Source organism: Candidatus Chloroploca asiatica (genome assembly GCF_002532075.1).
Taxonomy (GTDB): domain Bacteria; phylum Chloroflexota; class Chloroflexia; order Chloroflexales; family Chloroflexaceae; genus Chloroploca; species Chloroploca asiatica.
Genome location: NZ_LYXE01000188.1, coordinates 1 through 115,343 on the forward strand (window position 1 = coordinate 1; position 115,343 = coordinate 115,343).

Annotated in this window: 98 protein-coding genes and 1 riboswitch (1 of these 99 running past the window's edge); of the genes, 49 read left to right on the forward strand and 49 right to left on the reverse strand. The window is 57.2% G+C overall.

The genetic code is table 11. The features are described from left to right. The first annotated feature begins 93 nt into the window (after positions 1-93). The gene (locus tag A9Q02_RS22145) at positions 94-414 is read left to right on the forward strand and encodes a cupin domain-containing protein (protein WP_097655256.1); all 321 of its coding nucleotides are present in this window, start codon (positions 94-96) and stop codon (positions 412-414) included. Further along, on the forward strand, positions 411-1,202 hold the full coding sequence (locus tag A9Q02_RS22150; RefSeq protein WP_097655257.1) for a YwiC-like family protein: 792 nt from the start codon (positions 411-413) through the stop codon (positions 1,200-1,202). Before A9Q02_RS22145 ends, A9Q02_RS22150 begins: the two co-directional genes overlap by 4 nt. A 295-nt stretch (positions 1,203-1,497) precedes the next feature. On the opposite strand, the gene A9Q02_RS22155 is transcribed toward A9Q02_RS22150, so the two are convergent. Further along, a complete protein-coding gene (locus tag A9Q02_RS22155; protein ID WP_097655258.1) occupies positions 1,498-1,839 on the reverse strand; it encodes a cupin domain-containing protein in 342 nt (113 codons plus the stop codon). A gap of 128 nt (positions 1,840-1,967) precedes the next feature. On the opposite strand from A9Q02_RS22155, the gene A9Q02_RS22160 reads away from it, so the two are divergent. Then, complete coding sequence (locus A9Q02_RS22160; RefSeq protein ID WP_097655259.1) at positions 1,968-2,963, forward strand: HNH endonuclease; 996 nt, start codon at positions 1,968-1,970, stop codon at positions 2,961-2,963. 22 nt (positions 2,964-2,985) lie between these two features. Here the strand turns inward: A9Q02_RS22160 and A9Q02_RS22165 are convergent, their stop codons facing one another. The 4 genes from A9Q02_RS22165 to A9Q02_RS22180 all read right to left on the reverse strand — a co-directional run bounded on the left by A9Q02_RS22165 (position 2,986) and on the right by A9Q02_RS22180 (position 5,037). Beyond that, positions 2,986-3,267, reverse strand: a complete 282-nt coding sequence (locus A9Q02_RS22165) for a nucleotidyltransferase family protein (protein ID WP_097655260.1) — start codon at positions 3,265-3,267, stop codon at positions 2,986-2,988. Between the two features lie 114 nt (positions 3,268-3,381). Continuing rightward, on the reverse strand, positions 3,382-3,609 hold the full coding sequence (locus A9Q02_RS22170; RefSeq protein ID WP_097655261.1) for a hypothetical protein: 228 nt from the start codon (positions 3,607-3,609) through the stop codon (positions 3,382-3,384). Between the two features lie 291 nt (positions 3,610-3,900). Continuing rightward, on the reverse strand, positions 3,901-4,125 hold the full coding sequence (locus A9Q02_RS22175) for a hypothetical protein (protein ID WP_097655262.1): 225 nt from the start codon (positions 4,123-4,125) through the stop codon (positions 3,901-3,903). Positions 4,126-4,155: 30 nt separating this feature from the next. After that, a complete protein-coding gene (locus A9Q02_RS22180) occupies positions 4,156-5,037 on the reverse strand; it encodes an SDR family oxidoreductase (protein WP_097655263.1) in 882 nt (293 codons plus the stop codon). 400 nt (positions 5,038-5,437) lie between these two features. Between A9Q02_RS22180 and A9Q02_RS22185 the strand changes: the two genes are divergently transcribed. Together A9Q02_RS22185 and A9Q02_RS22190 are read left to right on the forward strand one after the other, a co-directional pair. Further along, positions 5,438-7,372, forward strand: coding sequence for a histidine kinase N-terminal 7TM domain-containing protein (locus A9Q02_RS22185; RefSeq protein WP_281256945.1), 1,935 nt, complete (start codon positions 5,438-5,440; stop codon positions 7,370-7,372). After that, positions 7,350-7,721 (forward strand): response regulator, encoded by a 372-nt coding sequence (locus A9Q02_RS22190; RefSeq protein ID WP_097655265.1) that lies wholly within the window; start codon positions 7,350-7,352, stop codon positions 7,719-7,721. Before A9Q02_RS22185 ends, A9Q02_RS22190 begins: the two co-directional genes overlap by 23 nt. A 135-nt stretch (positions 7,722-7,856) precedes the next feature. On the opposite strand, the gene A9Q02_RS22195 is transcribed toward A9Q02_RS22190, so the two are convergent. The 3 genes from A9Q02_RS22195 to A9Q02_RS22205 form a co-directional block, all read right to left on the reverse strand. Next, a complete protein-coding gene (locus A9Q02_RS22195) occupies positions 7,857-8,846 on the reverse strand; it encodes a hypothetical protein (protein WP_097655266.1) in 990 nt (329 codons plus the stop codon). Positions 8,847-8,850: 4 nt separating this feature from the next. Further along, a complete protein-coding gene (holB, locus tag A9Q02_RS22200; RefSeq protein WP_097655267.1) occupies positions 8,851-9,876 on the reverse strand; it encodes a DNA polymerase III subunit delta' in 1,026 nt (341 codons plus the stop codon). A 133-nt stretch (positions 9,877-10,009) separates the two neighbouring features. After that, the gene (locus A9Q02_RS22205; protein WP_097655268.1) at positions 10,010-10,858 is read right to left on the reverse strand and encodes an HTD2 family dehydratase; all 849 of its coding nucleotides are present in this window, start codon (positions 10,856-10,858) and stop codon (positions 10,010-10,012) included. Positions 10,859-11,367: 509 nt separating this feature from the next. On the opposite strand from A9Q02_RS22205, the gene A9Q02_RS22210 reads away from it, so the two are divergent. From A9Q02_RS22210 to A9Q02_RS22230, 5 genes are all read left to right on the forward strand, one after another. Beyond that, a complete protein-coding gene (locus A9Q02_RS22210; RefSeq protein ID WP_097655361.1) occupies positions 11,368-12,606 on the forward strand; it encodes a CaiB/BaiF CoA transferase family protein in 1,239 nt (412 codons plus the stop codon). A 14-nt stretch (positions 12,607-12,620) separates the two neighbouring features. Beyond that, a complete protein-coding gene (locus A9Q02_RS22215; RefSeq protein ID WP_097655269.1) occupies positions 12,621-13,841 on the forward strand; it encodes a CaiB/BaiF CoA transferase family protein in 1,221 nt (406 codons plus the stop codon). Between the two features lie 60 nt (positions 13,842-13,901). Then, positions 13,902-15,119 (forward strand): 2-methylfumaryl-CoA isomerase, encoded by a 1,218-nt coding sequence (locus tag A9Q02_RS22220; RefSeq protein WP_097655270.1) that lies wholly within the window; start codon positions 13,902-13,904, stop codon positions 15,117-15,119. Between the two features lie 15 nt (positions 15,120-15,134). After that, positions 15,135-16,178 (forward strand): HpcH/HpaI aldolase/citrate lyase family protein, encoded by a 1,044-nt coding sequence (locus tag A9Q02_RS22225; RefSeq protein WP_097655271.1) that lies wholly within the window; start codon positions 15,135-15,137, stop codon positions 16,176-16,178. 128 nt (positions 16,179-16,306) lie between these two features. Further along, positions 16,307-17,368: a MaoC family dehydratase gene (locus tag A9Q02_RS22230; protein ID WP_097655272.1), complete on the forward strand. Its 1,062-nt coding sequence runs from the start codon at positions 16,307-16,309 to the stop codon at positions 17,366-17,368. 259 nt (positions 17,369-17,627) lie between these two features. Here the strand turns inward: A9Q02_RS22230 and A9Q02_RS22235 are convergent, their stop codons facing one another. The 9 genes from A9Q02_RS22235 to A9Q02_RS22275 all read right to left on the reverse strand — a co-directional run bounded on the left by A9Q02_RS22235 (position 17,628) and on the right by A9Q02_RS22275 (position 25,220). Beyond that, positions 17,628-18,284 carry a TIGR00266 family protein gene (locus tag A9Q02_RS22235; RefSeq protein ID WP_097655273.1) on the reverse strand — a complete coding sequence of 219 codons (657 nt, stop codon included), beginning with the start codon at positions 18,282-18,284 and terminating at the stop codon, positions 17,628-17,630. Positions 18,285-18,431: 147 nt separating this feature from the next. Then, on the reverse strand, positions 18,432-18,956 hold the full coding sequence (locus A9Q02_RS22240; RefSeq protein WP_172451275.1) for a class I SAM-dependent methyltransferase: 525 nt from the start codon (positions 18,954-18,956) through the stop codon (positions 18,432-18,434). Positions 18,957-19,040: 84 nt separating this feature from the next. Next, positions 19,041-19,877: a hypothetical protein gene (locus tag A9Q02_RS22245; protein ID WP_097655275.1), complete on the reverse strand. Its 837-nt coding sequence runs from the start codon at positions 19,875-19,877 to the stop codon at positions 19,041-19,043. Positions 19,878-19,892: 15 nt separating this feature from the next. Beyond that, a complete protein-coding gene (locus A9Q02_RS22250; RefSeq protein WP_097655276.1) occupies positions 19,893-20,309 on the reverse strand; it encodes a response regulator in 417 nt (138 codons plus the stop codon). A 6-nt stretch (positions 20,310-20,315) separates the two neighbouring features. Further along, positions 20,316-20,759 (reverse strand): ATP-binding protein, encoded by a 444-nt coding sequence (locus A9Q02_RS22255; protein ID WP_097655277.1) that lies wholly within the window; start codon positions 20,757-20,759, stop codon positions 20,316-20,318. After that, positions 20,756-22,279: a PP2C family protein-serine/threonine phosphatase gene (locus A9Q02_RS22260; protein ID WP_097655278.1), complete on the reverse strand. Its 1,524-nt coding sequence runs from the start codon at positions 22,277-22,279 to the stop codon at positions 20,756-20,758. Before A9Q02_RS22260 ends, A9Q02_RS22255 begins: the two co-directional genes overlap by 4 nt. Before the next feature lie 3 nt (positions 22,280-22,282). Further along, positions 22,283-22,621: an STAS domain-containing protein gene (locus tag A9Q02_RS22265; RefSeq protein WP_097655279.1), complete on the reverse strand. Its 339-nt coding sequence runs from the start codon at positions 22,619-22,621 to the stop codon at positions 22,283-22,285. Between the two features lie 145 nt (positions 22,622-22,766). Beyond that, on the reverse strand, positions 22,767-24,452 hold the full coding sequence (locus A9Q02_RS22270; RefSeq protein ID WP_097655280.1) for a sugar transferase: 1,686 nt from the start codon (positions 24,450-24,452) through the stop codon (positions 22,767-22,769). 39 nt (positions 24,453-24,491) lie between these two features. Continuing rightward, positions 24,492-25,220, reverse strand: a complete 729-nt coding sequence (locus A9Q02_RS22275) for a sugar transferase (RefSeq protein ID WP_097655281.1) — start codon at positions 25,218-25,220, stop codon at positions 24,492-24,494. A gap of 467 nt (positions 25,221-25,687) precedes the next feature. Between A9Q02_RS22275 and A9Q02_RS22280 the strand changes: the two genes are divergently transcribed. Genes A9Q02_RS22280 through A9Q02_RS22305 form a run of 7 tightly spaced genes read left to right on the forward strand, consistent with a single transcriptional unit; the run spans position 25,688 to position 33,339 of the window. Continuing rightward, on the forward strand, positions 25,688-26,752 hold the full coding sequence (locus A9Q02_RS22280) for a GumC domain-containing protein (RefSeq protein WP_097655282.1): 1,065 nt from the start codon (positions 25,688-25,690) through the stop codon (positions 26,750-26,752). A 19-nt stretch (positions 26,753-26,771) separates the two neighbouring features. Next, on the forward strand, positions 26,772-28,256 hold the full coding sequence (locus A9Q02_RS22285; RefSeq protein WP_097655283.1) for a flippase: 1,485 nt from the start codon (positions 26,772-26,774) through the stop codon (positions 28,254-28,256). Between the two features lie 21 nt (positions 28,257-28,277). After that, a complete protein-coding gene (locus tag A9Q02_RS22290; protein WP_141509133.1) occupies positions 28,278-29,075 on the forward strand; it encodes a CpsD/CapB family tyrosine-protein kinase in 798 nt (265 codons plus the stop codon). A 4-nt stretch (positions 29,076-29,079) separates the two neighbouring features. Then, positions 29,080-29,214 (forward strand): hypothetical protein, encoded by a 135-nt coding sequence (locus A9Q02_RS25105; protein ID WP_281256948.1) that lies wholly within the window; start codon positions 29,080-29,082, stop codon positions 29,212-29,214. Positions 29,215-29,219: 5 nt separating this feature from the next. Further along, a complete protein-coding gene (locus A9Q02_RS22295) occupies positions 29,220-30,812 on the forward strand; it encodes an O-antigen ligase family protein (protein WP_097655285.1) in 1,593 nt (530 codons plus the stop codon). 13 nt (positions 30,813-30,825) lie between these two features. After that, positions 30,826-31,629 (forward strand): hypothetical protein, encoded by an 804-nt coding sequence (locus tag A9Q02_RS22300; RefSeq protein ID WP_097655286.1) that lies wholly within the window; start codon positions 30,826-30,828, stop codon positions 31,627-31,629. 24 nt (positions 31,630-31,653) lie between these two features. Next, the gene (locus A9Q02_RS22305; RefSeq protein WP_097655287.1) at positions 31,654-33,339 is read left to right on the forward strand and encodes an alpha-L-arabinofuranosidase; all 1,686 of its coding nucleotides are present in this window, start codon (positions 31,654-31,656) and stop codon (positions 33,337-33,339) included. Positions 33,340-33,428: 89 nt separating this feature from the next. Here the strand turns inward: A9Q02_RS22305 and A9Q02_RS22310 are convergent, their stop codons facing one another. Then, a complete protein-coding gene (locus A9Q02_RS22310) occupies positions 33,429-35,012 on the reverse strand; it encodes a biotin/lipoyl-binding protein (RefSeq protein ID WP_097655288.1) in 1,584 nt (527 codons plus the stop codon). Between the two features lie 265 nt (positions 35,013-35,277). Here A9Q02_RS22310 and A9Q02_RS22315 point away from each other — a divergent pair, with 265 nt between their 5' ends. The 4 genes from A9Q02_RS22315 (at position 35,278) to groL (ending at position 39,754) form a co-directional block, all read left to right on the forward strand. Beyond that, entirely contained in the window at positions 35,278-36,339 is a 1,062-nt protein-coding gene (locus A9Q02_RS22315) for a GumC domain-containing protein (RefSeq protein ID WP_097655289.1), read from the forward strand. A gap of 21 nt (positions 36,340-36,360) precedes the next feature. Then, positions 36,361-37,551: a glycosyltransferase family 2 protein gene (locus tag A9Q02_RS22320; protein WP_097655290.1), complete on the forward strand. Its 1,191-nt coding sequence runs from the start codon at positions 36,361-36,363 to the stop codon at positions 37,549-37,551. Between the two features lie 218 nt (positions 37,552-37,769). Beyond that, the gene (gene groES, locus A9Q02_RS22325) at positions 37,770-38,072 is read left to right on the forward strand and encodes a co-chaperone GroES (protein WP_097655291.1); all 303 of its coding nucleotides are present in this window, start codon (positions 37,770-37,772) and stop codon (positions 38,070-38,072) included. A 23-nt stretch (positions 38,073-38,095) separates the two neighbouring features. Next, positions 38,096-39,754 (forward strand): chaperonin GroEL, encoded by a 1,659-nt coding sequence (gene groL, locus A9Q02_RS22330; protein WP_097655292.1) that lies wholly within the window; start codon positions 38,096-38,098, stop codon positions 39,752-39,754. A 71-nt stretch (positions 39,755-39,825) separates the two neighbouring features. Here the strand turns inward: groL and sppA are convergent, their stop codons facing one another. The 4 genes from sppA to asd all read right to left on the reverse strand — a co-directional run bounded on the left by sppA (position 39,826) and on the right by asd (position 44,257). Beyond that, positions 39,826-40,845: a signal peptide peptidase SppA gene (gene sppA, locus A9Q02_RS22335; RefSeq protein ID WP_097655293.1), complete on the reverse strand. Its 1,020-nt coding sequence runs from the start codon at positions 40,843-40,845 to the stop codon at positions 39,826-39,828. After that, positions 40,846-42,045 (reverse strand): aminotransferase-like domain-containing protein, encoded by a 1,200-nt coding sequence (locus A9Q02_RS22340; protein ID WP_097655294.1) that lies wholly within the window; start codon positions 42,043-42,045, stop codon positions 40,846-40,848. It lies immediately after the preceding gene. 110 nt (positions 42,046-42,155) lie between these two features. After that, positions 42,156-43,211, reverse strand: a complete 1,056-nt coding sequence (locus A9Q02_RS22345) for a hypothetical protein (RefSeq protein ID WP_097655295.1) — start codon at positions 43,209-43,211, stop codon at positions 42,156-42,158. After that, a complete protein-coding gene (asd, locus tag A9Q02_RS22350) occupies positions 43,208-44,257 on the reverse strand; it encodes an aspartate-semialdehyde dehydrogenase (protein ID WP_097655296.1) in 1,050 nt (349 codons plus the stop codon). Before asd ends, A9Q02_RS22345 begins: the two co-directional genes overlap by 4 nt. A 137-nt stretch (positions 44,258-44,394) precedes the next feature. Between asd and A9Q02_RS22355 the strand changes: the two genes are divergently transcribed. Together A9Q02_RS22355 and A9Q02_RS22360 are read left to right on the forward strand one after the other, a co-directional pair. Continuing rightward, positions 44,395-44,763, forward strand: a complete 369-nt coding sequence (locus A9Q02_RS22355) for a CidA/LrgA family protein (protein ID WP_097655297.1) — start codon at positions 44,395-44,397, stop codon at positions 44,761-44,763. Then, positions 44,756-45,478 (forward strand): LrgB family protein, encoded by a 723-nt coding sequence (locus tag A9Q02_RS22360; protein WP_097655298.1) that lies wholly within the window; start codon positions 44,756-44,758, stop codon positions 45,476-45,478. Before A9Q02_RS22355 ends, A9Q02_RS22360 begins: the two co-directional genes overlap by 8 nt. A 48-nt stretch (positions 45,479-45,526) precedes the next feature. On the opposite strand, the gene A9Q02_RS22365 is transcribed toward A9Q02_RS22360, so the two are convergent. Further along, the gene (locus tag A9Q02_RS22365) at positions 45,527-45,934 is read right to left on the reverse strand and encodes a hypothetical protein (RefSeq protein ID WP_097655299.1); all 408 of its coding nucleotides are present in this window, start codon (positions 45,932-45,934) and stop codon (positions 45,527-45,529) included. 632 nt (positions 45,935-46,566) lie between these two features. Between A9Q02_RS22365 and A9Q02_RS22370 the strand changes: the two genes are divergently transcribed. The 3 genes from A9Q02_RS22370 to A9Q02_RS22380 are packed head-to-tail and all read left to right on the forward strand — an operon-like array spanning position 46,567 to position 50,596. Continuing rightward, a complete protein-coding gene (locus A9Q02_RS22370) occupies positions 46,567-47,247 on the forward strand; it encodes a response regulator transcription factor (protein ID WP_097655300.1) in 681 nt (226 codons plus the stop codon). 17 nt (positions 47,248-47,264) lie between these two features. Next, positions 47,265-49,448 (forward strand): ATP-binding protein, encoded by a 2,184-nt coding sequence (locus A9Q02_RS22375; RefSeq protein ID WP_097655301.1) that lies wholly within the window; start codon positions 47,265-47,267, stop codon positions 49,446-49,448. A 47-nt stretch (positions 49,449-49,495) separates the two neighbouring features. Beyond that, the gene (locus tag A9Q02_RS22380) at positions 49,496-50,596 is read left to right on the forward strand and encodes a radical SAM protein (RefSeq protein ID WP_097655302.1); all 1,101 of its coding nucleotides are present in this window, start codon (positions 49,496-49,498) and stop codon (positions 50,594-50,596) included. 189 nt (positions 50,597-50,785) lie between these two features. On the opposite strand, the gene A9Q02_RS24540 is transcribed toward A9Q02_RS22380, so the two are convergent. Next, on the reverse strand, positions 50,786-51,565 hold the full coding sequence (locus tag A9Q02_RS24540; protein ID WP_172451277.1) for a ComEA family DNA-binding protein: 780 nt from the start codon (positions 51,563-51,565) through the stop codon (positions 50,786-50,788). A gap of 87 nt (positions 51,566-51,652) precedes the next feature. Further along, positions 51,653-52,501, reverse strand: a complete 849-nt coding sequence (locus tag A9Q02_RS22390) for a deoxyribonuclease IV (protein ID WP_097655304.1) — start codon at positions 52,499-52,501, stop codon at positions 51,653-51,655. Positions 52,502-53,050: 549 nt separating this feature from the next. On the opposite strand from A9Q02_RS22390, the gene A9Q02_RS22395 reads away from it, so the two are divergent. Continuing rightward, entirely contained in the window at positions 53,051-54,469 is a 1,419-nt protein-coding gene (locus A9Q02_RS22395; RefSeq protein ID WP_097655305.1) for a Mur ligase family protein, read from the forward strand. 76 nt (positions 54,470-54,545) lie between these two features. Here the strand turns inward: A9Q02_RS22395 and A9Q02_RS22400 are convergent, their stop codons facing one another. Further along, entirely contained in the window at positions 54,546-55,724 is a 1,179-nt protein-coding gene (locus A9Q02_RS22400) for an META domain-containing protein (RefSeq protein WP_097655306.1), read from the reverse strand. Positions 55,725-55,844: 120 nt separating this feature from the next. Then, the gene (locus tag A9Q02_RS22405) at positions 55,845-56,576 is read right to left on the reverse strand and encodes a YwaF family protein (RefSeq protein ID WP_172451279.1); all 732 of its coding nucleotides are present in this window, start codon (positions 56,574-56,576) and stop codon (positions 55,845-55,847) included. Between the two features lie 111 nt (positions 56,577-56,687). Here A9Q02_RS22405 and A9Q02_RS22410 point away from each other — a divergent pair, with 111 nt between their 5' ends. From A9Q02_RS22410 to metK, 8 genes are all read left to right on the forward strand, one after another. After that, positions 56,688-58,670, forward strand: coding sequence for a GAF domain-containing protein (locus A9Q02_RS22410; RefSeq protein ID WP_172451285.1), 1,983 nt, complete (start codon positions 56,688-56,690; stop codon positions 58,668-58,670). Positions 58,671-58,690: 20 nt separating this feature from the next. Next, positions 58,691-60,667 (forward strand): peptidoglycan recognition protein family protein, encoded by a 1,977-nt coding sequence (locus tag A9Q02_RS22415; RefSeq protein WP_097655309.1) that lies wholly within the window; start codon positions 58,691-58,693, stop codon positions 60,665-60,667. Then, on the forward strand, positions 60,664-61,878 hold the full coding sequence (locus A9Q02_RS22420; RefSeq protein WP_097655310.1) for an alanyl-tRNA editing protein: 1,215 nt from the start codon (positions 60,664-60,666) through the stop codon (positions 61,876-61,878). The genes A9Q02_RS22415 and A9Q02_RS22420 overlap by 4 nt, the downstream gene beginning before the upstream one ends. 116 nt (positions 61,879-61,994) lie before the next feature. Further along, positions 61,995-62,117: riboswitch (SAM riboswitch) on the forward strand. Between the two features lie 46 nt (positions 62,118-62,163). Then, positions 62,164-63,216, forward strand: coding sequence for an S-methyl-5-thioribose-1-phosphate isomerase (gene mtnA, locus A9Q02_RS22425; RefSeq protein ID WP_097655311.1), 1,053 nt, complete (start codon positions 62,164-62,166; stop codon positions 63,214-63,216). A 6-nt stretch (positions 63,217-63,222) separates the two neighbouring features. After that, positions 63,223-64,299 (forward strand): uroporphyrinogen decarboxylase/cobalamine-independent methonine synthase family protein, encoded by a 1,077-nt coding sequence (locus tag A9Q02_RS22430; RefSeq protein ID WP_097655312.1) that lies wholly within the window; start codon positions 63,223-63,225, stop codon positions 64,297-64,299. A gap of 16 nt (positions 64,300-64,315) precedes the next feature. Next, positions 64,316-65,290 carry a carbohydrate kinase family protein gene (locus tag A9Q02_RS22435; protein WP_097655313.1) on the forward strand — a complete coding sequence of 325 codons (975 nt, stop codon included), beginning with the start codon at positions 64,316-64,318 and terminating at the stop codon, positions 65,288-65,290. Between the two features lie 24 nt (positions 65,291-65,314). Then, on the forward strand, positions 65,315-66,580 hold the full coding sequence (ahcY, locus tag A9Q02_RS22440; RefSeq protein ID WP_097655314.1) for an adenosylhomocysteinase: 1,266 nt from the start codon (positions 65,315-65,317) through the stop codon (positions 66,578-66,580). A 5-nt stretch (positions 66,581-66,585) separates the two neighbouring features. After that, positions 66,586-67,797: a methionine adenosyltransferase gene (gene metK / locus A9Q02_RS22445; protein WP_097655315.1), complete on the forward strand. Its 1,212-nt coding sequence runs from the start codon at positions 66,586-66,588 to the stop codon at positions 67,795-67,797. 68 nt (positions 67,798-67,865) lie between these two features. Here the strand turns inward: metK and A9Q02_RS22450 are convergent, their stop codons facing one another. Next, the gene (locus A9Q02_RS22450) at positions 67,866-68,729 is read right to left on the reverse strand and encodes a fumarylacetoacetate hydrolase family protein (RefSeq protein ID WP_097655316.1); all 864 of its coding nucleotides are present in this window, start codon (positions 68,727-68,729) and stop codon (positions 67,866-67,868) included. Between the two features lie 19 nt (positions 68,730-68,748). Further along, positions 68,749-69,873, reverse strand: coding sequence for a site-2 protease family protein (locus A9Q02_RS22455; protein WP_097655317.1), 1,125 nt, complete (start codon positions 69,871-69,873; stop codon positions 68,749-68,751). A gap of 357 nt (positions 69,874-70,230) precedes the next feature. Here A9Q02_RS22455 and A9Q02_RS22460 point away from each other — a divergent pair, with 357 nt between their 5' ends. The 3 genes from A9Q02_RS22460 to A9Q02_RS22470 all read left to right on the forward strand — a co-directional run bounded on the left by A9Q02_RS22460 (position 70,231) and on the right by A9Q02_RS22470 (position 77,328). Beyond that, a complete protein-coding gene (locus A9Q02_RS22460) occupies positions 70,231-72,699 on the forward strand; it encodes a GAF domain-containing protein (protein ID WP_245860813.1) in 2,469 nt (822 codons plus the stop codon). Positions 72,700-72,831: 132 nt separating this feature from the next. Then, positions 72,832-74,901, forward strand: coding sequence for a putative glycoside hydrolase (locus tag A9Q02_RS22465; protein WP_245860814.1), 2,070 nt, complete (start codon positions 72,832-72,834; stop codon positions 74,899-74,901). A 9-nt stretch (positions 74,902-74,910) separates the two neighbouring features. Next, positions 74,911-77,328 carry a peptidoglycan recognition protein family protein gene (locus tag A9Q02_RS22470; protein WP_097655320.1) on the forward strand — a complete coding sequence of 806 codons (2,418 nt, stop codon included), beginning with the start codon at positions 74,911-74,913 and terminating at the stop codon, positions 77,326-77,328. 79 nt (positions 77,329-77,407) lie between these two features. On the opposite strand, the gene A9Q02_RS22475 is transcribed toward A9Q02_RS22470, so the two are convergent. From A9Q02_RS22475 to A9Q02_RS22485, 3 genes are all read right to left on the reverse strand, one after another. Next, the gene (locus A9Q02_RS22475) at positions 77,408-78,643 is read right to left on the reverse strand and encodes a BACON domain-containing protein (protein ID WP_097655321.1); all 1,236 of its coding nucleotides are present in this window, start codon (positions 78,641-78,643) and stop codon (positions 77,408-77,410) included. 188 nt (positions 78,644-78,831) lie between these two features. Beyond that, positions 78,832-79,434 carry an SRPBCC family protein gene (locus tag A9Q02_RS22480; protein WP_097655322.1) on the reverse strand — a complete coding sequence of 201 codons (603 nt, stop codon included), beginning with the start codon at positions 79,432-79,434 and terminating at the stop codon, positions 78,832-78,834. A gap of 15 nt (positions 79,435-79,449) precedes the next feature. Then, complete coding sequence (locus A9Q02_RS22485; protein WP_097655323.1) at positions 79,450-80,283, reverse strand: NAD(+)/NADH kinase; 834 nt, start codon at positions 80,281-80,283, stop codon at positions 79,450-79,452. A 274-nt stretch (positions 80,284-80,557) separates the two neighbouring features. Here A9Q02_RS22485 and A9Q02_RS25000 point away from each other — a divergent pair, with 274 nt between their 5' ends. Beyond that, a complete protein-coding gene (locus A9Q02_RS25000; RefSeq protein ID WP_245860815.1) occupies positions 80,558-80,995 on the forward strand; it encodes a hypothetical protein in 438 nt (145 codons plus the stop codon). An 80-nt stretch (positions 80,996-81,075) separates the two neighbouring features. Next, a complete protein-coding gene (locus tag A9Q02_RS22495; RefSeq protein ID WP_097655325.1) occupies positions 81,076-81,963 on the forward strand; it encodes a dihydrodipicolinate synthase family protein in 888 nt (295 codons plus the stop codon). A gap of 60 nt (positions 81,964-82,023) precedes the next feature. On the opposite strand, the gene A9Q02_RS22500 is transcribed toward A9Q02_RS22495, so the two are convergent. Both A9Q02_RS22500 and A9Q02_RS22505 read right to left on the reverse strand, forming a co-directional pair. Next, positions 82,024-82,578, reverse strand: a complete 555-nt coding sequence (locus A9Q02_RS22500; protein WP_097655326.1) for a GNAT family N-acetyltransferase — start codon at positions 82,576-82,578, stop codon at positions 82,024-82,026. Between the two features lie 120 nt (positions 82,579-82,698). Further along, complete coding sequence (locus A9Q02_RS22505; protein WP_097655327.1) at positions 82,699-86,832, reverse strand: DUF11 domain-containing protein; 4,134 nt, start codon at positions 86,830-86,832, stop codon at positions 82,699-82,701. Positions 86,833-87,087: 255 nt separating this feature from the next. Between A9Q02_RS22505 and A9Q02_RS22510 the strand changes: the two genes are divergently transcribed. From A9Q02_RS22510 to dnaK, 3 genes are all read left to right on the forward strand, one after another. Then, complete coding sequence (locus A9Q02_RS22510; RefSeq protein WP_342760480.1) at positions 87,088-88,389, forward strand: NAD(P)/FAD-dependent oxidoreductase; 1,302 nt, start codon at positions 87,088-87,090, stop codon at positions 88,387-88,389. Beyond that, entirely contained in the window at positions 88,386-89,177 is a 792-nt protein-coding gene (locus tag A9Q02_RS22515; RefSeq protein ID WP_245860816.1) for a TrmH family RNA methyltransferase, read from the forward strand. Before A9Q02_RS22510 ends, A9Q02_RS22515 begins: the two co-directional genes overlap by 4 nt. A gap of 112 nt (positions 89,178-89,289) precedes the next feature. Continuing rightward, a complete protein-coding gene (gene dnaK / locus A9Q02_RS22520) occupies positions 89,290-91,179 on the forward strand; it encodes a molecular chaperone DnaK (RefSeq protein WP_097655329.1) in 1,890 nt (629 codons plus the stop codon). Between the two features lie 72 nt (positions 91,180-91,251). On the opposite strand, the gene A9Q02_RS22525 is transcribed toward dnaK, so the two are convergent. Together A9Q02_RS22525 and A9Q02_RS22535 are read right to left on the reverse strand one after the other, a co-directional pair. After that, positions 91,252-92,163, reverse strand: coding sequence for an SGNH/GDSL hydrolase family protein (locus A9Q02_RS22525; RefSeq protein ID WP_097655330.1), 912 nt, complete (start codon positions 92,161-92,163; stop codon positions 91,252-91,254). 299 nt (positions 92,164-92,462) lie between these two features. Continuing rightward, complete coding sequence (locus A9Q02_RS22535) at positions 92,463-93,068, reverse strand: metal-binding protein (protein ID WP_097655331.1); 606 nt, start codon at positions 93,066-93,068, stop codon at positions 92,463-92,465. Between the two features lie 61 nt (positions 93,069-93,129). Between A9Q02_RS22535 and A9Q02_RS22540 the strand changes: the two genes are divergently transcribed. The 3 genes from A9Q02_RS22540 to pepF all read left to right on the forward strand — a co-directional run bounded on the left by A9Q02_RS22540 (position 93,130) and on the right by pepF (position 97,165). Next, a complete protein-coding gene (locus A9Q02_RS22540; protein ID WP_097655332.1) occupies positions 93,130-94,539 on the forward strand; it encodes an ATP-binding protein in 1,410 nt (469 codons plus the stop codon). 4 nt (positions 94,540-94,543) lie between these two features. Further along, positions 94,544-95,254, forward strand: coding sequence for an RNA methyltransferase (locus A9Q02_RS22545; protein WP_097655333.1), 711 nt, complete (start codon positions 94,544-94,546; stop codon positions 95,252-95,254). A 111-nt stretch (positions 95,255-95,365) separates the two neighbouring features. Then, positions 95,366-97,165, forward strand: coding sequence for an oligoendopeptidase F (gene pepF, locus A9Q02_RS22550; RefSeq protein ID WP_097655334.1), 1,800 nt, complete (start codon positions 95,366-95,368; stop codon positions 97,163-97,165). A 45-nt stretch (positions 97,166-97,210) separates the two neighbouring features. Here the strand turns inward: pepF and A9Q02_RS22555 are convergent, their stop codons facing one another. From A9Q02_RS22555 to lepA, 4 genes are read right to left on the reverse strand one after another with little or no spacing between them, the layout of a single operon-like run. After that, positions 97,211-97,417, reverse strand: coding sequence for a DUF951 domain-containing protein (locus A9Q02_RS22555; protein ID WP_097655335.1), 207 nt, complete (start codon positions 97,415-97,417; stop codon positions 97,211-97,213). 2 nt (positions 97,418-97,419) lie between these two features. Continuing rightward, entirely contained in the window at positions 97,420-98,637 is a 1,218-nt protein-coding gene (gene mazG / locus A9Q02_RS22560; RefSeq protein WP_097655336.1) for a nucleoside triphosphate pyrophosphohydrolase, read from the reverse strand. 9 nt (positions 98,638-98,646) lie between these two features. Further along, on the reverse strand, positions 98,647-99,573 hold the full coding sequence (locus A9Q02_RS22565; protein WP_097655337.1) for a peptidylprolyl isomerase: 927 nt from the start codon (positions 99,571-99,573) through the stop codon (positions 98,647-98,649). A 6-nt stretch (positions 99,574-99,579) separates the two neighbouring features. Continuing rightward, the gene (gene lepA / locus A9Q02_RS22570) at positions 99,580-101,400 is read right to left on the reverse strand and encodes a translation elongation factor 4 (RefSeq protein WP_097655338.1); all 1,821 of its coding nucleotides are present in this window, start codon (positions 101,398-101,400) and stop codon (positions 99,580-99,582) included. Positions 101,401-101,596: 196 nt separating this feature from the next. Here lepA and A9Q02_RS22575 point away from each other — a divergent pair, with 196 nt between their 5' ends. Both A9Q02_RS22575 and A9Q02_RS22580 read left to right on the forward strand, forming a co-directional pair. Beyond that, the gene (locus tag A9Q02_RS22575; protein WP_097655339.1) at positions 101,597-101,875 is read left to right on the forward strand and encodes an acylphosphatase; all 279 of its coding nucleotides are present in this window, start codon (positions 101,597-101,599) and stop codon (positions 101,873-101,875) included. A 14-nt stretch (positions 101,876-101,889) separates the two neighbouring features. Then, entirely contained in the window at positions 101,890-102,921 is a 1,032-nt protein-coding gene (locus tag A9Q02_RS22580; RefSeq protein WP_097655340.1) for a lysylphosphatidylglycerol synthase transmembrane domain-containing protein, read from the forward strand. 46 nt (positions 102,922-102,967) lie between these two features. On the opposite strand, the gene secF is transcribed toward A9Q02_RS22580, so the two are convergent. From secF to A9Q02_RS22595, 3 genes are all read right to left on the reverse strand, one after another. Continuing rightward, positions 102,968-103,978: a protein translocase subunit SecF gene (gene secF / locus A9Q02_RS22585; RefSeq protein WP_245860819.1), complete on the reverse strand. Its 1,011-nt coding sequence runs from the start codon at positions 103,976-103,978 to the stop codon at positions 102,968-102,970. Positions 103,979-104,004: 26 nt separating this feature from the next. Then, positions 104,005-105,399: a protein translocase subunit SecD gene (secD, locus tag A9Q02_RS22590; protein ID WP_097655364.1), complete on the reverse strand. Its 1,395-nt coding sequence runs from the start codon at positions 105,397-105,399 to the stop codon at positions 104,005-104,007. Between the two features lie 142 nt (positions 105,400-105,541). Continuing rightward, the gene (locus A9Q02_RS22595) at positions 105,542-106,249 is read right to left on the reverse strand and encodes a DsbA family protein (RefSeq protein WP_097655341.1); all 708 of its coding nucleotides are present in this window, start codon (positions 106,247-106,249) and stop codon (positions 105,542-105,544) included. A gap of 130 nt (positions 106,250-106,379) precedes the next feature. Here A9Q02_RS22595 and A9Q02_RS22600 point away from each other — a divergent pair, with 130 nt between their 5' ends. Next, positions 106,380-107,057 (forward strand): hypothetical protein, encoded by a 678-nt coding sequence (locus A9Q02_RS22600; protein WP_097655342.1) that lies wholly within the window; start codon positions 106,380-106,382, stop codon positions 107,055-107,057. A 205-nt stretch (positions 107,058-107,262) separates the two neighbouring features. Here A9Q02_RS22600 and A9Q02_RS22605 read toward each other — a convergent pair whose 3' ends face one another. The 6 genes from A9Q02_RS22605 to A9Q02_RS22630 all read right to left on the reverse strand — a co-directional run. Further along, the gene (locus tag A9Q02_RS22605) at positions 107,263-108,534 is read right to left on the reverse strand and encodes a hypothetical protein (RefSeq protein WP_097655343.1); all 1,272 of its coding nucleotides are present in this window, start codon (positions 108,532-108,534) and stop codon (positions 107,263-107,265) included. Between the two features lie 108 nt (positions 108,535-108,642). After that, a complete protein-coding gene (bchL, locus tag A9Q02_RS22610; RefSeq protein WP_097655344.1) occupies positions 108,643-109,461 on the reverse strand; it encodes a ferredoxin:protochlorophyllide reductase (ATP-dependent) iron-sulfur ATP-binding protein in 819 nt (272 codons plus the stop codon). 18 nt (positions 109,462-109,479) lie between these two features. Continuing rightward, positions 109,480-110,760, reverse strand: coding sequence for a Coenzyme F420 hydrogenase/dehydrogenase, beta subunit C-terminal domain (locus A9Q02_RS22615; RefSeq protein WP_097655345.1), 1,281 nt, complete (start codon positions 110,758-110,760; stop codon positions 109,480-109,482). 13 nt (positions 110,761-110,773) lie between these two features. Then, a complete protein-coding gene (locus A9Q02_RS22620; RefSeq protein ID WP_097655346.1) occupies positions 110,774-112,468 on the reverse strand; it encodes a ferredoxin:protochlorophyllide reductase (ATP-dependent) subunit B in 1,695 nt (564 codons plus the stop codon). A 23-nt stretch (positions 112,469-112,491) separates the two neighbouring features. After that, on the reverse strand, positions 112,492-113,772 hold the full coding sequence (gene bchN, locus A9Q02_RS22625; RefSeq protein WP_097655347.1) for a ferredoxin:protochlorophyllide reductase (ATP-dependent) subunit N: 1,281 nt from the start codon (positions 113,770-113,772) through the stop codon (positions 112,492-112,494). A 197-nt stretch (positions 113,773-113,969) separates the two neighbouring features. Next, positions 113,970-115,343, reverse strand: partial view of an acyl CoA:acetate/3-ketoacid CoA transferase gene (locus A9Q02_RS22630; protein WP_245860820.1) — the 3' portion only. Its footprint extends 552 nt past the window's final position; the window shows 1,374 of its 1,926 coding nt (coding positions 553-1,926); its start codon lies off the right edge, out of view; its stop codon occupies positions 113,970-113,972.

Genomic DNA, 115,343 nt, shown 5'->3' on the forward strand with positions numbered 1-115,343 from the left:
TGGCGCAAACAGCCAGCTTTGCTGGCTGTTTGCGCCACCACAAGCGAGATCCCTGGGAGCCGTAGGCTCCGATATCTCTGCCGGAGGCAGCGTATGAATGCAACCAGTTTTCAGGATCTCGCCGCTCAGGTGACGATCCCCACCGATGGCACGATCAGCCGGACGATCTACCAGGATCCGCATCTCAAAGCGGTGCTCTTTGGTTTTGCGGCGGGGCAAGAACTCTCGGAGCATACGGCCTCGATGGCTGCCATGCTCCATATTGTCGAGGGTTCGGCAACGTTGACGCTTGGCACCGAGGTGCTTGAGGCCGGCCCCAATACCTGGGTGCATATGCCGGCCCAGTTGCCCCACAGCATTGTTGCCAAGACGCCCGTCGTGATGCTGCTGCTCTTGCTCAAGGGGGCGACGTGAGTTCGTCGTCATCGCCACGAGCGGTGCGTCTGCGCCCGCTTGCGTTGCCGGTAGAACACGGCGGGTGGAGTTTTCTCGGTGCACCGGTGCTGCTTGGGCTGTGGGTCGCCCCTTCGGTCGCCGGGTTCTGGCTGAGCCTAGCCGCCCTCGCGGCCTTCCTTACCCGTCAGCCGCTCAAAGTGGCGTGGGCCGACCACCAGCGGGGCAAGCGTTTCCCGCGTACGCAGTGGGCCGAGCGCTTTGTGCTGCTCTATGGAGGCACCGCACTGGTGGCCTTTGGTGCCGCTTGGGTGACAGCCGCGCACGCCTTCTGGCCCCCGTTGCTGCTGGCGGCACCTCTGGCGGCAGTGCAGTTGCGCTACGACCTGCACAAGCAGAGCCGCGCTTTGCTTGCAGAGCTTGCCGGGGTCACGGCGATCAGTGCGCTGGTCGCGGCGCTGGCCCTGGCCGGCGGATGGGCTATGGTTCCGGCCTTGATCCTCTGGCTGCTCATCGCATTGCAGGCCAGCGCGGCGATCCTCTACGTTACCACGCGCCTGCGCCTCGCCCGTGGTGAGCGCGTGCGACCCAGGCGGGCCTACCTCGCCCATCTTGTGGCACTGGGCCTCGTCATTGGCCTGGCCTGGGCAGGGTTAGCCCCGTGGCTAACGGTCGCAGCCTTTCTCGTGCTCGCCGCGCGGGCCTGGCTCGGTCTCCAACCACGCAGCCTGACCACGCCAACCCCCCTGGTTGGTGTGCAAGAACTAAGCGTCAGTTTGCTGACCGTGGCGAGCATTGCGCTGGGGTAAGGGCGGGCGCTTGCAACGTCCACCTAACCGGAGCACCGTCGGGCTGAAGCCCTCGGCTAGAGAATGCGAAGCCCACCTTCGTGGGCTGGAGCGGATTCATTTCTGAAAGACCATAAGCCCTTGGCGACACAGGGACAAGCCGGCCTGCGTCGGCTGGATCAGGCCACGCCGCTGGTCTTCGCTGCCAAGGAGCCGCGTCATTCATGACCACGGCAGGAAGATGCCATCGCCCTGAGGAGGGACGGGGCACAAAAACCCCCAATCCCCAATCCCCAATCGCTCTAGCGCTTGCGCCTCAACGCGGCAAGAGTGCGCCGCGCTGGCGGTGTGCCATCAGATAGGCGAGCGGCCCACGCAGGCAGCGGATCGCACGGCGCGCACCACGAGGGATCACCAGCGCAATGCCAGGCTCAAGGGCAAGCCGCTGATCATCCAGCAGCAGTTCACCAGAGCCCTCAAAGACCACCAGGAGCACATCGAGTTCACCATTGCGATGCTCAGCAATGCCCGCCCCGGACATCAAACGCATCAGATTCACATTCAACTGCTCGCAATTCAGGCTCCAGATCGCACCATCATAGGAAGCCTGGCGCAACGCCTCGGCCACATCAACCATATATTCAGGATCAAAGCTCATCAGGGATCCTCGCATCTTTCAGTGTGCAGATCGAGCACGGGTAGGGCACCCAAGCCCTGGTTGCTTTGATTGTATGATATGGTAGAGTAAGCGGCAAGGACGCAAACCTTGAATGAGAGCACGATCCAATGTTAGATCGCTATAAAATCGCCTTTGCTCGGCTAAAGATTGATCGGATTCCTGAACGATGGAGCGAAGCGACAAATAAAGGTGCTCCACATAAGGCGTTTCTGTTGTTGGCGATCATGGATCTGATCGCACAAGGCGAAATAACCGAGAATTTTATTGAACTCAAGAGTGACCTGTTAGAGACGTTTGATCTCTACTGGGAAAAAGTTATGGGGGGCAAACGGCAGACGACCATCGCCATGCCCTTCTACCATATGAAGAGCGAGGGCTTCTGGCATCTTGTGCCCATTCCCGGTCAAGAGATTGCTCTGAATAGCCCTGTACGCTCGCTTGTCCGGATGCGGCAATGCCTGCTGGGCGCAAAACTCGATCCGGAACTCTTTGCCTTGCTGACGGTAGCCGAAACACGCGACGCCTTGCGACAGATCTTAATTGAAACTTATTTTGCCCCTCAGACACGCCCAATTCTCGTTGAAGTTGGCATCATCACGGCGCAAGCGTTTGCGTACAGTCGTGAGCTACTGGTGCGATCGCAACGGCGCTTCAAACTCAGAGAGACACCCGAGGTCGAAGCGCACTATTTTGCTGAATCGCGTTCAACCGGGTTTCGGCGCACAATAGTGTCTGCCTATCAGCACACCTGCGCGATCTGTCGCATTCGGATCGTCACACCAGAAGGCAGAACCGCCGTCAGCGCAGCCCACATTGTGCCGTGGAGCGTGAGCCACAACGACGATCCGCGCAATGGCATGGCGTTATGTGGCCTGCATCACTGGGCCTTCGATGAGGGCGTCGTGAGCATTGAGCCATCAACCTATCGCATCATCGTCTCGCCCGTCGTACGTTCAGATGACGAAGCCACAGAGCCGTTGCGCACCCTGCAAGACCAACCCCTCTACCTACCCGAGAACGAAGAGATCTACCCGGCCAAAGAAGCACTGCGCTGGCATCAGAAAGAATTGTTCAGAGCGACGATTCCGCCGTCGTTGGTGTAGGTGCCTATAACATGACGTGCGCTCAGATTTCTACAACCTCAGCCAGGATCCGCTCACGGAGGTGAGGGCGTAAATCGGGACGATGGACGAGGTCGACCGGGACGTGCAGTAGATCGGAAAGGGTCTGTTGCAGGCCAACATAGGTCAGAAGGCCCGGCAGTTCCTCGAACTCGACCAGGATGTCCAGATCGCTCTGCGCGGTCTGCTCGTTGCGGACGTATGAGCCGAATAGCCCCAGGGATTTGATCTGGTAGCGCTGTTTGAGTTCCGGCAGATGTTGCCGGAGGATGGTGATGTTTCTCAACTATCTCCTGTCGGATTTTCATTTTTGTTCTTTCCTAATATTTTTATACCAAAAAACATTTGCTTATCTAGAATACCAACGTAGAGAGAATTGTGTTGTATTCACATCAGAAAATTATATCGTTCTCAAAATGTCGGCTAGAATCTCTGGCGTTAGCCCACGTTCACGAGCGTTCTGACCAATACGCCGCATGAGGTCTTCGAGCGATTCCGTCGTCTGGGTGGCTTCTAAGATTCGCAAGCTGAGGAGGACGCCAATTTTGCGCTGATCTTCCTCAGATAAAGCGTGGAATGCTTGCGCAACTCGTGTATCAACTGCGATCGTAATCATTTCAGGTGACATAGGTTGCTCCATATCTTCATACAGGATGCGTCTACAAGCGTAGTATAGCAGTCCTATCTGGGTTATAAACAGGAGTGTTGGCTTATGAATATTCAATTAGGATTGCTATATACCGCAGCGTGTGTTCGCATGAGTATACGTGTAGGATTCGCTCGTAACCCTGGGGTTTAGTGGTCTGGAACGTGCATTTTCTGAGGATTTGACGCAAAGGCGCAGAGGCGCAAAGCGCATTGAGACGCCACGCGTGCGACGGATGGCTGTGCGTGGCCTGGGAGCATGGCTGTGGGCATCTCAGAACATGGAGTTGACACCCCAACCCATTTGTCCCAGATAGTGATCGTGGTTGTCGGCCCAGTCACTGCCGTCACCATCAAACGCCCCAATAAAGGCGTCGAGCGGATCATGGGCAAATTGCTCGGCTCCAACCGTAAGCCACTTGGTGGCAATCTCTCCAAGGTCACGACCATTGTAGAATATCAGGCAGATCAGGTTTGCTCTATCGCCATCTCCACCCACAGCTTTGCGCCTTTGCGTCAACCAGTTGCCTTATTTCTTGCTCGGCGCAAGGTCGCCAAACGGCGGCAAGGCGAGCCGTACGAGCCAATCGCGTAGCCACGTGGGGAGGTGGATCAGCACGAGCTGGCCGTAGGCGTCGAGGCCAATCACGTAGCGCGCCCGTGGGCGGCGACAGGTGATCGCCTGGCCGACGACGCGGGCAACACGCTCGGGCGGGATGCCCATGCCTGGTTTGACCGTGGCTTTCACCATATCGATCAGCGGTTGGTATGGGGCTAGGCGCGCCTGTGATACGTCGGCCAGCATCTGGAGACTCGACGCGAGCGTTTTGTCCCAGATTGGCGTCGCGATGATGCCTGGTTCAATGCAGACTACCCGGATGCCCCAGGGACTCAGTTCGATGCGCAGGGCGTCGCTGCACGCTTCGAGGGCGAATTTTGAGGCCGAGTAAGGGCCAAAGAGCGGGTGCGTGAACCGTCCTGAAATCGAGCCCATGTTGACAATGGTGGCCGGACGGGACGATTCGCGCAGCAATGGCAAAAAGGCCTGGGTGACGGCGATCGGTGAGAGCGTGTTGACTTCGAGTTGACGGCGAAACGCTTCGATCGGCACAACCTCGAGTGGCCCTGGCACGGCAATGCCCGCGTTGTTGACCAGGGCGCGCAGGCCCTGCCCATTGGTCTGGGCGCGAATCGTGGCAACAGCAGCGTCGATCTGGGCGGCGTCGGTGACATCGAGCATCACCGTCGTCACGCGCCCCCCACTCGCAAGCCGCAGTTGCTCGGCATGCTCGGGCGAGCGCACCCCGGCGAAGACCTGAAAGCCTCGCGCAACGAGATGGAGGGCGCATGCTCGCCCGATCCCGGTTGAAGCACCTGTAATCAAGACTGATCCAGCCTGGTTGTTCATCATAGACCTTTTGTGAGCATCAATAGTTCGCGAAAGCGGGCGGGCCGCCCGCGCTCCCAGGAATGCCAAAAAACTTCGTTGACCCACTCATCAGTTGGTTGGTGTGGCGCTACCCCGAGCGCCAAGCATCTGTATGGTAGCTGCGTCGGTCAATAAAAGCAAGCGTAACAAGCGGTCACGCTACTACACTCAGTATGAGTTGATCAGAGCCAGTTAAATAGTTTTTAACTTGACAAACATGGTCTTTTCCTGTTACATATAAAGTTAGCCTGCTCTTACAACCCGAAAGTCTCTGCACTGTCAGGCCGCTGCTGACGATCTTGATCGTCAAATCAATTGCGTCATCTGGTCAATGTATTCGGGTTCATCTATGCCATCGTTGGTCGCCATCATTTGCATATTCATGCTTGTTGTTACGGCTTTGACAAGCAGCATTGTGAGCCTGCAGGGTTGGCGACGACGCGATCGTGCCTGGGCTCGTCCTTTGTCGTTTGCCGGCATTGCCGTTACGATCATGGCTGCCGGTTATGCTGTTGAGCTCGCCAATACTCAGCTTGAGAACATACTCCTGGCAGTGCGTTTTCAATATATTGGCATCGTGAGCATCCCAGTCTTTTGGCTCTGGTTTGCCTTGACCTACACGGGCCGAAGCAAGATGGTTGATGCATCCCGCCACTATGCTTTGCTCATTGTGCCGGCGTTAACCCTGATCCTGGCGTGGACCAACGACCTTCATGGTTTAATCTGGCAAAGCACTGCGGTTACCGTTAATGAAAATGGTACTTTTTTTGCGCCAACATACGGTAGTTGGTTTTGGATCCACACGCTCTATAGCTATAGCTTGATTCTGCCGGCGACTGGTTTCTTGATGATGACTGCGCTGCGCACGCATCGGCTCTTTCGTTGGCAGGCGTTGATGCTCGTGATGGCCGCAGTCGCGCCTCTGCTCGGCAATCTTCTGTATCTGCTACGGATCGGGCCGGGGCAGTTTCTTGACTTGTTGCCCATTGGGTTTGGTGTCTCGGTGCTGCTGGTCGCACTGCTGACAATGAGGGGTCGTCTGCTTGAAGTGATTCCTCTGGCCCGTACGTTGACATTTGAGCAGATGCGTGATGGGGTGGTTGTGCTTGATCCTGAGCGGCGCATTGTTGATCTCAATATTACGGCCAGCAAGATGTTTAACCGTGCGATTGCTGATGTGATCGGGATGCCGATTACAGCTCTGTTGCCTGCTGATACCAACCTGCCTGCGCAATACCTGACAGCCCACGAGATTGATGAGGAGATCGCCCTGACTACCAACACAGGCCTGCGTTGGTTCTCGATCCAGGTGTTTCCGCTTGCGGGGTGGCGAGGGCGGATCAAAGGCTGGCTTGTTCACTGGCGTGACATTACAAGCCGTCGTCAGGACGAGGAGTTGCTGCGGTTGCGCAATGCTGAACTGGAAGCTTTGCATCTTTCGCTCCAACAAGAGTTAGTTGAACGCCAGCGTACCGAAATCGCCCTTGCCCAGGCACGCGACATGGCTGAGGCTTCGAGTCGTACCAAAAGTGCGTTTATTGGCAATATGAGTCACGAACTACGTACGCCGCTGACTTCGATTATTGGCTATGCCCAGCTGATCGAGCGTCAACTGGGTGGGGGTGATGATGAATTGATCCGAGCTGAACTTGAGATCATTATCAATGCCGGTCGCCACCAGGTTGAACTGATCAATGATCTGCTCGATCTTGCGAAAATCGAAGCTGGTCAGATGCAATTCAAGTACGATGAATTCGCGATCAGCCTGTTGATCGATCGCATCATTCAGATGGTGCAACCACTGGCGCAGCGAGGGGGCAATCGCTTCGTCATTGATGTGTCAGATGAGGTTGAGACCTACTATGGTGATGAGCAAAAAATCGGTCAGATTTTGATTAATCTGCTTTCCAATGCCGCCAAGTTTACTCAGCACGGCACGATTACCCTGCGGGTCAGGTATGATCTCCGCAACGATGGTGCATGGATCGAGTTCAGTGTGCATGATACGGGGATTGGCATTGCACCTGCTTTTCTTACGACGATCTTTGAAGAATTTTCGCAGATCCCTGGTTCACTGCAACAACAGTATGGTGGAACTGGCCTTGGTTTGACGATCTGTAAACGCTATACCGAATTGATGAAAGGTACGATCAGCGTGACGAGCGAAGAAAACCGGGGCTCTTCGTTCTATGTGCGCTTGCCCGTTGAACGTGATTGGGCCATCATTGCACCCCCAAGCAGTGCTCTTGAGGCCTCGGGCAAGCCAATATATGTGGCTGACACAGGAGAAATATATGCCTCGCCTCCTTCTCGTTGAAGATAATGAGATGAACCGGCAAATGATTGTTGGACATCTGAAGTGGCTCGGGTACGAGGTCTTCCTGGCCGCCGATGGGCATCAGGCGGTTGAATTAGCTGCCGATCTCCAGCCTGATCTGATCTTGATGGATATGGGCCTGCCTTTGCTGAACGGTTGGGATGCGACAGCACAGATCAAGGCTGATCCAGTCTTAGCAACGATTCCGATCATTGCGCTGACCGCCTATGCAATGAGTGATGATTATTATCGCAGTATGGCCGCCGGATGCGATGCATTTGAAACCAAGCCGATTGACTTTGAACACCTGGCGGCGACGATGGAACGCTTGCTCGCAGGGTCGCGTTAGTTGCGTCCTGCTACGGTAACGAAGTTTCCTGATCCACTTCTGGCGCAGCTATCCGTCGCACACTTGGCGTCCAGATGTGCGCTCGACGCAGCTTTGCGCCTTTGCGCCTTTGCGTCAAAAAAACCGCCCTTGGTATTAAGCCGCAATCAGTTGCCGTACATGCTCGTTTGGCCGCCCATGGCTCACGATAGCAATCTCAAGCCCGTAGTCCTGATGGCGATGGAGCGTACGGGCGATGCTGGCGATGATCCACTTGATGTCGTTGCCAAAGACCCCCCCACCAAGCAGGGTCAGGAAGATGCGCCGTGAGCCGTGCGTGGCGGCGTTGATGATGCCGGCGCAGATCGTTGCTTCGTAGGCCGCTTCGAGTACCAGGCGGGCGAAGGGCTCCCAGAGCTCGATGGGGTGATCCGCATAGGCGACCGGCAGGGCTGAACAGTAGGCCTGCGAGACGAGGTGTCCAGACGCCGCGATGGTTACCTGGGTCTGCCATTGCATGCCGATGCGCAACAGGCTGCGCAGGTCGTCACGTTCGGCCTCGCTTGCGGCTTGCAGTCGCTCGGCGATCGCCGTGAGCCCGCTGCGCGAGGGGAGGGCATAGCCGTTTTGCATCTGCCAGAGTTCGCCCTTGGCGTTGCCCAGCGCGTGCCCGAGATCGGCCAGACAATCGATCTGGTTGCTGGCTGTTTGCCCGCTCGCACCGTTGATCGGCGCAAAATAGTTGCGATAGATTGTTCCCGCGCCGGCGGCAATGGCACACGCTGGCCCCTGGGTATGATCATAGTCGTAGATGCCCACCCCTTGCTCGGGGGTGACGTTCGGCGAGGCCATTTCGAGCAGGTTGAACTGCGAGGCAACCTGAAAGAGCGCCGCTGTATTGTCCGGGTCAGCATGGAGTTGCTGCACATTCGCGACGACTTCGCGTACCGTCAAACGCCCGTACACCGACGTACACGCGGCAGCCTCGCGCCGCAATTCGCCGAGGGACGGGGTTGCCAATTGACCACAAACAAAGCTTGCCCCATTTGCCGTGGAATGAAGCTGCGTGCCCTCAACCCGCAGGTGGGTGCGCACCTCGTCAGGCGAGGTTTCACGCACCCCGGTAAGCGTTTCAAACCATGTCATCTGGTTAGCCTCCTCGTGGCAATTGCAAGACGATGCTTTCGAGCACTAGTTGCGGGTTGCCATTTTCACGGAGTTGTTGCACCGCCTGGTTGATCTTGGCAACCATCGTATAGGCCTGATGCGCATCATAGCGTCGTGCAGCCTGTGCGAGATGCTCTTGCCGATCAAGATTGATCACACTTTCGGGGCACCCAGCCGCGACCAGCAGCACATCGCGCCACCAACTCTGCCAGAGGTCAAGCCAGGCAAAGACGGTCGCCTGTTCGCCGCTACGATACTCTTTGGCGCGTTGTTCGGCCCAGCGCAGGCCAGCGCTCACGCCCTGTTGTGATAAGGCAAGCAAGCTTTCAAGTTGCTCATCGCGGTGGGCGATCGCCTCGGGTTGCTCGAGCATCTGGATCGCCCACCCGATCCGCCCCCCGCTCCAGGCGGCAAGCGTGGCCGCATCACTCGCGGCAATCCCGCGTGCCTCTAATGCCGCCGCCACCTCACGGCGTGGCAAAGGCCGCAGCCGCAAGACACGACAGCGCGAGACAATCGTCGGTAGTAAGTCAGTGCTATTGGCAACCAAAATCAGGGTTGCGTATGGGGGTGGTTCCTCAAGCGTTTTCAACATCGCATTCGACGCCTCTTCATTAAGGCGTTCAGCATCGTGCAGGATCAAGATCCGGCGTCGTGCCTCATAGGGGCGCAGGCTCAGATCATTTTGCCATGCACGGATCGTCGCAATCTTCAATTCCTTCTGGCGCGCCGCTTCGTCGGCTTTCAAGCCCGCGGCCTGGGTCGCCATGCTCGCAATGCGCACATCGGGATGATTGCCTCGCTCGATGCGGCGGCAGGTGCGACAGGTCAGACATGGCTCGCCATGGCCCTCGTCACAGTTGAGGGCCTGGGCAAAACGCAAGGCGAGCAGCGCTTTGCCGATACCCGGCACGCCACTGATCAGGTAGGCGTGAGCATCAGTGCCCGCCTCAATGTTGTGCTTCAACTGGGCGATCGCCCAATCATGACCGAGGATCTGCCAGGGCATAGCTCTCCTGCGAGGGTTGCGCGTGTCAGGCCCATTATAGCATCACTAGGGGTGAAGCCCCTGCGCTCTACACCTACTTGCTGGTGCTAAAAAAAGCCAGCGTAGCTGGCTTTTTTTAGCACCAGCAAGACTCCTACCCGAGTTCGGCAACTGCGCTCAGCGCAACCTTGCCGTCGGGCCCTTGGGCTTCAAGCATGACGCGCTCTGCTTCGGGCGTGGCGACGAGGCGAAATGGTGCGAGGTCAAAGAGCGGGGCCTGGCCGCGAAAGCTAAAGCCGGTGATGCGGCGGTTGGTCGTGTGGCGCACTAGTTCGAGTAGCAGCACAGCCGTCAGGGGGCCATGCACCACCAGACCCGGATAGCCCTCCTCGTTGATCGCATAGGGCCGGTCGTAGTGAATCCGGTGCGCGTTGAAGGTCAGGGCCGAAAACCGAAAGAGCAATCGCGGATCGGGTGTGACTGTGCGCGTCCACGCTCCCTCGGGAACCGGGGGGAGTTCGGCGGGCACCGGCGCGGGCACTGGTGGCCCGGGCTCGCGGTAGACGATGTCTTGCTCTTCGTCAAGGCAGAGGATGCCTTGCTGGTAAAACTGGTAGCCTACGGTGACAAAGGCCAGGTTGCCGCTGCGCCCTGACTTTTGCACGATATTGCGGATTTCGCCCTTGCGCTGAGCTGGTCGCCCGAGGATCATGGCGTGGTGAAAGGTAAGGCGCGCACCAGCGAACATCCGGCGTGGATACGGGATCGGCGGCAGAAACCCGCCGCGCTCGGGGTGCCCGTCACTACTCAGTTTTGACTGCGGGGCGCGTGGCAAAAAATAGAACCAGTGCCACAATGGCGGTAGCGTCGCGTTGCCGTTGATCATGGTGGTTGCATCATCAAGTGTTGCCGCTGCCGCATGTGCCTGCGCGGGACTCAGATCGTCTTCGAGCAGTTCGGTGGTGCCGATCCAACTGCTGAACGCTGCCTCTGCGTCACTCATTATTTGCTTCCTCCCGGTGGGGTTCTGCCGTGAGCTATGCTCGCTATCCCCACTCCTTGTCTGGCAAAAATGCCAGCGTAGCTGGCATTTTTGCCAGACAAGAAAACACGCTTAGGGCCGCAGGCCCCAATCCCTTAGCCGGAGGCTCTATCGTGCGCTTACACCGACCAGCATCGCTGGTTGGTGTAAGCGCACCGCTCTAACTTTGCATCTGATGATATTCTGACATATAATTCGACATTATAACATTGCTACCCCAAAAAAGTGACTCCCTGAACTTCCTTGCGTGACGTGTCCTGACGCATATCGAGGACGATATGCATATATATTGAAGCGGAGGCAAATCGTTGAGCAAGCGCGAGCGTATTGCTACGGATCAGGCGGATGCGACTGATGTTGCTAAGACAGCAACGGGGGGGCCTGAGGGCGAAGGCGCAGCACAGGTTTCCCCTGAGGCTGAACCAGCGCAACCACCACCTTCAACGACGGAGAACCAGGAGACCCCGCGGGTGAAACCGCTCCCACCTTCCGATCGTCCTTCGGATCACGAGCAGTTGCCTCTGAGTGGGATTCGGGTCGTGGATGTCGGTAACTTCCTGGCTGGCCCGTATGCGGCTTCGATTATGGGTGAGTTTGGAGCCGAGGTGCTGAAGGTTGAACACCCGATTGCCGGCGATCCCATGCGTCGTTTTGGGACGCCAACCAAACGCCACGATGCCACCCTGGCCTGGCTCAGTGAGGGGCGCAATAAGAAGTCCGTGACCATCGATCTTCGCCAGAAAGAGGGGGTGCAGATCTTTCTCAAGCTCATTGCCAAATCCGATGTGCTGATCGAGAATTTTCGCCCCGGTACGATGGAAGAGTGGGGCCTTGGCTGGGAGCAGTTGCGTGAGGCGAATCCCCGCCTGGTGGTGCTGCGTGTTTCTGGGTATGGTCAGACTGGCCCGTATCGCCGGCGCTCTGGTTTTGCCCATATTGCCCACGCCTTTGGCGGTCTCTCGTACCTCGCTGGCTTCCCCGGTGAGACGCCGGTGTTGCCCGGCACCGTGCCCCTCGGCGATTATATGTCGAGCCTCTATGGTGTCATCGGGGTGCTGGTGGCGCTGCGTCATCAGGAGGAGACCGGGCGCGGTCAGGTGATTGATGTCGGCATCTATGAGGCGGTCTTTCGTCAACTCGACGAGATTGCGGCAGCCTATGGCCTTTTTGGCAAGGTGCGCGAACGTGAAGGCTCGGGCAGCTTTGTCGCGGTGCCCCACGGTCACTTTCGCACCAAAGATGACAAGTGGATCGCGATTGCCTGTACGACCGACAAGATGTTCGAGCGCCTCGCGGAAGCGATGGAACAGTCTGAACTCGCGACGACCGGGCTCTACGGCGATCAGCGCAAGCGCCTCGCCGCCCGCGATCAGGTCAATCAGATTGTGATCGAGTGGGTTGGTTCGCTCACCCGCGACGAGGTACTCGAACGGTGCCTCGATAAAGAGGTGCCCGTCGGCAAGGTCAATAGCATTGCCGATATCTTTGAAGATGAGCACTTTCAGGCCCGGGGCAATCTCGCCCGGTTTGAGGAAGAGGGCCTTGGTGAGGTGGTTGTACCCGCAGTGGTGCCGACGCTCTCGGCAACCCCCGGGCGCATTACCAACCTGGGGCCGCCCCTCGGCGATGCGACCTATGAAGTGATGCGCGAACTGCTCGATATTACGGCGGACGAGATTCGACGGCTGCGGCAGCACAAGATTATTTGAGAAGGATATTACCCATGACCGCAGAGTCTGCACCTGCGTTGCCCCTGGCGGGCATTCGTGTCATTGATGTGGCAACGGTGATTGCCGCCCCCTACTGCGCGACGCTGCTCGGTGAGTTTGGCGCTGATGTGTTGAAGGTTGAGCATCCGGTTGGCGGTGATGCCTTGCGCCGCTTTGGGACGCCGAGCCAGCGTGGTGATACGCTGACCTGGCTCAGCGAGGCGCGCAATAAGCGCTCGGTGACGATTGACCTCCATCGTCCCGAAGGCGTGGCCGTGTTCAAGCAACTGATCGCCCAGAGCGATGTGCTCTGTGAGAATTTTCGCCCCGGGACCCTCGAAAAATGGGGCCTCGGCTGGGAAGTGCTGCACGAGATCAATCCTGGTCTGATTATGCTCCGGGTCACGGGCTATGGTCAAACCGGCCCCTACAAGGATCGCCCCGGGTTTGCCCGCGTTGCCCATGCCGTCGGTGGCATTGCCTATCTCGCCGGGATGCCCAGGGGTACCCCGGTGACGCCTGGCTCAACGACGCTTGGTGATTACATGACGGGTTTGTACGGCTGCCTCGGTGTGTTGCTGGCGCTGCGCCATCGTGAACGTACTGGTCAAGGCCAGTATGTTGATGCCGCGCTCTACGAGTCGGTCTTTCGTTGTACTGATGAACTCGCCCCCGCCTATGGCATGTACGGCATCGTTCGTGAACGGCACGGCCCATCACATAACGATTTCGCCTGCCCGCACGGCCACTTCCCAACCAAAGATGGCAAGTGGGTCGCGATCTCCTGTGCCACCGACAAGCTCTTTGCGCGCCTCGCTGCAGCGATGGGCAGGACCGAGCTCGCCTCGTCGAGTACCTATGGCGAACAGAAGACACGCCTCGAGCATCGCCACGATGTCAATGAGATTGTCCGCGACTGGTGTGGTTCACTCTCCCGCGATGAGGTGCTTGACCGCTGTTACGAGACCGGGACGCCCGCTGGGCCGCTCAACAATATTGCTGATATCTTTGGCGACCGCCAGTTCCATGCCCGTCGCAACCTGATGGCGGTTGATGTCCCTGATACCGGCGAAACCGTCATTGTCCCCTCAACAATTCCCAAGCTCTCGGAAACCCCCGGCAGTCTGCGCAGTCTTGGCCCGAAACTTGGCGAACACACGGTTGAAGTCTTGAGCGAACTGCTGGGCATGGACGAGCAACAGATCGCTGAACTCCGCCAGAAACGGGTTATTTAACGCTGGCATGCGTCAGACCGCACCGGTCTCCAAGACCGGTGCGGTCTCTCAGGAGCAATTATGCAAGGCATTCTCAAGGGTCTGCGGGTGATCGAGGGCTCGGCCTTCGTCGCTGCCCCGCTCGGCGGGATGACCCTGGCTCAGCTTGGTGCCGATGTGATCCGTTTCGATCCGATCGGCGGCGGCCTTGATTATCAGCGCTGGCCCGTCACTGAAACCGGCCAGAGTCTCTTCTGGGCTGGCCTTAACAAGGGTAAACGTTCGATCGCCGTTGATCTGCGCCATCCCCGTGGGCAAGAGTTGCTTACGCAGTTGATCGCCCTCCCCGGTGACGCGGGTGGCATCTTCAGTACCAATTTTCCGGCACGGGGTTGGCTCAGCTATGAGGCCCTGCAACAGCATCGCGCCGATCTCGTGATGGTCAATCTGCTCGGTCGCCGCGATGGTGGCTCGGACGTTGACTATACGATCAATCCGCAACTTGGCTTTCCGTTTATGACCGGGCCAACCAGTACGCCCGAGCCGGTCAATCATGTCTTGCCAGCCTGGGATTTCATTGCTGGGCAGATGATCGCCGTGGCGATCCTCGCCGCCGAGCGCCATCGCCGCTTGACTGGCGAGGGGCAACTGGTCAAACTCGCCCTCAAGGATATTGGTCTGGCGATGCTTGGGCATCTTGGCATGATCGCCGAGGTGATGGTCAACAATACCGACCGCCCTCGTCAGGGCAACTATCTCTATGGGGCCTTTGGACGCGATTTTGAGACGCTTGATGGCAAGCATGTCATGGTCGTTGGCTTGACCAGTTTGCAGTGGAGTTGTCTTACGAAGGCGACGGGCATGGCCGAGCAGTTTGCGGCCCTGGGCCAGCGCCTTGGGCTTGACCTCGCTCAAGAGGGCAATCGTTTCCGCGCTCGTCACGCCCTCGCTGATCTGCTTGATCCCTGGTTTCGCGCCCGGACGCTCGCCGAGATCAGTCAGATCTTCGAGGCTCACCGGGTCACATGGGCACCCTATCGCAGTGTCCGCGAGGCGATCGCCGAAGATCCTGACTGCTCAACCGATAACCCGATGTTCGCGCTGCTTGAACAGCCTGAGATTGGTACCTATCTCGCCGCTGGCTCGCCCCTCGCTTTTAGCCAGGTTCCGCGCCTCCCCGTGGTGCCTGCGCCGCGCCTCGGCGAACATACCGACGAAATCCTGCTCGACATGCTTGGCCTCACCGAGGCCGAAGTCGGCAAACTGCACGATGATGGCATCGTTGCAGGGCCTGCCTGATCAAAGGAGACCAGAATGAAGTTACCGGTGAATTTCTACAAGCCGTTGGCGACCGGCGCACCGCAGCCGCTGCGTGAATTGCCTATTCGCCCCGAGCGGATGATTCACTTTTTTCCACCCCATATCGAGAAGATCCGCGCCCGTCTGCCCGAAACCGCCCGCCAGGTTGATGTGCTCTGCGGCAATCTCGAAGATGCGATCCCGCTTGATGCGAAAGAAGCCGCCCGCGCTGGCTTTATCGAGGCCATCGCGACCCTCGATGCCCCCGAGACCGCCATCTGGGTGCGCGTCAATGCCCTCAATAGCCCGTGGATCCTCGATGATATGGACCAGATTGTCAAAGCCGTGGGCAATCGCCTCGATGTGATCATGTTGCCCAAGGTCGAGGGCCCCTGGGATATTCATTTTGCCGACCAGTATCTTGCGCTGCTCGAAGCACGGTATGGCGTGCAGAAGCCGATCCTGTTGCATGCCCTGCTCGAAACTGCCGAAGGCGTCAAGAATGTTGAGCAGATTGCGGGAGCAAGCCCCCGGATGCACGGGTTGAGCCTTGGCCCAGCCGATCTCGCGGCGTCACGCGGGATGAAGACTACCCGCGTCGGCGGCGGCCATCCCTTCTATGGCGTGCTCACCGATCCCGTCGAAGGCCAGATCGAGCGCGCCTTCTATCAGCAGGATCTCTGGCACTATACCGTTGCCCGTATGGTCGATGCGTGTGTTGCGCATGGCATCCGGGCCTTCTACGGGCCATTTGGCGACCTCAAAGATGAAGCAGCCTGCGAGTCGCAGTTCCGCAATGCCTTTCTCATGGGTTGCACCGGGGCCTGGTCACTTGCTCCGAATCAGATCCCGATTGCCCGCCGCGTCTTTAGCCCCGATGTCAAAGAAGTTCTCTTTGCCAAACGCATCCTCGAAGCGATGCCCGACGGGGCCGGCGTTGCGATGATTGATGGCAAAATGCAAGATGACGCCACCTGGAAACAGGCGAAGGTCATTGTTGACCTCGCCCGCCTCGTCGCCAAAAAAGATCCCGAACTGGCCGAAGCCTACGGGCTCTAGGGGCAATCTCATGCAACAAAGGTGGTTGTTTTGACGCAAAGGCGCGAAGGCGCAAAGGTTTTCGTGTAGGTGAGTTGACCGTTTGCGCCTTTGTGTCAACCTCAACCCCATTGCTTCAAGGAGCAGCGATGTCTAGCAAAACCAGAGCCGGGAACTTTTTCGAGGATTTTTATGTGGGTCAGGAGCTGATCCACGCGACGCCGCGTACCGTCACCGAGGGCGATGTCGCCCTCTATACGGCGCTCTTCGGCTCGCGTTTTGCCCTCAATAGCTCGACGCCCTTTGCCCAGACGCTTGGCCTCGAACGTGCGCCCCTCGATAGCATGCTGACGTTCCATATCGTCTTTGGCAAGACCGTGCCCGACATTTCGCTCAATGCCATCGCGAATCTCGGCTATGCCAATGGCCGTTTTGGGCAACCAGTCTATCCTGGGGATACGATCACGACCCGCTCCAGCGTCATCGGCCTGCGCCAGAATCGCGACGGCAAGACCGGCGTTGTCTATGTGCGTTCTGTTGGTTCAAACCAGCATCATCAAATGGTCGTTGAGTATACCCGCTGGGTGATGGTGCGCAAGAAGAACCTGGAGGCCCCGGCCCCCGAGCCGGTGATCCCAACGCTGGTCGAAGCCGTTGATGTGGCTGACCTGCACGTTCCCTATGCGTTGACGCCAGGCAGCTACGACATCGATCTCGCCGGTAGCCCTTATCTCTGGGAAGACTACGAGGTGGGCGAACGCATTGACCACGTTGATGGCATCACCATCGAAGAGGCCGAGCATATGATGGCGGCCCGGCTCTACCAGAATACCGCCCGCGTTCACTTCAATCAGCATGTCGAACGCGAGGGTCGGTTTGGCCGCCGCATTATTTATGGCGGCCACATCATCAGCCTCGCCCGGGCGCTCTCGTTCAACGGGTTAGCCAATGCGCTCAGCATTGCCGCCATCAACGGGGGCCGTCACACCAACCCGACCTTTGCCGGTGACACCATCTACGCCTGGTCCGAGATCCTCGCGCAGCAACCACTACCGGATCGCACCGACCTAGGCGCACTCCGCGTACGCACCGTTGCTCTCAAAGATCACTCGGCATCGGACTTTCTCTACCAGGATAGTGCAGGCAACTACGATCCTGCTGTTGTGCTCGACGTTGATTACACCGTGCTCATGCCCCGCCGCACCTCCTAAGCACGAATAATGTTGCCTCTCAGGACGCATAGGGCGATGGCATCATACGAAACCGGATACAACAAGACGCTCTACCAGGGCACCCGCAAGGGGTGCCCCTACAGGCCGGGGGCCGGGCCCGGTGTACGGGCACCCCTTGCGGGTGCCCTGGCCCGGTGTACGGGCACCCCTTGCGGGTGCCCTGGCGGGGTGCATACACGGAAGATGCAATCGCCCTCTCACCACGCAAGCGAAGCTTGCGTGGTGAGAGGCAAAAAATCTACTCACTACTACTGCCCGTCCCGCGTTTCAAACTCTGCAACAGCACCGTCCCCGGCCCTTGCAGGCGGGTCATAAAGATGCCCTCGCCCCCAAAGAAAGCCCGTCCAACGCTGCCAACCGTCTGAATATCGTAGTCAACGCTATCGGCAAACGCGGCGAGATTACCCGTACTGACCAGCAAGGTCTCGTTCTGGACAAGCTGGCGGCGGTCGAAGTCGCCGCTGCCGTGCAAAAGCACCTTGCCCTCGCCCGAGATGCGTTGCAGGAAGAGCCCGGCCCCGCCAAAGAAGGCCGCCCCGGCCCGCCGGGCGATCACCACCGTAATATCGACCTCGGTTCCCCAGGCCGCCAGAAACGAGCCACGGGTCGCCAGCACCGGGCCATCAGCAAGATCCCACTCGGTGATATGTCCAGGTGCATTCGAGGCGATCAGGGCAAACTGGCCCTCTTGGGTCGTTTCGGCATAGGTAAGCGAGATGCCCTCGCCTGCCAGCGAGCGGCGCAGCGCCCCGCCGAAGCCACCAGGCACCCGCGGACGCCACTCGATCCCTGGCGAATAGGCCATCAACGCGCCCTTGCTGAGCCAGACCGCCTCGCCAGGGGCAAAATCCAGGCGTGCACGTTGGGCAATCGTTCCTATGATGGTGTATTCCATAGTTCCTCCTTGTAAACTCTAGCACTCTTAGTCTAGAACAAATATCTTTCAACCAAGCTCACGCGCAGTCGCGAAGGATTCGCTCACCTACGGGAAAAACGTTGCGCCTTTGCGTCAAAAAACCGCCTTCTGTGCAAGGTATTGCGTCTAGGCCTGCGATAGACGCTCGGCGACCACAATTGACCAGTGTACGCCCACCCGCCCACCATCGGCTTCAACGTCTTGTTTCAGCACATGCAAGCCCGAGGCGGCACAGCATTGGGCCAGTTCATCCTGATCGATGGGCGTATAGAGACGGCCATCGGGCTCGCGGGGCGTTGTCGTTTCACTGGCACGATACGTCAGCACTAGCCGCCCACCGCGACGCATAATCCTCGCCAATCCGGCCACGGCGGGCGCAAGCGCCTCAGACGGCAGATGCATCAAGACGGCACTACACAGCACATTCGTATAGCCTTCATCGGGAATCGTCGCGAGGTGAGGCAACGTATCGTGGCGCAGATCAAGCTCGGGATACGCAGCGCGTGCTGCGGCAACCATCCCGATCGAGCCATCATAGCCAACCGTAGGAAAGCCCGCTGCCACAAGCCAGGCCGTATCGCGGCCACTGCCGCAGCCAACATCAACGGTCGGTTGCCCGGGGACAAAAGCCGCCAGCACCTGCCGTTGCAACGCAAGCGGCGTTTTGCTCCGTTGGGTCTGCGCGAAACGCTCAGCCTCGGCGTCATAGACCGCAAGGGTCGTTGGATCCAGACGTCACCTCTCTATCTGTTCAATCTGCCCCTCAGCCAGCAGTTGCCGTCCCTGGACAAACAGACTGATCTGGGCCAGACCAAGCCAGACCAAGAGCAGGATCAGCCCGAACTGGACGAGAACAAACCAGAAGGGAGCACTTACCTGGACAGCCGCGACCTCGTTGCGTAACTCGATGACAATGGTTTCATAGTCAGCGACGACCGTCATCGCCTCATCGAGATTCAGCGCAATGAGATCGAGGCCAGCGGCTACCTCTTCTAAATCATCTGCAATTATACGCAGATTATCCTGCGCCGTTCCAAGCCCCTCGGTCACTTCATCGAGCGCCGTTGGCAGATCAACCAGGCTATCGGCGACCTGTTTGATGGCGATACTCAACGGCACCTCGGGCTCATAGCGGAGCCCAAAAAAACCGAGAGTACCGAGCACATCATCAACGAGGCGCGCCGACTCGCTTGCGGCCTTGAGCGCCTGATTGGTCGAGTCAAGTGTCTTGGGCAAACTCGTCCCGGTCACATCGCGGAGCGTGGTGAGCGTGGGGTCGGTCGCAACCAGGGTACGTGAAGTACTGTTGACCGTGTTACTCAGCGATCGGATCGTCAATTGCGTGTCAGTGAGCGTCCCATCCGCAACCTGCAACCCCTCTTGGGTCACGAGCAAGGCGCGATCGAGGATCGCAAGCTCACGTGCAAGCGCCTCGGAGGCGACCCGTCCCGTCACGAGCACAAAAAGAATGCCCGACAGACTGATGAGCAGACCGAGCCAGGCGGTCGCCATCAGGGTCAGGCCGAGCGTGCGCTTGGAACGGGAACGAGGAAGCGAAGACCGTGGTGGCATACATTTATTCGTTGATCAGGCAGCGCTCTGGCCGGTCTTTAGAAAGGGTGAGTCGGAACGACTCACCTCCTGGGTAAGTAATTGAGCGACTGTTTGGGCGAGATCCTCTGAGTCGACCGGCTTGGTGAGAAACGCATTGACGCCGATCCCGGCGGCCTTGATTTCATCAGTCTCTTTGCTGCTGGCGGTAACAACCACAATTGGCATCCTGGCATACCGAGGATCGCTGCGGATGCGTTCTACCAGGGCAAGCCCATCAAGGCGCGGCATCGTCAAATCGGTCACCATCAGATCGATTGGCACCGTCGCCAGACATTCGAGCGCGTGGATCCCATCGTGGGCAGAAACAACGGCATAGCCATGGTGCTCTAGCACAAAACTCATCAAACGATGATTTGGCGCATAATCATCAACTATCAAAATAGTGCTCATCGAGCATTATATCCCTTTCACAAGCAAACTCTTGGTGAGATTCCACTGATTACGCCCAGGATATGGGGTATACGTGACATCATCCATCAGATTACGGATCAAAAAGATCCCCATGCCACCGATCGGTACATCATCAAGATCCGGCGGCGCATAGCTCTCTGCATCAAAAGGCTTGCCGGTATCTTGCAACTCAATCGTTAACTGCGGTGGATCGAAAGAAAGCGTCAGCGTAATGAGAATACGCCCTTCACCCTTATTTTCATATGCATGACGAACAATATTCGTACATGCTTCATGGACGGCCAGTTGAATGTTATAAATCACCATTTCAGCATCTTGCATCTGCTCAAGCAAGCGTAGCATATCGGCAATGCAATCGCTCAACAGATGAAGGTAGGTATAGCGGGCCGGCAGGTCAAGCCGGACCTGCTCCGGTTGAGTCACTGTCACGACACTGCTCCTTTTAGTATGACGAGCGTCTGATCATCATCTTGTTGGCCCCCTTGACCAAAGTGCTCAGTCTCGGCAAAGAAGGCCTCTGCGATCTCGTGCGCGTTCTTGTGATGCGAGGCATTGACCAGTTGGAGCAGGCGTTCAATGCCAAGCAGATCATCATCGTGATCGCGCACATCGGTGAAGCCATCGGTGGCGGCAATCAGCAAATCGCCAGGTCCGAGGCGCAGGTGCTGATTTCGACACGGATTTACTGGCAAGATGCCAATCGCCGTGCTATCGGCGCGTAGCAACACCGCCTCACCATCATAGGGTCGGTAGATCACTGGTGCGTGGCCCGCATTGGCATACGTCAAGACATTACTCCCTGGTTCGAACTGCCCAACCAGGGCCGTCGCAAAGACGCCCACCCTGGTAAAATCGTTATAGAGATCCTCATTTGATTGGCGCATAATGGCTTCTGGCGTTGGATACGGCATAAACTGCGCTTTGCTATGGATCGCCGTGCGCGTCATCGTCATCAAGAGTGCCGCAGACAAGCCTTTGCCCGTTACATCGCCGATAACAAAGATAAACGGCCGTCCATCTTGCACCACAAAGTCATAAAAGTCGCCCCCAACCTCTGAGGCAGGCCGTGAATGTGCATAGATATCGAGCCCGGCGATGCTTGGCAGGGTTGGCGGCAGCAATTCGAGTTGCACCCGACGTGCCAGATCCATTTCGGTACGGAGCTTGGCCTGGTCAAACATCTCTTGATAGAGTAAGACCCGATCAATCTGCGCACTTGCCTGATCGGCGATGGACTTGCTCAGCTTGATGTCAGGGGTGCCAAAGCCACCGGATCGATTAATAATCGCTAGGCCAGCCATAAAATTATTGCGAATACGCAGGGGAAGATATAAAAGATTATACAACCCTTCTGGGCCTTCCGAGGGGCGTACTTTTGAGAGATGGATTGGATGTTCGGTCGCTAACCCTTGCCAGTAGAGTTGCCAGAGGTAATCATCCGACAAAAATCCCTCGGGTTGTTGGATCAGCAACGCATCTTGCCCCGAGTTTGGCACAAACATCATGCAGCACACTTCGGCCTTCAGAATCCGCATCGTCTCTTTCACGACCACGTCTAACGTCTGTTCGACCGTGACATACTCACGCATCCGCTGGGTCAGGCGATAGAGGGCCAGTTGTTGATCCTGGCTGGTGACCAGATCAGCGGTTATCTGTTGCAACTCTTCTTCGAGTTGCAACAGATAGCTGATCAATTCTGCATCAGCGCGGAGCCGTTGTTCAAACGCTGTGCCGGTAATGCCAGCGACGCGCAACTCACCGATTTCTTCCTTACCCTGCATTATCAATGGAGCGCGGAGGCTGGGGGTCGTGAGGCGATGACTCGAAGGCCAGTAGACAATCGGACGTCCATCCTGCCAGACGCCAAATGCCGACGCACCCAGGGCCAGCCATGACTCGGCCAGGGCGGCAAATCGTGCGTATTGTGAACTGAGGATGGATACTAACATAGCTTACTTTGCAAAAGCTTTGAGCGCGTGTTCTTCATCGGCAAAAATCGTAAACGCCTTATCCAGACGCGTCAATTCAAACGTCATATAGACCGACCGTCGCATCCCACAGAGATAGATTTCGCCCTGATGTTGCTGCGAGCGCTTCATTCCCTGTACTAGCGTTGCGAGCCCGGTCGAGTCAACAAAAATCGTTTCGCTCAGGTTGACCAGCACACGACACCCTGGTTTTGTGGTCATTTGTTCAAGCCACGCTGCGACCGGGGCGACTGTATTGGCATCAAGCCGTCCACTGATATCGATAATGTTGACCTTGTCTACAAGGCGTGTTTTCATCTCCATAACCCGAGCCTCTCTTTCGCATGCTGTTTCAACCAGAAAATTTGCCGGTGAAGGTTGAGCGCACTGTCACAACCGTTTGGCCGTGTTGCTCGCCTTGGGTGAGCATGGCCCGTACGTGCATGATACTACACCTTGCAGGCAAACTTTACATGCGATTGATCTGGTTTTTCGTTTTTTCATCTTTGTCCTGGGGCGTTCGTGTTCGTATGCGGCGTGCCCAGACGCTCGGTGTCTGCAAGAGGATGCGCACATCTTCGAGCCATGTGCGGGTCGCGGTATAGTAGACATCGGTCACAATCACGGTGTCGAGATCCGTCGTGCCCTCGGTTTGCAAATACCAGAGCCCAGTAAGACCGGCTGGTGCGTCGTGGCGACGTTGATGCCATTCTTCGGTCAGTTGGGTTGCTTCGGCGCGACTCAGCGGCTTGACGCCAACCAGTTCGAGATCGCCACGCAACACATTGAAGAATTCTGGCAACCGATGCAACTCCCACTGCTCTAGCCACTTGCCAAGCAGTGTGTAACCTCCATCGTGACGACGAGTGCGAAAATGGATCAGTTCAAAGGTGTATAAGCGTCCATTCTCCTCGTTGAGCCGCTGGCCTACCTTCACGTCGCGTACCAGCATGCGCCCGCCGGTCGTCAAGAAATTGAGCAGGCCGATCACGCCGAGGAGTGGACTCGCCAGCAGAATGAGGGCTAGCGCAATCACGTTGGTCAGCGTACGCCGTAGTGAACTACGGTTGCGTTGCTTGCTTTCGACCTGACCGATCAGGAATGGATCGACTATTTCGGTCGTCACCCCTTCGACCGGATCGTTCACCGAGCCGGGGGTGACCAGTTTGTGCTCAATATGCACGAGTTGACCGACATAGGTATTGCTCAAGATACTACTCTGGATAATAGTAGCCTCATCGTCAATAACTACATTGCTACCGATGATCGTCCCGAACCCGAGTTCAACCTCTCGCCCGATCCAGCTATGCTGTCCAATATAGACTGGAGGGGCGAGTTTGACCGTTGGGTGGATCGAGTGTTCGCGGCCAACCCAGATCCCGGGGGCAATCGGACGAGCTTCGAGGGAAGGATAGCGGATCCGTTCCGTCGGGCCTGCGATGGCTTCTTCAGGGGCACTGGCGGCATAGGCACTGTAGAGATAGACCTGTTGCGCTTCGTGGTAGTCGCCAAAGGTCGCGAGCGGGTTCCAGTAACCGCTCATCCGAAAGCCGTAGACAGGTTCGTTGACTGCCACCAGTTCGGGCAAGAGGTCGGCCACAATGTCGTAGTGCTCGTGATCGGGGATCGCCTGCAGCAGCTCAGGTTCAAGGATAATTGCTCCGGTGACTTGCAGGTCACCAGCAGCGGTACTGAATTCGGTGATGCGCTGGTCGTCATTCAGACGTACGCAGGGGTGTCGGTCGCCAGGGCGTGGCGCATGAAGGATTGCCGTCACCTTGCCGTTGTGGGCCTGATGAAACGCAAAAGCCTCGGCCAGATCGAGATCAAAGAGAGCGTCGCCTGGCAGCACCAGCGTGGTGGTTTCCAGCAAACTTCCCGCCCAGCGCAGCGAACCTGCCGACCCCCAGGCTTCGCGCTGCGTCACATACTTGATGTCGAAGCCCCAACGTCTTCCGCCGCCAACATATGCAGCAATCTGGCCCCCACGTTCGTATAGACTGATCAAGACATCCGGACAACCACAACGTCCCAGAATCTCTAGTGTGGTGGCAATCACGGGACGATCAACAAGCGGGAGAAGAGCGGTTGGCATTGTTGCGGTGAGCGGCCCCAGCTTTGGCTGCTCATCGGTCGCGAGAATGAGTACTTGCATAAGAACGCTTATCGTCCGATCTCAAAAAAAGCCTTGAGACTAATAGGCACCACGACTAAAGATCACGGCGGGGATCGTGCGCGTCAGAATCTCGATATCTTTCCAGAGACTCTGCTCGGCAATATATTGGAGATCAAGCTCAACCCAGCGCTTGAAATCGAGATTGCTCCGCCCCGAGACCTGTTGGAGACCGGTGATGCCGGGGATCGCATTGAGGCGCCCAAGTTGTTCATAGCTATAGCGTGCCACTTCACTGGGGATCGCGGGTCGTGGCCCGACCAGGCTCATCTCGCCCTTCAAGACATTGAAGAGTTGGGGCAGTTCATCAATGCTGAGTTTACGAATAACCTTGCCCACGCGGGTAATGCGGGGATCATCTTTCATCTTGAAGACCGGGCCATCAGCCTCGTTTTTTGCCAGTAACTCGGCTTTGCGCCGCTCGGCATCAAGATACATCGAGCGAAACTTATAGCAGCCAAAGGGTTCGCCATCTTTGCCCACCCGTTCCTGCTGAAAGATGACCGGCCCTGGCGAATCGAGCTTGATCGCAACGGCTGTGCCGATCATGAGGGGGGCCGTGGCAACAATGGCAGCACTGGCAAGCGAGACATCAAGCGCACGCTTCAGGTTCCGCACCACTTTCGTGCGGATTGCCCACACCAGCATGCGTGCGCGTAACCGCTGGTTGGCGCGCGAACGCTCAAAGCGTCGCTCGGCGAAGATCGCGACCATCCGGGCTGTCTTGGGGTCATCTGGTGGTTGAACCATCGCCTCTTACTCCTTTGCAATGCACGCATAGCAGGCTAGCGATACTATGTCCCACTCTACTTTACCTGAAATTTTAAACAATTTCCTTACACCTTGGCAATGCGCAGATGAAGATTAGTTCACGTACTCAATGCTGGTATGTTCTCGATATGGCCTTGAGTCGTGATGAAAAGGACGATTTCGGCTGACGTGTCTGCTCTCTCTGCGCCTCTCTTTGCCGAAAAGGTTCCTTCATTGTATTAGTTTTCTGAGGCTATAGTATCACCTTTTGTTCATTCAGGATAGCCCGATTGTCACCCCCAATGACAGAGGTGTCAGTCTCAGGTGTGGTATGCTACCATCACAAGCAGACGTCGCATTGTAGCGTGGCATTGTCCATGCATTCACTGTGTGCTGTTTGGTTATACCTGTCTGGTATGCTCTTTACAAGGGGCAAAGCAGCTTGAGGTTAGGCGAAGGATACGAGCATGTCGCGCCGGTTTATTTTGCGTTTTATCGAAACATTATTGCGTCATCGCTGGTTGCATTTCTTGCCTGTGGTGGGCTTGACGCTGCTGGCAATCCCGTTTTTATTGACGCCAGTCTATATTTCGCACGCCACGATTTATCTGCAGCGTGATAACCTGCTTGAAACCCTGACCGCTATTCGGCTTCGTGATACGGCCTTTGGTGGCGTCACCGTGGTGAGCATGGCCCAGATCACGGCGAGTGAATTTCAGGCGTTAGCTTCGACCGATGCGTTTGCTTCCGCTGTTATCGCCGAGACGGATCTCCGTGATCAGTTGAATGGTTCGCCCCGTGAGGTTGAGCAGGTGCTCAATCTCTACCGTGACTCACTTACGGTCGCGATCCCAGCTGATAATCTGATCCGGCTGGAGATCGAGGCTGAGCGTCCTGAACTTGCCTATCAATTGACGATGGCAACCCTTAATGCGTACCGTGCCTGGAATATCAATCGGAGTATCGTTGAAGGCCAGATTGCCCAAACCTTTTTTGCCGAGCTGATCGAACCCTATCAGCGGGATCTTGCTGTGGCGCGTGATGCACAGCGGCGCTATCTTCAACTCTATCCTGATCCTGCCGTTGGCAATCGCCCCGTCGAAGAAGTGCTCGAACTGACCCGCCTGCAGAATGAGGTGACGCTGCTCGAGACGCGCTTGCAGGATATCCAGGATAAAGCCGAACAAGCCCGCCTGGCCGAGTTGCAAACTGATCGTGATATTGATCAGACCTATCGGATTATTGATCTTCCCGTTGTTCCACCAGCGCCAGAACCAATTGTCGCACGTCTGTTGTTGGCAAGCATTTTTCCGCTCGCCGGGTTGCTCGTGATGATCATGTTTGTGTTCGCACGGATGGCCTTTGATCGTACGTTGCTCTTCCGGATCGACGTGTATGAAGAATTGGCGTTACCCGTACTCACCGAGGTTCCTACGGCGCGGCAGCAGTTGGTACCCGCACCGCACATTGGGGGGCGTACCGCTCCATCAACACCAATTGATGACCCAATCACCACAACCGCTACTTCCTGAGCCATAAGGTAGTTTCTCAATGTCGCATTCCAAGGAAGTCATCTTCAAAAATGCCCGGGTCATGCTCGCATCACAGTTGATCACCTGGATGCTTACCCTCGTCTTCTCGATCATCATGCGGCGTTTTCTTGGGCCGGAAGGTTCAGGGCATATCGTGATCGCGATGTCGATCTGGTCAATTATGGGGGTCTTTATTGGCTTTGGGATGGACATCCTCCTCGCTAAAGAGATTGCCCGTGATCGTGACCGTGCCGCCGAGTTGCTTGGCACCTCGTATTTCATCAGATTCGTCTTTTATGTGATCAGTGTGGGCCTCGTCTATTGGTATAGTGTTGCCCTCAAGTTTACGCCTGACATTATCTTGTTGATCCAGGTGGTTGGGCTCATGGCCTTCCTGTTTCAACTCTCCAGCGCCAGTTCAGCGGCCCTGCAGGGGCTTGAGACGATGGAGTATATCTCGTTGTCAGAGATTGTCAGCAAGTTTGCTCATATGGTCTTGGGGATCACCGTGCTGATGCTCGGTTTTCGTGAACTGGCTGTGGCAATGGTGATGACGACGACTGCCTTGCTGATGTTCTTGATGCAAGCCTATTTTCTCTATCGCTATCATCAATTGACGCCGCGGGTGCGCCTTGCGGCGAGCCGTACGATTTTGACCCTGAGTCTGCCCTATGTCGCTACCATTTTTGGCATGGTTGCGTATGATGAACTGTCGATCCAGACGCTTTCCATCCAATTGGATGCAACTGAGGTGGGTTGGTACGGCGCTTCGATGCAGATTTTTGGCGCGTTGCTCTTTGGGGCCGTTATTTTCAATACGGTCACGTTTCCGCCGATGGCCCGTGCCCATAAAACTAACCCGGAAGGCATGCCCGCCCTGCTGCGTCGGAGCCTTTCCCTCATCTTGATGCTCAGTGTCCCGATTGGTTTTGGTGTCTTTGCTGTTGCTGATCAGTTTATTCATCTGCTCTTTGGGGCTGAATTTGCTCCCAGTGGTGATATTCTTCAGGTGCTCGGGTTTGCGGTTATTTTTATGTATCTCAATACGCTCTTTGGGCAGTATTTCGTCTCGATTGATCGCCAGCATATCTGGACGATGGTGATGATTGTGACGGCTCTCATGATTGTGCCGCTCAATTTTCTTTTTGTACCCTGGAGCCAGCGTGTTTTTGGGATCGGGGCAATCGGTGGGGCTTTCAGTTTCCTAGTGACCCAGGTCGGTCAGGTGGTGGCCGGCTGGTTCCTCGTTCCTCGCGGAACCCTTGATGGCAAGACAATTATTCATTCGCTCAAGGTGGTTGCGGTGGCTCTGATCATGCTCCTGTGTGTCTGGCCGTTTCGTGATCTGTTTCTCGCCATCCCTATCTTGATCGGGGCGATTGTCTACCCGACCTTGATTGTTCTGCTGCGGGTCATTGCTCCAGATGATTTACAGATGGTGATCGATTTTGTCCGCAGTGCAGTTTTTCGCCTGCGTAAGCCTGGTGCTGATACGGTCAATTAGTCAGAGAATGGGAGATCGTCTATGTTGTCACGACGTAAAGAGCGTATGCCAGTCGATGGTGTTGAATATGAACTGATGTTGAGTACGGCTGATGGCAAAGGTATGCTCGCCTTCTCTGGAGAAGTAGTGACGAGTATGCGGCGCATGTTGACGACGTTGATGTATCAGTCCACGCTTCCCCGCAGTATTGCCTGTATCTCGGCACTGCAACAAGAGGGTGTGACCTATCTTACGCTTGCTATGGCGACAACGCTTGCCCATGATGTCGAGGCCCGTGTCTGTGCCGTAGAGGTGAACTGGTGGCACCCCGGGATGCATCAGTATCTTGCGGGGCAGCCGCCTGCCCTGCGTACGGGGGGGAAACGCAAGCAGCGCAAAGCTGCCGCCACGATGGAGCCGCTGTCTGGCCCTGATGATCTGGGCCTCGGGGCGGTCGTACAGGGTACACTGGCGCTCGAAAAGGCCCTTGTGCCGACTGACCGTGCTAATCTGTGGCTTCTCCCGGCTGGTTTTGTGGCCCCCGATGCACGTTCCGCTGTTGCCCGTAGTAGTGAGCTCAAAGCGGTGTTTGCCGCGCTGGCAGAACAGTTCGATTATCTGTTCATTGATGTGCCGGCTGTGGCTACGAGTAGTGATACGCTCGCGTTGACGTCGCTGGCCGAGGCGGCCTGTGTGGTGGTGCGCCATGGGGTGACCCCGATCAATACGGTCAAGCTTGCCCTCGATGAGGTCAAGCATATGCCCGTGCTCGGTGTCGTCTTGAATCAAGTCAATCTGTCTACCCCTGATTGGATTTTGGGCCTCTTGCCGCAGGAGTAGATCCATGACGCAGTTTATTGCCTTGATGCTCATTTTTAGCATGATCGGCATTCTTTTACGCAAGAAGCCATTTATCTATACCCAACTTCTGCTCGCATTGATCGTTGTGCTTTTTATGGTTCGTTTGTATTTTTTCTAACGCGTATGACCCAGCATAATCCATCTGTTTCGTTGCCGACGACGATGCCGTTGATGCAGCGGATCTCGACCCTTGGACAACAACTCGCCTATGCGCGACGCAAGCATGTGCTTTTGTCGCTGGCAGGGCTTGGCTTTAGTCTGCTGGTTGCCCTGGCTTTCTTTCTGCTTGGGCCTGGGCCGGCGGCCCTGGCCTGGCTCATCTTTATGATGGTCGTGGGCGCCATTTTCTATAACCCGCGCTATGGGGTCTATCTGATCGTTGGCTTCACTGTTGCCGCAGATGGGGTCTTGTTGCCGTGGTACCCGATGAGTAAAAATCTCTCGAGTCCCGAATCGATCATGTATCTTGGTCGGATTGCCAGTTTTAGCCCCCTCGAGATCTTGCTCGCGCTACTGGTGCTGAGCTGGTTTCTGCGTTTGCTCGCAACCCGGCGTTTCACCATGCCCTTTAGCCCGATCATCTTCTGGACGCTGATCTTTGTCGCGTTTGTTGCCCTGGGCTTTGCCTATGGGATCTTTCGTAGTGGTGATACGACGATTGCGCTCTGGTCGATTCGCTCGATGTTTTATCTGCCCATCATGATCTTGATGGTGAGCCAGTATATCGAGACCCGCGAACATGTCCGTGTTCTCTTCTGGAGTGTGCTGTTGGGCCTGACGTTTAATGCGCTCTATGGTTTCTATTTTGTCGCGATACAACTCAATTGGGCTTATGCTGAGTTGAATGAAATTGCCGAGCATCCTTTGTCGATTCAGTGGAATACGATCTTTTTGTTGGCGGCGATGTTGATTTTTCTGGCCCGTGCCGAGCCAGTGACCCGCCCGATGCTCTGGTATACGCTCTTGCTCTTGCCGTTTTTGCTGGTTGCGTATATTGGGAATCAACGTCGTGCCGGGTATCTTGTTCTGGCTGTTGCGCTCATTGTCTTTGCGCTGGTGCTCTTCTGGTTTCATCGTCGCATCTTTCTGATCTTTGTCTTGATCCCCGGCTTGCTCTTTGGTACCTATCTCGTTGCGTTCTGGAATGTTCAGTCGGCTCCAGGTGCTCTGGCGCAGATGATCCGGGCCGAGGTTGACCCTCCCCCTGATACCCGCGATTCTTCGTCGAACCTCTATCGCGATCTTGAGAATGATAATCTTTTGTATACGATCCGTCAGGCCCCGTTGCTGGGGATTGGTTTTGGTCATGCGTTCTATAAGCCTTTTCCTATGGCTGATATTAGCTTTTTTATCTGGGCTGATTATATTCCCCATAATTCGATCCTCTGGATCTGGGTGCAGACGGGCTTGGGCGGTTTTTTTGCCATGATGATGTTGATTGGAGTTTCGCTTGCCCTGGGGGCACGCCGCCTGTTTCAAGCACCACCTGGTGAGATGAGAGCCTTTGCTTTTGTTGCCTTTAGTTATGTGTTGATGCATGTGCTCTTTACCTACCTTGATATAGCCTGGCAGCCCCAGAGTATGGTCTATCTGGGGGCAATGTTGGGCTTGATCAGTGTGTTTGATCGCATTGTTGCTCATCCCGTTGTGGTGCCATCGCAACGCTGGCCCTGGCAACCGGTGCCTCAGCCTCCCCCTGGCCTGCAGCAACTTTGAGGTGAGGATCACGATGCGTTCCTTCGTTGTGTTGATGTTGGTGTTCCTCGTTGCGCTTGGTGGTTGTGGGTCGTCTGCTTCGACGACGGATCCGTCGCCCCGTCCAACCGCGACGATCGCTCCGCTCTTTACTGGCCAGGTGCCAACGATCCCGCCGGCGCTCTTCCCAACGGCGGCGCCTCGTCCTACCCGGGTTGTTACTGATTCGCCCCGTGAGATGGCGACCCGCCAGGCCGAGGCGCGCCGTGATGCCTCCAGTCAGTTTTTGACCGAGTTTGCTATCTTTGATGATCAATTCGCCCCCGGTTGGGGCGTCAGCGAGAGCTGGAATATGCAGATTCAACTGCAAAATCAGTTTGCAGCCTCGGGCCGTGCTGCGCTCCAGGTGACGCCGTTGCAATATGGCTTCCGTGGCCTCTTCTTTGCCAATGGCCCTCAGGGTGGCACCTATCCTCGCGCTGAGGTGCTTGGGATGCGCTTTTATGTCAGCGGTGGGGCCAATGTCCTTGAGCCTGATAGCCTCATTGTTCGGGTGACGGGGAGCAATCGCTATCCCTACCATGTTCAGGGCGATACGTCGGTGCGCTTGCCTGAACGTGGCGCCGATCAGACGCTGGTCTTTCCTGAACTTGGCTTGAGCCAGTTTGGCTTGCGCCGGGCCCTCGAGCCTGGCGAATGGGCTGAAATTGAGGTCTGGCTCGATGGTTACGATCAGGTAGACTATACCTATGTGACTGGTCTTGTGCTAATGAATGATGCATCCTATGTCAAGACCTTTTATGTTGATCGAGTGGTGCTGTTATTGCGCCGTTCGTAGCTCGCTCTATCGAAAGGGTTTTTTATGAAATATAGATCGATCTGGTTGTTGGGCGTGCTGCTGTTGAGCAGTCTGCTTGCTTTGCAAGCTTGTGGCAGCCAAACTGCTCAGGTTGTGCCCACGCCTCGCCCTGTTGATGCGTCGCCAACGCCGCTCGCGCCGTCAGAGCCGGCGCTACCCTCAGAAGCATCGCCCGCCCCTTCGCCTGTTGAGTACGAGGGCACGCTTCAACTTGATGCAACCGCCTCCGGGCAGGCGATCGATGCGCGCCTCTTTGGAACCAATGTGCCTGCCTGGCTTAATCCAAATGGCTTGGCTGATCCGACCTTGATCGAACGCACAATCACCGCAGGGACAACGGTGATCCGGATGCCCGGCGGCAGTTGGAGTAATCACTATGATTGGTTGGGTTGCCAGCTCGGTGACGAGGCGAACTGTTACTGGACCTGGGCCGCGCAGCCGATTCATTTCCTTGAACTGTTGACCCGCGTTGATCAGGAAGGGATGTGGACGATCAATTTTAATGGCACGTCCCAGGAAGCTGCCGCGCTGGTGGCCTTCTTTAACGCTATGCCCGATGATTCGCGTGAAATCGGTGTCGATCGCCGTGGCCGCGATTGGAAGACCGTCGGCCACTGGGCGCAACTCCGCGCTGACCTTGGCTATCCCGAACCGGTGCCGATCACGCTCTGGGAAATCGGCAATGAAATCTATGGCGGGAAAGAAGATGTTGGCAAAGGCTGCACCCCCTGGGGCTGGGAAGAGGGTGGCTGGACCTGTGATGGCACCGAGTATGTGCTGGGCCGTGGTGAAGGCGCTGCGCGTGACGAGGGCTTCCTTGATTTTCGCAATGCGATGCAGGCCGTTGATCCTACGATCCTCGTCGGGGCGGTTGGCGTCCCGTTCCAGGATGATTGGAATAACTGGGGCAATGATGTGATTGCGGCGGCGGGTGACGTGATGGATTTCTATGTTGTCCATCAATATCCCTACTATGAACCGCCACGCTCGATTCAGGAACCGCTCGCTGAACCCCAACAGACCTGGCAGGCGATCGTCGCTGATGTCCACGCGTCCTTCGACCGCTATGCCGGTGGCCGCCGTGTTCCGATTGCCGTCACCGAATACAATCTCTTCTCGTTCCAGGATTTTGATAGCGAACGCTGGATGACGCGGGCGATCAATATGCTCCATCTGGCTGATACTATCGGGCAGATGGCCGTGCATGGTGTGGCAATGGGTAACCAGTGGAACCTTGCCAATGGTGAGACCGATAGCTTTGGCAATTATGGCCTGCTTGATGCGGGCAGCCTCGAACGCTACCCACAGTACTATGTCTTCCCGCTCTGGACGAACTTTGGGAACACGCTGTTGCCCATCGAGTCGTCGTTTGATCCGGCGACAACGCTCAGTGTCTATGCCGGACGCAAGGATGAGAACACTCTCACGCTGTTGGTCATCAACAAGCAAGGTCAGGCCCAGCGTGCGTTGATTGCCCTTGATGGTGTGGCTGATGTGACTGGGGGTCGGGTTGATGTGGCGGCAGCCGACTCACTCGAGGCAATGCAGGTGCGCTGGAATGGGGTTGCTGATCCCGCGAACGATCTGAGTGATGCGCCGCCAACTGAGTTGACCGGGGTGAGCAGTCGCTTTATCTACACGTTTGCCCCATACTCGATAAGTTTATTACAGATCGATATCCGACCTTGATTGAAACTTACGATAGCGCACGCATCCAAAAGAGCCAGCATTGCTGGCTCTTTTGGATGCGTGCGCTGGTTATACCAAAGGAATTGGTGTTAGCGCGGCAATACTTCGCCAGCTACAACATCCCCTTCGACAAGACCGCGGAGAATCTCGACTTGATTGGGGGTGACAATGCCTGTGACAATCTCAAGGCGCTGTTCGGTATCACCATCAACTTTATTCACGAAGGAGCGGTCCCGTGTGACAATCACTGCTTCAGGTGGCAACCAGAGCGCATTGGCAACGCGCCCGAGCACAATCGTCACCTCAGCAAGATCACCGACGCTCAGTTCAAGCCCGGGTGCTTCGTAGCTAATGGCATATTCACTACTCAAGAAGGCATCACTCGTTGGGAGGCGACCGGGCACCCGTGTCACAACTCCTGGAAAGACCTGGCCGGGATACCGGACAAACTCAACCGCTACCACTTGCCCAGGCAACAAGCGGGTTGTCGTGCCAAGCGGATCGAGGCCAACTGGTTCTTCAACAAGGATCTCGCGGCGGTCATTATTCGCCAACATAATCACTGGACTGGCGGCACGCACGGCGATCCCTGGCTCGGCTTCTAAGGCCACTACCTGACCGGCCATCGTCGCAATCAGGCGACGACTTTCGATCTGCTGTTCCAGCCGGGTCACTTCGGCCTGGCTGCGCGCAATTTGCTTGGCAAGTTCGGGATCAGCCTGGGCCTGTTGACGAGCCGCCTCGAGATCAATCTGGGCGCGTGCGACCGCCTGTTCAGCCTGGGCAACATCAAAGGGATCTGGTCCCGCCAGCAAACGATCAACGTCAGCCTGGGTCGCCGCCACCACAGCCTCGGCGCGAGTCACCAGGGCGACTTCATTCGACAGGGATGTATCGTAGGCAATGCGGGCCCGGCGCACTTCATCTTCGGCCACCCGCAGATCTTCGCGGGCCTGGAGGAAAGCGTTGCGGGTGGTCTCATTCGGATTCTTCTCAAACTCGATCTGCGTCTCGGCAAAACGCTCCTGGACAAACGTCAGGCGTTCGACCGCCGTCTCCATTTCGCGGAGGGCCTGATTCTTGACTTGGGAGGCCTCATTACGCACATTGGCGAGATCGGCCTCGGCTTGCCGCACGGTTGCGCGGGCCCGTGAAATCTCATCGGGCCTGGCCCCACGCCGAGCGCGGGCTAATTCAGAACGGGCCGCATCAACATTAACCTGGGCCTGGCGCACCTGCGTTTGCGCATTGGCCCGCGCACGCTCAAGCGCAATGCGATCCTGCTCGTACACCGCACGAGCCTGGCTCAACTGGGCATTCAGGTCACGCGTGTCGAGTTCAGCCAGCAACTGGCCTTGCGTAACCATATCTCCTACCTGAACAAAAATCGCTTTGAGTACCCCCTCCTCGGTAAAGGACTGCCCCTGTTGAACCTGAACAACCCTACCTTCAAGGGCCAGTTCGTTGACGATCTCGCCACGGCGCACGGTGTAGAGGGTCCGTTCTGGTTCGGCGACGCTGGGTGTGGGTGTGGGTGCGGTGGGTGGCGGTGCGGTCTCAGTCCCACCGGCGGCTGGCGTCTCGGTGGGTAGCGGTGGCGGTGGGGGGGTGGCTACCGCACATGCCCCCAGAAACAGGGCCAACGTTAACAAAAAGAGCAATCTGAAAGGCATACACGAACTCCGAACGATGACCACAGAGTTAGGACTGCTATAGTCAAAACAAGAAAGCTTGCTGGTTGTCACAGCCTAGCTTGTATATTATCATTAGTGTACCTCAAGCGCGAGTCGCATGGTGACAGATACGCACCTTTTGTTGTCTGAATGACAAACTTTTTAACAAGCATGTCGTGCTTTGCAACCCGGTGTACATAGCGATCTGGTATAGTGATATGATATGAATGGAACCAGTGACAGATTTTGAACGAGGATTGAGCGTATGCTGCGTCTAATCACCTTGCGTTTTCTTGAAACAATTTTCCGTAACTATCGCCTCTATATATTGATTTTGGGCGCTGCTTTGCTTGCCGCTCCGGCGATCTTCTTCTTGATCCCACCGAATTATCAGGTGCGCGGTACCGTCTATGTGCAGCGTGACTCGTTGCTGACGTCGCTTTCTGATGTTACCCAGGTGACGCAATATACCAGTCCCTCACAGGCGACGCTCTCGGAGGTGGTCTCGCTGATCTATACCGACTCGTTTGCGAGTGATGTGCTCAAAGAGACTTCCCTGCGCAATAATGTGCTTGCTGAAGGCCGTTTTCGTGAACGTGCGCTGCGTGATTATCGTGACGCAATGATGGTGATGGCCGAAGGTGTGAATATTGTCGTCTTTGTCGCAACGCATCCTGATCCCGTGCTTGCGCAACAGATGGTCAATGAAACCATGAATGCCTATGTCGACTGGCGCTTGACCTTTGAGCGTACTGATAGCGAAGTGGCGCGCGACTTCTTTGCGGATCTCATCGTTCGTTATGAAGAAGATCTTGCTCGGGCGGAACGGTCCTTGTTTGACTATCTGATGCTGTATCCTGACCCGATCCGCGGCGCACGTCCGTCTGAGGAGGTCTTTGAAATAAATCGGCTGCAGTCGCTAGTTGCTCAGGCGGCAAATCGACTGGCCGATGCGAAAGATAAGGAAGAGAATGCCCGCCTGTCGCTCGCTAAAGTGAATAGCGAGGCCTTGCAACGCTATCTGGTGATTGACTCGCCCGCGATTCCTACTCAGCCGCCTTCACTGCTGCGACGGGCCATCTTTGTGTTTGGTGGTTTCCTGGCAGGTGGTTTCTTCCTGATCCTGGCGCATATTGCCTTGCTGATGCTCTTTGATCGCGGGCTCTACTTTCCCACAGATGTGCAGTATGGGTTGAATGCGCCCACGCTTGCGATGGTTCCACTGATCCAGCATCGCTCATCCAGTAACATGCGGGTCAGTTCATCGTCACTCTCTGATCCTGGTGCCACAGGTGCCGCAGGTGCGGTTTCGCCTGTGAAGAGTTGATCAAACAAAGCAGGTTCTGGCATGGATATCGTCTTCACTCTCCTCCGCGCCGGTTTGCTCGCGTCTGATCTGATCCTGGCCGTGCTTGTGGCCTATTTGCTCTTGTTGACCGCCGCGGCGTTCTTTGCGCCGCGCTCGACCCCGCAATATGGTGGTGCCCCACGCCACCGTTTCGCTTTTTTGATCCCTGCCCATAATGAAGAGCAGTTGCTGCCCGAGGTGCTCGCGAGCCTTCAGCAACTCGATTATCCGCACGCATTGCGCCAGTTTTTTGTCGTTGCCGATAATTGCACCGACCGTACCGCCGAGGTGGCGCGATCCGCTGGGGCCGTTGTCTACGAACGCCACGATCAGACGCTCCGTGGCAAGGGTTATGCACTCAATTGGTTGGTTGAACAGATCGCAGCCCGCGATGAAACCTATGATGGCGTCGTCATCCTCGATGCCGATACGATTGTCTCACCCAATTTCTTGCGGGTCATGGATGCTCGTTTTGCCCGTGGCGAACGCGTCATCCAGTCCTATTATGCCGTCCGGAATGCCGAAAGTTCGTGGAGTACTTCCCTGCGTGCGGTGGCGTTGATTGTTTTGCATTTTCTGCGCCCCCAGGGGCGTATGGTGCTCGGTGGTTCGACTGGTCTCAAAGGCAATGGCATGGTCTTCGCTACCGATATCGTCCGCTGTCAGCCGTTTACTGGTGGCCTGACGGAGGATATTGAATATCATATGGAGCTCATCCTTGATGGTGAGCGGACTATGTTTGCCCCCGATGCCGTGGTCTGGGCCGAGATGCCGAATACGCTCAAGGCCGCCGATTCACAGCACGCACGCTGGGAACGAGGGCGGGTCGAGATGGTGCGCCGTTTTGTCCCTCGTCTTTTGCGTGAGTCGCTTCAGCGCCGCGATTTTATGCTCTTTGATGCCGCGATGGAGCAACTGATCCCGCCCTTTTCGGTGTTGGCAGGGGCCAGCGCCGCTGCGCTTGGGGCCGGTGTTGTGCTGCGCAGCCGTCCGGCGGTGATCATTGGCACTGCGCTGATCGGCGGGCAGGCCGTCTATGTCCTGACAGGCCTCGCCATGACGGGTGCTTCGCCCAAGCTCTATCAGGCCCTCCTCTATGCGCCAGGGTTGGTCGTCTGGAAGATCTTGCTCTACCTGCGCGTGCTCTTCGGGGCCGGTCCAAAAGCCTGGGTGCGTACCGCCCGTAATTGAGGCGAAGTTCATGTACGTAGCAACCCGCCAGTTTAGCTGGCGGGTTGCTACGTACATGAACCGGAACCCACCATCCTGGCACTCAAAACAAAAGAGTGCTAAAATACCCCTTGACAAAATCCCGCCGTTTGAGTATCATACACAACGGTTAGCACTCGTATGTGATGAGTGCTAACACTTCTCACGTTAGTCAAGTCACTAAGTATGGAGGGATAACGATGACCGATTTCCGTATCCGGCCCCTCGGCGACCGCGTAGTGGTCAAGCCGATGGAGCGCGAGGAAAAGACGAAGAGTGGGATCTTCTTGCCCGATACGGCCAGCAAAGAGCGCCCCATGGAAGGCACGATTCTGGCTGTGGGTGAGGGCCGCCGCGATGATAGTGGCAAGCTCGTCCCGATGAATGTCCGTGCTGGCGACAAGGTAGTCTTCGCCAAGTATAGTGGCACCGAGTTCAAAGTTGACGAGGTCGAGTATCTCATTCTGTCAGAGAAGGATATCCTGGGCATTATCCAGGGCTAATTGTTGAGGAGCACTACGAGATTATGGCTAAGCAGATTTATTTCAACGAAGAGGCTCGCCGCTCGCTCAAGCGCGGTGTAGATATGGTGGCCGATGCGGTCAAGACGACGCTTGGGCCCCGCGGCCGCAATGTGGCGATTGATAAGAAGTTTGGCTCGCCTACTGTTACCCACGATGGTGTCACGGTTGCCAAAGAGATTGAACTGAGCGATCCTTTTGAGAATATGGGTGCCCAGTTGCTCAAAGAGGCTGCTACCAAGACCAACGATGTCGCCGGTGACGGGACGACGACGGCCACGGTGTTGGCCCAGGCTATTGTCACCGAGGGTCTCAAGGTTGTCGCCGCTGGTGCCAACGCGATGCTGCTCAAGCGCGGTCTCGACCGTGGTGCCGAGGCGCTTGTTGCCGCCATCAAGGCTAGCGCGACCCCCGTTCGCGACCGCGTTGATATCGCCCACGTTGCAACCAACTCGGCTGCCGATACCGAGATTGGCGAGTTGATCGCCGAGGTGATGGAGAAGGTCGGCAAAGACGGCGTCATCACCGTCGAAGAGTCCAAGGGTGTGGCCTTCGAGAAAGAGTACACCGAGGGCATGCAGTTCGACCGTGGCTATATCTCGGGCTATATGGTGACCAATGTCGAGCGCCAGGAATCTGAACTCGACGATCCCTATATCCTGATTACTGATAAGAAGATCAGCAGCATCCAGGAAGTCCTGCCTGTGCTCGAGAAGGTGCTTCAGGTTACCAAGAACTTTGTCATTATCGCTGAGGATGTTGACGGCGAGGCGCTTGCTACCCTGGTGGTCAACAAGCTTCGCGGTACGATCAATGCCCTGGCCATCAAGGCCCCTGGTTTCGGCGACCGCCGCAAGGCGATGCTGCAGGATATCGCGATCCTGACCGGTGGTACCGTGATCTCCGAAGAGGTTGGGCGCAAGCTTGATAGCGCGACGATTGATGACCTCGGCCGCGCCCGCAAGGTGGTGGCAACCAAGGACGATACGACCATTGTCGAGGGTCGTGGCGATGAGAGTGCGATCCGCGCTCGTATCGACCAGATCCGTGCACAGATTGAGACGACGACCAGCGACTTCGATCGCGAGAAGCTCCAGGAGCGTCTGGCGAAGCTCGCCGGTGGTGTGGCCGTCATCAAGGTTGGTGCCGCAACTGAGCCCGAGCTCAAAGAGAAGAAGCACCGCGTCGAGGATGCTCTCAGCGCGACCCGTGCGGCCGTCGAAGAGGGTATCGTTGCTGGTGGTGGCGTCGTTCTGATCAATGTCGTCTCGGCCCTTGATAATGTCAAGGTTGCTCACGACGACGAAAAGGTTGGCCTCCAGATCCTCCGCCGTGCCCTTGAGGAGCCGCTGCGCATCCTTGCGCGCAACGCCGGCGAAGAGGGTTCGGTCATTATCGCCAATGTGCGCCGCTATCAGGAAGAGACCGGTGATAAGACCCTGGGCTACAATGTGCTGACCGGTGAGTATGGCAGCATGATCGAGCAGGGCATTATTGACCCGGTCAAGGTGACCCGCAGTGCGGTGCAGAATGCGGTCTCGATTGCAGGCATGATCCTGACGACCGAGGCGCTCATTACTGACCTTCCCGAAGAGAAGAGCGCTGCCGGCGGTATGCCCGGTGGTATGGGTGGTATGGGCGGTATGGGCGGCATGGACTTCTAAGAAGTTCAAGCCCCGACACAAAAACACGCCAGCAAAGCTGGCGTGTTTTTGTGTCCCGAGGATGTTATGATCTAGGGTGCCCAGCGATACTCTAGTTTCACTGGCTCACGTTCGGTGAGAACCCGTAAGCCCAGCGGATCAATTGGCTGTTGCGGGGCGCTCAGCCGACTCAAGAGCAGGCTGCGCCACGAACTGCTTCGCGTATAGCGTACGACTAGCGCGGTCTCGAGGTTAGCGAGTTCGCGTGCCCCGACGATGGCTTCGTCGAGGTTGCCCAGTTCGTCAATGAGGCCAAGCTCGAGCGCCTGGTTTCCGGTATAAATGCGCCCGTCAGCCAGTTCGCGTACCCGAGCCTCGTCCAGGCCGCGCCCCTCGACAATCACCTGCACAAAGCCATTGTAGGCCTCGTCAACAATGGCTTGAAGCACGGCGATCTCTTCTGGCGTGGCTTCGCGGTTAGAAGAACCAATATCTTTGAGCTCGCCACTTTTGTAGACAATGCTGCGCAAGCCGAGTTTCTCAAAGGCTTCTTCGACGTTGATCGTCGAAAGGATGACCCCCAGACTCCCCGTGAGGGTATCGGGATTGGCATAGATGCGGTGGGCCGGTGCGCTAATATAATAGCCGCCACTGGCTGCGGTTGATCCCATTGATACAACCAGGATCTTGCCATTGTCACGCAAGTCACGTAGCTTTTCGTGCAACTCGCTACTCGCAACAACGCCTCCACCAGGGCTATCCACGCGCAAGACCACTGCCTTGACGCGATTGTCCCGACTCGCCTGGCGGATCTGGCTCAAGAGTTGTCCCTGCGAGAGTTGCAAGCTAAACGGGTCGGCGGCTGCGCCAATGGCACCACTCACCTCAATAATCACAATGCGATCAGTTCCTGAACCTTCCACCAGTTGTTCTTCCCAGGGCGGTGAAGCGATTGGTCCGATGCTGGTGTTGCTGCTGCCGGCAGCAAGCAGCAAAGCCAACCCGCCGAGCGGCAAGAGCGCACAGGCAAAAAGAATGCCAATAATGATCGAGACCGCAATGATCCAGCCCCGCGTGGCCGGCTTTTGCGGTGCTGGTTGTTCGACAGACATCTAGCCTCCTTCTGTAGGTCGTTGTACGACCTTGATCGCCGTGCTAAGACGACGGATCGCTGTTTCAATCTGATTGTCAGGTAACTCGCTGAAGGCCAGACGAATATACGCTTCGCCTGAGCCATCGGTATAACAGCGTGTCCCAGGCAGAATCTCAACCCCGTGCTCGATTGCAACCGGGGCCAGTTGGCTCGCCTGGACGCCTTGTGGTAGCTGCAACCAGATAAAGAAGCCCCCATCTGGCTCGATGAAGGGGGCTTCGGGTAACTGATGACGCAGCGCCTGACTCATCGTAGCACATTTTATTGCATAATGAGCACAGAGATCCGCAATATGTTGTTCGAGCCGACCATTGGCGCTAAACCCGGCCACCAGATGGGTCACGAAGGGGCTGCTCGCTCCTTCGAGTTTGAACATCTGGAGACGCGCAATCAGTTCGCGGGGGCCGTGTGCCCAACCCACGCGTAGCCCTGGGGCAAGAATCTTGGAAAACGTGCCGACGCGTAGCACCCATCCTTCCTGATCGAGCGACGCCATCGGTGGCAATGGCTCACCACGAAAGCGTAGATCAACATACGCATCATCTTCTACGACCAGCACCCCATAGGTGGCGGCAAGTTCAACGATCCGCTGGCGTCGTTCCAGGCTCAACGTGACGCCCGCTGGATTCTGGAAGGTTGGAATAGTATAGAGAAATTTGGGACGAAGATTTTTGCGCTTCAGCGCTTCCAGGGTGGTCGCGAGGGCTTCCACATCCAGCCCATGGGCATCAACTGGCAGCCCGATCATCTGCGCCCCCGCACGCTTGAATTGACGCACGGCCCCCATAAAGGTTGGAGCCTCGACCAGCACGGTATCACCAGGCTCGATCAATACCCGGGGCAAGAGCCCGAGGATCTGCGACGAACCGTAGGCGACGAGAATCTCGTCTTCATGAGCCTGCACGCCCTCATGGTGCAGGCGCTCGGCAATCAAGGTGGTTAACGCAGGTGCCACAGGCGCATAATTCAAGGCGTCATTCAGATGTGAAGCCAAGATCTTGGCCGTTGTGTCAACCAGTTCTTCCTGGGGAAACAACGCCGGATCAGCCAGTCCATAGGCCAGTGAGAGCGGCGGTTCCCCATCAGTCTCAAGGGAAGGCCCCCAGAGCGGGGGCAATGCTTCGCGCGCTTGGGCTGTGTAGAGGTCGGCAAGTTGCATAGGTGTTTCTATCCTTATTGCTTTCTTCTGGCGAAAGATGCCAGCATTGCTGGCATCTTTCGCCAGAAGAAAGCTTTTTCTTGGGGGCTGCAGGCCCCCAAACCCCAGATTTACATCACGAGGGCCGGGGTATGATGTAACGAGAGCATCCCTGCAGCGGCTTGCTCGGCTGAGGGCAGCGCCGATTCGGCTGGTTTATCTGACGCGGCCATGCAGAGTGCCCCCCGACGGGCAAGATCCTGACCGACCTGAAAAAGATCACTACACAGGGTCAGGCGCCCATCGTGCATTCGATCGAGCGTTGCGGTCAGTTCAGCTCGCCGAAAGGCTTTGAAGGGCGTTGGATCGCCCTCGGCGACCCTGGCTTGCAATTCGACTTGCAGGCTCGCCAGACTCGTCGGCAAGCGTGGCGTGGCAACGGCGATAATCTCGCTGATGGTCGGTGCCGTCCCGTGCAGAATCGCATCAAGCATTGGCTCAAGTTCAATTGCCCCGAGCGTTGCCCACAGGGCCGTTGCAACCACGTAATCCTGATTATCAAGCGTATAACTGTGCCATTCTTTGCGGCAGAGTTCACTGTAGTAACGGCGAAACGTGCTCACGTCGAGGGTTTCGCCCACCAGTTGGCTGGCGATCACCAGGGCTCCCTCGGCCCGTGCATCATCAATCGCCCCATCTGAGCGCCCGCGTGGCCCCAGGAGCGTCTTGTCAATATCAATCAGCAGGGCGGTACGTGCCCAGTCAATGCCCCGTGCTTCGAGTTCGGCAATCCATGGGTGAATCAGATGCCAGCGGGTTGCCGTTGCTGTAGCGCCCTGCCAGGTCATCGCCTCGTCGGCCACAGGCCGATCTTCACCGATAAAGCCATAGGCAGGCCGTGAACCAATGATGCGCAGGTGGGCCGCAAGCATGCGATCATTATCGGTGTCGCCAAGCACTGCAAAGGCGGTCAGCGTCGGCCCGCCTCGCAGCTGCTGGGCGGAATCTGCCAGTGCTTGCATCACCTCGGCATAGGCCTGATCACGCTTGCGTGGCGGTGGCCCGTCGCTATGGCCGAGCGATGCACGGATCGTCGCCAGCCGCGGCAGCCGTAGATCACATGCCTCTAGATCACGATAGATCACCACATTCCCGGTAAGGTCGGCAATCGTTGCTCTGATGCTCATGCCTTCACCAGGCCCTGTGCATACATCAGTTCCGCATTGAGCAGTGAACCACCAGCAGCCCCGCGGATCGTATTGTGGCTGAGACAAACCAGTTTGTAATCGAGCAGCGAGCATGGGCGCACCCGGCCCACCGTGGTGCTCATCCCACGCCCAGCATCGCGGTCACGGCGTGGCTGCGGGCGGTCTGGCTCATCACGCACAATGATGGGCTGGGCTGGCGCACTGGGCAGGTTGAGTTCTTGCGGAAGACTCCGGAACGAGCGCAACGTCGCGACTACTTCTTCAAGCTCGGGACGTTGCGCAAAGCCAATCGAGAGGCATTCCAGGTGGCCTTCCAGTACGGGAACACGATTGCAATGGGCTGAAATCGTACATGCAATCGGCACGATAACCCCATCACGCACAACCCCCAGCATCTTCTGGGGCTCAGTTTCAACTTTTGGCTCTTCACCGCCAATATACGGGATCACATTGTCAATCGCATCGTAGGAAGGAATGCCGGGATATCCTGCACCCGAGAGCGCTTGCATGCTCATCAATAAGAGCTTGGTGACGCCAAAACGGTCATGGAGTGGGCGCAGCAGCATCGTCGGACCAGTGGCAGTACAATTTGGGTTCGTCACGATTGCTCCAGACCAACCCCGACGGGCGCGCTGCACGTCAATCAACGCGAGATGTTCAGGATTTACCTCGGGAATCAGCAAAGGTACGTCAGGTTCCATCCGATGATCCGAGGCATTGGAACAGACGATATGCCCGGCTCGCGCGAGGCGTTGCTCGATGCGGCCTGCTGTTTTGCTGGGCAGGGCCGAGAAGACCAGTGGGGTGTCGAGATCGGCATCGTCAGGCAAAATCGTCATACCCTCAACCTCGCTGGGCATAGGCGCATCTAGAACCCAGCGGGTGGCCTCGGCATAGGTCCGCCCGGCACTGCGCTCGCTCCCTACAAGTGCGGCAAGCTCAAACCAGGGATGCCCTTCAAGCAACTGAATAAAACGCTGGCCGACAGTTCCTGTGGCTCCCAGGACACTGACTCGTATCTTCATCGAGTACTCCTTCAGTCTATATCCTCGCGTGAACCTCTGTGCTTCCCTCGGCGAGGTAGCGGTAGGGATCGGTATAGGGTGTATTATAAGCGCTACTGCGCAGAGTGAAACATCGTCGAACAACAGGAAGAACGCTTATGATCAATGCACTGCTGAGCCTGCTCGTTTTTCAATTGCTTGGTGAGGTGCTGGTACGCGCCATTGGGGTGCCGATTCCCGGGCCGGTCGTGGGGATGTTGCTCCTCTTTGGTGCCCTGAAGCTTCGTGGTCGTGTGCCCGACACGCTCCACAAAGTCTCCGAAGCCTTGCTCAATAATCTCTCGCTGCTCTTTGTGCCTGCCGGAGTCGGGGTGATGGTACACCTGAATCTGTTGCGCACAGGATGGTGGCAATTGCTCGTGACGGTCATCGTCAGTACGCTCATTACCCTTGTTGTGACGGCCCTCACGATGCAGGGGTTGGTCAGGGTGCAGCGACGCGCCAGGGGAGGTCAGACCGATGGGTGAACCAATCATCGAGATCTGGGTCTACCTGGCTCAGACGCCGCTACTCTGGCTGGTGACGACGATCGGGGTCTATCAGGTTGCGCAGGCCCTCTCACGGCGGGTTGGGGCTCCCCCGTTGCTCAATCCGGTCTTACTGACGATTGTGGCGCTGGTCAGTCTCTTGCTGCTCACCGATACGTCCTATGATGTCTATTTTGACGGGGCGCAGTTTATTCACTTTTTGCTCGGGCCGGCTACCGTTGCGTTGGCGATGCCACTCTATCAAGCCGAGCGCAAACTACGCCAGGTGCTCTTGCCCGGGCTTGGAGCGTTGGTGCTTGGTGCCGCGACCGGGATCATTGCGGCGGTGCTGATGGGCACCCTGGTCGGGTTAGACGAACCAGTGTTGCGTTCGCTGGCGCCCAAGAGCATCACCACCCCGATCGCCATGGGTGTTGCCGAGGCCATCGGAGGACTGCCGTCACTCACGGCTGTGCTGGTCATTCTGACCGGCATGGTGGGGGCGATCGTGGGGCATGAAGTGCTTGACCTGTTGCGCTGTCGCGATCAGAGCATCCGTGGCTTTGCGATGGGCCTGGCGTCACACGGGCTCGGCACTGCACGCGCACTGCAAGTCGACCGCGAGGCAGGTGCCTTTGCGGGACTGGCGATGGGACTCAACGGGGCGATGACGGCCATGTTGGTGCCGCCACTTTTGCGATGGTTGGGTTTATAATGTTACGCGACAACCCGCGTCACGATGCGAGTTGTCGCGTCGCTTGTATTACTCACGCTGCATCGTGCCATCAGGCAGCCAGCGAATGCGTACACCGTCAACGTCTGTCCAGGTCTCGCCTGGTTCGTCGTCATCTTCTTCACGCACCATGACCGGGCCATTGTTGCGCGACCAGAGCATCAACTCGTCAATCGTATACCAACCTGATTGGTACTGAACCTGATCAGTTGGATTCAACCAGAAGCGTATCTGCCCATCCATCCACTGCCAGCGTTCAAGTGAGCGCCACTGCTTGCCCTGGTCGTTGAGTGCTGTCTTCAACTCTTCAAGCATACGCAGCAGTTCGGGGAGGGTGTGGCGGTTACTGTAGCGAAGTTGGATAAGACGATGATTTACCGCATCACGTAACCGTTCCAACTCGGTCAGACTCAAACCATCGATATCAATGTCGATCACAGCAGCGTCCTTTCTGTGGACACTGGTTCAGCCGGGCGGCTGTGAACGCCGTATTGGAAGTCGTGCGACCTTCGCAGCTGATCCGCTCCAATGTCCATTCCAGAGCGACTCCGTGGGGTCCATCCGACGCGTACTGCGGTGTACGTAGGTCGTCGAAGCTTGTTCCCGCTATTGTATCATACCGCAATTCTATTACCAGGAACCTGGCAAAAACGTGACACTCTTGTCACCTAGAGGAAAATTGTAGCATTTTATCGGGGAAAACAGGGCCAGGGTTCCCTATCTAGGTCAAAATTGATGGCAAGTGGCCTTCAGTACTTGCGAAACGTGGCCTTCGTCGGTTAAGATACACAAAAGCAGGATACCATGACATGATTTTCTCCGCTGAGCCGTTTATACTAGAGCCAGGGGGAATCCTACCGCAAGTTGTCGACTATCTGGTGCGGCAATGGAAGCAATTCAGTTGATGGACTGGTCTGCTGACGCATCAGCCCAGTCTGGAGTTGCACAACGTAGAGATGGCGTCCCTCCTTCGCCAGCAACACGCAAGTTATTCGAGGGCGGTCGCCCCGCCTCTGCTGGCCCAATGGTAAAGCGGTGGGTTGCTGGTTTCCGGTTAAGGAGCAGGTGACATGCATATTCTGGTGGCCGATGATGATATTCCCAGTGTAAAGTTGACGTCTTTTGTGCTGGAAGAGGCGGGTTACCGGGTCTATAAAGTCTATGATGCGCAGAATATCTTGCAGGCTGTTGAACAGCACAACCCTGATCTGATCCTGCTTGATGTCATGATGCCCCGATCAGATGGTTTCGAGATTTGCCGTCAGATCCGGCGTAATTCGGATGTGCCGATTATTTTTCTCTCAGGTCGTTCCCTGCTGCAAGATCGGGTGATGGGGTTGCAAATTGGTGGTGATGACTATCTGGTCAAACCCTACGAGCCATCTGAATTGCTTGCGCGGGTGGAGGCAGTGCTGAGGCGTCGCAACAGTGATATGCTCAACCCTTCGTCACGCCTGAGTCAAGGTGAAATCACGCTTGATCCTGTGGAACATAAAGTGATTTTTACCAATAATCGCACAACTGAATTGACTCCTCTTGAGTTTCGATTACTCTATTATCTGATGAAGAATTCCGGACGCATTCTCAACATTACCCAGATTCTTAATAAGGTCTGGGGCTATGATTATGAAGGCGAGAGCAACCTGGTTGCGGTCTATATCCGTCGTCTACGCACCAAAATCGAAGAAGATCCTGAACATCCCCGCCATGTGATTACTGTGCGTAACCTGGGCTATAAATTTGAGCCTTGAGGAAGAGAGCCGATTTCATGGCGGCAACCGAGCCACCTCTTGCGCGTGACCCGTTCTGGTTACGCGCTACTATTCGTACCGGTGTGCGCGCAATGTTGCCGCTCCCCGTGCTGGGCCTGGCCTGGTGGCTGGCCCTGATGTCTCTTGAGACGACCACGACCTTCGGGCTTGTGATCTATGCCGTTGTCAACCTGATGTTGTTGGCAGGGCTTATCAAGGCTGATCAACAGCGGCATGAACGTGCGTTGTTCGCCTTGTTGTTTGTGTCGGTTGCCAGTGATGCCTTCCTTGCCTGGTTCCTCTTTGCCACCGCTGGTCCATTGACCCTCGGTATCTTTCCTCTCTATGTGGTGATGGTGCTGAAGGCGCTCTGCTATCGCCGCATTACCCTCTGGACGTTATTGGTTCCCGCCCTGGTGGGGCCAGTCGATCTCGCTGTCCTCTATCTGACGCAACGCCCGGAAGCTTTTTCGACCGAAGAATGGCTCGCCTTCTGGGGAATTGTGGCTAGTTCCGTCTTTTTTGTGGTGTTGCTGCTCGTACTGACTGAACAACGCATGGTAACTGCACGACGCGTGAGTCTTCGCCTGGAACAGGATCGCTACGCCAACGCTGAGCACGTTGCTGAGCTCGAAGGCATTGCGACGGATCTCCGCTCGCGTATTCGCCGCCAGCAGACGCTCGAAGAGAGTTTGCGGGCCATTACTGGTTTGCTTAGCCTTGATGCGGTGTTGAGTCAGATTCTTGATAGTTTGCGCCAGATGCTTGGATCACGGCCCGTCAAGGCGACCGCACTGACCCTTGCCCGGCGTGACCATTTTGACCACCGTCTGTTGAGTGATGATTCTAGGTTGACAAGTGAATTGGCCTGGGCTGAAGCGCTCGCCTCGCATGTTATCGCGGCACGTACGTCTTTGCTGGTGGGTGATGCGAGCAGCGAGCCCGAGTGGCTCGCCCTTCAGCCTTTTGGGATCAAGTCGGCGCTCAGTGTGCCCTTGATTGACCCTGATGATCAGGTGCTTGGTGCCTTGACGATTGTCAGTGATGAACCACACCTCTTTACGTCGGTCGAGTCACGGTATCTCACCTCGTTTAGTATCCAGGCAAGTATTGCGATTCATAATGCTGATTTGCATACCCAGTTGACCCGTCAACGTCTTTTGCTTGAAGCAGTTCTGCGTGATATTGGCGATGCGTTGCTCGTCGTTGATGCTCACGGGGCCTTGCTCTTGGGTAATTCTCATGCGTATCAGGCGCTCCAGCATAACGATGTCCACGCAGGGAAGTTGCGTGAGGTGCTCGATCAGTTGAACCAGGAGATTCGTGAACACGAGGTTCCCGTCTTGACCCGTGAATTGACGGTTGGTGAGGGTGACGATGAATTGCACTATGAGATCTTTGCCTCGCTTGTGCGCGTGCCTGATGAAGGGCCGTGCCCGGTTGCTTTTGTCCTCCATGATGTGACCAGTCTGAAGATCCAGGAGCTCCAGCGGGTCGAGTTTATTTCGATGGTATCACATGAATTGCGCAATCCCCTCAATACGCTCAATGGCTTCCTCAAGGTTGTGTTGCAAGGCAAAGCCGGAGCCTTGAATGCGCTCCAACAAGAGTTTCTGGCGCTTGCTGATGAACAGGCGGATGCACTCAAAGGCCGGATTACGGAACTACTTGAATTTAATCGTCTCGAAGCCGGGCGCCTCCAGCTGCACCCCGATTGGTCTGATCTGACTGACCTCTTGCTGATGACGGTGGCGCGTTTTCAACTTCAGGCTGATCAGGCTGGGTTGGCTATTGTTGCACACATTCCACCCTCGATTCCTGAACTGTTGATGGATACAGAACGGGTTGGTCAGGTTGTGACGAATTTGATTGAAAATGCGATTAAAGCAACACCGAGTGGTGGTACAATTACCGTTGGTGTTGATGTGCACGAGCGCGATGTCGAAGTGTATGTGCGTGATACAGGTATTGGCATTTCACCTGAAGAGCAGGAGAAGATTTTTGATCGGTTTTATCAGGTGAAGAATCGCTCTGTGACACAGGGCGTGCATCTCGGCCTTGGGCTCTCGATCTGTCAACAGATTATCGAAGGCCACAATGGGCGGCTCTGGGTTGAAAGCGAAGAGGGCAAAGGAAGCCGTTTTGCCTTTGTCTTGCCCTTGGTGCTCCGCGAACAGACAATTAGCGAGCCTATCCATTGAGGTTCATAGGTGATCCTCCTGCTCGGAAACGAGGTTGATGCGTGAACATGGCACTCATTGCACTGGCTAGTGCGTCTAACTCGGTCTGCCCTCCCCTCAGTCTCGCTTATCTGGCGGCACTGCTCGAACAGCGACGCCATATTGTGCGTATCTATGATCTTGCCCTTGAACCTGATGTTCCCCTCGCCGAGGCCCTTCAACCCCTCCGTTCCTTTTTGCCCACGGTGGTCATTGTTGCCGGCGAATACGAGGCTGATCTTGAAGTGGCCCTCCACGCGTTGCAAGAGGTTCATGATGGGCAGGTCCTGGGGATGCTCATGAGTCGCAATGGCCTTGATGCCTGGCAGGTGAGTGTCGAAGGACTGACATGGTTCGATCAGCAGTATGGGCAATTCAAACAGGAGCCTTTGCCGGCCAGTTGCAATCAGTTGCCCTTACCCGCTCGTCACTTGCTGTCGCTTGAACGCTACGCCTTGCGTGCCGCCGGTGGTGAGTTGCAGACGAGCGTCGCGATTGCCGGGCTTAATGCTGTCGGTGCCTTTGTGTTGCGGATACCCACCCAGATTGTGGCCGAGTTGCGCTCCCTTTCGCACGAGTTTGGTGTTCGCCATTATCTGCTCACCGATGTGCCGGTGACGATTGACCTTGCCTGGTTGGATGCGTTTTTGCACTATCTGTTACAGGCCCAACTCAGGATTAGCTGGGAGGCGCACGCCTCCTTTGCGCACCTGGAGCGTGCGTTGCTGGCGCGGATGGCGCGGGCCGGGTGCGAGTGTCTGATCTTTGATCTTGATGCTCCAGAGCTTTTCGAGTCACTCGCCGCTCGTCAGCAGTTCCGTCAGATCGTTGCCAGCGCCCGTGATGCGCAGATCTTTGTGCGGGCTAACCTGAAACTTGAACCGCCGTATGAGTCATTGACCCGGTTGATTGATGTGGCGGCGAGCTTTGGCCTCGATGGCGTGAGTTTTGATGTCTCGCCTGCAGTAGCGCGGAGTGTTGGGGCTGATGCGCAGGAGTTGCGCCAGCTCGCCCATCAATTGTATGCGCAAGGACGCGATCGCCAGCGCTGGGTTGATCGTTTTGGGCCTGCCCTTGGCAATCTGATCTGGCGCTTACGTGGGTTGCATGTCTCAAATCAGCAGGATTGATTGATTAGGTAAAGCAAACGCGGGGCCAATTATGCTGGCCCCGCGTTTGCTTGAGCGTACAGTTGTTCGTCTGGGAGCGAAGTTTTCTCGTCTAGGTATTGGCTTCGACAAGCTCAGCCAACGGCGGACGATGGGCGTTGCGAATGGACGGAGGCTGAGCTTGTCGAAGCCCCCACTGGTATCAAATTATTATACGGTAAGCAAATGGCGGAATTTGTCAAAGTTCCGTGGGCCGACACCTGCAATTCCGTTGAGGTCTTCGACTGTGTTGAAGGGGCCACGTTCCTGGCGATAGGTAACGATGCGCTTGGCTAGTGATGGGCTGATCCCGGGCAAGGCTGCAAGGGCTTTTTCGTCAGCCGTGTTCAGGTTGACAAGCTCCCGCGTTCCTTTTTTGGCTTCGTCTTCCCCGTCTTCCCCGTCTTCCCCGTCTTCCTCTTGTTCATCAGCAACCGTCTCGGCGACGGCGTCGGCCATATCATCGGCGGTGTCGGCGACGGCGTCGGCCATATCATCGGCGGTGTCGGCGACCGCTTCGGCGGCGTCGGTGACGGTGTCGGCGACCGTTTCGGCGGTGTCGGCGACGGCGTCAGCGACCGTTTCGGCGGTGTCGGCGACGGCGTCAGCGACCGTTTCGGCGGTGTCGGCGACGGTGTCAGCGACCGTTTCGGCGGTGTCGGCGACGGTGTCAGCGACCGCTTCAGCGCTCACTGGGGCAGGTGCTTGTGCTCCGGGTAACGGTGCGCTTGGTGGTGCACCACGGTGAACCCGCGTGGGGATGCGGCGCGGACCGCTGCTGGCGGCTGGATTTGCTGATGATGGCCCGCTCGTTGCTGGTGCAGCAGCAGGACGAGCAGGTGGCGCATACGGTGCCGGGCTGACCGGTTTGTTTTGCTGGCGTAACCAGCGCCAGGCCAGATATCCAGCCCCAGCCAGAGTACTCAACCAGAAAAGCCTGCGTAGCATCATGATCTCCTGTGGAACAATGACCTCAAGTACCACTCCTGATGGAGGGGTGGGAGCTACAAGCCCCCGATTAAGATCGTCTTTTTTCGTTTACAACGCAACAAGTGACCGCAGTAGGGTCAGATTTTCGATATCTTCGAGCATCGCATCACCTTTAGGCGTCTCGATAATCTTTGGAATGGAACGAAAACGTGGATCATTGACCAGCAGACGAAAGGCCTCAAGGCCAAGGAAGCCTTGCCCGATATGGGCATGGCGGTCAACGCGACTCGCGAGATCTTTTTGCGAATCATTCACATGAAAGCACTTGATCCGGTCAACCCCCACGAGCCGATCAAACTCGGCGAAGGTGGCAGCGTAGGTCGTAGGGGTACGGATATCATAGCCGGCGGCAAAGATATGGCAGGTGTCGACACAAACAGCCATGCGATCATGGTGGGGAACCAGTTCAAAGAGCCGCGCCAGGTGTTCAAAACGATGGCCAAGCGCTGTGCCCTGACCGGCGGTTGTTTCGAGCAGCACGGTTGTTGTGCCGCCAACTCCCTCGTCAAAGAGACGATTGAGGGCCACTGCTTCGCGCTCGAGACCAGCCTCTTCGCCACTACCCGTATGCGCCCCGGGATGGGTTACGAGGTAAGGAATATCTAGCAGTGCGCAACGCTCGAGCTCATCGGCAAAGGCACGCATTGATTTTTCCCAGAGTTCATCCGCAGGGGCGGCCAGGTTGATCAGGTACGAATCGTGAACAATCACCGGGCCAATGCCACTGCGCGCCTGTTCTGCCTTGAATGCGGCAATTTCGGCCTCGGGCAGTGGCCGCGCAGCCCACTGGCGCTCGTTTTTGCTAAAGATCTGCATGGCCTCACAGCCAACCTGCTCACCACGAGCAAAGGCTTTGGAGACCCCGCCTGCGATCGACATATGTGCGCCAAATGGCATACAAACCTTTACAGACGATGCTTTGAAACCTGCTTGATTATAGCATGATCTGCGCAACAGGGGTGAAGCTGTATCTGTTCACATGTGTCCTGGGAGCGAGGGCGTCCCGCCCTCGGCATGCCTTCGAGGGCGAGACGCCCTCGCTCCCAGGCTTCGCCTGAATCCGCTCGTCCAGACCTCACAGATCTGTGAGGTCTCGACCGTGTCGCGTCTACCGGATTGTGTACTGGAAGACCATAAGCCCACGGCTGCAGGGGCAAAGCCCGGCGTCGCGGGCTGAACCGGCCTCGCATCTTGGGCGATTGCATCTTCCGTGTAGGCATCCCGCCAAGGCACCCGCAAGGGCACCCGCAAGGGCACCCGCAAGGGGTGCCCCTACACCGGATGCGGGCGCCGCCCCGGGGCGGGGCACCCCTTGTGGGTGCCCCGCCCCGGTACGGGCACCCCTTGCGGGTGCCCTGTTGTATCCGCTTTCGTATGATGCAATCGCCCTAGCCTCGCACCTTGAGATAGATGACGGATCAGCCCTGGATCGTGTATTATTAGGCCATGGAGAAATTGTCGAACGCATTTGCTGTCGGGTTGGGTAAAACGACAGGTACGCTGTCGCGCATGTTGCGCATCGGTGGGGGTACGACGCTGCCCGGAAGGGTTGCCCGTCTGGTTGCGCCTTCGGTGTTACGCGATCTGAGTGCTACGCTGCCAGGTGGGGTGATCCTCCTTTCGGGTACCAATGGCAAAACAACAACCAGCCGGATGCTGGCTGAAATCTTGTGCGCCAATGGTGAGCGGGTCCTGCACAATCGTGCGGGGGCGAATCTGATCACAGGGTTGACGACAACAGCGCTGGCCGGCACCGATTGGCGGGGGCGTCCACAGGCGACCATTGGTCTCTTTGAGACCGATGAGGCGGCGCTTCCGCAGGCGCTTGCCGAGACAGCCCCTCGTCTTGTGCTGATCAATAACCTTTTTCGCGATCAGCTTGATCGCTATGGCGAAGTTGACACCCTAGCCCAGGCCTGGAAACAAGCCCTCCGAACGCTCTCGCCTGAGACACGGATCGTCTTGAATGCGGATGATCCCGCCGTTGCCTATCTTGGACAAGATCTGAGATGTCATGTCTTTTACTACGGGCTTGAAGATGCACAGCATGCTGTTGGCGCGGGGGCCCATATTGCCGATTCGCAGTTTTGTCAGCAGTGTGGCGAGCGTTATCGCTACAGCCTGGCCTTTTATGCCCATATCGGCCACTACCAGTGTCCACGCTGTGGCTACCAGCGCCCCACACCCCAGGTGCAACTGGCTCGGCTTGACCTGAGCGGCATCGAGGCGAGTCGGCTCTATCTACGTTATCCTGGGGGCGGGCTCGAACTCAACTTGCCACTTCCCGGGCTCTATAACGCGACCAATGCCCTGGCTGCGTTTGCGGCTGCGCTTGCCCTCGGTGTGCCGCCCGCGACGTCACGTTATGCGCTCGAACGCTTCAGTGCCGCCTTTGGGCGGATCGAGCGGGTAACGGCCGGCCAGGGTGGTGCGCCGATGCTCATTGCCTTGATCAAGAATCCGGTTGGCGCAACCGAAACAGTGCGGATGATTGTCCAGACGGCGACGGTTCCGGCGCACGCATCACAAGGACTGCACCTCTTGATCGCGATCAACGACCGTTTTGCCGATGGAACCGATGTTTCGTGGCTCTGGGATGCCGAATTTGAAGCCCTGGCGGGCCAGGTTGCTTCGGTGGTGGTCAGTGGTACGCGAGCCGAAGATATGGCGGTACGGCTGAAATATGCTGGCGTTGATCCCGCGATGATGCGGATTGTTCCCGAGGTGCATCCAGCACTTGATGAAGCCCTGGCGCGTTTGCCAGCGGGGGCAACGCTGGCGATCTTGCCTACCTACACTGCGATGCTCGCCTTGCGCCAGGATCTTGCGCGGCGGGGGTGGGTGAAGCCCTTCTGGGAAGGGTGAGTTGGTGCGCTGAAAAGAGCCAGCATGGCTGGCTCTTTTCAGCGCAAAAAGCTAGGTTGAAAGGCTAGGCCTGATCCTACGCACGGACAAAGACGAGGGTGGCCCCGTCATCAACAGTGATTGTCAGGGTCGTGCCGTCGATCACATAGCTCGTGGCTCGGCTTAGCTGATCGAGGAAGGCCATTTCCTGGGCCAGGATCGCATCCTCGCACGCCATCATGGTGCTGCCGGCCTGGGTAATGCTGAGTGTACCTTCGGCAACGGTGTAGCCCGCAAAGTAGCGGTTGCAGCCAGCCGAACCCGCGACGCGGCCTTCGTCGTCAAACTCGGCGGAGATGGGCGTAGCCTCGCTCAGCGGCGCTGCGCCGTTGAGCTCAGTCAGCAGCCAGCTCGTGCCGGCCAGGGCATTGCTTGTCTGCTCAAAGACGAGCGTAGCGCCATCATCAATGGTGATCGTCAGGGTCGCGCCGTCGATCACATAGCTCGTAGCCCGGCTGAGTTGATCGAGGAAGGCCTGCTCTTGCGCCATGATCGCCTCTTCACATGCCATCCGCGTGCTACCGGCCTGCGAAATGCTGAGCGTGCCATCGGCAACGGTGTAGTCGGCAAAGTAGCGGTTGCAACCAGCCGAACCCGTGATGCGGCCCTCGGTATCAAACTCGGCCGAAATTGGCGCACTCTCGCTCAGCGGCGCTGCGCCGTTGATGGCGGTGAGTACCCAATTCGTTCCGGTCAGGTCATTGCTCGTGGTCACTTCTTCCTCCGCACGCTCAAAAACGAGGGTGGTTCCGTCATCAATGGTGATCGTCAGGGTCGCGCCATCGATCACATAGCTCGTAGCGCGGCTGAATTGATCCAGGAACGCCTGTTCCTGCGCCATGATTGCATCCTCACACGCCATCATGGTGCTGCCGGCCTGGGTAATGCTGAGCGTGCCATCGGCAATGGTGTAACCGGCAAAGTAGCGGTTGCAACCAGCGGAACCCGCGACGCTTCCCTCGGTATCAAACTCGGCCGAGATTGGCGTACCCTCGCTCAGCGGCGCTGCACCGTTGAGCTGCGTCAGCACCCAACTCGTTCCGGCCAGGGCATCACTCGCCTCTGGCGTCGTGGCTTCTTCGGTGACCGGTGTCTCCTGCTCGGTCGTCGCAGGTGTCGGCTCGGTGGTTGAGCCGGTGCTCGGTGCGGTGCCACAGGCAGCCAAGACAAGCATGCCCATCAGCAGCGCCGAAAGAATCGTCATACGCAACTTCATTGCTCTCCTCACTTCTACTCAAGGATAATCTGTGTGCGGGGCCACTATTCTGGTGCTGTGTAGCCCTGCCATAGTGAGAACGTTGTCTTGGGCAGGAATGTTCCCACCTGACGCTATTTCTCAGCTATTTCTCAGCCAGTCGCGCAGGGCATAGGGTAGATAGACCAGCACAAACGCGAGTAGGCCGACAAACTGCAGTGGAATGAGATACCAGGGCCACGGCCCCATGAGATCGAGCAGACTTGGGAAGGCCGGCTTGCGGGCGATAAACATATAGTTGCCCCCAGTGAGCCAGTTGACCAGGCCAACAACAAGCAAGATGGCATTGGTAAGCAGAAAGACCCGCCCAAGCGACCCCCAGGTGGGGCGATAGTGCCACGCTCTGATCGCAAACAGGGCCGCGAAAAGCGGAACCGCGTGTGAGGTCCAGAAGATCCAGTAGACAAAATGAGGAAAATTGAACCCATTGCTCTGGAGATCCGGGGTGAGCAGGGCCTGAACCGAACCGGCAAAGCCCCAGAAATAGATCAGTTCGAATAGCCGCACGTTGCCTGTCGCCAGCATCAAGGCCGACAGTGGAACCGCTAGTGTGCAGAGGTGTAACGGCAGCGAATACTGTATATTCCAGAGTCCGTTGCTCAGTTGCCAGAGATCCCAGGCGAACCAGTTGGCAAGGCTGTAGACAATCAAGCCACGCTTGAGCAGGGTGCATCCCTGCGCATCAAGGCGTGGTGTCACCCACGCCAGGACGACACATCCCAGGGCAATTGTCAGCAGTGGCAAGAGATGCTCAGGCGACCAGAGCTCAAACCGAGGTCCGATAAACGACGGGCCAAAGATATTGGGGAACATGACCGTTTCCTGTCTCTTGTTGTTCATTCTTTTCGAAGTTGCACCCATCTTCTATTCTTCGTATAATACAGTGATACTGCTCTATCAACCGGAGGATTTTTGCCCATGCCGATGTACGAGGTCGAGACATCACAGCCGCCAGACCTCGTGGCGGCGTTGTGTGAAACCTGGCCGCGCATTGCCGAATTGCTTGCCGATCTGGAGACCGAGGCGATGGCCGAGGCGCGGATCGGCGGTTTGCGTCATATCGGGGCTGTCTGGTATGCGCAAGGAGGCGTGGCTGAGGTTTTGACCGAACTCGGGCTGGCGCTCGCCGAACGCCTCAAGCTCTCGCAGGGGTTGGTGGTCAGTGAATTATTGCTGGCGTATGGGGCCGCCCAGGAAGAGCAACGTACCCGCGAATGGGAAGCACGTCTGCTGGCGCGCGCCTCGGAGCTCGATGGTCTTCATCGCATTATTTCGGCGGCAAACTCGACGCTGGATCTCGATACCTCCCTCCAGACTGTGGTTGAAACCGTTGCCCAGGTTGTTGGGGTTGAGGCATGTTCTGTCTACCTGTACGACAAGCATCGTGACGAACTGGTCTTGCGGGCGACCCGTGGGCTCAATCGTGCCGCGATCGGGCAGGTTGTGTCGCACCTGGGGCAAGGAGTGACGGGTTGGGCTGCCCAGTTGGGGCATCCTGTGGCGGTGCGCGACGTCTGGCAGGATCCTCGTTTCAATGTTGAACCGCAGCTTGGCGAAGAGACCTTTCGCTCGATGCTGGCGGTTCCGATTGTGCTCTTTAGTGCCGAGCGCTATCAGTTCAGTGCCGATAAGCTGCAAGGGGTGATTACCGGGCAGACGATCGGTCCGCGTGACTTTACGCAGGAAGAGATCTCGTTTGTCGAAGTGGTGGCGGGCGAGCTTGCCTTCTTTATTGCCAATGCCCAGCTCTATCAGCAGACCGACGAACGCCTCCACCAGAAATTGCGTGAGTTGACGACATTGCAGCAGGTCTCGAAGAGCATTGCCGAGCAGATCGGGTTGCGTGATGTGCTCTCGCTGATTACCGAGAAGGCGGTCGAACTCGCCCAAGCTGACCGGGCTTCGATCTTTCAGATGGGCGACGACGGGCACCTGCAATTGATGGCGACGTACGGCGGCGAGGGTGACGGCGTGCGGGATTTCATCATCCAGACGGTGCGGGATAGCCGCCCGCTGGCTGTGATGAATGCCTATCAAGATGCGCGCTTCCCTGAACTGGCTGCTGTTGCGCGGCGTGAGCAGTTTCATTCGCTCTTTTGCATGCCGTTGCGCGCCCGTGAACGCACGATTGGCGGGATTTGCCTCTATAAACGTGAGCCGCACCTCTTTGATTATGAGCAGGTACGCTTGCTCAGCACCTTTGCTGATGAGGCCGCTATTGCGATTGAAAATGCCCGCCTCTATGAAGAAAGCCAGCGGGCGCTCGCGATCAAGTCGGCCCTGCTGCAAGAGATGCACCACCGGGTGCGTAATAACCTCCAGACTATTTCGGCGCTGCTGGCAATGCAACTGCGACGGGTTGAGCCGCACAGCCAGGGTGCCAAGGCGCTGCGCGAGAGTGCGGCGCGCATTCAGTCGATTGCGGCCATTCACAATCTGCTCTCACGCGAGGATGTGGGCGTTACCACGGTGAACGCCGTGGCTCGACAGGTCGTCGAGAGCGCTCAGTCAACGCTGGTGCATAGTGAGGCCCCCGTTCGCTTTGCCATTATGGGCGATGAGGTGCGTGTTGGTTCACGGGATGCAACGGTACTGGCGCTGGTCATCAATGAATTGATTAGCAATGCTCTCTCGCACGGGCTTGCCGCTGAGGGGGGCAGTGTCGAGGTTGAAGCTACGCTCGGCGTAAGCCAGGTGATGGTCGAGATTCGCGATGATGGGCCGCGCCATCCACCCCCCCCGCGCCCTCCCCATAGCAGTGGATTGGGTTTGCACATCATCGAAACGCTTGTTCACCAGGATCTGGGGGGTGACTTCCGCTTGATCCGCGATGATGCGCACGGTTGGATGCGGGCACAGGTCTGCTTTCCGCAACATCTTATTGATGAAGTTGGGGAAACGCTGTGAAATCTGCCTAAGGAAGCGTGATGAGTGATTTTCCGACTGAGGGGCGTCCGCCTTTTATTAACCGACGCCTGTCGCTTGCGGAATGGAAGCAGTATGTGGCCGGGTATGACTTTGGCGCTCTGGCGCCGAGTCGTCTGGTGCTGCACCATACCTATACGCCTACCGAAGCCCAGTGGCGCGGCCTGACGACCATGCGCGGTATCCAGCGCTTTTATGCCGGCAAGGGCTGGATGGCAGGCCCACATCTTTTTGCTGGCCCCGATGGAATCTGGCTCGCTACCCCGATGTCGCAGGTCGGCGTTCACGCCGGTGTTGGCAATGGCTCGGTCGCCCAGGGCTGGTATTCGATTGGCCTCGAAATGGTTGGTCGCTTTGATGCAGTGCGCCCAACTGGGGCCGTCTGGAACTATGCGCTGGCGGTGATGGGTGAGTTGTCGCGTCGCCTGCGTATTCCACCACGCCGATTGATCTCTTTTCACCGTGATTACACCAATGCGAAGAGTTGCCCGGGCTGGGCCGTGACCAAAGAGTGGGTCTGGGCGAGTGTCGAGGCCTATCTGAATAATACCGCGGTTCCCCCGCCCCCGCCGCCTGATCCACCTGTTATTCAGCCTTCTGATGAGGTCTTGCTTGAGCGGTTGCTCGAAGAGACTTTTCGTCAGCGGGCAGGGAGCCAGGGGTATAATCCGGCCTGGAGTTTCCATCAATCTGCGGTTGAGCAGCAACTTGGGGCCCCTATTGGGCCAAGTCGTACCCTGGTGGAAGGCGGCCAGCAGTACGATATGCAACCCTTTGCGCGTGAGACGCTCTATACGGAGGTGCCCAATTGGGGTGATGTGCGGACGCTCTCGGATCTGCTTGGAGGGAGTATTCCGCCCGCAGGTCTTGGGCGACGTTTGCTCGAAGAGACCTTTGCTGTCGGCAATGCGCCCTTCCGGCCCGACTGGGCGTTTCATCAGTTTGCGCTGCTGCGCCGCATGGGGCCGCCCCTTGCGCCCGGGGCGACGATCACGGTTGATGGCAACCAGTATGCCTATCAGGTCTTTGCGGTTGATACGCTCTATAACCTGGTGCCCAACTGGGAAGATGTGCGCCTCTTGAGCCATCTCGCTGGGACAACGAATGCCAGTGATGTCCGCTTGCGTGAGGCGTTGCTCGCCACGACCTATCGGGTTGTCGGGCAAACGTATCGGCCAGATTGGGCGTTTCATCAACGCGCTCGTCGCGATGCGCTTGGGGCACCACTCTCGCCTTCGTACCAGATTCTGGTGGAAGGGCGGAGCTATGCGATCCAGGTCTATGCGTTGGACACCCTCTTTAACCTTGTCCCCCGCTGGAGCGAGGTGCGCCGGATGAGCCAACTCTTCCCGGCACCCTCGGTACTCGGTGGTGCATCGATTTCCGCTGCGGAGGAGCCAGCGATGACGATCCTCGGTGGCATGGTTGACGCTGAAGCACCAGTTGCCGCCCTCGAGACACTGGAACGTGGAGCCTTGCATCCCGACCGGCTTGACCAATCGATTATTCGCTCTACCCTGCCATCCTGGGCACGTAGCCCCCGTGATGGGCGCAAGGTTGAACTGGTGGTGCTGCATGCGCTGCCAGGTTCCCCCGAGGAGGTTCTGGCTCGGATGACCGATCCTGGGTCGCCCTTTGCGACCCATTATTATGTTACCCTCGCCGGCACGATCATCCAGTTGATCGACGAAACCGAGGCCGCCTGGCACGCTGGCTTCGGCTCGGCCGATGGGCTCTGGTGGAATCTCAATACCATCAGTCTGGGCATTGGCCTAGAACGACCGCCCGACTGGCCTGCGAGCCTGCCTAGCGAGACGACTTTGCAAGTCGCCGCACTCACGAACCTCTTGTGTGAACTGAGTATTCGATGTCAACTGACGCCTGATGCGATCCTGCTCTGGAGTAGCCTCGCTGGCGGTGCGCCCGAACTGCTTGAGGGTTTGCCGCTCGAGCGCCTTTGTGAGGCGATCAGCGTATGATCCAGGCAACCACACGCCTCTATCTTCATGACTCAAGCCGCTTCAATTTTGAGGCCACTGTGGTTGCCGCGCAGATCCGTGATGGTGTGCGCTGGATCGCGCTTGATCAGAGTGCCTTTTATCCTGAGGGCGGCGGTCAACCTGCCGATCAAGGCACCATCAACGGCTTGCCCGTCACTGATGTGCAGGCGAACGACGATGTTGTCTGGCACGCGCTTGGGGCAGCAGGCAATGACCAGAGCCTTGACGTAGACGCACATATCCACGGTGCGATTGATCCAACTCGTCGCCTTGATCATATGCAGCAACACTGTGGCCAACACATCCTGAGCGCTGCTTTTCAGGCGCTCTGTGGGGCCGCAACGGTCGGCTTTCACCTAGGCGAGCGGATCGTGACGATTGATCTGGACATACCAGCCTTGCAGCGCAACCAGGTTCAGGCTGTCGAAGACCTGGCGAATCAGATTGTCTGGGGCAACCTGCCGGTAACGGTTCGCATCCTTGCTCGTGACGAACTGAATGGCCTGGCTTTGCGCAAAACGCCGACGGTTGCTGGCCCGGTGCGGGTTGTAAGCATTGATGATTTTGATCACTCGGCGTGTGGTGGTACTCACCCAGCCTATACCGGCACCGTCGGCATGATTGCGGTACTCCGCTGGACGCGGCAGCGCGGTGGGGTCAGGGTGAGCTTTGCGTGCGGTGGGCGTGCGCTGAACGAACTACGGCGCCTGAACCAGGTCGCCAGTGAAGCTGCTGAACAGTTGAGCGTTGGCCTTGATGAACTGCCTATTGCGACCAAGCGTCTGTTGACCACTCAGCAAGCGCTGCAACGCCAACTCGCCACGGCGGAAGAACGTCTCCTTGACGATGAAGCCGAGCGTCTCTATGCCGCGGGTGAGCTGGTGGGAGCCAAGCGGGTCGTTCAGGCCTGTTTTGCTGATTGGTCTATCGAACGCTTGCGGACCCTTGCGGAGGCAATTGCCGCGCGACCGGGGGGCATTGCCCTGTTGGGGAGCAGTGGCACACGGGCCAACCTTGTTGTGGCCTGTGCCCCCGAGAGTGGCTACGAGGCCAACCAGTTGCTGGCGCACGGCCTGCCCCAACTCGCCGGACGTGGTGGTGGCAACGCCCGCCTTGCGCAGGGTGGCAGCCCACAGAGTGAACACCTCGAAGCGGCGCTCGGCACCATACGCCAGCAGATCCAGGCCTGACGCTGATCTCGGCAGGATTGAGGGTCTCAGCCCCGTAGTTGCAGGCCCATCTGTTGCATGGTATAATCACCACCGATCTTTGCACATCAAGATACTTAGGATTGCAAAGTAGATAGTGCTCATCAAGAGGGGCTGAGGGACTGGCCCAATGACGCCCGGCAACCCCTGGAGAGGGATCTGACCCACTCCAGTACGGTGCCAATTCCAGCGGTACACATGGATGTACCGGGAGATGAGAGGAGTGATTGAAGAGCCTCTCGCCATGCGGGTGGCTTTTTGTACGTTATGAACAATGAACTACGCACAGTTTGGTGGGAGCCGGGGGCGGTCTGTTTAATTGATCAGTTGCGCCTGCCTCACGAGCAGGTAATGGTACGCTGTACTGACCTTGCGGCAGTAGGTCACGCGATCAAGGCGATGGTGGTGCGTGGTGCCCCTGCGATTGGGTGTACCGCAGCCTATGGTCTGGCGCTCGTTGCGATGCAGAGCAAGGCGACTGATGGCGAGGCCTTGTTGCAAGAACTTGAACAGGCGCGCCAGGTGCTGAATGCGCAGCGGCCAACGGCGATTAATCTGGCCTGGGCCACCGCGCGCATGCTGCGTCAGGCCCATCTGCTTAGCGCTGGTGGGGTTGAAATCGCTAGGCATGGCCTGCTTGCCGAAGCCCATGCTATTCTCGCTGAAGACCTCGCGATGTGCCATGCGATTGGCGATCACGGGGCCGTGTTGATTCCCGCACGCGGCCACGTGCTCACTCACTGCAATGCGGGAGGCCTGGCTACCGCAGGATATGGCACGGCGCTGGCCCCGATCCGCACCGCGTTTCGTCAGGGCCGCTCCCTCCATGTCTGGGTTGACGAGACCCGTCCCTTCCTTCAGGGGGCACGCTTGACAGCCTGGGAATTGCAGCAGGCCGGGATTCCCCTGACGCTGATTACTGATAATATGGCTGGCTATATGATGCGCCAGGGCCAGGTTGACTGTATTATCGTTGGGGCTGATCGCATTGTTGCCAATGGTGATGTCGCTAACAAAATTGGCACCTATAGCCTGGCTGTGCTCGCTCATGCTCATGGAATTCCCTTCTATGTGGCGGCTCCTTCTTCAACCATTGATCTGAGTCTGGCACATGGGGATCTCATTCCGATTGAAGAGCGTTCGCCTGATGAGGTGACGCAGCTGGCCGGGCAACTCATTGCCCCGATAGGCGTGCGGGCAGCACATCCGGCTTTTGATATGACCCCCCATCATCTGATTACCGCGATCATCACCGAGCATGGGGTTCTCTTCCCCCCTTACGACGACGACTTACGGCGTTGTGTCGAGGCGGGGAACTAGTCACGTATGGCGATGCAAGCCTCAACCACAACCTCGCCTGTCTCAACCGAACCCGGGTTTCGTGCCGATACCCCCGGGTGCCTGCCTGTCCCACGGGTTGGGGTACCTGTTCATACCAGCGCGACGGTTCAAGGCCGTCTGGCTGCACTGGCTCAGCGCAATGGGCCTGAACAGCCGTTTGCCCTTGCCATGGCTGGGTTCCCTGGCGGAACACTCGAACTGAAACAGGCACGGGCGGTCATTGACCATCAAGCAGCCGAAGCGTCGCTGGCTCGCCTTGCGTTGGCTTACCTCAATCATGAGGAAGCAGGGGCCGTTCCCCCTCCTGAGCAGACCCGCGTCATCGCTGAGGCGATCCGCCAGTTCGAGCAGATTGGGATGACATGTGCACGCATTGAATTGACTGGCCCGGTGAGTCTCGCACTCCAGGTCGTTGATGATCACGAACGGCCCCTGGCCTACGATCTTCCCTTGCGTGAGGCCCTGTGTCAACACACGATCCTGCGGGCTAATTGGTATTTCAACCAGTTGAAGGGCGTGCCTGGCTTGCCGATGGTCTGCTTTGATGAGCCTTTTCTTGATGCGTTGAGTTCGCCCCTGTGCCCGCTTGACTGGGAAGCGGGTACCGACATGCTGATGCGTACGCTGGGCGAACTGCCCCCCACCCGTGCGCTGTGTGTGGCCGGGGTGCCCAATTGGGCGGCTGTGCTGGCCTTGCCAGCCGAAGTGGTCTTTTTTGATGCCTATGAACACAGTGCCGGGCTGATCCAGGCGGCAAGTGCGGTGGCTGGCTACCTTGACCGTGGCGGGATGCTCGGATGGGGCATTGTGCCTCACGATGAACACGCGCTTGGTCATGAAAATGCCGCGACCCTGTTGCAGCGTTTCGAGTCGACAGTGGCCTATCTGTCCGCTGCAGGAGGCATCAATGCCAACAAAATCTATGCCTCTGCGCTGATCAGTACGAGTGGACGTCTGTGCCATCTGCCCTCCGACCGGGCCGCCTATGCGGCCCAACTCTGTGCCGAAGTGGCGACAAAACTGCGGTCGGTGCATTTTCTAGAAGCAACAACCAGTACCTGAGAGAGGAGCCTCTATCGTGCGAATTGTGGTCACCGGATCGTTGGCCTTTGATTACATCATGAGTTTCCCTGGTTATTTCAAAGACCATATGCTCATGGAGAAGGCTCATATTCTGTCGGTCAGTTTTCTGGTCGACTCGATGCGCAAGATGCGCGGTGGGGTTGCGGGCAATATTGCCTATAATCTGGCCCTGCTTGGTGAACGTCCGTTGCTGGTTGGTGCCGCTGGCAGCGATTTTCACGATTATCGCACCTGGCTCGAACGCCAGGGCGTTGATACCACAGGTGTGGCGATTATCGAAGATGAGTTTACTGCCTCATGTTTTATCAATACTGATAAGGCCAATAACCAGCTCGTTGCCTTTTATCCGGGAGCGATGGGCTATGACCACACCAACTCGCTCGTCTCCCGTGGCTTGACGGGTGATGACCTAGTCTTGATTTCGCCCACGACGCCCGAGGCGATCGAGCGCTTTGCCATCGAATGTCAGCAGATGGGCGTGCCCTATATCTTCGATCCCGGCAAGCAGGCCCCGCGCCTTGCCCCCGACCATCTTGCCCTTGGGCTCAAAGGGGCTAAAGTGCTGGTTGGCAATGACTATGAGTTCGGGATGATGGCGAGGAAACTTGACATAAGTGAAGAGGAATTGATCGCGAGCACACCGCTGACGGTGATGACCAAGGGTGAGCAGGGCTCGCTGATCTATACCGATGGGCACCTGGCCGCGACCATCCCGACGGCACCGGTGCAGGCTGTCGTTGATCCCACCGGGGCCGGTGATGCCTATCTCGCCGGGCTTGCCCTCGGCATTGCCCGCGATCTGCCGCTTGACGTGACTGGTCGCATCGCCGCACTTGCTGCGACGTATGCTATCGAGCACCGTGGCTGCCAGGAACACTGTTATCTGCGCGCCGATTTTGCGACCCGTTATCGGGAAGCTTTTGCTAGTGAATGTCCGCTGGAATTACTTCGTTCCGCAGAAGTTGCGTAGGACGCGATAAGGAGCATACGTTTTATGACCACAAGTTCGTACGACATCAAGGATCTCGGCCTGGCCGAGGAGGGCCGCAAGCGCATGGAATGGGCCGAGCAAGAGATGCCGGTGCTGCGGTTGATCCGTGAGCGGTTTGAAAAAGAACGCCCGCTCGCCGGCATCCGTATCAGCGCTTGTCTCCATGTGACGACTGAAACCGGCAATCTTATGCGTGCGCTGGCCGCTGGTGGTGCCGATGTGGTGCTCGCTGCCTCAAATCCGCTCAGCACGCAGGATGATGTGGCTGCCGCCCTCGTTGCCTATGAAGAGATCCCCGTCTATGCGATCAAGGGTGAAAGCAACGAAGTCTATTACCAGCATATCAAAGCCGCCCTCGACCACAATCCCCAGATTACGATGGACGATGGGGCCGATCTGGTGAGTGGCATTCTCAAGGATCGCAAAGATCTGATCGAAAGCATGATTGGCAGCACGGAAGAGACAACCACGGGTGTGATCCGGCTCAAGGCGATGGCCGCCGAGGGTGTGCTGCCCTTCCCAGTCATCGCGGTCAACGATAGCGATACCAAGCATATGTTTGATAATCGTTATGGTACCGGCCAGAGCACCCTTGATGGCGTGATCCGGGCGACCAATGTGCTGCTCGCTGGCAAGACCTTTGTGGTCGCCGGCTATGGCTGGTGTTCACGTGGGATTGCCGAGCGTGCCCACGGCCTTGGGGCCAATGTGATTGTGACCGAGATTGACCCGATCAAGGCGCTTGAAGCCGTGATGGACGGCTACCGCGTCATGCCGATGGAACAGGCTGCACCCTTGGCTGATTTCATCGTGACGGCGACCGGCAACAAGCACGTCATTGATAGCAATACCTTTGCTGTGGTCAAAGATGGCTGCGTCATTGCCAACAGCGGCCACTTCAATGTTGAGATCAACATTCCGGCCCTCGAGCAAATGGCCGTAACCAAGAAGCAGCCGCGGCGCTTCGTTGACCAGTATGTGCTTCCCGATGGTCGCCAGATCAACCTGCTCGGCGAAGGTCGCCTGATCAACCTGGCAAGTGCCGAGGGCCACCCCAGTGCCGTGATGGATATGAGCTTTGCCAACCAGGCGCTTGCCAGCGAGTATTTGCTCAAGAATCGTGACAGCCTCGGCGTTGGTGTCCACGCCTTGCCCAAAAATCTCGATCAAGAGATTGCTGCCCTCAAGCTGCGGGCGATGGGCATGACGATTGATGTGCTTACCCCCGAGCAGGAGCTCTATCTCAATAGTTGGCAGGAAGGGACGTAAAAGGGATGGCAACAACATTTACCACCTCGCCCCAGTTTTATTTCACCAGTGAGAGCGTCTCGAGCGGGCATCCTGATAAAATGTGTGATCAGATCAGCGATGCGATTCTGGATGCCTTTCTCTCGCACGATCCGCGTGCACGGGTGGCTGTTGAGACAGCCACGACGACTGGCTTGATTGTGGTGCTTGGCGAGGTAACCTTTGCCCGCGGGTACATTCCGATTGAAGAGATTGTACGCACGACCGTCAAGGAGATTGGCTATACCAGCGCTGAGTTTGGTTTTGATGCCGATACCTGTGGTGTGATGGTCGCGATTCATGGTCAGTCGCCCGATATCGCGATGGGTGTTGATAAGGCACTTGAGGCGAAGACCGGGACGATGACCGAGGATGAGGTTGAGGCGGTTGGCGCGGGTGATCAGGGCATGATGTTTGGTTTTGCCTGCAACGAGACGCCCGAGTTGATGCCGGCGAGCATCGCGCTGGCCCATCGGCTGATCCGCCGCATCGAGAAGGTGCGCAAGGATGGCACGCTGAGCTACCTGCGCCCTGATGCCAAGAGCCAGGTAACGGTCGAGTATAGCTATGGCAAGCCCGTGCGCGTAGATACGGTGCTCGTCTCGACCCAGCATGCGCCTGATGTTACTCAGGAGCAGATCCGCGCCGACGTGATCGAGCATGTGATCAAGGCCGAGATCCCAGCCGAGTGGCTCGACGCCGAGACAAAGTACTTTGTCAATCCGACGGGGCGTTTTGTGGTTGGTGGGCCGATGGGCGATAGTGGCCTGACCGGGCGCAAGATCATTGTGGATACCTACGGAGGCGTCGCTCGCCACGGTGGTGGGGCGTTCAGCGGCAAAGATAGCAGCAAAGTTGACCGCAGTGCCGCTTATGCTTCCCGCTGGGTGGTCAAGAACATTGTTGCCGCTGGCCTTGCCGAACGCTGTGAACTGCAACTGAGCTATGCCATCGGTGTCGCCAAGCCGCTTTCGGTCAGTGTCGAGACCTTTGGTACCGGCACCGTTCCTGATGCAGTCATCCTCAAGGCTGTCAATGAGGTCTTTGACCTGCGCCCCGGTGCGATCATTCGTGACCTTGGCTTGCGTCGCCCCATCTTCAAGCAGACCGCCGCTGGCGGCCACTTTGGCCGTACCGATATTGACTTGCCCTGGGAACAGACCAATCGCGTCGAGGAATTGCGCCGCGCAATTGGGTAGTCTGTGAGAGCGTTTGTTCACGCACCAAAGGCCAGCTTTGCTGGCCTTTGGTGCGAACAAACGAAAAGTCAGCCCTCGACCTGATTGGTCAAGACCCCAATCCCCTCAATTTCACACTCCATCACATCACCCGCCTTGAGCCAGACCTGGGGAGTCATGCCCATGCCGACGCCACTGGGCGTCCCCGTGGCAATGATATCACCAGGATCGAGTGTCATCCCCCGGGTCAGGGTCGCCAGACATGTAGGAATATCAAAGATCATATCACTCGTGACTGAGTCTTGCATCGTCGCGCCATTGAGCCGCAGTTGCAGGCGCAAGGCGTGCGGATCAGGGATCTCATCAGCAGTCACGATCCAGGGACCCATCGGGGCTGAGCCATCGAGGCTCTTGCTAAAGAAGAACTGCTGGTGGTTAGTCTGCAAGTCACGTGCCGACACATCATTGAGGATGGTATAGCCAAAGACATGGCAGAGGGCCTCTTCAGGTGCGACGTTGCGGGCTGGTAGCCATATAATCAGGGCGAGTTCGACCTCCCAATCGCGCTGTGACGAGAGCTCGGGCATAAGAGGAATCGGTGCGCCGGGATGGTTGATGGCAGTTGGGGCCTTGGTAAAAAAGACCGGATAGGCGGGCAGTTTTTCAGGCAAACCCTTGGCGCGCAATGACTCGATCGCGTGGGCGGCATAATTCATGCCCAAGCACATGATATTCTTGCGAGGACGCGGGATCGGGGCGAGCAACGTCACCTCACTGAGCGGAATGGTTGTGGTTGCCGTTGCCATATAATCACGAGCTTGCGCCAGCAAGGCCGGGCCACCCTCGATCAACGCCAGCATTGAGGCGGCCAGGCCACTCAGATCGACCACACCATCGTCGCGCACCGCACCGACCGCTTCGACCGCACCCTTCCGATACGTCACCAGTTTCATAGACCGTCCTCATGCTAGACTAGGGCATTATCACATCGGTAATTGGCATAGGGGTAAAGACCAGGGCAAAGACCACGAGACCAAGCAGGGCCAGGAGTCGCCATGATCCCTGCAGGGGCGTCACCTCATTGAGCAGCGGGCTACGATTCTGCCCAAGCAGAGCCACAATCACCGCCCAGAGAAACCAGCCACTCCAGAGAAATCCGAGGGCGAGCAGAACCACGGCAACCACCATACTCATGATCTGAGCTGCCTTGGGACCAAAGAGAGCAAAGAAGATATGCCCGCCATCGAGTTGACCAGCCGGCAAGAGATTAAGCCCGGTGACCAGCAGCCCCGCCCAGCCAGCCAGGGCGACCGGATGCATAAAGACATCATACCCGCCGTCGGGTAAGAAGCGTCCGAAGACCAGCAGTTTCAGCCCGGCATAGAGCAACGAATTACCCTCGGTAAAAAAGATCATGTCAGGCAACTGGGCCTGCATGTCGGCAAGATTGCGTACCTCAGAGAGCGCAAGCCCGATGATCAGCACAGGAATGGCCACCACAAGCCCGGCCAGGGGGCCTGCAATGGCAATGCCCAGGAGGGCACGTCGGTTGGGAACGGGCTCTTTGATCGAAATAAACGCGCCCATTGTCCCGAGCAAAAAGAGTGGCATCGGGATAAAGAAGGGATAGCTCACGGCCACACCTTCGCGGCGAGCCATCAGATAATGGCCAAGCTCGTGGGCCAGCAGAATCCCGAGCAGTGAGGCACTGAACGCGAGCCCGTGGCCCACGTTAAAAAAGAAGGTACCTGTTGCCCAATCGACATCTTGCCCGCCCACATAAAACGTCGAGGCAAGCGTCAAAGCAAAGAGCAACAACGCCAGCCAGAGGCGTGACGGGCTGGGCGGGGCGAGCGCCGGCAAAACCAGCAAGGCCACGCGATCACCCTCTTGTTGCAACAGCCCAAGCAGTCCCATAGCACGCAGGCGAGGACTGATCTGATCGTAGGCCATTTGCGCTTCAACCTTCAGGCGGCCCAGAAAACGGGGTGATTCAAAATCACCGCGTCGCACCATTTCAATATCATCAATGAGCATGACCTCGGCCACCGTTGCACGTAGTGCTTCAGGAACCGGGCTCGACGTGTAGTGATCCATACTTCCTCGTGTGCAGATGTTTAACGGGTACTATACCACGATCAGGTTCAGGGCTGCCGCCCTAAAACCAAGAACTGGCGTAAAGACTGGCGAAGGATGTCGTTTGCCTTAGACCCAATACCATGCAAAGAAGGCGGTTTTTTGACGCAAAGGCGCAAAGGCGCAAAGGCGCAACGTTTTGAATGGCCCATGCCTGGGTTCCCGCACACGCGGGAACCCAGGCATGGGCCTCATGGCCTTGCATAATTGTGCAGATATGGACAAGATCTTCGTGCAGTTGATCTGTGGTGTGGTATAATTCCAGATAAAAGAATACTAATAATAGAGTTGTATGATGCCCTTCCCTTAGGTTTTATCATGGAAATCGTAAAAATCCCCAGAAAAAATTTGGTCGAGCCAGCACACATTTTCGTTATTGATGATGATGTGCCAGTTCGGCGTATTTATGCTGACATGTTGATCAATGATGGTTATCGTGTTTCGACCGCAGGTAGTGGCGAAGAAGCGCTGGCCTATTTGCAGTTGATCACACCTGATCTGATCTTGCTGGAACTTGGTCTCACCGGCTTTGATAGTCTTGGTTTTACACGCCAGATGAAAGCCGATCAAACAAAACCATTTATCCCCATCATGATCATGTCGTCGCATAACGACGTTACCTACAGTGTGGCGAGCCTTGATGCAGGTGCGGACGATTTTCTGATCAAGCCGATCCCGATGGATGGCTTGCTGGCACGGGTACGGGCGATGCTGCGCTTGCAACGGGCACAGCGCCAGTTGCAACATGCCCAGCGCAAGACTGAACTGCTGCTGCATCTGACGCGTGATCTTGGTGCCAGCATTGATCTTGACGTGTTGATGACCGGTTTTCTTGATCATCTGGCCGATTCGCTTGGGGCGATCAGGGCTTCGATCATTCTCGCTGAATTTGAGGATCATCAGCCCGTCTGTTACTCGAGTAGTCGTAACCCCGCGACGCTCGTGTTGAATGATCTCTTGCGCCAGGGGTTGGCTGGCTGGGTTTTGCGTGAGCGCAAGCCCGCGATTATTCAAGATGCTCGTCACGATAGCCGCTGGGTCACAACGAACACCTACCATTCGAATGTGCGTGCGGTGGCCGCGATTCCGCTGATCCGTGAAGGCCGGGCCCTCGGGGTGATTACGCTGGTGCATCATACGCCCGGCTTTTTTACCGATGAACATGTCGAGTTGCTCACCTCACTGGCTGCGCAGAGCGCCGTTGCCCTCGAGAGTGCCCGCCTGTTTCGTCTGACGCAACGCCAGAAAGAACTACTTACGCGCCGTGCCGAAGAGTTGCGTAAAGTCAATGAGATCAATGCGTACCTGTCGGAACTGATGGCACCTGAGCAGATCACGCGGCTGCTGGTGCATATGATTCAACAACAGTTTGGCTACCCGCTGGTCTGTCTGATGATGCGTGAAGGCGACGAACTGGTGGTGCATGCGGCGGCAGGCCCGATGATCCAGCATAGTCATCTCTCCTCCCGCTTCGCCATTCATCGCGGCCTCTATCAACAGGTCTTCTCTACCCATCAACCGATCTGTGTCACTGACGTGACTCAAGAGGCTAGTTTTGAACCGCTGTTGCCCGATGATGCCAAGGTGCGTGCTCAGTTGATTGTGCCCATCATTTTGCGCCGTGAGGTCCTCGGGGTGCTTGATGTGAGTAGTTCCGAGCCAGGAGTTCTGGGGGCAAGTGACGAAGCCGTGCTGAGTGCGATTATGTACCAGTATAGCATTGCCCTTGGCAATGCACGCCTCTATCGGACTGTCGAAGATGAACGCTCGACCCTGAATGCCGTGCTTCGTAGTGCGACTGATCCAATTTTGTTGCTTGGGCCTGGCGATGATCTCTTGCTGGCGAATCGTGCTGCCGAAGAGCACTTTGGCTTACCGCTTCAGGAGCATTATGGCAAGCCGATGCATGCGCTGATTGAGCAGGGCAATGGGGTCTTGGCCCATTTGCTGTCGCTTGTTGAGGCATCTATAGAGCATGCCTCGAGCGTGACTGAGATGACCCTGCCTGGCGATGTCAGTTATAGTGTGAGCATTGCCCCGGTGGCAAGTGGTGAGCATGTGAGCCTTGGTAAGGTGCTGGTCTTACGTGATATTACGCCGATCAAGCGGCTCGAACGCCAGGAGCGGGATCGGGTTCGCGATGTTTTTCGGCGTTATGTGTCACCGCAGGTTGCTGAACAATTGCTTACCGCGGGAGGCAGTTTTGGTCAACCGACTGAGTGCCAGGTGGCGGTCATTTTTGCCGATATCCGTGGTTTTACGACGATTACTGAACGTACCGAGCCGCAGGTCTTGATCGAGAAGATCCTCAATCGCTATTTTACCGCGATGACTGAAGTGCTGTATGCCTACGATGGGACGATTGATAAGTTTCTCGGCGATGGCATCATCGGGGTCTTTGGCTCACCGATTGCGCATCCCGATGATCCGCAACGGGCGCTCTCGGCCGCTGTTGCGATGCAGCATGCGTTTACGCTGCTGGCCGCCAAGTGGAAGGCTGAGCTTGATTATACGATTGGGATGGGCATTGGGGTTAGTTTTGGTCGAGCCATTGTTGGCAATATTGGTTCGGAACAACGCCAGGATTATACGCTTATTGGTGATGTGGTCAATACCGCTTCGCGTCTTTCGGGCATTGCTGATCCCGGTCAGGTGATAGTTTCGCATCACCTCGCCGATGTGCTCGCTGAAAGCTGGCTCTCGCCCTGGAAACTCATCCCCCGTGGCCCGATTCACCTCAAGGGCAAAGAGCAACCCCATCAAGTCTTTGAAGTCGGTCTGTCGTAGCGCCGCAAGCACCTGGTTGCCCTGCATTCCCAAGAAAATGGTGTACAATGTCCTCGTGTTGATCATATCTGGTGTCGCTGTGTCTATTCGAGGAGTTATGTGCGAATGATCTGTCGAGGACGTGTGTATTCTGTGCAGCGTGGGTTTACAACCCTGCTTTTCCTTTTGCTTATCCTTGTTGTAGTTGGTTGTACCACAACTCCAGCCACATTAACAGGTGTCATTACCGATGCTTATACCGGTGAACCTGTGGCAGGTGCGTTGGTTGAGGTTGGTGCGAGTACCAGTACGACAAGCGATGACGGTGTCTTTAGCGTTGCCCGCTGGAGCGATCGGGATACGCTTGAGGTACGTGCTCCGCAGTATGAAGCCCTGGCGTTGCCCCTTGCCGGGCGTCCCGAATTGGCTGGGACAAATGCGTTGACGGTGACCCTCAATACGTCGTTGCGCCCCAATAGCCTCACTGGCGTTGTGTTAGACGAATTTACAGGCATTCCTGTCCAAGATGCGCAGGTGGTGGCGACGTTTGATGTGACGCAAACGCTGACGACGACAACTGATCTCGAAGGGCGTTATACGCTCAGCGGGTTGCCCGAGCAGTTTACCCTCGCGGTTGAAGCTGAGGATTTTGCCGCTGCATCTGAAGAACTCGTTCGCACAACAGCTTTCGATCTGAACCTGAGGCCGAATGTGCTTGCCGGTACGATTACGGATCGGTATACCGCTGAAGGGGTTGCCGGGGCAACGGTGCAAGTCGGCGATGTGCGTGCCCAGACGGATGCCTCTGGTACCTATCGCGTTACGGGGATTCCCGTTGATGCGGTCACGGTCGAGATTAGTGCTGATGGTTATGCAACACTCTCGCAGGAACTCGGCCAGGTGACCGCCCTTGATGCGGTGTTGCGCCCTGATACCTTGCGCGGACGCTTGATTGATAAAGATAGTGGACAACCAGTCGTCAATGCCGCCATCTTTGCGACAACAACGTTCCCTGGCACCGATGTGGCCTTTGAGCGCATTGTTGATAGCGAAGATGGTAGTTTTACCCTCCCCGGTCTTCCCGAACAGGGCTATCTGCAGGTACTCTCGCCAGGATATCGGACGGAAGTTATCCCGATTGAGCCTGGCAACGTGCCGACTGAAATTGCCCTTGAACGCTTCCGGGTCAAGGCGCTCTATGTGACGTCTGCGGTTGCCAGTGTGCCCAATTTGCTCGAAAATTATATCGAGTTGATCGAGCGGACTGAATTGAATGCGATCGTGATTGACATCAAGAGCGACTTGCGTGACGATCTCGGCATGATCTATTATGACTCGCAGGTGCCGCTGGCCCGTGAATTAAACCTCTCGCGGCCCTATATTGATATGCCTGCGCTGGTACAACGCCTCAAAGACCGCGGCATTTATACGATTGCACGCATCCAGCTCTTCTCACATGATAATGTGCTCTCGGATGCCCGCCCTGAGTGGTCGATTCGCGTGCGGGAGACCGGTGAAGTCTATGCCGATTATCCTGGCCCCGGCATTCGGTATGCCTACCTCGATCCGACGAATCGCAATGTCTGGGACTATAATATTCAGCTCGGTGTTGAAGCGGCCTTGATGGGCTTTGATGAAGTCAATTATGACTATATCCGCTTCCCCGACTGGTTTGGCCCACGGGCTGAATTTGGCGAAAAGTTGCTCTTCTCGGAGCCACTTGATGCGGTCAATAATCCGCGTCGGATGTTTGATGTGATCACTGAGTTTATGGACGAGGCCCATCGTGCGGTGAATGGATCCGGGGCCAAGATGTCGATCTGTGTCTTTGGCCGGGTTGTGCTCGGCGGTTCACTCACGATTGCCCAGGATATGCAGTTGATGGGCAATTATACTGACTATATTGCCCCGATGCCCTATCCTTCGCTCTGGTGGCCTGGTGCGTTTGATTTGCCTTCACCCGTCGAAGAGCCGTACAAGGTGCTTGAAGCCGCGAATGCCGCTGGCCTCAAGACGATTGAAGGCGAGTATGCCCGCCTGCGACCGTGGCTCCAGGATCATACCGATCCCTGGTCCTACAAGGTCGTCCGCTATGGTCCTGCCGAGGTGCGGGCTCAGATTGATGCGACCGAGAAGTTTCCCGAAATTGATGGCTGGATGCTCTACGACTCGGCGAATGCCTATCGCGGTGCCTTTGGCGGCGCTGCGCGAGTTGCTCCATAGGCGGTACCCATGAGCCAGCGCTCTCCTGCTCTGTTTGTTTCGTTCATCGTGCTCGCTGTCGTCTGCGCTTCGTTTGCCCTGCTGCCTGCCGCTGCGCAGCAGCAGGGTCCTCAGACAAACCTCGCGGCGCTTACCCTCACGACCGTCACTGATTGGGAGGCGGGTGTCGCTGAGGGGGCGCTGGTGACGAATAATGCTGGCGGTGAGGTACGCCTCGCCGATGAGCAACGCGAGGGTTCTTTTGTCTCGCTGCCTTTTGTCACCGACTTTGCCTTCAATGCCGTTGGGGCAAGCTGGCAGGCTGAGGTGCCCGAGGGTACCGGACTTGTCGTTGAGGTGCGCGTGCGTGACCGTGACGATGATGCTGAGGCAGTGTGGGGAGCATGGCAACCGCTCAGCGCGATTGATGCTACGACAGCTTCGTCTGATGATGAGGGTGCATTTGTGACCCCTGCGGTGCTTGCTGTGCCAGCTACCAGTCAGGCGCTTCAGGTGCGGGTGAGCTTCACAAGCGAAGTGGAACGTGCTTCAGCGGTGCTCGAAGCGCTTACGCTTACCTACCTGAGTACGGCTCCGCCTGAGCCCATTTTTGCCACGGGCTTGCCCCGTCGTCCGTTGCTTGCAGGAGGGAAGACCCTGACCCCACGGCCTGCGGTTATTCCACGCACCGACTGGCGTGGCCGAGCCGAAGCAGCGCAGCCGCTGCGACGGACACCGCGTGGCCTGGTGCTGCATCAGATCGATGCCGAAGTGAGTGCCGCGACAAGTCTCGACATGGTACGTGCGCTGGCTAGCTATCAACTCGATGTGCTCGGGTGGGAAGACCTGAGCTACCACTACGTGCTTGATCCCGAAGGCAATCTCTTTGAGGGACGCCTCGGTGGGCCAACGTCATTGGTGACCCGGATGGCCGCTGGGGGTGACGCTGTCCATATTGGTGTGCTTGTTCCGCGAGGAGGGGCCCTCTCGCCGACGGCACAGGGTGTGTTGATCAACCTGATGGCCTGGCTCGGTGAAGCCTATGGCATCGATCCGACGGGGACACATCGCGTGACCGGTGATGCTGCGGCTACCGACCGTTCTAATATCGCTGGGTTCGATACACTTAGCAATGCTGCGCCCGAGCGTACGTCTTCGCTTGATGCGTTGGTGCCGCAACTGCGCCTCCTGACGGATCAGTCTACCGTGCGGGCACGCTGGTATTTTGCTGAGGGCAATGTGGCTGAGTATAGTCAACGCCTAGCCCTCTTTAACCCGACTGAGGCCGAAACCGAAGCAACAGTGACCCTTGTGCGCCCTGGCGATACGCCAGTGACCAGCATTGTGCGTATTCCAGCTAATGCGCGGGCCGACTTGACCGTGAACACTCTGCTCGATAATGCGCTGGCATTGCCGGCGATTGTTGAGTCGAGTGCGCCCATTCTGGTGGAACGGTCGATGAGCCTAACGACCGATATTGATGGGGGGCCGGGTATTACCGAACTCTCACGGGTCTGGTATTTTGCGGAAGGTTCAACTGAAGGCACCCAGCGAACCTTTTTGTTGCTCTTCAACCCCAATCCGGTCAATGTGCAGGCAACCCTGATCTATATGCAGCGTGATGGGGCCACCTTCGCGCAGGACGTGCAGATTGCAGCCCAATCGCGTCTGGTCATTGCCGTCAACGACATTACCCTGCCTGATGGCAGTCTCCCGCTCCTTGGGAAAAATTTCGGTGTGCAGATTGTGGCCAGTCAGCCGCTGGCCGCCGAACGTACGATGCGCTTTGGTGAGAATAGCTCGGGTCTCCACACAGGACGTGGGATCGCGACGCTGGCACGGCGCTGGTATTTTGCCGAGGGCACAACCCAGGGTGATTTCCAGATGCATCTGCTCGTGCTCAACCCCAACCTGCAACCAGCCAACGTCACGGCAACCTTTATGGGGCCTGAAGGTGAGGCCGAGGTACGCCAGTTTGCGGTGCCACCACGCACGCAACTTGCCATCAATGCCAACGCGATCATCCCGGATCTTGGCGTCAGTTCCATGGTTACCGCAGACCGTCCAGTCGCCGTAGAACGCTCGCTGCGCTTCAATAACGACGCGGCTGGTACGATTGGTACCGGGGCCACCGCACCGGCCCTGCGCTGGGCGTTTGTTGATGGGCGCACCAGCGACGTCACCTACTATCTCTGCGTCAGCAATCCCGACCGTTTGCCGACGACGGTGACGATTGATTTCAGCTTTGGTGATGGGGCCATTGGTTCACAGAGCATTGTGGTACCTGCAGGCGCTCGTTATACGATGGCTGTCCACGAAATCTACCCCGACGAAAACATTGTCTCGGCTATTGTGCGGAGCACGCGCCCGATCATTGCGGAGCGTTCGCTCTTCCCAGGCGGGGGCGTGCGTGGTGGGTCAACGAATCTGGGCATTCCGATGCCGTGAAAAGAAGAATTCCTGTGACGAACAAAGCCAGCGAAGCTGGCTTTGTTCGTCACAGGAATTCTTCGTCAATGCCGTACCCCTACCGGGTGATGGTTGGCAGATAGACCCGCGATAACACCGTTCCGCTCTTGACGACCTGGATCGTCAGGGTCTCTTCGCTCTGGCCGTAGTGGGTTGACGTGCTAAAGATGCGCACGGTGGCGGTATGTCTGCCGACGGGAAGAGCGTGTGGATCGACCGAAAGGGTCAGCGCCTGTCCCGTTGTGCCGTTCGCCGGGGTCACCTGCAACCAGGGTGTTTCGGCAAGATTGGTCACCTGAGCCTGCCAGGCGAGGCTGGTTTCCGTTGAACTGCCTACGATAACCTGATACGTAGTGGTGGGCGACTGATCATCGGCGAGCATTGCCACACTCGTCTGTGATAGCTGAACCGTGGGCACCTGGAAGAGATCCGCCAGGGTCTGGTTGGCTTGGCCAACAAAGGCATTATTGTAACGAACCACCCCACTCCAGACATCTTTATCAAGCCACATCGCCATCGCCGTATGCTCGGGATGCGCGAAACGCTCGACACTTGTCGGGTTGAAATCGAAGTAAGCCTCATACGCTTCGCCGAGGGTTTTGCCGGCAAAGAGTGAGCGCAGGTACTGTTGAAAGGCATCGCCAAACCAGTTGGCATAGTAGCCAGCGGCCCCGATGTCAAAGAAAGGATCGGCGTACTGGGCCACACGTCGTTGCGCCTCTTCGCTGCTGATCGAGCCGTCGAGGCTTGAACTGCCTGCGGTGAAGCAGCCATAGAGCATCACAATGGCATTGGGGGCGAGCTGAAGTTGTTGCCGAAGGTCGTCGGGGAGCACAAACTGATCCTTCAGCGCCAGGCCACCCACATCCGGTGAAGGCATGTCACTCAAAAAGATCCCGTGGCCCCGGTAGAGCAGAAAATGGGCCCCCTGAGCAGCCACTTTGATCTCGTCCCAATTGGTATGAGGGGTGTAAAACCGCATCACCGTCACGCCATTGGCTTCGAGCTCTTGGGCGGCCAGTTCTATATTGCCGCGTTCTTTGGTTGTCCAGGTTCCTTCGTCGCCATCAATGGGACCCACGATCAAGACCGCCTTGAGCGGGGGCAGGGCCTGGGTCGGGCTTGAGGCCGGGGCAAGGCGGTCTGCGCTGTGGGCAGCGGGCGGGGTAACAGGCGGATGCAACGGATGTCCAGGGAGCGTGGTCTGGGCTTGTGTCGGCAACACCGTGAGGGCCAACAAGAGGAACAGCAGCAGGGCGGGCAACTTATATGCTGAATGAGACCGGGTTTGCATCGTCGTCTTTCCTCGCGCCCAATTTCACAAATATGTGTACGATGGGCCACTACTATAGTTATAGTCATGCGTCATCTCTATTGTAGGAATTCGCGAGTCAGACAACAATAGGAGCAAAGTCCTCAGACTTTGCTCCTAGGGTACCAGTTGCTTCTAAGACAAAAGGGTACGTAACTTCAGCAACTCGCTCACGCGCGCGACTTCTTCTTCATCGCAAGGAAGAGGGTTGCCAGGCCACCGGCCATGGCGGCACCCTGGATCAAAGGTGAGGGCAACAAGACCGACACCATTGAGGGCGGGTCATACGCAGCCGTCAATTGCGTTGGTGCGGCCACACCGAGTAGTTGCGAAATATTCGAGATGGTCGGATACATGACGGCAATCAGGCGGCGGGCAATCTGCTTGCGGATCATACTGAAGGGGAAGACCGAGGGCACCACAAAGGGCATGACGACCCCATTCTCGACCAGAGTTCCGCCGAAAGCCGGGGTAAGACTGAACATCCAGATCTGGGCGACGCCAGGGGCAAAGGGGAAGCCGATGCGCCAGGCAATATTATAGGGTGGTTGCCAGATCACGACACGATTGGCCGTCGTATATTCTATGCCGCGCATGTTTTGCCGCGACTGAAAGATCGCATCAAGGCCCATCGGCCCACTGACGACCTCAACCGATTGAACTTGGCCACTGCCCGCCAATTCTGGATGACGTACCGGATTGCTAATCAGATCCCAGATCGCCTGCATAGGCGCGTCAATCACCCCACCAACCGATGCTCCAACGTATTGCATACTGAATCCTCTCTCTCACGCATCGCGACGCAGCCGTTCCACCAGCCGCGTATAAAACTGACTACTCGGACGTAACCTGACAAACGTACAGACCTTGGGACTACGCCGGACAACGACCTCATCGCCATAATGGAGCGGGAGATTCTCGCGCCCATCAACCGCTAGGATAGCATGATAATGGCTTTCGACGCGAATCGAGACCACAGCATCCTCGTGCAGCACCATCGAGGGCACATTGGTGAGATGGGGCGCAATGCCAACCAGCACAAGCGAACGTGAACGCGGGTCAACAATTGGGCCTCCGGCAGCCAGTGCATAGGCTGTTGAGCCGGTTGCGGTTGCCACAAGGACACCATCAGCGAGATAGGTGGTCAAGGGCGAGTCATCAATCGTGACGTGGGCCTTGATCACACGGCTAATATCGCTGCGTGAAAGCACCACATCGTTGAGCGCCGTAAAGGCGGCAATTGGTTGCCCTTCACGATAGAGTGCCGCTCGGATCAACGAACGTTCATCGTGCCATCCCCCACCCTGGATCACCCGCTCGAGGCCCTCGTAAATCTCTTCGGGCTGGACTTCAGACATAAAACTCAGGTGTCCAAGGGCTACGGCGAGCAATGGAATATCCAGAGGAAAACAGAGACGAGCCGCCCGCAAGACGGTGCCATCGCCCCCCATTGCGACCATCAAATCAGTGTCGTGCAGTACTCCCGGCGTGTCACGTGCCTCTTGCGAGATGCCACGCCAGGTCATGACGCCTCGCTCGCGGAGCCAGGTTGCGACTTCGATCGACAGTGCTGAGGCTGGCTCTGCAAATGGATTGTACATTACCGCGACACGCCTGAGCATAACTTTTCTACCTTAAGGCAAGGCTTGGCCTTGAACTTTTTACTGTACCGTTTGACACCACCATGTCTTGTCCATCATGCCAAGGATACCACGGAATATAATTTACAACATTGTACTGCAATAGTACTTTATGGTGATACGACAACAGTACCAGGGGTGTGACCAGACCATACCGTTGTGTGATTGCAGAAGTCCTTGCAAGATGTTACGCTTGGGATGTGAGTGTTTTTGTTCTCTGGCATCTTTGTTCCAGCACTCACGACGGTTTATCTTGATGGTTAGACTGATTTTCTGGAATCGCAGCTGTAGTTTACTACCGTTCTTGCACGACATCACCGCACCGCTCTTGCACGACATCACCGCACCGCTCTTGCACGACATTACCGCACCGCTCTTGCACGACATCACCGCACCGTTCTTGCACGACATCACCGCACCGTTCTTGCACGACATCGCAGTACCGCTCTTGCACGACATCGCCGCACCGCTCTTGCACGACATCGCCGCACCGCTCTTGCACGACATCGCAGTACCGTTCTTGCACGACATCGCAGTACCGTTCTTGCACGACATCGCAGTACCGCTCTTGCACGACATCGCAGTACCGCTCTTGCACGACATCGCCGCACCGCTCTTGTTTACGCAGTTGCACCAGAATATTAGCTGCATTACTCAGACACAAAACCAGTACGTTGCTACGCAAGTGCTCTAACCCTCTGATAAACAGTCAACAGCGCCTCGGCATTGCCGGGGCGCTGTTGTGGCGTTCGCTGCTGTGAGGAGTTGAAACATATGGCCGAGATCAAAGGCATTATTAGCGCGATGTTGACCCCATTTATGAGTGAAGTGGGACCGGTGGATTACGAATGGCTACCTGGCTACATGCGGTTTCTTGAAACAGGCGGCCTGCACGGGGTCTTGGCGCTGGGAACCACTGGTGAAGGTCCCTCGATGAGTGTAGCGGAACGCGAGCGTGTGCTCGATCTGATACTTGCGCATCGTGGTGCGCTTGCGGTGATTGCAGGTACGGGTTGTGCGGCCTTGACCGAAACGATCACCCTGAGCAACTATGCGCTTGAGCGAGGGGCAGATGCGGTACTGGTGATGCCACCGTTTTATATCAAAGGCCCGCCTGAAGCCGGGATTGTCGAATATTATCGTGCGCTCTGTGATGCCTTGCCCGCGGATGGGCGACTGATGCTCTACAACATTCCGCAGGTAACTGGTGTTCCTATCACGCCACCCATCATTGATCAATTGCTTGAGAGTCACGGGGCAAAGATCTATGGGTTGAAGGATAGCAGTGGGAACTGGGACAACTCCAAACTTTTGATCGACCGGTACCCACAACTGAACGTCTTTACGGGCAGCGACAAACTGATTGCGCTGGCCCTCTCGGGCGGGGCAGCCGGTGCGATTACCGCGCTCTCGAGTGCCTTCCCGCGGATGGCGCGCGCTGTCTATGATGCCCACATCGAAGGCGGCGATGTGCAGGGCGCTCAGGCACGCCTGACGGCGTTGCGCAATCTGCTGGATCCAGTGAATACACCACCGGCACTCAAAGCAGCGTTGACCTGGACAAGTGATCTTCCGCGAACGAGTGTTCGCTTACCGCTGATGCCACTCTCGGGCGAAGAGGAGGCTGCGTTGCAGGTAGCTTACGTAGACGTGATGCGTTGAGTTAGGTAGGTAGACAAGACCTCACAGGTCGAGCAGGCCTGTGAGGTCTTTTTTATTGTCTTATTCAGTATACTCGCTGCGGATGATGCCATAATTGACACAATCCTCGAACTTGCCATTTTTGACGAGGTGCCTGCGCTGACAGCCCTCAAAGTGCATCCCGATCTTTTGCATCACCCGACCAGAGGCAGGATTACGGGCTAGATGACGGGCGAAGATCCGTTCGAGGCCAAGCTGGTTGAACCCGTAGGCAAGGACGGCGTGTGCGGCTTCGGTGGTGTACCCTTGGCCCCAGTACGGCAAGCCCATCCAGTAGCCAACTTCGGCGTGATGATAGGCCGGACGCACAATCAGACTAATGGCACCATAGACCTGATCGGTTGTGCGATCGCAGATAGCCCAGGTCAACTCATTGGAAGTAGTGGCTTTGTCGGTGTGTGTACTGATCCATTGTTTTGCGCCATCTTCGGGATAGGGATGGGGCAGATTGAGGGTCGTATCGGCAATTTCAGCGGCACTGGCGAGCACCTGCACGGTCGGGGCGTCGTCGAGGGTAAAAGGCCGTAGATGCAGGCGTTCGGTGAGCAGGAGTGGGATTGGTGGTGTTTCTTCCATGGTGCATTAACTTCAGGGCTAACGCCCTACAAACCCGTCTGTACGCTGAAAAAAGCCAGCATTGCTGGCTTTTTTCAGCGCACAGACGATCTGGGGGAGCCGTAGGCCCCTAACCCCGCTTTAGCGTCTGACGATGAGCGGCAAGAAGACGGAGTGCTCGCGGGTCAGGTTTGACGGGTCGCGAGCGACGCGTACCGGGCCGTATTCACTGGTAAGGCCATTGTTGGCGATCTCAACGAGCCAATAGGCATAGGCATTGTCGGTTGTCGCCGTGGTATCCACAAACTGGTAGGCGGCGCCACCGGTGCTGCTGCCTCGTGACGCGATCATCTGTGGGGTAATCAAGACGGCCCCGGCGCGGGTACCATCGCTGCTGCGCCACAGATTGAACCCTCGTGTGTCCAGTTCCATACCGGTTTCCCAAGCGATCGCCACGCCAGCGCTGGTACGCGCTGCCGTAAAGCTCTTGAGGGTGATCGGGGTCAGGAAGCTGAAGCGTACCTCTTCCTGGTCATCTTCGGCGAGGATGTTATTGGCAGGTGTGCTGTCAATATCAAACTCGATGGCGCGCCAGACTTCGGCAACGCTGACGATCTCCTCAGCATCACCGGCAGTAATTTCGACATCCACAAAGATCTGCACGGCACCACCGGCGGGCAGGGTTCCGACATCCCAGGTACCAATGCCGGTTGTTGGTTCGTAGCTATAGGTTCCCTGGCCGGTGCTGTAGGTCACATAGCGCAGCAGATCCTGCGGGATGCGATGCTGTACCTGCACCTGCGTTGCGGTGGTACACGGTTCTGCATTGCACTGCTCACGGTTGAGCAGATCAATGACGAGGCGTGCCGTCCGCTCTTCACCGTTGAGGATGGCAACGGAATGGGCCAGTTCCAGGTCAATCACCAGCGGCCGCACCACCTGGCTGGACTGGTCATCTTCGTTGGGGTCGTCGTTGCCGGGGGTGCTGTTGGGATCGGGTTGATCCGAGGTTTGCACCTGGGCGATATTGGTGATGGTCGGGCTATAGGCATTGATGCGGGCGGCGATGGTGAGCGTTTCGGTCGTGTTGGCGGCAATGCTGCCGACGGTCCAGATGCCCGTAGCGGGGTCGTAGGTGCCGACACTGGTGGTGGCACTGACAAAGGTCAGTTCCGTTGTCAGCGGCTCGGAGACGGTGACGCCGGTGGCGTTGCTCGGGCCAGCGTTGGTGAGCGTGATGGTATAGGTGATGACCTCACCGACGTTGGGGCGGGTATTGTTGACCACCTTGTTCAGCGAGAGATCGGCCTCGTCACCGGTAATGGTGGCCGAGTCCTGGTCGTCTTCGGTCGGGATGTTGTTGCCGGGGGTGCTGTCGGGGTCGTGCTGATCGGAAGTATCGACCTCGGCGGTATTGGTTTGCGTGCCGGTCGCACGGACAATCACGTCCAGGGCGAGCGTGACCGTTTCGTTGACGGCGAGATTGCCGACGGTCCAGATGCTCGTGGCGTTGCTGTAACTGCCCCGACTGGCGAAGGCGCTGACGAATTCGAGGCCAGCGGGCAGTTCTTCACGCACGGTGACGCCGGTGGCGGGATCGGGGCCACGGTTGAAGAGCGTGATGGTGAAGGTGGCGCTGTCACCGACATTCACCCGGGGCGCACTCACCGTTTTGGCCAGTTCGAGGTCAGCGACGGGCGGCCGCACCACCTGGCTTGACTGGTCGTCTTCGTTCGGGTCGTCGTTGCCGGGGGTGCTGTTGGGATCGGGTTGATCCGAGGTTTGCACCTGGGCGATATTGGTGATGGTCGGGCTATAGGCATTGATGCGGGCGGCGATGGTGAGCGTTTCGGTCGTGTTGGCGGCAATGCTGCCGACGGTCCAGATGCCCGTAGCGGGGTCGTAGGTGCCGACACTGGTGGTGGCACTGACAAAGGTCAATTCGGTTGTCAGCGGCTCGGAGACGGTGACGCCGGTGGCATTGCTCGGGCCAGCATTGGTGAGCGTGATCGTATAGGTGATGACCTCACCGACGTTGGGGCGGGTATTGTTGACCACCTTATTCAGTGAGAGATCCGCTGGTGCATTCACCTGGATCACATCGGTCGCCCGATTATTCAGAAGATTTGGATCAGTTGTATCAGCGGTACGGGTAATGATTGCCGTATTGGTCAGCGTGCCGGTAAAGGCAGGATCAATCGTGCCGCGAATAGTGAAACTGATCGCACTATTGGGTTGCAGATCAACGGTGGTACTGAGCACATTGCCGCTGCCGGAAGCCTGCCCACAGGCCCCGGTCCCAGCAATCAGCGCACATGTCCAAGTGACATTGGTAATCTCGGGCGGCACTTCATCACGCACAGGTGCGCCAAGCGACGGGCTTGGGCCAGGATTGCGCACGGTCACCGTATAGGTAATTGGCCCACCTGAATAGAGCACAGCCGGCGTGTGGCTTTTCTCAATCGAAAGATCGGCCTCGGCGAGCAGCACACCACCATCCAGTTCGACAAAAGCCGAAGGGAAGAAGGTCCAGGTATCAATCACCCGGCGATCACCAAAGCCAAACTGTGGTTCGGCAGATGAATCCCATGCATGGGCACCGTTCTCACTGGAAACACCGATGAGTCCATTGCGCAGAGGGCTGAGCGAGCGGCCATAACAGGTGGGGTCAGAAATACCGGACGAAGCGGGGGGGGCAGGAGTATCGTCTAAGGCACAGGGCGAGAAATCATAGTCGCCGGTACCGGTGTAGTTATAGGCATCATTGTAATAGATCGTGAAGGGATCGGGATCACCGGTCTGAAACGTAGGGCGCACACGCTCGATAATCATCCCATTGGGATTGCTTTCGGCATCAATGAAGGGGAAGTGAATTTCACCACCCAAGAGGCGCACCTGAGCACGGACGGGCACCGTTCCGGCTGCAACGCGCTGGCCCAGTTGATCACGGCCATCCCAGGGGACACTGGTACGGGGAGCGGTTGTGACGCCAGAAAGGATGCGGTCTTCGGGATCGGTAAAAATGCCATTGCGATTTGTATCAATCACAATCTCGTAGGTGACATCAGCGGGCGCATCAAACGAGAAGGTGCCAGTAAGCGGATTCGTCCCGGCCTGGCCTGGCGTGCCTTCTTCACCGACAAAGGTCAGATTCCGGGGGAGCGGGGCAAGATCCTGGCTTCCACGGAGCAACCAGGTTTCGCCATTGGGGGTCTGTGCTGTGGCTGGCATGCTTGGGTCAGGGCCGGTCAGATCAAAGAAGATCTTGTGGGTCACATTGCGTTGCGCCAGATCATCGGGATCTTCCGGTTTGTGAAAGCTATAACCGGGAGGCATTGACTGCACCAGGTTATCAGCCACCAATTGGATCGAACGGTATATCGACTGGCCCTGGGCATCAACGATGCCCTTGGCGTTGGCAAAGAAGATAAAGCCAAACGGGTCAATGCCATTGAGATTTACCCGATAGCCCTGACCATCAACGGTCAGAATGTAGAACTGCTGGTAGAGACCGAGATCATCGGGTGCGCCAAACAGACTAGCATTGCCACCCATATTGAGCGCAAGGTAATTGGCAAAGATGCGGCCAGTGCGTTGAAGCGTGGCATTGGTACCATCACGCACACTAACATGCCACGACGCAATCCAGTGGTTGGCGAGATCGGAACCGGCCCATTCGTCTGTGACCAACCGCGGGGTTGGGTTATTATCAATATTGAAATCAGGGTTGGGGCTGATGAAATCAAATTCCCAGATACCCTCACCAGCCGCGTTCGTTTCGGCTGGTGTGATGATACAGGGTTGAAAGCCACCAACGGCTGGCAGTGGCCCGACACTCTCCTGAGCACGATCGACGATGCGGCCATAGAACTCGTTTGTATCGGCACGGTCACTACATGTTGCAGGGGTAGTGCCATCAGGAGCGCGAATGACCACATCCCCGGATAACCGGTTCATGACACTCGAACCGATGAAAATTTGTTCACCAGCACGCACAAACGCTTTGACGGTCGTCTGCCGTGGAATGCCGGCAGTCAGGGCGGTATTATGCCACTCAAGATAGGGACGATAGCCTTCAAGGTTCAGGGCGGGAGTGATAGGCTGGCTGGCTGGCACCTGAACGGACGAGCCTGAGGGATCGGTCGTATCCCTGGCGCTGGCAACACTGGTGCGACCAAGTGAGGCCGTAATAAAGACGAGACTCGTCGTCAAGATAAAAAAGAGCCACATGTAACGAAAGCGCATCCTGGACATCACTGGCGCACGGTGGTGCATACATCCCCCTTGAAGTTTGACCTTGCTGCCGAAGGTTGCCTACCTTCATATCGAATCAGATTATTTTTTCGGTCGCGGTTCGGGCCGAAGGATTGGCGCAGCCAATCCTTCGGTCTTACGTGGCTGTCTGGTACTCTGGTACCGTCGCGATATGGTACTCCAATTTCTACTATTGTATGTGAAGAGGAGCGATTGTACAATACCCTTGGGTGGTACTACTTATAACAGTCTGTTTATCTTGATTTTATTGAGGATATATCTATGCCAGAGCATATCCTGATCATTGGGGCGGGTCTTGCTGGCCTGACCTGTGCGCGTACGCTGTTGCGTGCGGGCAAACGGGTGATGGTGCTGGAAGCGAGCGATGAGATTGGCGGTCGTGTGCGCTCAGATTATCAGGATGGTTTTGTGCTCGACCGGGGTTTTCAGGTGCTCTTTACGGCCTACCCGGCGGCGCAGCGCCAGTTTGATTACCGTGCCCTGGGCTTGTGTGCGTTCGATCCAGGGGCGCTGGTGTGTGAGGGCGGGCGGCGGGCGGTGTTGACTGATCCGTTGCGGGATCGTGATCCGTGGGCGTTGCTTGGGGCGGCGCTGACGAGTGTGATTCGACCAGATGACAAACTGCGCACCCTGGCACTCGCTCTCGAAATGCGCCAGACGACGGTTGACGAACTCATTGCTGCCCCTGATGAGCCAACCGAGACCTATCTGCAGCAGAAAGGCTTTAGTCAAGCGGCGATTGATCGCTTTTTTCGGCCTTTTTATGGTGGTATTTTTCTGGATCGGTCGTTGCATACGAGTGCGCGCTGTTTCCGCTTTAATTTCAAGATGCTCAGTGATGGGCAGACGGTGGTGCCTGCCCGTGGGATGGGGGCACTGAGTCAGCAACTGGCCGCCGAGTTGCGTTCGGCGGGGGCGATACGGCTCAAGACGCAGGTGGCTGCGTTGATGACTGATGGGCCGCAGGTGACCGGGGCGATGCTGGCTGATGGGAGCCGTTTTGCGTCTGATGCGGTGGTGGTTGCCACGCCTGCCCCCGAGGCGGCACGGCTCACGGGGTTGCCGATGCCCGAGGCGCACGTCGGCACGGTGACGCTCTATTTTGCGGGTGATGTGCCGGTGGTACCCGACAAAAAATTATTGCTGCATAGTGAACCCGACGCGTTTGTCAACAATGCCGTGCAACTAAGCAATGTAGCGCCGAGTTATGCACCCCCGGGGGCGCACCTGCTGAGTGTCTCGATCCTGGGGGTGCCTCCCTTTGATGACGACGAATTGTTTGCGCGCGCGTTCGCCGATCTGCAACGGATGTTGGTGGGCAATCACGAGGCGTTGACGGCGCTGCGTACCTATCGCCCGTTGCGCCTCTATCGCATTCCATACAGCCAGTTTGCCCAGCCCCCCGGGATTCATCCTACGCTCCCCGACAATGCCACCGGGCGACCGGGGCTCTTCTTTGCTGCCGAATTCACCGAAGCGAGTAGCCTCAATGCGGCCATTATTTCGGGCGAGAAGTGTGCCGAGCAGATCCTGCGCATGCCGAGTGGAATGGCATGAGACACGTGATAATTACCAGTCCTGCGAATGCAACCATCAAAATGATCCGCTCGCTGCGCCAGCGCAAGGCCCGGGAGGCGAGTGGGCTCTGTTTTGTCGAAGGGATTCGCCTGGTGACCGAGGCTGCCGAGGCCGGGGCTGAGTTGGTACAACTCGTGGTGGCCCCGGCGTTGCTGACCAGTGCGTTTGCGCACGACCTTGTGGAACAACTGGCTCGGCAGGGGATAGAGCGCATTGAGGTCTCGGCTGAGGTTTTTGCGAGTCTGTCGGCGAAAGACGGGCCACAGGGCCTGGCGGCGGTGGTGCGCCAGCGTTGGCTTGAGCTCGCCGAGGTGCGTCTGGATCAGGGGGCGCGGTGGGTTGCGCTGGTAGAACCAGCCGATCCTGGCAACCTGGGCACGATCATGCGCACGGTTGATGGCGTCGGGGCGCGTGGGGTGATCATTGTTGAGCCAGCGGCCGATCCGTATGATCCGGCGGCGCTGCGGGCGAGCATGGGCGCGGCCTTTGCGGTGCCGCTTGTACGCACGTCATGGGCCGAACTGGCTGCTTGGAAGCGTGCCAACGGAGTCACCATGGTTGGCAGTAGCGACCAGGCGGCGACCGATTTTCGCCAGGCGGCCTACCCGACGCCGCTGGTGCTCTTGATGGGCAGTGAGCGCCAGGGGCTCAGCGCCGAACAGCAAGCACTCTGTGACCTGATGGTGGCGATCCCGATGCGAGGACGCAGCGACTCGCTCAATCTGGCGGTCGCGACGGGTATTTTGTTGTACGAGCTTGCGTCATAAGCGGCAAATATTAACACTCCTCTAACGCGATATTAGCGTAGGACATGCAAAAAACAGGTACACTAGAGCCTAGAGAACGTGCAATGCATTTTAGGAGAGGAGCTAAAGAGATATGGGCAAGATTGTTGGTATTGACCTGGGCACGACCAATTCATGTGTTGCGGTGATGGAAGGCGGCGACGCCGTGGTGATCCCGAATGCCGAGGGTAACCGCACTACACCGTCGGTCGTGGCCTTTGCCAAGAATGGTGAGCGCCTGGTTGGGCAGACGGCCAAGCGTCAGGCGACGATTAATCCTGAAAATACACTATATTCAGTCAAGCGTCTGATTGGACGTGATTTTGATGAGACGACCACCGAGCGCGAGATGATCTCGTACAAGGTGACCAAGGGCCCACGTGCCGATGTGCGCATCTATGTGCCTCAGACGAGCAAGGATTATGCGCCGCAAGAGATTTCGGCGATGGTCTTGCAGAAGCTCAAAGCTGATGCCGAGGCGTATCTTGGTGAGCCTGTCACCCAGGCGGTGATCACGGTGCCGGCCTACTTCAACGATAGTCAGCGCCAGGCGACCAAGGATGCGGGCAAGATTGCCGGCCTCGAAGTGCTGCGGATTATCAACGAGCCGACGGCAGCCGCGCTCGCGTATGGGCTTGACAAGAAGAAGGACGAGACCATTCTGGTTTTTGACCTTGGTGGTGGTACGTTCGACGTCTCGATTCTGGAAGTTGGTGATGGCATCGTTGAAGTGAAGTCCACCAGTGGCGATACGCACCTTGGTGGTGACGACTATGATGCGGCGGTGGTCGACTGGATTATTGACGAGTTCCGCAAAGACCAGGGCATTGATCTGAGCAAAGATCGCCAGGCGTTGCAGCGGCTCAAAGAGGCGGCTGAGAAGGCCAAGATGGAGTTGTCGAGCGTCAGTGAGACCGAGATCAACCTGCCGTTCATTACGGCTGATGCGAGTGGCCCCAAGCACCTGGCGATGAAGTTGAGCCGTTCACGCTTCGAGCAGTTGACCAGTGCGTTGACCGACCGGCTGCGTGGTCCGGTGACGCAAGCGATGAAGGATGCCGGGATGCAGCCTTCGCAGATTGACGAGGTTGTGCTGGTTGGTGGTTCAACCCGTATGCCAGTGGTGCAAGAGATTGTGCGGAAGATGATCGGCAAAGAGCCGAACAAGTCGGTCAATCCTGACGAAGTGGTCGCCGTTGGGGCTGCGATCCAGGGTGGTGTGCTTGGTGGCGATGTCAAGGGCGTTGTGTTGCTTGACGTAACGCCGCTCTCGCTTGGGGTGGAAACCCTCGGTGGCGTGATGACCCGTCTGATCGAGCGCAACATGACCATTCCGACGCAGAAGACCGAGGTCTTCTCGACGGCGTCGGATGGCCAGACGGCAGTGGATATCCACATTCTGCAGGGTGAGCGCGAGATGGCGGGTGACAACATGACGCTTGGGCGCTTCCGGCTTGAGGGCATTCCTCCGGCGCCGCGGGGTATTCCGCAGATCGAGGTGACCTTTGATATTGATGCCAACGGCATTCTGAATGTCAGCGCCAAAGACAAAGCGACGAGCAAGGAGCAGCGCATTACGATCACGGCCAGCACGAATCTGGGCAAGGACGACGTCGAGCGCATGGTGCGTGAGGCTGAAGTCCATGCCGCTGAAGATAAGGCTCGTCGTGAAATGGTTGAACTCAAGAACCAGGCCGACACCCTTGCGTATCAGGGCGAAAAGACCCTGGCCGATCTTGGCGACAAGGTTGATACGATTGAGCGTGGGCGGATCGAGGGTATGATTAAGGATCTGCGTGATGCGATCGCCCAGGAGGATCGCGAGCGCATCCAGAGCCTGATGAGCGAATTGCAGCCAGCGATCTACCAGCTTTCGCAGAATGCCTACAGCGAAGGTGCCGCTCAGGGGCAGCCCGGGGCAGAGGGCAAGAAGAATGACGATGGCGTCGTCGAGGGTGAGTACACCGTTGACGAAGGCCGTTAGACAGAACTAACCGTCTCGGCATAACACAAACGAGGGGCGAGCGCCCCTCGTTTGTGTTATGCCGAGACAATGTCACTGGGCCACGAGCGGCAGGAAGGCTTTGAGGCGATAGCCGCTGGTCAGGAAGAACTGGTCGGCGATGACGCGGTGGCCTGCCTCGCGAGGGTGAAAGTCGAAGAGGCGTTCCAGGTCAGTCGGGTTGAAAGGGGGCAACGCCGGATACGGGCGGGTCACAAAGATCAGTTCGGCTTCACGTCCCTGGAAGGGGGTAAAGACATCAACCACGGCGATCCCACGTGCGGCAGCCTCTTCTTCAATGATGGCATTGAAACGGGGCAGTTCGACATCGGGATTCGCGGGTAGAAATGGTTGGTAGGCAGGCAGATCGTACAAGCCCGGATACGGATTGTAGTAGTTCATGATCAGCAGATCGCCGGTGCGCTGCCCTTCAACGGTGAGCGCGGCTACGAGATCATCAAGAATTTTGCTCAGATTGGCGCGAAAGAGGCTCAGCGCTTGATCGACATTCGGTGGCGGTGGGTTGCCTGGAGTTGGTGGTTGCACCACGGCAGCCGCATCATTGCCGCCGATGCTCAGCGTTACGGGGCTCACCACACGCCCGGCAGTGCGTTCGGTGGTGATGAAGGCGACGGCGCGATCGAGTTGACTGGTCTCGGTCACGATCTCGGTCGCGATAAAGGAGCTACTTGTTTCGCCACTGCCAACCCCGAGATTCGTGAAGGTCATGGCGGGGTTGATCTGGCGAAGAGATGCAAACAAGAGATCAGGATAGCCGGGGAGACCGTCGTCATTGGCTGCGACCTCGCTTCCCGTGGCGAGCGAATCGCCCAGGGCGAGGTAGACATCGCCAGGGCCGACGTTACCCGGTGGCAACTGATTGGCCGCCCTGGTTGGCAGCACAAAGAGCGGCATTAGGGCAATGAGCATTAGGATTAGCAACCCTCGACGTAGACTGCGCATCATGACACGGCCTTTCTGTTGAATGTGATTGATTGTTGCTTCTAGTATAGACGCTCTATCAGGGCACCCGCAAGGGGTGCCCCTACACCGGATCCGGCCCCCGGCCTGTAGGGGCACCCCTTGCGGGTGCCCTTGCGGGTGCCCTTGCGGGTGCCCTTGCGGGTGCCCTTGCGGGTGCCCTTGCGGGTGCCCTTGCGGGTGCCTTGGCGGGGTGCATACACAGAAGATGCAATCGCCCTAGCATCTGCCCCACCTCCCATGGTGTTTGTGGGCGGCAGAGCCGCCATCAAGCATCATCCAACCTACCAACGCACACGACGCTGATGGATTGAGCCGTCGTGTCCACGATAGCTGCGCGTGATGCGAATGCCAAAGATCCGGAGGAACCGCTGCCCATTGGTGACACTCCAATCAGCAATGGTATGCGCCGCGCTGCCCGTGCAAAAGCCAAATAAGACAGCCACGCTGACCTCGGGGTTGGCACTCAGCCAGGCACGCATATACTGGTACAGCTGCATGTGATAATCGGGCACAACGAGGCCCAGTTGTGCCATCACCCAGACCCAGAAGAAGAGCAGCAGCGTTACCACCAGATAGAAATAGGCCAGACGGAGGAGCGGAGAAAAAATGAGACTATGGCTAAAGAAATGGCGATGAGGGATGATACGCATATACGGACGCCAGATCCAGTAGAAGACCCCCCAACGATTATCAATTTTCGAATCAAGATCAAGATCTGGTGAAAAGAGGATACCCGAAACGAGATGCGACCCGACAAGCCAGAGGGTCAGCATGACCGCATCAGCATGCCCTCGTTGCATCGTTTCGCTCAGATAGCCATACGACACCGGGGCCATGACAGCCCCACTGGCGACAGTAATCAGATCGTGGGTACGTGCATCAGGCATTCGCCAAACTCCTCACATGTATGCTACAATATATATCAAGCATAGCTCAAGTGTGCGTTTCATGCAAGTATTACCTGAACTGACCATGATCCTGGCCGCAGGCGAAGGGCCGCACGTGGCCTTTGCGCGTGAACGGGCGCGTGTTGATGAGGTGGCCGAGACCCTCGTGGCCTTTGCGAATAGCGCCGGGGGGACGCTGGTGGTTGGCGTGAGCGGGCGCATCCGGGCCAAGGTTGAAGGGCTCGCTGATGCGCTCGCTGCCCGCGAGTTGTTGCTCGACGCGGCGCTCGCCTGTACACCACCCTTGATTTTGCCGTTGCCCCGCGAGGTACAGCACGACGGGAAGCAGCTGCTGCTGCTCACGGTGCCGGCGGGCCTTTCGCAAGTTTATGCGCTCCACGGCAAGTATGTGCGCCGCGAAGGTGCCACGAATCAGCCGCTCGCCCCTGAAGCGCTCCGTCGTCTGTTGCTCGAACGCGGCGAGGTAAGCTGGGAACGCTCGGTGCCCGAAGGGGCAACGCTTGACGAGCTTGATCCGGTCAGCATCGAGGCCTATACCCGACGGGTGGGGCTTGATGCCACCGAGGAGGCGCTCGGCTTGCTCTACCGGCGTGGAGCTGTCGTGCCGATGCAACCCCTGGCTGAGGCGAACCCAACGTGGCAGCCGACCAATGCCGGGTTCCTGCTCTTTGCCCAGCGCATCGAGGCGCGGTATCCCCAGGCTGAAATGACGCTTGTCCATTACCGTGGCTACGATATGGCTGATGTTTTTGAGCGTGAAGATATTCGTGCGCCACTCGTCGAGATGATTCGACGCGCCGAACGGTGGCTGAGCGAGCATATCCGCAAAGGAAGCCGGATGGTCGGCTTTGAACGCCAGGATTGGACACAATTCCCGCCGGGTGCGGTGCGTGAGGCACTGGTGAATGCTGTCGCCCATCGTGATTACAGTGTGCGTGGTGAGGGAATCCGGGTGTCGCTCTTTAGCGACCGGCTCGAGGTCTATTCACCAGGGCGACTGCCCGGCCATGTGACGCTGCACAATCTGGTCGAAGAACGCTACTCACGCAACGAGAGTCTGGTGCAGGTACTGGCTGATTATGGCCTGATCGAACGCCTCGGCTACGGCATTGATCGTATGTTGCGCCAGATGGCCGAGGCCAACCTGCCGCCACCGGTCTTCCGCGAAACGGCGGCCGGCTTTCTCGTCACCCTCCAGGGGCAACCGCTTGAGGCCTACGGGCCAGACGGCTTTGATACCCGCGAATGGGTGCGCCTCGGGCTCAACGAGCGCCAGATCGCCGCGTTGCTGCATCTGGCCGCCGAGCATCGCATCACGAACCGGGATCTGCAAGAGCAGTATGCCGAGGTTAGCCCCGAGACGATTCGCCGCGATCTGGCTGACCTGGTTGACCGGGGGTTGTTGTTGAAGGTCGGCGATAAACGAGCGACCTACTATATTCTGAAATAAGCCGATGATCATTGTCTTGCAGCGCCCACAGGATGTGCGCAATATCGGAGCCGTTGTGCGTGCGATGCTCAATTTTGGCTTTGCCGAGCTCCGTCTGGTTGAACCAGTTCCCTTCGCCGAGGCTGACCTGTTCGGCATTGCGCATCGGAGTGAAAACCTCGTTGCGCACATCCGATATGAGGCCGATCTCGCCGTGGCCCTCGCCGAAGCGCGGTTTGTCGTCGGCACAAGCGAACGCAGTCACCCCGGAAGGGTGATGCGTCACGATCTACGCGCTTTGGCCCATGAACTCGTGGTGCGCGAGGCAACTGCCGGACCAGTCGCCCTGCTCTTTGGCCCCGAAGATCACGGACTCGACAACGAGGCGCTTGATCGCTGCGATTGCGTGCTCAGTTTGCCGACGGAACCAGGCTACCCATCACTCAATCTGGCGCAGGCTGTTATGCTCATTCTCTACGAATTGCGTATGGCCGGAGATGAATCTGTTGCAATGCCTGAACGCATGCGCGAACCAGCCACGCTTGCCGAACGCGAACGCTTTGCCACCGTCTTGAGCGAACTTGTCGCGACAACTGGCTTTATCAAATCGGGTGACGGCACAACCACACTTCGTCGGCTGCGCAACCTCATCTTCCGCGCCCAACCAGAGCGCAGTGAACTTGCCTTGCTAACGGCACTCTTCCGTGAGGTGATCATTGCCTTACGGCGTAGGTAATGTGCTATATACTTAGGCAAATGTCTCAGGCTATCAAAGGAGAAGCTACCATGACAGGGCGTGTCGCAATTGTGACCGGTGGGGGAAGCGGGAGTTGAAAGGAACGTTTGTATGAGTCTTGTGGAACGGAATGCTCTTCCTGTCGCATATACGTGGGATGCCCACAGTGTGTTTGGTGATGATACGGCGTGGCAAGCGGCGCTTGATGAAGTGACTAGTCACATTGAGGGGTTGCAGGCCTTTCAAGGCCGCCTCGCCGAAGGACCAGCGGTACTAGCTGATTACCTTGAACTCGCCGAGCACGTCCTGCGTCTGAGTGGCAAGGTGTCGGTCTATGCGCGCATGTTTTATGCCGTCAATACCCTCGACCAGACGGCCAAAGCACGCGTCGATCGTGCGGCATCCTTGCAGGTACGCCTGGGCACGGCGACGGCTTTTAGTGGTCCGGAATTGCTTGCGCTTGGGGCCGCCACGCTGCAACAATGGGTCGCCCAAGAGCCGCGCCTGGTGATCTTTGCGCATCACTTCGACCGGCTACACCGATCTGCGCCCCATGTGCGTTCGGCTGAGGTCGAAGCGCTGTTGCGCCAGGCCAGTGAACCCTTTGATGCCGCGGCAACTGTCCACGGCATCCTGACTAATGCCGATCTGCGGTTTGAACCTGCGCGCGACCAGACAGGCGAGACCTACGAGCTTGCCCAGGGCAATATCAATGCGCTGGTGACCCATATCGATCCGGCGGTGCGCAAGAGCGCATGGCACAACTATGCCGATGCACATCTGGCGCTGAAAAATACGATGGCCACCTGTCTCGCCACCGAGGTGCGCCGCAACGTCTTCCTTGCCCGCGCCCGCAGCTACCGTTCGGCACTTGATGCGGCGCTCACGCCCAACCACATTCCGCTTGAGGTCTTTCACCAATTGATTGCGACCTTCAAACGGCATCTGCCGACCTGGCACCGCTACTGGCGTCTGCGCCGACGTGTGCTTGGCGGGCAACCGTTGCATGTCTATGACACCAAAGCACCTCTGACCCAACAGCCGCTCAAGGTACCCTATAATCAAGCCGTGACCTGGATCTGTGAAGGCATGGCCCCACTTGGCGAGGAGTATGTGAGCACGATGCGCCGAGGCCTCGTCGAGCAACGCTGGGTCGATGTCTATCCCAACCGAGGCAAACGGGCCGGAGCCTTCTCGATGGGCTCGCCAGGGACACATCCCTTCATTATGATGTCGTACAACGACGATATTTTTGGGCTCAGCACGCTGGCCCACGAACTCGGGCACTCGATGCACTCGTACTATACCCGTAGCACGCAGCCCTACGTCTATAGCAACTACGGGCTCTTTCTCGCCGAAGTCGCCTCGAACTTCAATCAAGCCCTGGTGCGCAAACACCTGCTTGAACGTCTGACAAGCCGTGACGAGCAGATTACGCTGCTCGAAGAGGCGATGGCGAATTTCCATCGCTACTTCTTTATCATGCCGACCCTGGCCCGCTTCGAACTGGCGATCCACGAGCGCATCGAGGCAGGACAGGCGCTCACCGCCGATGACTTGATTAAGCTGATGGCCGATCTTTTTGCCGAAGGATATGGCGACGAGGTCGTCGTGGATCGTGAACGCGTCGGGTCAACCTGGATGCAATTCTCGACGCATCTGTATGCCAACTTTTATGTCTACCAGTATGCGACGGGCATTTCAGGTGCCCACGCGCTTGCCGAGGGAGTCCTGGCGCAGCACGAGGGGGCGGTCGAACGCTACCTCGCTTTCCTCAAAGCGGGCAGTTCACGCTACCCGCTCGATACGCTGCGTCACGCCGGGGTAGACATGAGCAGTGCGGAACCCGTTGAGCAGACGTTTGCGGTGATGGAACAGTATATCGAGCGCCTCGAAGCGTTACTTGGATAAATGCGTAGCCGCCGCACGGTGCCGCCTCGTGCGGCGGCTATGCACTTACGCGTCATTTGCACGTCGCACAAAGCGTTTGATACGGCGTTCGCATTCTGCCCGGGGGAGCATAATTTTGCGCCCACAGGTTTCGCAACGCATGCCGATATCGGCACCAAGCCGCACGATCCGCCACGTATCACCACCACACGGATGCGCTTTACGCGTCTGCACGAGATCATCTATCTGAAGGTCAAGCGGTGGTTTCGACACGGCTATTTCACGGTTTGCCAGAGTCGGATCAACTCGTCCAGACTCAAGGCGTGCATCTGGTGTCCTTGCGCAGCGACGGTCGCTTCGAGTTGGCTGAAGCGACGCCGGAACTTCTGGTTAGCGTCGCGTAAGGCGAGTTCGGCATCAATCTGGAGCCACGCCGCCAGACGGGTCAGGACAAAGAGGGTATCACCAAACTCTTCGGCGATATGACCAGGCTCGCCACTCGCAGCAGCGGCCCGCAGTTCGTCCAATTCTTCATTGATCTTGGCCCAGACCTGGTCAATGTCCGTCCAGTTGAAACCGGTGCGTGCAGCACGTTTGCCCATCTTCTGGGCCGCAGCTAGCGCCGGCAGCTCGGGCGGAACGCCATCAAGTGTCCCAGCGCGTGTGCGCCCTTTCGCGGCCAATTCGGTCGCCTTGATCTGTTCCCAGTTCTGCAACACCTGATGCTCGCCATCAACCACCAGGCCACCAAAAACATGCGGGTGACGCCCGATCAACTTGCCTGTGACTTGGGCAAAAACGTCCTCGAACGTGAAATGGCCAGCCTGCCGAGCCATTTCGCAATGCGCAAAGATCGAAATCAGCAGATCGCCGAGTTCCTCCTTCAGCGCCTCCATATCACCCGTATCGAGGGCTTCCAGGACTTCACACGTCTCCTCGATCAAGGCACTACGCAGATCTGCATGGCTTTGCCGGACATCCCAGGGGCAGCCTTCAGGCCCAAGCAAACGGGTCATCACCCAGCGCAAGCCGTCGGCACTGCGTTGATCCTCATTGACCAGCAAGCGGTCAACCGCCAGCAAGGAGATATCGCCGGATTGAGCGACCAGTTCAGGCCAGGTCGTGAGCGAGCCTTCAACGAGGTCGCGCAGCCTTCCCTGGGCATCAAGGGTTGCCAGACGGATCAGATGATGGGGAGGATAACGGAGCGCCAGCAGATCGCGCAGAGGCGCAGACGGATCATCGTGGCGCCACCAAATCAGTGCCGGGGTCGCAAGTTGGAGAGGAAAGGGCACCACAGGCACACGATAGGGGCCTACCTGCATCGTCTCGGCCCACGGACGAACACCTAACGCGTGCCCGACCTGGGGCAAGCCAGGCGGCTGAGAGGCCGCCAGCAGAGCGTGCGCCTCCCAAAACTGGACACCTGGCGTCCCTTGCAGGGCAAAGATACGCAATGCAGCGTCAAGCAACTGACCTGGTGTAACATTCATAACGAAGAATTACTGAGGAAATGGCAAAGGCACCATATTCGGATCGAAATTTTCGGCAATCTGAAGATCGCCACTTGCCTGTGCGTCAAGGAGCAGGGCCTCATACCAGGGCGCAAAACTCTGCTCATAGAAAACCTGGGCATTCTGGCTCGAGCGCAGCATCTCGAAGGAGTCAAAAGGACGCTGCTCGGCACGTTCAAGAACCTCAAAGACATAGACACCGCTGGTTGTGCTGACTTTACCCGGAGTCTGGAGAGGAGCACTAAAGACAACGCTATCGATTTCGGGCGGGAAATTACCAGTGGGAACCCAAGTAATGGCCGCATCATTCATGGGAGCCCCGATATCAAGGCCACGTTCACCGGCGAGGGCATAGAAATCGCCGCCGGCGGCGAGCAGCGCCAGCACCTCCTCGGCCTGAGCCTCATCGGGCACGAGCATCAAGCGCGTACGCACCATTGGTGCTTGCGTCTGGCGGGCAACGACCTCAAAACTCAACTGGCTCTGCGCACTACGGAGGCGCGCATCGGTCGTCACCAGAAACGGGCTTCCCTCAGTTGGCTGGATCAGCGAAAAGACCTCGGCATCAATGGCCGATGCATCAACGCCGATGCCATGCTGACGCGCATAGCGGCTGAGCAAAGCATCCTGGAGCATCTGGTCAAAAATCTGCGCCCGGATCTCAGCTTCGACGGCAAGCTGCTCGATCTCGGCGGGAGTCTGGCCTTGGGCAAGCAACCCTTCAATCGCAGGCCCAATATCGCGTGTAAGGCGCTGCGAAAAATCGGCGACGGTGAACTGTTGACCCCCAACCCTCATAATCACCGGGCTCTCAGGCGCACCGAGGTCTGCCTGGCCCTGCGCGGTACTCTGACATGCCACCAGGACGGGCAAGAGCAGCAAGAGCACCAGCACACCAGCATAACGCATACTCATGACAGCCTACCGACTTTCAGGCACATCCTCACCAAGCGAGAGGATAGCCATAAAGGCTTCTTGCGGGATCTCGACATTACCGACCATCTTCATACGACGTTTGCCCTCTTTCTGCTTTTCGAGCAGTTTGCGTTTGCGGCTCACATCGCCACCGTAGCACTTTGCCAGCACATCTTTCCGCATGGCACGCACCGTCTCACGAGCGATCACCTTGCTCCCAATAGCCGCCTGGATCGGCACCTCAAACATCTGACGTGGGATCAACTGACGCAACCGTTCAACCAGATCGCGCCCGCGCTGATAGGCAAATTCGCGATGCACAATCAACGAGAGCGCATCAACAGAGGCTTGATTGACCAGCACATCAAGTTTGACCAGATCGGCCTCAAGATAACCAGCAAGGGTATAGTCAAGTGAAGCATAGCCCTGCGTACGACTCTTGAGTTGATCATAAAAGTCAATTACAATTTCAGCCAGGGGCATCCGATATTTGAGCACCACCCGCGTCGGGTCGAGGTACTCCATGGTATCAAAGATACCGCGCCGCGTCGTCACCAGTTCCATCACGGTACCAATATAGCGTGACGGTGCAATGACACTAATCTGGACAATCGGCTCTTCAATCGCCACAATCTTGCTGAGATCGGGCATTTCCGAGGGATTGGCGACGGTCAGGATTTCGCCATCGGTACACAGCACCTGATACTCGACGCTCGGTGCCGTAATGAGCAGATCGAGATTATACTCACGCTCGAGGCGCTCACGCACAATTTCCATATGGAGGAGACCGAGGAAGCCGCAACGAAAACCGAACCCAAGCGCAGCCGAACTCTCAGGTTGATACGAAAGAGCGGCATCATTCAATTTCAGTTTCTCGAGCGCATCACGGAGATCAGGGTAGGCATTGCTCTCAATAGGATAGAGGCCAGCAAAGACCATCGGCTTGGCGGGACGATAGCCGACCAGCGGCATCTCGGCGGGATTATCGGCGAGCGTAATCGTATCACCGACCTGACACTCCTCAATCGTCTTGAGACCAGTGGCGATATAACCAACCTCGCCGGGATTGAGGGCGGGCAACGCTTGCATCATCGGCCGAAAACACCCAATCTCCAGGGTCTCAGCTTTGGCGCCAGTACCCATCAGCTGCACCCGCGAGCCTGACAGAAAGACCCCATCGACTACACGCACAGCGGCAATGACCCCCTTATAGGCATCATAGTGTGAGTCGAAGATCAGCGCACGAGCGGGCCGTGATATCTGCCCGTGGGGTGGCGGAACGCGGGTAACAATCGCCTCGAGGATCTCGGGCACGCCCAGGCCCTCTTTGGCCGAAGCCATTATCGACTCTTCGGCGGGGATGCCGATCACCTTCTCAATGTCTGCGGCGACCTCATCGGGATGGGCACCGGGCAGATCTATTTTATTAATGACGGGAATAATAGCCAGATCATGCTCCAAGGCCAGATAGACATTCGCCAGCGTTTGAGCTTCGATGCCCTGCGCGGCATCAACAACCAGCAAGGCACCCTCACAGGCGGCAAGTGAGCGTCCGACTTCATAGTTGAAATCAACATGACCGGGGGTGTCAATCAGATTAAGCATATAGGTCTCACCGTCGGCAGCATGATACTGCATCCGGACAGCCTTGAGCTTGATCGTAATACCCCGTTCGCGCTCGAGATCCATCGAGTCAAGGTGCTGCTCACGGCGATCGCGATCGGCAATCGTGCTCGTTGTTTGCAACAGACGATCCGAGAGCGTCGTCTTACCGTGGTCAACATGGGCGATAATACAGAAGTTGCGAATTTTTGCCTGATCAATCATAGAGTCTATGTTCAAGGCTATAGCCCTGAAATCCATTGCTTTGCTGAGAAACCAGCCAGCATGGCTGACTGGTTTCTCAGCAAAGGAGAAATGCTGAGAGCAGTATACCATTATTGTGCGATGCTCGCTGCGTGCGGTATACTATTCAATGCAACGAAGCATACTTGAACAAGAAGAAGCTAGAGGCAAAAGAGTTATGGATCTGGTACGTGCGCATGTATTTATCGCGGGGCGCGTGCAAGGTGTCAGTTTTCGCGCCTATGCCCGTGATCGGGCACGTGCAGCCGGAGTAGAGGGATGGGTTCGTAACCTCCCTGATGGCCGCGTCGAGGCGGTCTTTGAAGGAACACGCCCAGCCGTACAACGGCTCATCACCTGGTGCTATAGTGGCCCAATCCAGGCCCAGGTTGAAAAAGTTGACGTCACCTGGGAAGAACCAACCCGCAAAGAGGGTAACTTTAGTATCGTCTGGTAATCCGAGGAAGACAGATGCGTCGTACCCGCTGGAAGTTATTCACTAGTCTGTTGATCAGTCTGGTTCTCTTGGTTCTGGCCTATGTGAATCGTGCATGGCTTCTCGAAGCCTTTGACCTGCTTGATGACGCTCGTCTGGAATGGTTACTCCTGGCGATGGGATTGATTCCCATCGGGTACCTGATGAGCGCCCAGGTCTTCAATCTTGTCCTGCGTTCACTCGGCTATCGTATGCATCTGATGCGGCTCTGGGCGATTGCCCTCGTCGCCATCATTATCAGTCAGTCAGTGCCTGCCGGCGGGGTTGGCAGCTATGCCTTTTTGATTAGCACCTTCAACCGTCGTGGCATCAGCCAGGGGCAATCGGCCCTGATCGCCTCACTCGAGACGATCAGTTATGTCACCGCAATGCTGATGATGTTTGCCTTCAGCCTCATGATCCTGGCCCTCCAACACCAGGCTACCGGCGAGGCAAGTTATATCGCAGGGAGCATCGCCATCACCCTCGTCGGCGGGGCTTTTTATGTCCTGACGCGACCGGGGGCGCAACTGCGTGCGTGGCTCGCCCGTTTTCAACACACCGTCAGCCGCCTGCTGCGGCACCCCTGGAAGAGCACGTGGCTCGAAGGTCTGCTCGCCGAGTTAATTGTTGGCCGCAGGCTGCTTGCCAGTCGTCGGCGTGATGTCATCGTGCTGGTGCTAATCCAGTTGACTGCGCTCATCACCCATAGCCTCGGGATGCTCTGCGTGCTCTGGGCTTTTGAAGTGGAAGCCAGCCTCGTCACGGTCATCGTCGCCTTCGGCATTGCCCTGATCACCTCGACCTTCAATGTGCTCCCAGGGGGCGGCGGCACCGTCGAGGCGGCGCTGGTCGCAACCCTGCTGCAACTTGGGGTCGGGCCTGCAGCGGTACCCGCCGCGATCATCTTCCGGCTCTTCAACTACTGGCTGCTAACACCAGTGGCCGCAGGATGCTACTACTGGTTGACCCACGAACCCGTCGTTCCGCTGCAGGCCACCCATTCGAGCATGGGTGATGCGCCATAAAGACGAAAACGACCAGCTTCGCTGGTCGTTTTCGTGAGCATCGGGGTCAGACGGTCGCCGGCTTTTCGTGGTCGCGGCGACCGCGCCCAAACCAGTTCTTCCATTCGCGGTGTTCCCAGACCACCAGGATCTGGGCCGCATTGAAGATCGACGAGTAGGTACCCACAATCAACCCGATCAAGAGGATCAGGACAAAATTCTGGATCGTCTCACCGCCAAAGAAGAGCAGCGCAGTCAGGGTAAAGAAGGTCGTCATCTGGGTATTGATCGAGCGCGGCAGCGTCTGCACAATGCTATGATTGACCAGATCACCAAACTCCTGATCGGGCTGGCGCGCCAGCAGATTCTCACGCACACGGTCAAAGACCACAATCGTATCGTGTACCGAGAAACTCAGGATGGTTAGCAAGGCCGTCAAAAAGAGGGCATCCACCTCGAAGCGCGGATTGAAGGTACTGAAGATCGCCGCGACGCCGATGATAATCACCACGTCATGCACCATCGAGATGATCGCACACATCCCATAGCGCACTGGATGGGGAGCCTTACGAAAAGCCCAGGTCAGATAGAGCAAGATCATCAATGAAGCCCCGACCACGGCAAGGACGGCACTACGGGTTGACTCTTGACTAACTGTCGGCCCCACGCTTTCGAGGCGTTCAATCGCCGCAGCGCCGATCTGCTCATTCAGGGCGGCCTCGACGGCCTGACGATCCTGCAGGGGCGTCTGCTCGTTCAGGGGGCGCGTACGTACAAGGGCGGTCACAATCGGAGTCCCATCCAGGTCAACCTGACTCATTTGCACCTGGGCATTATCGAACCCTGCGGCAGCGAACGCAGCCCCGACCTCAGAGGAACCCAGTTCACCGGGGGCCCGTTCCGCAAAACGCACCTCCCAGAGGGCACCACCACTAAAGTCAATGCTCGGGCGCAAACCAAACCGGGGCTGCCCGGTGGTAATGAGGGGATGCAGCAACAAAAAATAGAGCCCGGGCAAAATCATGACGAGCGAAAGCACAAACCACCAGTAGCGGCGCTTGACAAGCTGTTCCAACATACGACGTACCACTCCACAGAAGGATATCAGATCGCCTCAGCGGTAGAGGGTGCCACCGCCGGTTTGGTGCGATCAATGCCAAAGATCCATGCCCGGTCATCCCGAAAGATTGGCGTCGAGAGGCGCAGGAAGGTACGTGTCACCACCACAGCCGTAAAGAGACTGAGCAGAATACCGAGACCCAGCGTCAGGGCAAACCCCTGAATAATGCTCACGCCAAAGCTATTGCCAAAGATAAAGAGCACGATGCTCGTGATCAACGTCGAAACACTCGAATCACGGATCGCTGACCATGATTCCTCAAAGCCAAATTCAAGGGCACTATGAATATCGCGCCCACGCCGATACTCTTCGCGCAGGCGTGAAAAGATCAGCACGTTGGCATCGACCGCCAGACCAATCGAGAGCACGAACCCAGCGATGCCAGGCAAGGTAAGCGTAATCGGAATCAGGCGATACAGGGCAAAACTCATCAAGACATAGAGCGCCAGCGCCAGGGTTGCCAGGAGACCAGGAAACCGGTAGAAGGCAATCATATAGATGGCGACCAGACTCAACCCGATCGAGCCCGCGATTACGCTTGACTCAACCGACTCTTGGCCTAGGGTTGCCGTGACACTGCGGCTTGTTTCGACAACGAGCGGCACGGGCAACGCGCCATACTTCAACTGATTGAGAATATTGTCGCGGTCATTGACATCATTGACCTCAATGACGCCCGAGCCATCACGGAGGGCCGCGTTGATCTGGGGGCAACTGATGACAACATTGTCGAGCACAATGCACATCGGTTGGCCAACATTCCGGGCGGTAAACGCTGCCAGACGTTGAGCCGACTCGCCAGTAAAGGCAAACGACACAGCCGGACGACTCCCAGCGACCCCACCCTGCGAAAAGGCTGGCTGAACCGCACTGGTATCAAGGTCAGCCCCATCAGTAATGCTCTCAAAAACTGGCCCGAGATCATCAAGGCTCTGGATCTCTTCGATCCCCTCAGGCAAAGCCGGATTGGGGCTCCCTGTGGTGCGAATCACCGCACCTGGAGGCAGATACTGGCCCTGCGAGTCAATGAACTCAAGGCGCCCGGTGCCACGCAGCGTCTCAACGGCCTGCTCGGGACCATCAACACCAGGCAACTCAACGATCAGGCGATCATTGCCGGCAACCTGCACCACCGTCTCACCAACACCGAGGGCATTGACCCGGCGCTCGATCACCCCACGGGCAATTTCCATCTGTTCGCGATCAACATCAGGATCATTCGCTCGCAGCAAGACTTGAATGCCGCCTTGCAAATCGAGGCCCAAGCGAAAACTGACATCGCGCCCAAGCGCCATCTGGTTAGGGGCCAGATTGATCCAGAGGGCGAGGGCCGCAATGATCACAATCCCTAAGATTGAAATGATTTCTCTGCTACGCACGGCGTTCAACTACTCCTCGTGCTCAGGTTTCGTAACCACGGCATTATAGACCTCTGCTGATACGATGTCAATTGCAAAGCGATGCGGTTGCCCTACGAGCAACCGCATCACTTTGCCAAAGGCCGTTTGGGTGGAACAACGCTTATTGGCCGGCAGTGCGTAGCGCTGCCTCAATGGCCCCAGGCAGGCCATTCATATCGACCAGTTGCCCATTCACATCAAACGAGGGTGTGCCCGTCACGCCCCGGACAACCGAGCTCTCGACGGCAGCGAGAATGGCTGCATTGTGCGTCCCTGCGCTCATACAGCTATCAAAAGCCGCCCGATCCAGGCCAAGCTGACCTGCATACCCCGAAAAGACATTGTTGACGTTATTCAGTTGTGCCCACTGACCTTGATTAGTCATCAAGAGATGGTTCATTTCCCAGAACTGGCCCTGATCACCGGCACAGCGAGCGGCTTCCGCCGCTGCAATCGCCTGTGCATTGTTGTTCAAAGGAAATTCATGAAAGATCATCTGGATTTTGCCGGTCTCAACATAGTCACGCGTAATAATTGGCGACATATTCCGATCAAAGAACGCACAGGCAGGACAACGATAGTCGGCATATTCCACAACCGTAACCGCCGCCTCGGGATTCCCCTTAAACCAGAAGCCCTCGGGCGTCTGCCCAGTTTGCGCATTGATTGTTGGCACTTCACCGCCACCGAACCCACCCCGCACCGCAAAGGTGATCAAAAAGGCCGCCCCCAAAACAACTAGAGCACCGATCGCCCAGTAGAAGGGGATCAGTGGATTACGCTTTCGTTCGGCGACTCGACGACCACGCCGACTCTGTGGCTGACTCATGAAAGTTACTCCTCGTCCTGTGCTTCAGGATATTCATGGCATTATAGCGAGGGCAGAGTCGTGCGTCAAACCTGAGTTTTTGGTATACTGAATAGGATTGCCCGCAGAATAAAAGTTGTGGTCACAAACGTTGGATACGACCTTTCACGCGAAACCTGACAGTGAGTTGCTTTACAATCTAGCCTTGCAACTTGGCTCAATTCAAGAACTGAGTGAAGCAGCACAGGTAACCCTGGAAACTTTTGCCCGATGTACGCAGGCAAAGAGTGGTTTATTGCTCATGCCTGAGGTCGTGCCACTCAGCGTCGGGATGTCGGCGCCAACTGCCGACGAAGTTGTGGCGATCTATGCCTTGCCAGCCGTGCAGTCTGCCATGCAACTCGTTGGCATTACCGTGCTGCCGGGGGGCCTGGTGCCTCTGACCGGTAGCATCCATATTGCCGGGATTTTACCGACAAGCCACGGGAAACCCGGGCTTCTCCTACTTGGCTGTGATCCACCCTTAAACCATTCTGCCCGTCGCACCCTCGCAGCAGCAATCCCCCTCCTCCGCCAGACTTTTGATCGCCTCCGCCAGCAACAATACGGTCAACAAACACGATCCACCACCGAGGCAACCCTCAGACATAACCTCATCCGGCTTCAGGCCACCCTCGAAGAGAGCCACGCACGTCTGTTGCACGCAGCGAGCATCCTGTACAACGACGCTATGCCCGAGCCTGACGTAACCTTTGCGCTGGCACAAAGCCTGGAACAACTACAACAGGCCCTCGATCTTTGCACAAAAATAGAGGCGCACGAAGCGTGATAACTTCGTACACCTGCATCAGGAACTTGTAGCCCGCTACGCTGCTGCTGAAGGGAGTACCGGCTTCAGCCGGCTCATGGTTTTTAAGAATGACATCAGGTAGTGCCGACTTCAGTCGGCTTCCGGCTCAGCCGACTGAAGTCGGCACTACCATATACCCGAAGCCGGCACTCCAGAATATCAGGCAACTTTTTTCCCAGACTACTCAGACAGCACCGCCAGGGGCCGCTATACGCTGTGAACCACGACGCATTGCCCGCATCAACAATGACAATCCGGCGAGGATGCCAACAATGCCGTATTCGAGAATTGGTACGCGCAGAATGTCAGGCAAGCGATGCATTTCGCGCCGTAAACCATACCAGGCAAGGGCTGAGGCTGCATACGTCGAACCGATCCCAAGACGAGCCTCTTTGCTCAAGCCAAGACCGTGCATCTGCGCCAACACAAACATACCAAGAAAACCAAAGGTGAACATGCCCTCAAAACCGCTGCCTTTCTGCAAGGTTGTGATCACAGCATGCGGCAAGACCAGCATCTCGAGCGCCAATGTCCAGCGCGGTTCACGGTGCGCATTGGTAAAGAGCAAAGAGGATTGCACAAAGAGAAGCATCATATGGTAGAGCCCACCAAGATGCGAGGGCAGTGGCTCCATCGGATGGTACCAGAAGGTATAGACGGTCGCCCAGCTAAAGATATACCCGTGGTAACGGCGCACAAAGCGAACCAGTTCAGGAGGCAAACCCGGACGCTTCAGGCCCATGATCAAACCACGGCGGGGCGTCTCCATCGCCAGAATCAGCATCAGCATAAAGGCTGCCGAGCCAAGTGACGTCCCTTCGGGCACATCGACCGCGAGTCCATCATAATACCGGCGTGTCTGCGCATAGTGCAACCCGACCCCAGCAGCATTGACAGCAAGCGCCGTCCAATTTAGTGGTCGCATCCCATCATCATAGGATGGGCGAGCGCGTTGGGCCGCATAAATGCATCCCCAGACGGCCAGTTGATGCAACAGATAGCCACTCCAGGCGGTGATCCGGGCAGCGGTATACGGTCCTTCAGAGATCCAGCGATAATGACCAGGTTTGCCATTGTAGGGGGCATAGCTAATCGGCGCACGTCCCCCGAGGGCAACGGCACCAACAACGGCGCCACAAACGGCTGCCGCCGGAACCAGCAGATCGCGTGCATCGGGGGCGGCAGGAGGGCCATCGCGCTGCTCTACCCAGGTAACAAAGCGTTGTAGAACCACCCCGGTCACGGCTGCGCCTGCCGCCGCCAGCAGGCCAGTGCCAACCGCACGCAACGGCTGCTCACGCGGCGAGGCAAGGGCAGCACAGGCGGCCCCAGCGGCACTCACGAGCGCAAGACCAACCCCGGGCTTGCGCCCACGCAACACATCAAGCCAGTAGACGGACGCCATCGGATTGAAGAGCGCAGCTCCAGCGAGAGCATAGTTTCGTGATGGATCCATGGACGTTACCTTTTGAGGGACATCATCCCACCTAACACCTTCCAAACCAGGTTTTTGCGAGCGAAGGCGGCCTGCGTAGCAGACCGCCTTCGCTCACAAAAACATAATCTACTTCCATCCGCCCACCACATCAAAGATCGCACGGTCGTGCATTGGATTCGGGATCGTCGATTCGGGTTGACCAAGGAGATATTCGGCCATCTCATTGAAAGGACGGAGGCAATCCTCTTTGCCTTCACCTTCCATGTCAAAGAGGGTCTTGCCTGCCAGGCGCGAGCGACGGATCAAGTCGTGATAGGGAACCCGCCCGATAATCTTGGTACCAACGGTCTCAACAAACTGCTCAAGGAGACCCGTTCCTCCAAAATCAGGATCGACCCGATTCGCAATCAAGCCCGCCATCCGCACTTTATGGCGTTGACTCTTCTGCTGGATGGCGAGGCAGAGGCGATTGGCGGCAAAGATGCTATCAAAATCATTGCAGGCAATGATAATGCCGTAATCGGCATAGTTGAGCGGTGCCGAAAAGCCACCACAGACCACATCCCCAAGCACATCAAAGAGAATCACATCATACTTATGATAGAGACCAAACTCTTTGAGCAACTTGACCGTCTCGCCAACCACATAGCCCCCACAGCCACTGCCGGCAGGCGGGCCACCCGCTTCGAGCGTATCAACCCCGGCAAAACCGGTCAGAATCACATCCTCGCGGGCGACATCCTCAATATGGAAATCAACCTCTTCGAGCACATCAATCACGGTCGGCTGGAGCAAGCCGGTCAACGGGAAGGTACTATCGTGTTTCGGGTCACAGCCAATCTGCAACACCTTCGCCCCTTTGAGGGCCATTGCCGCCGAGAGATTGGCACTGGTCGTTGATTTGCCAATTCCGCCTTTGCCATAGACTGCAAGAATCAGGGACATGAAGCTTTCTCCTTCAACTCAAGCCTCGCTTCTGGTCGCTGCCTCGGCGGGGACACGTGCAAGGGGGCGACCGAACTCACGGGCATAGACATCGGCGGTATAGGCGAGGGCACGATAGACGTACCCGGGCACAATACGCTGTTCGTGGCGGGGGAACTGGTCACGGACATAGACGAGATTGCGCAGCAGTTTCTGTTCGATCACACTGCGGGCAAACTCAACCCCTTTGGGACCTTTCGAGCGTTGGAGCCAGGCGACAAATTTGCGCACCGGCAACGGGGGCCGTTTGCGGGGCTTGCGCAACATCCCCACATAGGCCTGAATGCCGGCCCGACGGTCGCCACCCTCGGTACGCTGACCGAGTTCAAGTGAGGGACGGATCAACTCAAAGAGCTCTTCGCCGCGCTCGTTACGGACAAACATCCATTGCCAGCGTTGATCGGGGGGCAAGGGAGCCCCGAGATAGCCCACCGTGAGATCGGCCAGACCATTTTGATAATCGAAACAACTGAGGCAGGCAGCCGGGAAGACCCCGCGCTCACCGCCGAGGGCACTGACATCAAGATCAACAAAATTGATCGTCTCGGTATGACCATCTTCATGGCGCATCCAGACACGAAAATCCTGCATAAACTCGTGATGCACAATCGTCTCGGGCGACTTCGAGGCAACCTTCAAGAAGCGCTGGAGATCGGGGTACGATGTATTATCGGTACAGGGCAACCCGATCACATACAACTGCTCGAGGCCGAGTTCCGGCTCAAGGGCACGCAGCGCATGCACCTGGCAACCGGTACCAATGAAGGCAAGGCGCTTGAGGCCAGCGGCCCGAACCTCGTCGAGCACCTCAAGATTCGGCGAGAGGCAGGGCTTATTACCTGCGCTCGCCCGCACCTCTTCAGGTGTACGCGCCAAGAAGGGCAGCGGAGCCCAGCGGGTACCGGGGGCGGCTTTCGTCGTAATGACGCCCTCGACCAGACCCCGCTCGAGCAACAAAGCAGCAAGCGACGTGATAATCCCACTCCACTGCGCTTCGAGATTGGGCGTGCGCATCCGGGCGATATGGATGGCCCGATGCACCCCAAAGAGCAACTCATCGCCATCGCGACGGTTGCGCCCGTGGAACTGACGTTCAAACTCTTCGTGCTTGTTGTTGACAAAGACACACGAAGCGGCCATCATCGGACGCAATTCACCGCCACAGACCCCACAATCACTACACAGCTTCGGGCGACCTTTGAACCGCTCGGCCTGCGAAAGCAGGGTAATCTCGTGAAGCGGTCGGGCTGTCATGGTCATACTTCACCTGAATCTAGGCACCGAGATGCTCTTTAGCAGCCAGCAGCACCTCGGCGGTAATCGTCGCGATTCCATGTTCACGGGCATACTTCTCGATATTGCCCCGTGCGCGACCACGGACAAAGAAGGGGATCTTCTTGAGCATCGCTTCGCCATCAGCGGTCCAGACTGGATTCACGACAGGCGCAGGGGTAGCCTGACCAGATGTCGGAGCACCTGCCGACGAAGCAACCCCATTGGACGGTTGTCCTTCCGGCGCATGGCCGTTCGTTGGCTTGACCACATCAGCGACCACAGCAACTGGTGCCACAGCGGCCTTGCCATTGCTCACAAGCACCGGATCAGCCGACGGAACAGAGGGGGACTCAACGAGCTCGAGCCCGGCATCACCAAACATATCAATGAGATGCTTCTCCATACCAAGCGTACAGGTCGTCGAGACCTCATCGGCAATCACATCGGCCCCATCAAAACCGAGGAATGGGCGATAGGCAAGCAAGTGATTTTCGATATGGGTTGGCGACGAAATAACCATCACATTCAGATCGTACCGACGACCGGTATGCCGTTCCATCTGCGTCCCACAGACGAGTTCCGGGCGCAACTGACCGATCCGGTCAGCCACCTGTTGAAACTCATCGGTGGCGAGGAAATCCGCATCGCTGACATAGCCCTGGAGTTGCGACCGCACCCAGTCAGCCTCCTTGACGAGATAGGTACCGGCACCGGCAATTGGCATACCCAGTTCATCAGCAAGGAACTTGGTGACACCGACGGTATGGGTTGCATCGCCAAAGACAAACGCCTTCTTCCCCGAAAAGCTCTCCATATCGGCCGTACGGGCAAACCAGGGCACATTCGAAGGAGCCGACATACCATCAAGCGAAAACTCGGTGAGCGGGGGAAGCTTGAGCGGTGATGGCGGCACGGCAAGGCGTGCGCCAACCGTATTGAGTTGCTCGACCACCGCATCGAGCCAGCGCAGCGTTGGTTGAACCCCGATCGGCGCATCACAGAGCGCCGCGGTACCAAACTGCGCCTCGAGATATTCGGCGGCGAGCCGACCGAGCTCGCGGTAGGGCGCAATGGTGAGCCAAGCCGCTGGCAAGCGACGGAGATCATCAACACTGGCACCCCATGGGGCCACCACATTAACGGCCACCCCGAGTGTCTTGAAGATTCGGCGTAGACTGATCAGATCGTGGCGAGCGTGAAAGCCGAGTGATGAAGGCCCAAGGATATTCACACTCGGCATCGGGGTCAGGGGTTGAGAGGTCGCATACTTCTTCACCAACTCGGTAAAGAGCCCCTCGGCGGCGGCGGTCTCTTGCATCCGATAGGGATTCGCATCATAGACCATCACCTCGCAAGCGAGCCCCGACTGATGCGCAGCAATCTCCAGATTTTCTTGCAGCAAAATCGTCGAGCACGAAGCAACCACCACAATCAGATCGGGATGCTGCGCAGCCTCGACCTGGCGGAGCGTCTCGGGAAGGCGAAGCGTCCCACGGGCGAGATCGGTACCGCTCACCACACTCGTCGTCATCGCCGGAAACCCAGGCGTCCGTTCGAGCATCGTAAAGATCGTATTCACATACCCATCACCTTGAGGGGCATGAAAGACAGCGTGGGTCTTGCGCATCGAGTTCATCACTCGAGCGACGCCGTGATGGGCCGTACCTTCGTACATCCAATAAGCCAGTCGCATGCGCTCACTCCATCAGCATAGGCTCACCCGCGGGTAAGCGGAATGATCTCAGGGGCACCCGGCATCACACCTGCCATCCAGACCGGATCATTGCCAAGGGGGTCAAGACGAGCGTGACGGCGGAGAGCTCGGGTAAAGAGGCTCACGAGGGTATTGACGCCGGCCCAGCCATGAATAGGGGAAAAGATAAACTCGGTACCCCATTTCGCAACCACCCCGTGACCAATGAGTGGATTAGCGGTAATAATATTGGAGATCACGAGATCGGGCTGTTCTTCGGCGATACTGCGCAACTGGCGCTCGAAGTTGGCCTGTTCAACCAGGCGTACCCCATCGAGCAAGGCCAGCTCGCGGGCGTGGAAGCGGCGGTTAATATAAGGCGTCGAACACTCAAGCACCTCGGCACCAGCGGCACGAATAAAGCGGGCCAGGGGCAATTCAAGCAGCGTATCGGCGGACAGAAAGACCTTCTTGCCCTTGAGCAGATCGGTATGCTCTTTGATCCGCGCCCAGGACGCCGCTTCACGCTCACTCAGATCAACCTTCAGATCAAAATGCGCCGCAAGGTCTTCCCAGAACGCACGACAGCCATCGGGTCCAAAGGGAAAGAGCGACGACATCACCGTCGCGCCACGATCGTTGGTCAGTTGATTCGCCACCTTGGCGAGGAAAGGTTGCAGAGGTGCAATGATTGTCCCCGGGCCAATCGGCGGCAGTTCGTGGAAATGATTCGCGGGAAGAAAACCAGCGACGGGAATACCCAGGCGCGAGGCCTCAAAGAGAAAATCATCGGCAATCGCATCATTGACCGAACCGAGGAAGACAACCCGTTTATCATCGGGTGGAGCCTCGGGGCAGAACGGAATCAACGCCTGCAACACCGAATCTTCGCTTTGGGAGAAGGTAAAATCGAGGCCAGAAGCAGGCACAAAGAGCACCGGCACCTCGGGGGTACTGACTGATTGCGCGAGGCCCTCAAACTCAACCTTCATCACTTCGGGGGTACAGGAGGAGAGCAAGAAGATCACAGAGGGGTGGTGTTCACGGGTAATCTCGGCGATCTGGTCAGCAATGGCAGGCTGAGCCGAAGAGAGATCAGCTTCTTCAAGCAACGAAATGGCGAAGCGTGGGCGGGCAAAAATCATCACGCCCATCGTATTTTGGAGCAAATGGGCGCAGGTATGGGTGCCAAGAATGAGAAAGAAGCTATCCTTGATCTTCTGATACAACCAACCAACACTGACCAGGCCACAAAACGAATGATAGATCCCATCTTCGCGTGTGAACTGTGCCTTTGGGGGCATAGGGGGGCTCCTTGCCGCTACATGGAGGCCCAAGCGGGCAATGTAGTTTACAGTGCGTACTACGATCAACGGGGGCTATTATACCACTTGACGAAAGTTCCTGGTATATAAACAAGTTCCGTGCATAGGGTGTGCGCTCGTTTTAAGCGGACAATAGGCCCTTGGAGCGCAGCAAACACCAGCATTGTTAGCATGTCTTAACCAAGCCCTTCACGGGCCTCATCGAAACTACGATAGATCTCCTGCGCCATCTGAATACCTTCGAGGCTTGCTCCGAGCTGGCGGCGGAAGAAGGCATGGGTGGAGTAGCGGGTCGACGAGAGGAAATAGCGTTCGGTATTGTGTCGCACCATCGTATAAAACGCATCGGCAGCATTCGGGTTCAGATTAAAGTTATCATAATTGACGATCACATTGGTCTGGCGGCCAATACTAGTAAAAAAACCATCGAGATAAGCAGCAAGTTCGTGAACATCCTCGGGCGAGATCAGGTTCAGCCCCTCGAAATTGACAAAGGTGAGATTCATCTCAGGATCATAGCACGTACGTTCTTCAAGGCTCAACACCGAGCGTTGCCCGAGGCCCATCGGGCGTTCGGCAAAAATGCGCTCGTCCATCACGCGCAAGTCGGGGCTGATCTGCGGGCGGAACGCGAGCAACGCGAGCACATCGCGTTCGAGATCGAGTCCGGGGGCAATTTCGATCACCTCGAGGCCCTCGGGCGTCAGCCGAAAGACCGCACGCTCGGTCAGATAATGCACCTGCTGACCCCGCGAGACCGCATAGGCCCCGCTAAACGTCACCTGCTCGACCTGTTCGACAAACTTGCGCGTCGTCCCTTCCTGCACAATGCAGAGCTTGCCATTTTCCACGCTGACCACGGCATTGCCCGTCATCGTACCGAGGAAATAGAGATTTTGCGCCGTCTGGCTAATATTGATAAAGCCGCCTGCGCCAGCAAATTTCGGCCCAAAGCGGCTCACATTCACATTGCCATGGACATCAACCTGTGCCATGCCCAGGAAGGCCTGATCAAGACCACCGCCATCATAGAAATCAAACTGATAGGGCTGATCAATAATCGCCTGCGCATTCGCTGTTGCGCCAAAGCTCAGACCACCGGCGGGGATCCCGCCAATGCCGCCGGGTTCGACGGTCAGCGTAATCAGATCGAGGATGCCCTCTTCATTGGCAACCGCTGCAACGCCTTCGGGCATTCCAATGCCAAGGTTGACGATCGCATTGATACGCAGAAACTGCGCAGCGCGGCGTGCGATCACCTTGCGTGACGTCAACGCCATCGGAACAAGCCGCCCGCGCCCAACGCGCACTTCGCCGGTATAGGCTGGATTATACGGTTCCCCAAAGGTTTGCGGATGCAACTCAGGCGGGGCCACCACGACACAATCCACGAGAATGCCAGGGATCTTGACTTCTTTCGGACTCCGCAGATGTTCCGTAGTGACGCGCTCGACCTGCGCAATGACGACCCCGCCGCTATTCTTGACGGCCTGGGCAAGCGAGAGGCTCTCGAGCGTCAACGCTTCACGCTCCATCGAGATATTGCCCTC

Bases quoted from the DNA above. Each gene is read 5' to 3' on its own strand.
- A9Q02_RS22420 (WP_097655310.1), top strand. From the start codon at position 60,664: ATGATCCAGGCAACCACACGCCTCTATCTTCATGACTCAAGCCGCTTC.
- A9Q02_RS22495 (WP_097655325.1), top strand. From the start codon at position 81,076: ATGGCCGAGATCAAAGGCATTATTAGCGCGATGTTGACCCCATTTATG.
- A9Q02_RS22230 (WP_097655272.1), top strand. From the start codon at position 16,307: ATGTCTAGCAAAACCAGAGCCGGGAACTTTTTCGAGGATTTTTATGTG.
- A9Q02_RS22485 (WP_097655323.1), bottom strand. From the start codon at position 80,283: ATGCTCAGGCGTGTCGCGGTAATGTACAATCCATTTGCAGAGCCAGCC.
- A9Q02_RS22295 (WP_097655285.1), top strand. From the start codon at position 29,220: ATGACCCAGCATAATCCATCTGTTTCGTTGCCGACGACGATGCCGTTG.
- bchL (WP_097655344.1), bottom strand. From the start codon at position 109,461: ATGTCCCTGATTCTTGCAGTCTATGGCAAAGGCGGAATTGGCAAATCA.
- A9Q02_RS22190 (WP_097655265.1), top strand. From the start codon at position 7,350: ATGCCTCGCCTCCTTCTCGTTGAAGATAATGAGATGAACCGGCAAATG.
- A9Q02_RS25105 (WP_281256948.1), top strand. From the start codon at position 29,080: ATGACGCAGTTTATTGCCTTGATGCTCATTTTTAGCATGATCGGCATT.
- A9Q02_RS22450 (WP_097655316.1), bottom strand. From the start codon at position 68,729: ATGAAACTGGTGACGTATCGGAAGGGTGCGGTCGAAGCGGTCGGTGCG.
- A9Q02_RS22305 (WP_097655287.1), top strand. From the start codon at position 31,654: ATGAAATATAGATCGATCTGGTTGTTGGGCGTGCTGCTGTTGAGCAGT.
- A9Q02_RS22265 (WP_097655279.1), bottom strand. From the start codon at position 22,621: ATGGAGATGAAAACACGCCTTGTAGACAAGGTCAACATTATCGATATC.
- groL (WP_097655292.1), top strand. From the start codon at position 38,096: ATGGCTAAGCAGATTTATTTCAACGAAGAGGCTCGCCGCTCGCTCAAG.
- A9Q02_RS22455 (WP_097655317.1), bottom strand. From the start codon at position 69,873: ATGGATCACTACACGTCGAGCCCGGTTCCTGAAGCACTACGTGCAACG.
- A9Q02_RS22430 (WP_097655312.1), top strand. From the start codon at position 63,223: ATGGCGATGCAAGCCTCAACCACAACCTCGCCTGTCTCAACCGAACCC.
- A9Q02_RS22575 (WP_097655339.1), top strand. From the start codon at position 101,597: ATGGATCTGGTACGTGCGCATGTATTTATCGCGGGGCGCGTGCAAGGT.
- A9Q02_RS22205 (WP_097655268.1), bottom strand. From the start codon at position 10,858: ATGAGTGACGCAGAGGCAGCGTTCAGCAGTTGGATCGGCACCACCGAA.
- A9Q02_RS22375 (WP_097655301.1), top strand. From the start codon at position 47,265: ATGGCGGCAACCGAGCCACCTCTTGCGCGTGACCCGTTCTGGTTACGC.
- pepF (WP_097655334.1), top strand. From the start codon at position 95,366: ATGAGTCTTGTGGAACGGAATGCTCTTCCTGTCGCATATACGTGGGAT.
- metK (WP_097655315.1), top strand. From the start codon at position 66,586: ATGGCAACAACATTTACCACCTCGCCCCAGTTTTATTTCACCAGTGAG.
- ahcY (WP_097655314.1), top strand. From the start codon at position 65,315: ATGACCACAAGTTCGTACGACATCAAGGATCTCGGCCTGGCCGAGGAG.
- A9Q02_RS22505 (WP_097655327.1), bottom strand. From the start codon at position 86,832: ATGCACCACCGTGCGCCAGTGATGTCCAGGATGCGCTTTCGTTACATG.
- A9Q02_RS22470 (WP_097655320.1), top strand. From the start codon at position 74,911: ATGAGCCAGCGCTCTCCTGCTCTGTTTGTTTCGTTCATCGTGCTCGCT.
- A9Q02_RS22320 (WP_097655290.1), top strand. From the start codon at position 36,361: ATGGATATCGTCTTCACTCTCCTCCGCGCCGGTTTGCTCGCGTCTGAT.
- A9Q02_RS25000 (WP_245860815.1), top strand. From the start codon at position 80,558: ATGGTTAGACTGATTTTCTGGAATCGCAGCTGTAGTTTACTACCGTTC.
- A9Q02_RS22360 (WP_097655298.1), top strand. From the start codon at position 44,756: ATGGGTGAACCAATCATCGAGATCTGGGTCTACCTGGCTCAGACGCCG.
- A9Q02_RS22540 (WP_097655332.1), top strand. From the start codon at position 93,130: ATGCAAGTATTACCTGAACTGACCATGATCCTGGCCGCAGGCGAAGGG.
- A9Q02_RS22460 (WP_245860813.1), top strand. From the start codon at position 70,231: ATGGAAATCGTAAAAATCCCCAGAAAAAATTTGGTCGAGCCAGCACAC.
- A9Q02_RS22620 (WP_097655346.1), bottom strand. From the start codon at position 112,468: ATGCGACTGGCTTATTGGATGTACGAAGGTACGGCCCATCACGGCGTC.
- sppA (WP_097655293.1), bottom strand. From the start codon at position 40,845: ATGTCTGTCGAACAACCAGCACCGCAAAAGCCGGCCACGCGGGGCTGG.
- A9Q02_RS22595 (WP_097655341.1), bottom strand. From the start codon at position 106,249: ATGAGTCAGCCACAGAGTCGGCGTGGTCGTCGAGTCGCCGAACGAAAG.
- A9Q02_RS22235 (WP_097655273.1), bottom strand. From the start codon at position 18,284: ATGGAATACACCATCATAGGAACGATTGCCCAACGTGCACGCCTGGAT.
- A9Q02_RS22395 (WP_097655305.1), top strand. From the start codon at position 53,051: ATGGAGAAATTGTCGAACGCATTTGCTGTCGGGTTGGGTAAAACGACA.
- A9Q02_RS22275 (WP_097655281.1), bottom strand. From the start codon at position 25,220: ATGGTTCAACCACCAGATGACCCCAAGACAGCCCGGATGGTCGCGATC.
- dnaK (WP_097655329.1), top strand. From the start codon at position 89,290: ATGGGCAAGATTGTTGGTATTGACCTGGGCACGACCAATTCATGTGTT.
- A9Q02_RS22415 (WP_097655309.1), top strand. From the start codon at position 58,691: ATGAGTGATTTTCCGACTGAGGGGCGTCCGCCTTTTATTAACCGACGC.
- A9Q02_RS24540 (WP_172451277.1), bottom strand. From the start codon at position 51,565: ATGATGCTACGCAGGCTTTTCTGGTTGAGTACTCTGGCTGGGGCTGGA.
- asd (WP_097655296.1), bottom strand. From the start codon at position 44,257: ATGAAGATACGAGTCAGTGTCCTGGGAGCCACAGGAACTGTCGGCCAG.
- A9Q02_RS22285 (WP_097655283.1), top strand. From the start codon at position 26,772: ATGTCGCATTCCAAGGAAGTCATCTTCAAAAATGCCCGGGTCATGCTC.
- A9Q02_RS22545 (WP_097655333.1), top strand. From the start codon at position 94,544: ATGATCATTGTCTTGCAGCGCCCACAGGATGTGCGCAATATCGGAGCC.
- bchN (WP_097655347.1), bottom strand. From the start codon at position 113,772: ATGCCCCCAAAGGCACAGTTCACACGCGAAGATGGGATCTATCATTCG.
- A9Q02_RS22500 (WP_097655326.1), bottom strand. From the start codon at position 82,578: ATGGAAGAAACACCACCAATCCCACTCCTGCTCACCGAACGCCTGCAT.
- A9Q02_RS22615 (WP_097655345.1), bottom strand. From the start codon at position 110,760: ATGACCATGACAGCCCGACCGCTTCACGAGATTACCCTGCTTTCGCAG.
- A9Q02_RS22380 (WP_097655302.1), top strand. From the start codon at position 49,496: ATGGCACTCATTGCACTGGCTAGTGCGTCTAACTCGGTCTGCCCTCCC.
- A9Q02_RS22605 (WP_097655343.1), bottom strand. From the start codon at position 108,534: ATGGATCCATCACGAAACTATGCTCTCGCTGGAGCTGCGCTCTTCAAT.
- A9Q02_RS22565 (WP_097655337.1), bottom strand. From the start codon at position 99,573: ATGAGTATGCGTTATGCTGGTGTGCTGGTGCTCTTGCTGCTCTTGCCC.
- A9Q02_RS22405 (WP_172451279.1), bottom strand. From the start codon at position 56,576: ATGTTCCCCAATATCTTTGGCCCGTCGTTTATCGGACCTCGGTTTGAG.
- A9Q02_RS22170 (WP_097655261.1), bottom strand. From the start codon at position 3,609: ATGTCACCTGAAATGATTACGATCGCAGTTGATACACGAGTTGCGCAA.
- A9Q02_RS22475 (WP_097655321.1), bottom strand. From the start codon at position 78,643: ATGCAAACCCGGTCTCATTCAGCATATAAGTTGCCCGCCCTGCTGCTG.
- A9Q02_RS22515 (WP_245860816.1), top strand. From the start codon at position 88,386: ATGAGACACGTGATAATTACCAGTCCTGCGAATGCAACCATCAAAATG.
- A9Q02_RS22195 (WP_097655266.1), bottom strand. From the start codon at position 8,846: ATGACATGGTTTGAAACGCTTACCGGGGTGCGTGAAACCTCGCCTGAC.
- A9Q02_RS22280 (WP_097655282.1), top strand. From the start codon at position 25,688: ATGTCGCGCCGGTTTATTTTGCGTTTTATCGAAACATTATTGCGTCAT.
- A9Q02_RS22160 (WP_097655259.1), top strand. From the start codon at position 1,968: ATGTTAGATCGCTATAAAATCGCCTTTGCTCGGCTAAAGATTGATCGG.
- A9Q02_RS22215 (WP_097655269.1), top strand. From the start codon at position 12,621: ATGACCGCAGAGTCTGCACCTGCGTTGCCCCTGGCGGGCATTCGTGTC.
- holB (WP_097655267.1), bottom strand. From the start codon at position 9,876: ATGCCCTGGCAGATCCTCGGTCATGATTGGGCGATCGCCCAGTTGAAG.
- A9Q02_RS22340 (WP_097655294.1), bottom strand. From the start codon at position 42,045: ATGCAACTTGCCGACCTCTACACAGCCCAAGCGCGCGAAGCATTGCCC.
- A9Q02_RS22410 (WP_172451285.1), top strand. From the start codon at position 56,688: ATGTACGAGGTCGAGACATCACAGCCGCCAGACCTCGTGGCGGCGTTG.
- A9Q02_RS22180 (WP_097655263.1), bottom strand. From the start codon at position 5,037: ATGATGAACAACCAGGCTGGATCAGTCTTGATTACAGGTGCTTCAACC.
- A9Q02_RS22525 (WP_097655330.1), bottom strand. From the start codon at position 92,163: ATGATGCGCAGTCTACGTCGAGGGTTGCTAATCCTAATGCTCATTGCC.
- A9Q02_RS22535 (WP_097655331.1), bottom strand. From the start codon at position 93,068: ATGCCTGATGCACGTACCCACGATCTGATTACTGTCGCCAGTGGGGCT.
- A9Q02_RS22310 (WP_097655288.1), bottom strand. From the start codon at position 35,012: ATGCCTTTCAGATTGCTCTTTTTGTTAACGTTGGCCCTGTTTCTGGGG.
- A9Q02_RS22300 (WP_097655286.1), top strand. From the start codon at position 30,826: ATGCGTTCCTTCGTTGTGTTGATGTTGGTGTTCCTCGTTGCGCTTGGT.
- A9Q02_RS22400 (WP_097655306.1), bottom strand. From the start codon at position 55,724: ATGAAGTTGCGTATGACGATTCTTTCGGCGCTGCTGATGGGCATGCTT.
- secF (WP_245860819.1), bottom strand. From the start codon at position 103,978: ATGTTGGAACAGCTTGTCAAGCGCCGCTACTGGTGGTTTGTGCTTTCG.
- A9Q02_RS22480 (WP_097655322.1), bottom strand. From the start codon at position 79,434: ATGCAATACGTTGGAGCATCGGTTGGTGGGGTGATTGACGCGCCTATG.
- A9Q02_RS22290 (WP_141509133.1), top strand. From the start codon at position 28,278: ATGTTGTCACGACGTAAAGAGCGTATGCCAGTCGATGGTGTTGAATAT.
- A9Q02_RS22580 (WP_097655340.1), top strand. From the start codon at position 101,890: ATGCGTCGTACCCGCTGGAAGTTATTCACTAGTCTGTTGATCAGTCTG.
- A9Q02_RS22185 (WP_281256945.1), top strand. From the start codon at position 5,438: ATGCTTGTTGTTACGGCTTTGACAAGCAGCATTGTGAGCCTGCAGGGT.
- A9Q02_RS22270 (WP_097655280.1), bottom strand. From the start codon at position 24,452: ATGCAAGTACTCATTCTCGCGACCGATGAGCAGCCAAAGCTGGGGCCG.
- groES (WP_097655291.1), top strand. From the start codon at position 37,770: ATGACCGATTTCCGTATCCGGCCCCTCGGCGACCGCGTAGTGGTCAAG.
- A9Q02_RS22390 (WP_097655304.1), bottom strand. From the start codon at position 52,501: ATGCCATTTGGCGCACATATGTCGATCGCAGGCGGGGTCTCCAAAGCC.
- A9Q02_RS22315 (WP_097655289.1), top strand. From the start codon at position 35,278: ATGCTGCGTCTAATCACCTTGCGTTTTCTTGAAACAATTTTCCGTAAC.
- A9Q02_RS22220 (WP_097655270.1), top strand. From the start codon at position 13,902: ATGCAAGGCATTCTCAAGGGTCTGCGGGTGATCGAGGGCTCGGCCTTC.
- A9Q02_RS22225 (WP_097655271.1), top strand. From the start codon at position 15,135: ATGAAGTTACCGGTGAATTTCTACAAGCCGTTGGCGACCGGCGCACCG.
- mazG (WP_097655336.1), bottom strand. From the start codon at position 98,637: ATGAATGTTACACCAGGTCAGTTGCTTGACGCTGCATTGCGTATCTTT.
- A9Q02_RS22355 (WP_097655297.1), top strand. From the start codon at position 44,395: ATGATCAATGCACTGCTGAGCCTGCTCGTTTTTCAATTGCTTGGTGAG.
- A9Q02_RS22155 (WP_097655258.1), bottom strand. From the start codon at position 1,839: ATGAGCTTTGATCCTGAATATATGGTTGATGTGGCCGAGGCGTTGCGC.
- A9Q02_RS22145 (WP_097655256.1), top strand. From the start codon at position 94: ATGAATGCAACCAGTTTTCAGGATCTCGCCGCTCAGGTGACGATCCCC.
- lepA (WP_097655338.1), bottom strand. From the start codon at position 101,400: ATGATTGATCAGGCAAAAATTCGCAACTTCTGTATTATCGCCCATGTT.
- A9Q02_RS22370 (WP_097655300.1), top strand. From the start codon at position 46,567: ATGCATATTCTGGTGGCCGATGATGATATTCCCAGTGTAAAGTTGACG.
- A9Q02_RS22345 (WP_097655295.1), bottom strand. From the start codon at position 43,211: ATGAGCATCAGAGCAACGATTGCCGACCTTACCGGGAATGTGGTGATC.
- mtnA (WP_097655311.1), top strand. From the start codon at position 62,164: ATGAACAATGAACTACGCACAGTTTGGTGGGAGCCGGGGGCGGTCTGT.
- A9Q02_RS22260 (WP_097655278.1), bottom strand. From the start codon at position 22,279: ATGTTAGTATCCATCCTCAGTTCACAATACGCACGATTTGCCGCCCTG.
- A9Q02_RS22250 (WP_097655276.1), bottom strand. From the start codon at position 20,309: ATGAGCACTATTTTGATAGTTGATGATTATGCGCCAAATCATCGTTTG.
- A9Q02_RS22245 (WP_097655275.1), bottom strand. From the start codon at position 19,877: ATGCCACCACGGTCTTCGCTTCCTCGTTCCCGTTCCAAGCGCACGCTC.